Source organism: Spirillospora sp. NPDC047279 (genome assembly GCF_040643285.1).
GTDB lineage: Bacteria > Actinomycetota > Actinomycetes > Streptosporangiales > Streptosporangiaceae > Spirillospora.
Genome location: NZ_JBEYUA010000002.1, coordinates 491420 through 606762 on the forward strand (window position 1 = coordinate 491420; position 115343 = coordinate 606762).

General features: G+C 71.5%; 92 protein-coding genes and 1 pseudogene (1 of these 93 cut by a window edge). 39 read left to right on the plus strand and 54 right to left on the minus strand.

Going from position 1 to position 115343, the window contains the following annotated elements:
* Nucleotides 1-60: 60 nt before the first annotated feature.
* Nucleotides 61-711, minus strand: a complete 651-nt coding sequence (locus ABZ810_RS06485) for a hypothetical protein (RefSeq protein WP_358399967.1) — start codon at nucleotides 709-711, stop codon at nucleotides 61-63.
* Nucleotides 712-1051: 340 nt separating this feature from the next.
* Here ABZ810_RS06485 and ABZ810_RS06490 point away from each other — a divergent pair, with 340 nt between their 5' ends.
* On the plus strand, nucleotides 1052-2326 hold the full coding sequence (locus tag ABZ810_RS06490; protein WP_358399969.1) for a sensor histidine kinase: 1275 nt from the start codon (nucleotides 1052-1054) through the stop codon (nucleotides 2324-2326).
* The gene (locus tag ABZ810_RS06495) at nucleotides 2299-2946 is read left to right on the plus strand and encodes a response regulator transcription factor (protein ID WP_358399972.1); all 648 of its coding nucleotides are present in this window, start codon (nucleotides 2299-2301) and stop codon (nucleotides 2944-2946) included. Before ABZ810_RS06490 ends, ABZ810_RS06495 begins: the two co-directional genes overlap by 28 nt.
* A gap of 30 nt (nucleotides 2947-2976) precedes the next feature.
* Here ABZ810_RS06495 and merB read toward each other — a convergent pair whose 3' ends face one another.
* Nucleotides 2977-3642 (minus strand): organomercurial lyase, encoded by a 666-nt coding sequence (merB, locus tag ABZ810_RS06500; protein ID WP_358399974.1) that lies wholly within the window; start codon nucleotides 3640-3642, stop codon nucleotides 2977-2979.
* Nucleotides 3643-3841: 199 nt separating this feature from the next.
* Between merB and ABZ810_RS06505 the strand changes: the two genes are divergently transcribed.
* On the plus strand, nucleotides 3842-4753 hold the full coding sequence (locus tag ABZ810_RS06505; RefSeq protein ID WP_358399976.1) for a hypothetical protein: 912 nt from the start codon (nucleotides 3842-3844) through the stop codon (nucleotides 4751-4753).
* Here ABZ810_RS06505 and ABZ810_RS06510 read toward each other — a convergent pair.
* Nucleotides 4728-5507, minus strand: coding sequence for an enoyl-CoA hydratase-related protein (locus tag ABZ810_RS06510; RefSeq protein ID WP_358399977.1), 780 nt, complete (start codon nucleotides 5505-5507; stop codon nucleotides 4728-4730). The two genes, ABZ810_RS06505 and ABZ810_RS06510, sit on opposite strands and share 26 nt — an antisense overlap.
* Nucleotides 5508-5728: 221 nt before the next feature.
* Between ABZ810_RS06510 and ABZ810_RS06515 the strand changes: the two genes are divergently transcribed.
* The 3 genes and pseudogenes from ABZ810_RS06515 to rho all read left to right on the plus strand — a co-directional run.
* Nucleotides 5729-8275, plus strand: coding sequence for a PEP/pyruvate-binding domain-containing protein (locus ABZ810_RS06515; protein ID WP_358399979.1), 2547 nt, complete (start codon nucleotides 5729-5731; stop codon nucleotides 8273-8275).
* Nucleotides 8272-9210 (plus strand): hypothetical protein, encoded by a 939-nt coding sequence (locus ABZ810_RS06520; protein ID WP_358399981.1) that lies wholly within the window; start codon nucleotides 8272-8274, stop codon nucleotides 9208-9210. The genes ABZ810_RS06515 and ABZ810_RS06520 overlap by 4 nt, the downstream gene beginning before the upstream one ends.
* 471 nt (nucleotides 9211-9681) lie before the next feature.
* A pseudogene (gene rho, locus ABZ810_RS06525) lies at nucleotides 9682-10803 on the plus strand (transcription termination factor Rho); the annotation flags it as partial.
* A gap of 45 nt (nucleotides 10804-10848) precedes the next feature.
* Here rho and ABZ810_RS06530 read toward each other — a convergent pair.
* Genes ABZ810_RS06530 through ABZ810_RS06540 form a run of 3 tightly spaced genes read right to left on the minus strand, consistent with a single transcriptional unit; the run spans nucleotide 10849 to nucleotide 14461 of the window.
* Nucleotides 10849-12441 (minus strand): serine/threonine-protein kinase, encoded by a 1593-nt coding sequence (locus ABZ810_RS06530; RefSeq protein WP_358399984.1) that lies wholly within the window; start codon nucleotides 12439-12441, stop codon nucleotides 10849-10851.
* Nucleotides 12438-13487, minus strand: a complete 1050-nt coding sequence (locus ABZ810_RS06535; RefSeq protein WP_358399985.1) for a lysylphosphatidylglycerol synthase domain-containing protein — start codon at nucleotides 13485-13487, stop codon at nucleotides 12438-12440. Before ABZ810_RS06535 ends, ABZ810_RS06530 begins: the two co-directional genes overlap by 4 nt.
* Nucleotides 13484-14461: a PIG-L family deacetylase gene (locus ABZ810_RS06540; RefSeq protein WP_358399987.1), complete on the minus strand. Its 978-nt coding sequence runs from the start codon at nucleotides 14459-14461 to the stop codon at nucleotides 13484-13486. The genes ABZ810_RS06535 and ABZ810_RS06540 overlap by 4 nt, the downstream gene beginning before the upstream one ends.
* 113 nt (nucleotides 14462-14574) lie before the next feature.
* Here ABZ810_RS06540 and ABZ810_RS06545 point away from each other — a divergent pair, with 113 nt between their 5' ends.
* Entirely contained in the window at nucleotides 14575-15975 is a 1401-nt protein-coding gene (locus tag ABZ810_RS06545) for a glycosyltransferase family 4 protein (RefSeq protein ID WP_358399990.1), read from the plus strand.
* On the opposite strand, the gene ABZ810_RS06550 is transcribed toward ABZ810_RS06545, so the two are convergent.
* Entirely contained in the window at nucleotides 15933-17519 is a 1587-nt protein-coding gene (locus ABZ810_RS06550; protein WP_358399992.1) for an acyl-CoA synthetase, read from the minus strand. The two genes, ABZ810_RS06545 and ABZ810_RS06550, sit on opposite strands and share 43 nt — an antisense overlap.
* A gap of 940 nt (nucleotides 17520-18459) precedes the next feature.
* Between ABZ810_RS06550 and sigE the strand changes: the two genes are divergently transcribed.
* Nucleotides 18460-18996 carry an RNA polymerase sigma factor SigE gene (gene sigE / locus ABZ810_RS06555; protein ID WP_358400318.1) on the plus strand — a complete coding sequence of 179 codons (537 nt, stop codon included), beginning with the start codon at nucleotides 18460-18462 and terminating at the stop codon, nucleotides 18994-18996.
* 267 nt (nucleotides 18997-19263) lie between these two features.
* Here the strand turns inward: sigE and ABZ810_RS06560 are convergent, their stop codons facing one another.
* Genes ABZ810_RS06560 through ABZ810_RS06570 form a run of 3 tightly spaced genes read right to left on the minus strand, consistent with a single transcriptional unit; the run spans nucleotide 19264 to nucleotide 22621 of the window.
* Nucleotides 19264-20136: an SDR family oxidoreductase gene (locus ABZ810_RS06560; protein WP_358399995.1), complete on the minus strand. Its 873-nt coding sequence runs from the start codon at nucleotides 20134-20136 to the stop codon at nucleotides 19264-19266.
* Between the two features lie 2 nt (nucleotides 20137-20138).
* Entirely contained in the window at nucleotides 20139-21014 is an 876-nt protein-coding gene (locus tag ABZ810_RS06565) for a MaoC/PaaZ C-terminal domain-containing protein (RefSeq protein ID WP_358399998.1), read from the minus strand.
* Between the two features lie 17 nt (nucleotides 21015-21031).
* The gene (locus ABZ810_RS06570; RefSeq protein ID WP_358400001.1) at nucleotides 21032-22621 is read right to left on the minus strand and encodes an acyl-CoA synthetase; all 1590 of its coding nucleotides are present in this window, start codon (nucleotides 22619-22621) and stop codon (nucleotides 21032-21034) included.
* A gap of 108 nt (nucleotides 22622-22729) precedes the next feature.
* Between ABZ810_RS06570 and ABZ810_RS06575 the strand changes: the two genes are divergently transcribed.
* Complete coding sequence (locus tag ABZ810_RS06575; RefSeq protein ID WP_358400004.1) at nucleotides 22730-23128, plus strand: beta-ketoacyl synthase N-terminal-like domain-containing protein; 399 nt, start codon at nucleotides 22730-22732, stop codon at nucleotides 23126-23128.
* Nucleotides 23129-23295: 167 nt separating this feature from the next.
* Here ABZ810_RS06575 and ABZ810_RS06580 read toward each other — a convergent pair whose 3' ends face one another.
* Nucleotides 23296-24246, minus strand: coding sequence for a helix-turn-helix transcriptional regulator (locus ABZ810_RS06580; protein ID WP_358400007.1), 951 nt, complete (start codon nucleotides 24244-24246; stop codon nucleotides 23296-23298).
* 271 nt (nucleotides 24247-24517) lie between these two features.
* Between ABZ810_RS06580 and ABZ810_RS06585 the strand changes: the two genes are divergently transcribed.
* A complete protein-coding gene (locus ABZ810_RS06585) occupies nucleotides 24518-24955 on the plus strand; it encodes an ATP-binding protein (protein WP_358400010.1) in 438 nt (145 codons plus the stop codon).
* 95 nt (nucleotides 24956-25050) lie between these two features.
* On the plus strand, nucleotides 25051-25308 hold the full coding sequence (locus tag ABZ810_RS06590) for a hypothetical protein (protein WP_358400013.1): 258 nt from the start codon (nucleotides 25051-25053) through the stop codon (nucleotides 25306-25308).
* A gap of 1137 nt (nucleotides 25309-26445) precedes the next feature.
* Here ABZ810_RS06590 and ABZ810_RS06595 read toward each other — a convergent pair.
* From ABZ810_RS06595 to ABZ810_RS06605, 3 genes are all read right to left on the minus strand, one after another.
* The gene (locus tag ABZ810_RS06595; RefSeq protein ID WP_358400016.1) at nucleotides 26446-27882 is read right to left on the minus strand and encodes a replication initiator; all 1437 of its coding nucleotides are present in this window, start codon (nucleotides 27880-27882) and stop codon (nucleotides 26446-26448) included.
* Entirely contained in the window at nucleotides 27879-28064 is a 186-nt protein-coding gene (locus ABZ810_RS06600; RefSeq protein WP_358400019.1) for a hypothetical protein, read from the minus strand. Before ABZ810_RS06600 ends, ABZ810_RS06595 begins: the two co-directional genes overlap by 4 nt.
* A 569-nt stretch (nucleotides 28065-28633) precedes the next feature.
* Nucleotides 28634-30148, minus strand: coding sequence for a recombinase family protein (locus ABZ810_RS06605; protein WP_358400022.1), 1515 nt, complete (start codon nucleotides 30146-30148; stop codon nucleotides 28634-28636).
* 31 nt (nucleotides 30149-30179) lie between these two features.
* On the opposite strand from ABZ810_RS06605, the gene ABZ810_RS06610 reads away from it, so the two are divergent.
* Nucleotides 30180-30983, plus strand: a complete 804-nt coding sequence (locus tag ABZ810_RS06610) for a hypothetical protein (protein WP_358400024.1) — start codon at nucleotides 30180-30182, stop codon at nucleotides 30981-30983.
* Between the two features lie 403 nt (nucleotides 30984-31386).
* Here ABZ810_RS06610 and ABZ810_RS06615 read toward each other — a convergent pair whose 3' ends face one another.
* Nucleotides 31387-31785 (minus strand): hypothetical protein, encoded by a 399-nt coding sequence (locus ABZ810_RS06615; protein ID WP_358400027.1) that lies wholly within the window; start codon nucleotides 31783-31785, stop codon nucleotides 31387-31389.
* A gap of 164 nt (nucleotides 31786-31949) precedes the next feature.
* Between ABZ810_RS06615 and ABZ810_RS06620 the strand changes: the two genes are divergently transcribed.
* Entirely contained in the window at nucleotides 31950-32357 is a 408-nt protein-coding gene (locus ABZ810_RS06620; RefSeq protein ID WP_358400030.1) for an ester cyclase, read from the plus strand.
* Nucleotides 32358-32372: 15 nt separating this feature from the next.
* Here ABZ810_RS06620 and ABZ810_RS06625 read toward each other — a convergent pair whose 3' ends face one another.
* Nucleotides 32373-34094 (minus strand): serine/threonine-protein kinase, encoded by a 1722-nt coding sequence (locus ABZ810_RS06625; RefSeq protein WP_358400032.1) that lies wholly within the window; start codon nucleotides 34092-34094, stop codon nucleotides 32373-32375.
* 816 nt (nucleotides 34095-34910) lie between these two features.
* Between ABZ810_RS06625 and ABZ810_RS06630 the strand changes: the two genes are divergently transcribed.
* Nucleotides 34911-36197, plus strand: a complete 1287-nt coding sequence (locus tag ABZ810_RS06630) for a DUF222 domain-containing protein (RefSeq protein WP_358400034.1) — start codon at nucleotides 34911-34913, stop codon at nucleotides 36195-36197.
* Nucleotides 36198-38287: 2090 nt separating this feature from the next.
* Here the strand turns inward: ABZ810_RS06630 and ABZ810_RS06635 are convergent.
* Nucleotides 38288-38905, minus strand: coding sequence for a TetR/AcrR family transcriptional regulator (locus ABZ810_RS06635; RefSeq protein WP_358400037.1), 618 nt, complete (start codon nucleotides 38903-38905; stop codon nucleotides 38288-38290).
* Nucleotides 38906-39037: 132 nt separating this feature from the next.
* On the opposite strand from ABZ810_RS06635, the gene ABZ810_RS06640 reads away from it, so the two are divergent.
* Nucleotides 39038-39586 (plus strand): YceI family protein, encoded by a 549-nt coding sequence (locus tag ABZ810_RS06640; RefSeq protein ID WP_358400040.1) that lies wholly within the window; start codon nucleotides 39038-39040, stop codon nucleotides 39584-39586.
* A gap of 40 nt (nucleotides 39587-39626) precedes the next feature.
* Here ABZ810_RS06640 and ABZ810_RS06645 read toward each other — a convergent pair whose 3' ends face one another.
* Nucleotides 39627-40955, minus strand: coding sequence for a HAMP domain-containing sensor histidine kinase (locus ABZ810_RS06645; RefSeq protein ID WP_358400043.1), 1329 nt, complete (start codon nucleotides 40953-40955; stop codon nucleotides 39627-39629).
* A gap of 181 nt (nucleotides 40956-41136) precedes the next feature.
* Here ABZ810_RS06645 and ABZ810_RS06650 point away from each other — a divergent pair, with 181 nt between their 5' ends.
* From ABZ810_RS06650 to ABZ810_RS06665, 4 genes are all read left to right on the plus strand, one after another.
* The gene (locus tag ABZ810_RS06650) at nucleotides 41137-42618 is read left to right on the plus strand and encodes a glutamate--cysteine ligase (RefSeq protein WP_358400045.1); all 1482 of its coding nucleotides are present in this window, start codon (nucleotides 41137-41139) and stop codon (nucleotides 42616-42618) included.
* Between the two features lie 141 nt (nucleotides 42619-42759).
* Nucleotides 42760-43437 carry a response regulator transcription factor gene (locus tag ABZ810_RS06655; protein ID WP_358400321.1) on the plus strand — a complete coding sequence of 226 codons (678 nt, stop codon included), beginning with the start codon at nucleotides 42760-42762 and terminating at the stop codon, nucleotides 43435-43437.
* Nucleotides 43434-44486, plus strand: a complete 1053-nt coding sequence (locus ABZ810_RS06660) for a HAMP domain-containing sensor histidine kinase (protein ID WP_358400048.1) — start codon at nucleotides 43434-43436, stop codon at nucleotides 44484-44486. Before ABZ810_RS06655 ends, ABZ810_RS06660 begins: the two co-directional genes overlap by 4 nt.
* 845 nt (nucleotides 44487-45331) lie before the next feature.
* Entirely contained in the window at nucleotides 45332-46825 is a 1494-nt protein-coding gene (locus tag ABZ810_RS06665; protein ID WP_358400050.1) for a DUF4173 domain-containing protein, read from the plus strand.
* Between the two features lie 45 nt (nucleotides 46826-46870).
* On the opposite strand, the gene ABZ810_RS06670 is transcribed toward ABZ810_RS06665, so the two are convergent.
* The gene (locus tag ABZ810_RS06670) at nucleotides 46871-48139 is read right to left on the minus strand and encodes a helix-turn-helix domain-containing protein (protein WP_358400052.1); all 1269 of its coding nucleotides are present in this window, start codon (nucleotides 48137-48139) and stop codon (nucleotides 46871-46873) included.
* Between the two features lie 277 nt (nucleotides 48140-48416).
* Here ABZ810_RS06670 and ABZ810_RS06675 point away from each other — a divergent pair, with 277 nt between their 5' ends.
* Nucleotides 48417-50129, plus strand: a complete 1713-nt coding sequence (locus ABZ810_RS06675) for a ubiquinol-cytochrome c reductase cytochrome b subunit (RefSeq protein ID WP_358400054.1) — start codon at nucleotides 48417-48419, stop codon at nucleotides 50127-50129.
* A gap of 134 nt (nucleotides 50130-50263) precedes the next feature.
* Here the strand turns inward: ABZ810_RS06675 and ccrA are convergent, their stop codons facing one another.
* Nucleotides 50264-51583, minus strand: coding sequence for a crotonyl-CoA carboxylase/reductase (gene ccrA, locus ABZ810_RS06680; protein WP_358400056.1), 1320 nt, complete (start codon nucleotides 51581-51583; stop codon nucleotides 50264-50266).
* 42 nt (nucleotides 51584-51625) lie between these two features.
* A complete protein-coding gene (locus ABZ810_RS06685; RefSeq protein WP_358400058.1) occupies nucleotides 51626-58315 on the minus strand; it encodes an SDR family NAD(P)-dependent oxidoreductase in 6690 nt (2229 codons plus the stop codon).
* A 322-nt stretch (nucleotides 58316-58637) separates the two neighbouring features.
* Between ABZ810_RS06685 and ABZ810_RS06690 the strand changes: the two genes are divergently transcribed.
* The 3 genes from ABZ810_RS06690 (at nucleotide 58638) to wrbA (ending at nucleotide 62812) form a co-directional block, all read left to right on the plus strand.
* Nucleotides 58638-60851 (plus strand): DHA2 family efflux MFS transporter permease subunit, encoded by a 2214-nt coding sequence (locus ABZ810_RS06690; protein WP_358400060.1) that lies wholly within the window; start codon nucleotides 58638-58640, stop codon nucleotides 60849-60851.
* Nucleotides 60852-60871: 20 nt separating this feature from the next.
* Nucleotides 60872-62119, plus strand: a complete 1248-nt coding sequence (locus ABZ810_RS06695) for a glycosyltransferase (RefSeq protein WP_358400063.1) — start codon at nucleotides 60872-60874, stop codon at nucleotides 62117-62119.
* Nucleotides 62120-62203: 84 nt separating this feature from the next.
* On the plus strand, nucleotides 62204-62812 hold the full coding sequence (gene wrbA / locus ABZ810_RS06700; RefSeq protein ID WP_358400065.1) for an NAD(P)H:quinone oxidoreductase: 609 nt from the start codon (nucleotides 62204-62206) through the stop codon (nucleotides 62810-62812).
* Nucleotides 62813-62922: 110 nt separating this feature from the next.
* On the opposite strand, the gene ABZ810_RS06705 is transcribed toward wrbA, so the two are convergent.
* The 4 genes from ABZ810_RS06705 to ABZ810_RS06720 all read right to left on the minus strand — a co-directional run bounded on the left by ABZ810_RS06705 (nucleotide 62923) and on the right by ABZ810_RS06720 (nucleotide 69702).
* The gene (locus ABZ810_RS06705; RefSeq protein ID WP_358400066.1) at nucleotides 62923-63951 is read right to left on the minus strand and encodes an alpha/beta hydrolase family protein; all 1029 of its coding nucleotides are present in this window, start codon (nucleotides 63949-63951) and stop codon (nucleotides 62923-62925) included.
* Nucleotides 63941-66826 (minus strand): MMPL family transporter, encoded by a 2886-nt coding sequence (locus ABZ810_RS06710; protein ID WP_358400324.1) that lies wholly within the window; start codon nucleotides 66824-66826, stop codon nucleotides 63941-63943. Before ABZ810_RS06710 ends, ABZ810_RS06705 begins: the two co-directional genes overlap by 11 nt.
* A 132-nt stretch (nucleotides 66827-66958) precedes the next feature.
* A complete protein-coding gene (locus ABZ810_RS06715) occupies nucleotides 66959-68869 on the minus strand; it encodes a fatty acyl-AMP ligase (protein WP_358400069.1) in 1911 nt (636 codons plus the stop codon).
* Between the two features lie 362 nt (nucleotides 68870-69231).
* Complete coding sequence (locus ABZ810_RS06720; RefSeq protein ID WP_358400071.1) at nucleotides 69232-69702, minus strand: hypothetical protein; 471 nt, start codon at nucleotides 69700-69702, stop codon at nucleotides 69232-69234.
* Between ABZ810_RS06720 and ABZ810_RS06725 the strand changes: the two genes are divergently transcribed.
* Both ABZ810_RS06725 and ABZ810_RS06730 read left to right on the plus strand, forming a co-directional pair.
* A complete protein-coding gene (locus ABZ810_RS06725; protein ID WP_358400074.1) occupies nucleotides 69701-69877 on the plus strand; it encodes a hypothetical protein in 177 nt (58 codons plus the stop codon). The genes ABZ810_RS06720 and ABZ810_RS06725 overlap by 2 nt on opposite strands.
* 1231 nt (nucleotides 69878-71108) lie before the next feature.
* Nucleotides 71109-71858: an IclR family transcriptional regulator gene (locus ABZ810_RS06730; RefSeq protein ID WP_358400077.1), complete on the plus strand. Its 750-nt coding sequence runs from the start codon at nucleotides 71109-71111 to the stop codon at nucleotides 71856-71858.
* A gap of 136 nt (nucleotides 71859-71994) precedes the next feature.
* Here ABZ810_RS06730 and ABZ810_RS06735 read toward each other — a convergent pair whose 3' ends face one another.
* Complete coding sequence (locus ABZ810_RS06735; RefSeq protein WP_358400080.1) at nucleotides 71995-72357, minus strand: YkvA family protein; 363 nt, start codon at nucleotides 72355-72357, stop codon at nucleotides 71995-71997.
* A 221-nt stretch (nucleotides 72358-72578) separates the two neighbouring features.
* On the opposite strand from ABZ810_RS06735, the gene ABZ810_RS06740 reads away from it, so the two are divergent.
* Nucleotides 72579-72935, plus strand: a complete 357-nt coding sequence (locus ABZ810_RS06740; RefSeq protein ID WP_358400083.1) for a nuclear transport factor 2 family protein — start codon at nucleotides 72579-72581, stop codon at nucleotides 72933-72935.
* Between the two features lie 196 nt (nucleotides 72936-73131).
* Nucleotides 73132-74133, plus strand: coding sequence for a hypothetical protein (locus ABZ810_RS06745; protein WP_358400086.1), 1002 nt, complete (start codon nucleotides 73132-73134; stop codon nucleotides 74131-74133).
* 7 nt (nucleotides 74134-74140) lie between these two features.
* On the opposite strand, the gene ABZ810_RS06750 is transcribed toward ABZ810_RS06745, so the two are convergent.
* From ABZ810_RS06750 to ABZ810_RS06760, 3 genes are all read right to left on the minus strand, one after another.
* Nucleotides 74141-74734 carry a septal ring lytic transglycosylase RlpA family protein gene (locus ABZ810_RS06750; RefSeq protein ID WP_358400089.1) on the minus strand — a complete coding sequence of 198 codons (594 nt, stop codon included), beginning with the start codon at nucleotides 74732-74734 and terminating at the stop codon, nucleotides 74141-74143.
* A gap of 518 nt (nucleotides 74735-75252) precedes the next feature.
* A complete protein-coding gene (locus tag ABZ810_RS06755; RefSeq protein ID WP_358400092.1) occupies nucleotides 75253-76509 on the minus strand; it encodes a hypothetical protein in 1257 nt (418 codons plus the stop codon).
* Between the two features lie 361 nt (nucleotides 76510-76870).
* On the minus strand, nucleotides 76871-77980 hold the full coding sequence (locus ABZ810_RS06760) for a ferritin-like domain-containing protein (protein WP_358400094.1): 1110 nt from the start codon (nucleotides 77978-77980) through the stop codon (nucleotides 76871-76873).
* Nucleotides 77981-78131: 151 nt separating this feature from the next.
* Here ABZ810_RS06760 and ABZ810_RS06765 point away from each other — a divergent pair, with 151 nt between their 5' ends.
* Both ABZ810_RS06765 and ABZ810_RS06770 read left to right on the plus strand, forming a co-directional pair.
* Nucleotides 78132-79334 carry a sensor histidine kinase gene (locus ABZ810_RS06765; protein ID WP_358400096.1) on the plus strand — a complete coding sequence of 401 codons (1203 nt, stop codon included), beginning with the start codon at nucleotides 78132-78134 and terminating at the stop codon, nucleotides 79332-79334.
* Nucleotides 79335-79343: 9 nt separating this feature from the next.
* On the plus strand, nucleotides 79344-80348 hold the full coding sequence (locus ABZ810_RS06770) for a PHB depolymerase family esterase (protein WP_358400099.1): 1005 nt from the start codon (nucleotides 79344-79346) through the stop codon (nucleotides 80346-80348).
* A 66-nt stretch (nucleotides 80349-80414) separates the two neighbouring features.
* On the opposite strand, the gene ABZ810_RS06775 is transcribed toward ABZ810_RS06770, so the two are convergent.
* On the minus strand, nucleotides 80415-81014 hold the full coding sequence (locus ABZ810_RS06775; protein WP_358400101.1) for a hypothetical protein: 600 nt from the start codon (nucleotides 81012-81014) through the stop codon (nucleotides 80415-80417).
* A gap of 62 nt (nucleotides 81015-81076) precedes the next feature.
* A complete protein-coding gene (locus ABZ810_RS06780) occupies nucleotides 81077-81700 on the minus strand; it encodes a TetR/AcrR family transcriptional regulator (protein WP_358400103.1) in 624 nt (207 codons plus the stop codon).
* A 144-nt stretch (nucleotides 81701-81844) separates the two neighbouring features.
* Here ABZ810_RS06780 and ABZ810_RS06785 point away from each other — a divergent pair, with 144 nt between their 5' ends.
* Complete coding sequence (locus ABZ810_RS06785; RefSeq protein ID WP_358400105.1) at nucleotides 81845-83176, plus strand: GH1 family beta-glucosidase; 1332 nt, start codon at nucleotides 81845-81847, stop codon at nucleotides 83174-83176.
* Between the two features lie 90 nt (nucleotides 83177-83266).
* On the opposite strand, the gene ABZ810_RS06790 is transcribed toward ABZ810_RS06785, so the two are convergent.
* The 9 genes from ABZ810_RS06790 to ABZ810_RS06830 all read right to left on the minus strand — a co-directional run bounded on the left by ABZ810_RS06790 (nucleotide 83267) and on the right by ABZ810_RS06830 (nucleotide 92779).
* Nucleotides 83267-84706, minus strand: a complete 1440-nt coding sequence (locus ABZ810_RS06790) for an LCP family protein (RefSeq protein WP_358400108.1) — start codon at nucleotides 84704-84706, stop codon at nucleotides 83267-83269.
* Between the two features lie 258 nt (nucleotides 84707-84964).
* Entirely contained in the window at nucleotides 84965-86830 is a 1866-nt protein-coding gene (locus ABZ810_RS06795) for an SDR family oxidoreductase (RefSeq protein WP_358400110.1), read from the minus strand.
* Between the two features lie 119 nt (nucleotides 86831-86949).
* Entirely contained in the window at nucleotides 86950-87705 is a 756-nt protein-coding gene (locus ABZ810_RS06800) for a MerR family transcriptional regulator (protein ID WP_358400113.1), read from the minus strand.
* Nucleotides 87706-87759: 54 nt separating this feature from the next.
* Nucleotides 87760-88848, minus strand: coding sequence for a CapA family protein (locus ABZ810_RS06805; protein WP_358400115.1), 1089 nt, complete (start codon nucleotides 88846-88848; stop codon nucleotides 87760-87762).
* A gap of 84 nt (nucleotides 88849-88932) precedes the next feature.
* Nucleotides 88933-89256, minus strand: coding sequence for a DUF6510 family protein (locus tag ABZ810_RS06810; RefSeq protein ID WP_358400117.1), 324 nt, complete (start codon nucleotides 89254-89256; stop codon nucleotides 88933-88935).
* Between the two features lie 2 nt (nucleotides 89257-89258).
* Nucleotides 89259-90071, minus strand: a complete 813-nt coding sequence (locus ABZ810_RS06815) for an FAD-binding oxidoreductase (protein ID WP_358400119.1) — start codon at nucleotides 90069-90071, stop codon at nucleotides 89259-89261.
* Between the two features lie 21 nt (nucleotides 90072-90092).
* Nucleotides 90093-90704, minus strand: a complete 612-nt coding sequence (locus ABZ810_RS06820) for a sulfite oxidase-like oxidoreductase (RefSeq protein WP_358400122.1) — start codon at nucleotides 90702-90704, stop codon at nucleotides 90093-90095.
* A 14-nt stretch (nucleotides 90705-90718) separates the two neighbouring features.
* Complete coding sequence (locus ABZ810_RS06825) at nucleotides 90719-91546, minus strand: alpha/beta hydrolase (protein WP_358400124.1); 828 nt, start codon at nucleotides 91544-91546, stop codon at nucleotides 90719-90721.
* 156 nt (nucleotides 91547-91702) lie between these two features.
* On the minus strand, nucleotides 91703-92779 hold the full coding sequence (locus ABZ810_RS06830; RefSeq protein ID WP_358400126.1) for a CapA family protein: 1077 nt from the start codon (nucleotides 92777-92779) through the stop codon (nucleotides 91703-91705).
* A 318-nt stretch (nucleotides 92780-93097) separates the two neighbouring features.
* Here ABZ810_RS06830 and ABZ810_RS06835 point away from each other — a divergent pair, with 318 nt between their 5' ends.
* Nucleotides 93098-94555 carry a catalase gene (locus ABZ810_RS06835; protein ID WP_358400128.1) on the plus strand — a complete coding sequence of 486 codons (1458 nt, stop codon included), beginning with the start codon at nucleotides 93098-93100 and terminating at the stop codon, nucleotides 94553-94555.
* Nucleotides 94556-94615: 60 nt separating this feature from the next.
* On the opposite strand, the gene ABZ810_RS06840 is transcribed toward ABZ810_RS06835, so the two are convergent.
* Nucleotides 94616-95725, minus strand: coding sequence for an SPFH domain-containing protein (locus tag ABZ810_RS06840; protein ID WP_358400130.1), 1110 nt, complete (start codon nucleotides 95723-95725; stop codon nucleotides 94616-94618).
* 10 nt (nucleotides 95726-95735) lie between these two features.
* Nucleotides 95736-96227, minus strand: coding sequence for an NfeD family protein (locus ABZ810_RS06845; protein WP_358400132.1), 492 nt, complete (start codon nucleotides 96225-96227; stop codon nucleotides 95736-95738).
* A 253-nt stretch (nucleotides 96228-96480) separates the two neighbouring features.
* Between ABZ810_RS06845 and ABZ810_RS06850 the strand changes: the two genes are divergently transcribed.
* The gene (locus ABZ810_RS06850) at nucleotides 96481-98721 is read left to right on the plus strand and encodes a molybdopterin oxidoreductase family protein (protein ID WP_358400135.1); all 2241 of its coding nucleotides are present in this window, start codon (nucleotides 96481-96483) and stop codon (nucleotides 98719-98721) included.
* A gap of 36 nt (nucleotides 98722-98757) precedes the next feature.
* Here the strand turns inward: ABZ810_RS06850 and ABZ810_RS06855 are convergent, their stop codons facing one another.
* Nucleotides 98758-99075 carry a hypothetical protein gene (locus ABZ810_RS06855; RefSeq protein ID WP_358400138.1) on the minus strand — a complete coding sequence of 106 codons (318 nt, stop codon included), beginning with the start codon at nucleotides 99073-99075 and terminating at the stop codon, nucleotides 98758-98760.
* 211 nt (nucleotides 99076-99286) lie between these two features.
* Here ABZ810_RS06855 and ABZ810_RS06860 point away from each other — a divergent pair, with 211 nt between their 5' ends.
* A complete protein-coding gene (locus tag ABZ810_RS06860; protein ID WP_358400140.1) occupies nucleotides 99287-100207 on the plus strand; it encodes a Rieske 2Fe-2S domain-containing protein in 921 nt (306 codons plus the stop codon).
* Nucleotides 100208-100244: 37 nt separating this feature from the next.
* On the opposite strand, the gene ABZ810_RS06865 is transcribed toward ABZ810_RS06860, so the two are convergent.
* From ABZ810_RS06865 to ABZ810_RS06880, 4 genes are all read right to left on the minus strand, one after another.
* Nucleotides 100245-100511, minus strand: a complete 267-nt coding sequence (locus ABZ810_RS06865; protein ID WP_358400143.1) for a hypothetical protein — start codon at nucleotides 100509-100511, stop codon at nucleotides 100245-100247.
* Between the two features lie 90 nt (nucleotides 100512-100601).
* Complete coding sequence (locus ABZ810_RS06870) at nucleotides 100602-101369, minus strand: sulfite exporter TauE/SafE family protein (RefSeq protein ID WP_358400146.1); 768 nt, start codon at nucleotides 101367-101369, stop codon at nucleotides 100602-100604.
* A 127-nt stretch (nucleotides 101370-101496) separates the two neighbouring features.
* On the minus strand, nucleotides 101497-102690 hold the full coding sequence (locus tag ABZ810_RS06875) for an SPFH domain-containing protein (RefSeq protein ID WP_358400148.1): 1194 nt from the start codon (nucleotides 102688-102690) through the stop codon (nucleotides 101497-101499).
* A gap of 50 nt (nucleotides 102691-102740) precedes the next feature.
* A complete protein-coding gene (locus ABZ810_RS06880; protein WP_358400150.1) occupies nucleotides 102741-103529 on the minus strand; it encodes an ABC transporter ATP-binding protein in 789 nt (262 codons plus the stop codon).
* A 183-nt stretch (nucleotides 103530-103712) separates the two neighbouring features.
* On the opposite strand from ABZ810_RS06880, the gene ABZ810_RS06885 reads away from it, so the two are divergent.
* Nucleotides 103713-104471 (plus strand): hypothetical protein, encoded by a 759-nt coding sequence (locus ABZ810_RS06885; protein WP_358400152.1) that lies wholly within the window; start codon nucleotides 103713-103715, stop codon nucleotides 104469-104471.
* A 53-nt stretch (nucleotides 104472-104524) separates the two neighbouring features.
* Here ABZ810_RS06885 and ABZ810_RS06890 read toward each other — a convergent pair whose 3' ends face one another.
* From ABZ810_RS06890 to ABZ810_RS06915, 6 genes are all read right to left on the minus strand, one after another.
* On the minus strand, nucleotides 104525-105247 hold the full coding sequence (locus ABZ810_RS06890) for an RDD family protein (protein WP_358400154.1): 723 nt from the start codon (nucleotides 105245-105247) through the stop codon (nucleotides 104525-104527).
* An 89-nt stretch (nucleotides 105248-105336) separates the two neighbouring features.
* Nucleotides 105337-105663, minus strand: a complete 327-nt coding sequence (locus ABZ810_RS06895) for a DUF2752 domain-containing protein (RefSeq protein WP_358400327.1) — start codon at nucleotides 105661-105663, stop codon at nucleotides 105337-105339.
* Nucleotides 105664-106459: 796 nt separating this feature from the next.
* The gene (locus ABZ810_RS06900) at nucleotides 106460-107245 is read right to left on the minus strand and encodes a protein phosphatase 2C domain-containing protein (RefSeq protein WP_358400156.1); all 786 of its coding nucleotides are present in this window, start codon (nucleotides 107243-107245) and stop codon (nucleotides 106460-106462) included.
* A gap of 36 nt (nucleotides 107246-107281) precedes the next feature.
* Nucleotides 107282-107917, minus strand: coding sequence for a response regulator transcription factor (locus ABZ810_RS06905; protein ID WP_358400158.1), 636 nt, complete (start codon nucleotides 107915-107917; stop codon nucleotides 107282-107284).
* The gene (locus tag ABZ810_RS06910; RefSeq protein ID WP_358400160.1) at nucleotides 107914-108063 is read right to left on the minus strand and encodes a hypothetical protein; all 150 of its coding nucleotides are present in this window, start codon (nucleotides 108061-108063) and stop codon (nucleotides 107914-107916) included. The genes ABZ810_RS06905 and ABZ810_RS06910 overlap by 4 nt, the downstream gene beginning before the upstream one ends.
* Entirely contained in the window at nucleotides 108060-109208 is a 1149-nt protein-coding gene (locus tag ABZ810_RS06915) for a GAF domain-containing sensor histidine kinase (protein WP_358400161.1), read from the minus strand. The genes ABZ810_RS06910 and ABZ810_RS06915 overlap by 4 nt, the downstream gene beginning before the upstream one ends.
* Before the next feature lie 190 nt (nucleotides 109209-109398).
* On the opposite strand from ABZ810_RS06915, the gene ABZ810_RS06920 reads away from it, so the two are divergent.
* The 3 genes from ABZ810_RS06920 to ABZ810_RS06930 are packed head-to-tail and all read left to right on the plus strand — an operon-like array spanning nucleotide 109399 to nucleotide 112580.
* On the plus strand, nucleotides 109399-110088 hold the full coding sequence (locus tag ABZ810_RS06920; RefSeq protein WP_358400164.1) for an SDR family oxidoreductase: 690 nt from the start codon (nucleotides 109399-109401) through the stop codon (nucleotides 110086-110088).
* Entirely contained in the window at nucleotides 110085-111533 is a 1449-nt protein-coding gene (locus ABZ810_RS06925) for an MFS transporter (RefSeq protein WP_358400167.1), read from the plus strand. The genes ABZ810_RS06920 and ABZ810_RS06925 overlap by 4 nt, the downstream gene beginning before the upstream one ends.
* A 15-nt stretch (nucleotides 111534-111548) precedes the next feature.
* Nucleotides 111549-112580 carry an S-adenosylmethionine:tRNA ribosyltransferase-isomerase gene (locus tag ABZ810_RS06930; RefSeq protein WP_358400170.1) on the plus strand — a complete coding sequence of 344 codons (1032 nt, stop codon included), beginning with the start codon at nucleotides 111549-111551 and terminating at the stop codon, nucleotides 112578-112580.
* Nucleotides 112581-112643: 63 nt separating this feature from the next.
* Here the strand turns inward: ABZ810_RS06930 and ABZ810_RS06935 are convergent, their stop codons facing one another.
* Nucleotides 112644-113198, minus strand: a complete 555-nt coding sequence (locus ABZ810_RS06935; RefSeq protein WP_358400172.1) for a hypothetical protein — start codon at nucleotides 113196-113198, stop codon at nucleotides 112644-112646.
* A 292-nt stretch (nucleotides 113199-113490) separates the two neighbouring features.
* On the opposite strand from ABZ810_RS06935, the gene serB reads away from it, so the two are divergent.
* Entirely contained in the window at nucleotides 113491-114693 is a 1203-nt protein-coding gene (serB, locus tag ABZ810_RS06940) for a phosphoserine phosphatase SerB (protein WP_358400175.1), read from the plus strand.
* A 128-nt stretch (nucleotides 114694-114821) separates the two neighbouring features.
* On the plus strand, nucleotides 114822-115343 hold the beginning of the coding sequence (locus ABZ810_RS06945) for an FUSC family protein (protein ID WP_358400178.1). The gene runs 1764 nt beyond the window's last position; 522 of the gene's 2286 nt are visible here — the first part of the coding sequence; it begins with the start codon at nucleotides 114822-114824; the stop codon falls past the right edge of the window.

The following is a 115343-nucleotide window of genomic DNA, read 5'->3' on the forward strand; positions in this document are numbered from 1 at the left end:
CAGCGCTCAGGCGGCGCGCTCGAACACCGCGGGCAGGCGGCGCGTCAGGCGGCGCCTCGCTCAGGAGAGTTGCTCGGCCGTCCGCGGCGCGGGGACCATCACGCTGACGACGTCGCTCATGCGCTCGGTGACGCGTTCCTCCACGGCCTCGGTCGTGGTCTGCCGCCCGGCCCGCAGCCGCGCCCAGCGCGACACCGGGACCGCCGACCGGTTGACCGACTGCCAGCGTTCGGTGAGCGTGGCGAGCGCCTCCCGCGCCTGCTCGAAGTACTGCGCCGGAAGATCGACCTGGCGGGCCTGCCGGGCCAGCGCCTGGACCGACTCGAACGCCTTGGCCGACTCGATCGCCTGGCTCTCCCGGCGGGCCGGCCCGAGCATCCCGATGAGGGTCGCCAGGAGCGCCGCCACCAGCGCCAGAGCCCCGGCGACGACGCCGTGGCGGCTGCCGGCGAGCATCATGCTCCCCGCGACGCCGGACACCAGCACCGCGCCCCCGGCGAGGCAGAGGTTGACCGCGCGCCACACCCGCGCCGTCTCCTCCTGGCAGAACGTCGCGCAGGAACAGGTCTCCTCGATCCAGAACAGCTCCGCGCCGACCGACACGCGCCACGAGTGCTCCCCCAGCGCCCGGCCGGGCCCCGTGACGGCCACGTCGGACGGCTTGGCACCGGCGCCCTTCGGCTCCGGCCGCCGCTTGTCCCTGTCCGCCATGACGAGCTCCCCTGTGCGCTTGCGTGGTCCTCGCCATGATTGAAGAACCCGGCCGGACGCCCGGCGGCCGATACACAATCCGGGCGCCGCCTTTGCCGAAGCGTGCGGCCACCGCCCCGCGCATAGATCGTCCTCGGGCCGAGGGACAACGGCCGGTGACGTCCGGCGGACAACGGCCGGTGACGTCCGGCGCGGCCGGGGGGTGTACTCAGGTACACCCCTTGTCCGGGTTCGGGGCACACTGTGCTCGGAGGGCCCTCACCGGAGGATTGACTCCGTAAGCAGGGCGAACGACGGAGGCACGACGGTGAGCGGTGAACTGACGAAGGAGTCCTGGGCCATGACGAGGCTCCGGGCGCCCTGGCGAGGATTCCGGCTGGGGCTCCTGGCCTTCCCCGCGATGGTGCTGGCGAGCGTGTTGATCACCTCGTACTCGCTGGTGGCCAACGTCGTGGGCATCCTGCTGGTGCCGCCGGTGCTGATGCTCACGCGCGGCCTGATGGACGTGTACCGCGACCTGATCGGACGCTGGTCCGGAGTCCGGATCGAGCGGCCCTACCTGCCCGACCCCGCCGAGGAGCGGGAGGGGTTCGCCGGGGTCTGGGACCGCTTCGTGCGGCTCTCGTCGGACCCCGCGACGTGGCGCGACCTGGCCTGGCTGCTCGCCGACCCGATCGTGGTCCTGTTCACCGCGGCGCTGCCGTTCTACCTCATCGCGTACGGGATCTGGGGATTCGGGCTGGCCGCCGGCATGGGCGGCGTCATCGCCGGCCTCGGCGGCACCGACTACTACGGCTTCGTTCCCGTGAACGGCGACTACGCGAACGACCCGACCCGCATCGGCTTCACGATCGTGCTGGCCACGGTCTTCACCGTGGCCGGCTTCCTGTCCGGGCCGAAGCTGCTCGGGGTCTACGGCCGCTGGGGCCGGCTGCTGCTCGGGCCGACCGAGCGGTCCAGGCTGGCGCTGCGCGTCCAGCACCTGACCGAGACCCGCTCGGAGGCGGTGGACGCGTCGGCCGCCGAGCTGCGCCGGATCGAGCGCGACCTGCACGACGGCGCCCAGGCCCGGCTCGTCGCGATGGGCATGACGCTCGGCGCGATCGAGCACCTCCTCGACAAGGACCCGGCGAAGGCGCGGCTGCTGCTCGCCGAGACGCGGCAGTCGTCCGCCAAGGCCCTGAACGAGCTGCGCGACCTGGTCCGCGGCATTCACCCGCCGGTCCTCGCCGACCGCGGCGTCGCCGACGCCGTCAAGGCGATCGCCCTGGACCACCCGCTCAAGGTCGAGGTCGACACCGACCTGCCCGGCCGCCCCCACCCGCCGGTCGAGTCCGCGGCCTTCTTCGCGGTGTCGGAGATCCTCACCAACGCGGCCAAGCACTCGGGGGCCGACCGGGTCTGGATCGACCTGCGGTACGAGGACGGCATGTTGCGGATCACGGTCACCGACGACGGCCGGGGCGGAGCGACGTTCGAGGGCGGCACCGGGTTGCGCGGCATCGAGCGCCGGATCGGTACATTCGACGGCGTACTCGCCCTGAACTCCCCTCCGGGCGGCCCGACGATCGTGACCTTGGAGCTGCCGTGCGAGTTGTCCTCGCCGAGGACCTAGCCCTCCTCCGCGAAGGCCTGGTCAGCCTGCTCGAATCGCACGGCTTCGAGATCGCCGCCGCGGTCGACAACGGCCCCTCGCTCCTCAAGGCACTGCTCGACCACCGCCCGGACGTGGCGGTGGTCGACGTGCGCCTGCCGCCGTCGTTCACCGACGAGGGGCTGCAGGCCGCGCTGGAGGCGCGCCGCCAGGTGCCGGGCCTGCCCGTCCTGGTGTTGTCGCAGTACGTCGAGCAGCTGTACGCGCGCGAGCTGCTGGCCGACGGCAGCGGCGGGATCGGCTACCTGCTCAAGGACCGCGTCTTCGACGCCGACCAGTTCGTGGACGCGGTGCGCCGGGTCGCGGGAGGCGGCACCGCGATGGACCCGGAGGTCATCTCCCGCCTGGTGGCGCGCGGCACCCGCGACGAACCGCTCGGCCGGCTGACGCCGCGCGAGCGGGAGGTGCTGGAGCTGATGGCCCAGGGCCGGTCGAACGCGGCGATCGCGCAGGCGCTCGTCGTCACCGAACGGGCCGTCACCAAGCACACCGCCAACATCTTCGGCAAGCTCGACCTGGCCGTCTCCGACGACGACAACCGCCGGGTCCTCGCCGTCCTCGCCTACCTCGACCGTTCCTGACTCCCAGCCGCCCCAGCCTCCCGGGGGCGGTCACAGGCCCCAGAAGGCCCCGCTCAGGCCGACCTCGCGGAAGTAGGCGGCAGCGGCGGCGGGCTCGCGCCGCACGTAACCGTGGTCGAGCCGCCCCGCGTACCAGCCGCGCGCGAACCGCCACAGGGTCGCGAGGTCCATCACGTACCCCCGCTCGTTGCCGGTGCTCTCCAGCCAGGCGTCCACGCAGGCCTCGCCGCAGAACAGCCGCTGGTGTCCACAGGTGTGGACGACGTCGTCCCACATGCGCGCGACCGGCACGAGGAAGTGCGCGACCTGCCCGCCCTCGGGCGGGGCGTCCCGTCCCACCACCCAGGCGTGCGGCCGGTCGCAGCCGGGGCACCGCGTCGAGACCAGCACGTCGGGCTCGTCGGTCACCAGGTGCGGGAGCGCGAACGAGTCCCACGCGCAGCCGCCCCACCACAGGGTGGACCGCCCCATCACGGCGAAGCCCAGCGGGATCGAGGCGAACGGATGCGCCATCACGACCCGGTCGCCGTCATCGAGGACGAGGTGGCGTTGCCCCGCCAGCTCCCGCAACCCGCGACGGATCTCCTCCGAAGCCGTATCGAACCGCCCGGCCAGCTCCTCCACCCCGGGCGCCCGCCCGCTCCGCGCGAACCCCCGGTAGACCGCCACCCGCAACTCTTCGCTCAGATCACCCACGCTGTCACCCCACCCACCTGTCACCCCACCCACCTGTCGCCCCACCCACGTCGTCACCGCTCCGTGCCATCACCGAAGGTGCCGGAGAGCCGTGACGGTTTGGAGCCGATCGCCTGCCGTCCCGGATTTTCGGGCTATCTAGGCCAGGACATGGTGTTCTATCTTGCCAGGCAGTAGAAAGCCCTTCTGGAGGGGCGCCATGACCGCGATTCTCATCCTCCTGTGCCTGGCGATCGCCGGACGCGAGCTCTATACGGCGTTCGACCGGAAGCGCGCGGGGACGGCACCGGAGATCGCCGATATCCGCACGCAGCTGACGGCGCTCAAAGGCACCCGCGAGGAGCTCGAGCAGTTCCGCACGGGGCAGAGCGAGCAGCTCGAACGGCTCGCCGCCGGGCAGGTGACGCACGCCGAGTCGCTACAGGAGACCGACGCCCGGATCCGCTCGCTGATCTCGCAGATCAACGACCGCATGTTGCCAGAGATCAACAACCGCCTCACCCAGCAGCGCGACTCCGTCGACCGGCTGACCGACGAGATGGCCCGGCTGCGCGGCCACCTGGTCGGCCGGCTCGACCAGGCCGTCGCCGCCTCGCTGGGCGCCGATCCGGTCGACACGGTGGCGGGCGGGCTGGGCACCGACGGCAGCGCCGCGCCGTCCGGGCTGATCCGCGCGTACGAGCGGTTCGCCGAACGCTACGGGCTGCGCATCGAGCTGTCCGACCCGGCCGGCGAGGACGAGGCCAACTGGCGGGCGCGCTACTACCTGTCCGGCCGCAGCCCGCGCGGCCTCGAACGCGACTTCATCGACCTCGTCCGCCTGCTCCGCGCATCCGGAGGCGCGCCGAACGGCCAGAGCACGGAGGCCGCGAACACCCTGCTGGGATGCCTGCACAACATCGAGATGGGCGGCGCGCAGGTCGGCCCGCTCGTGCTCGTCCGGACGCCGGAGGCGATGCTCTGCGGCGTCCTGTCGCTGGCCGAGCTGCGCAAGGCGGGCCCGATCCGGATCCTGGCCGACCCGGTCGGCGCGGCCGTACGGCTGCACGGCCTGCCGGAGAGCCGGTTCTGCGACCTGTCGGCGTTCAGCGACGGGGAGCGGTCCAGCTGAAGCTGGGCGGGCGCCGTTCCAGGAACGCCGCCACGCCCTCGGCCACGTCGCCGCCCGCGGCCACCTCCTCCAGCCAGGCCCGGACCGTTCCCTCGATCGGCTCGCCCGCCGCCAGCGCGTCGACGATCTCCTTGGTGGCCTGCTGCGTGAGGAGCGACCGGGAGGCCAGCGTGGCGGTGAACTCGGCGACCCTGGCGTGCAGCCCACCGGCCGCGACGACCTCGTCCACCAGCCCGATGCGCAGCGCGTGCTCGGTGCCGATCAGGTCCGCCGAGAAGAGCAGGTACTTGGCGGCGGACGGCCCAACCAGCCGGACGACACGCGTGGTGGCCGACGCCGGGTAGACGATGCCGAGCTTGGCCGGGGTGATGCCGAACCGGGCGCCCTCGGCCGCGAACCGCAGGTCGCACGCCGCGGCGAGCTGGCAACCGCCGCCCACGCAGAAGCCCTCGATCACCGCGAGGGTCGGCTTGGGGAACGCCGCCAGCGCCTCCTCGGCCCGCGTCGACAGGTGCCCCTCGTCGGGCCGGTCGATGTCGCCGAGCTCGCCGATGTCGGCGCCCGCGCAGAAGTCGCCGCCCGCCCCGGTGAGCACGACGACCCGCACCGACGCGTCCGCGGCCAGCGCGTCCAGCAGCACCGGCAGCCGCCGCCACATCTCGGCGGTCATGGCGTTGCGCTTGGACGGCCGGTCGATGGTGATCGTGCCGACGCCCCCCGCCACGTCACAGCGCAGGCCCTGCTCGTCGGCCATCGTGTCCCCCTCGTGTCGGTGCGGCGCCGTCATCGTACGTAGCCCGGCCGTACGGACGGTGCTCCGGGGCGGCTCCGGGGCGTTCTCCGCCCTCCGGACGATGAACGTCCCGCCGACGTACACCCAGGGGTGAGAAGCAAGACACCCCTTACGAGGGAGGAATTCACCAGCGCTTCGCCGGATTCTGGATGTACGGGCGGCCCCGAGGATCGGAGTTCGTGGTGCCACCTAGCACGCGCGTCTTCTGGACCATCCAACTCGACGACCCGATGGCCGCCGTCGCCGACCGGACGGGCGCCAAAGCCGCCAATCTCGCCCGCGCGGCCGGGCACGACCTGCCCGTGCTGCCCGGTTTCGTGATCCCCGTACAGAGCGCCGACGCCGAGAAGCCGGGCCGCTATCTCAACACCGGCGAGCTGCGGCGGTCCTGGGGCACGCTGAGCCGCTGCGGCAAGATCCCGCTGGTCGTGCGCTCGTCCTCCACCGTGGAGGACGGCGAGGTCTCCTCGATGGCCGGACGTTTCGTCTCGGTGCTGGACGTGAACGGCTGGGAGGCGTTCGTGGCCGCGGTCGGCGAGGTCGCGGCGTCGTCCTCCGCGCCCGGCACGATGGCGGTGCTCGTCCAGCCGCGGCTGGAGGCGGTCGCGGGCGGGGTGATGTTCGGCGCCGACCCGGTGGACGGGCGCACCGACCGCGTCATCGTCTCGGCGGTGCCCGGCGGCCCGCACACGCTCGTCGGCGGCGAGGTCAACGGCACGCGCTACGCGCTCACCCGCCGCGGCCGGGTCATCACCGTCGAACGCGACGACGACACCGCGCCGGGCGCCGGGCAGGGGCCGCTGACCCGCCCGCAGCTGCGCGCGCTGGCCCGGATGGCCGCGAAGGCCGCGGCGGTCTTCGGCGGCCCGCAGGACATCGAGTTCGCCATCGGCCACGACGGGCGGCTCTGGCTGCTGCAGAGCCGCCCGGTCACCGCGCTCGCCCCCGTTCCGCCGCGCCGGTCGGTGCTGCTCGGGCCGGGCCCGGTCGCCGAGACGCTGCCCGACCCCCTGTCCCCGCTCGAAGAGGACCTCTGGATCGTCCCGCTCGACCACGGGCTCGGCGAGGCGCTGGCCACCGCGGGCGCGGTGTCGCGGCGCGCGCTGCGCCGGAGCCCGACCGTACGGACGGTCGGCGGCCGCGCCGCGGCCGACCTGCGCCGGCTCGGCGTGGCACCGGGGCGCCGTCCCCGGCTGCGCCTGCTCGACCCGCGGCCCGCGCTGCGGCGGCTGTCGGTGGCCTGGCAGGTCGGCCGGCTCCGCGCCGACCTGCCCGCCCTGTCCGCGGAGACGGTCGCGGCGGTGGACGCCGACCTGGCCGCCGTCCCGGCGCCGGGCGAGATCTCCGAAGCCGAGCTCGCCGGCGCGCTGCGCTGGTCGCGGGCGACGCTGGCCGCGCTGCACGCCCAGGAGGCGCTCGCCGGCGCGCTGCTCCCGCCCCCGGACACGGCTGCCGGAGCCGGAGAGGGCAGCGCCGCCGCACAAGGGCTGGCCGCCCTCCGCCGCGGCCGGGCGCACGGCTACGACGATCAGCGACTCACCGCCGCCGAACCCGCCGTCCTGACCCTGGTCCCGCCCTCGATCACCCCCGGGCCCCGACTCCCAGCCGTAATCGCCCTCCCCGCCACGTCCAAGCACCCCCCAAACGAGCCACGCCTCATCGAGCCGCACCCGACCCAAGAGCCCACGAACGAACAGCGCCCAGACGAACAGCGCCCTGACGAACAGCACGCCAGCGGACAGCACGCCAACGCACAACGGGCGGGCGCACAACGGGCGAACGAGCAGCGCCTGAACGGACAGGGCGCAGGCAGACAGGGCGTGACCGAGCAGCGCCCGAACGAACAGCACGCGAACGGACAACCCGGGGGCGCACAGCACCCGAAGGAACAACACCCAGACGAACAGCACGCGAGCGAACAGCGCCGGGACGACCGGCACGCCAGCGCACAACGCGCGGACACACAGCACGCGAACGAGCAGCGCCTGAACGGACAGCACGCGAACGAGCAACGCCCAAACGGACAACACGCGGGCGGGCAGGGCGGTGGTGGGCGAGGGGGGACGGAGGCTCGGTCCCTCTGGAGCGGCTCCGGCGCGTTCGGGGGCGAGTTGCCGCCGCGTGAGGCGTTGCGGCTGCGCATTCGGTGGGTGCAGGAGCTCGGCGCGCGGCTTGCCTGGGCCGCCGGCCGGCGGCTGGCCGCGACGGGCGCGCTGTCCTCGCCCGAACGTGTTCGCGTGCTGCGCTTCGAGGAGCTCACGTCGGTGCTGGAGGGCGGCGCCCTCCCCGCCGACGTCGAACGCAGGCCGGAGCCGCCGCCGACCGCGCCGCTGCCCGCCGCGTTCCGGCTCGCCGGCGACCGGATCGTGGCCGAGGCCGCACCGGGCGGCGACGGCGCCCGGCCCGCGGGCGGCGGCCGCGGCTCGGGGACCGTGCACTCGGGGCCCGGCGCTCCCCCGCCGGGTTCCGTCCTCGTCGTCGACACGCTGCGGCCGTCCCTCGCCGCCCACCTGCCGGTGCTGGCCGGGCTGATCGCCGAGACCGGCAGCCCGCTGTCGCACCTGGCGATCCTGGCGCGCGAGCTCGGCGTGCCGGCCGTCGTCGGCGTGCGCGGCGCGGCGGGCCGGTTCCCGGCCGGCACGGAAGTCCTGGTCGATGGTGACACCGGCCGCGTCGAGGTCCTGGCCGAGGCTCCCGGGCTGCCGTCCGGAGAGGAGTCGGTCGCGTGAGGGCCACCAGGCGCCTGGTCTACCTCGGGCTGGGCGCGATGGTGGTCTTCACCGGCGGCTACGTCGTGGTCTACCTGGCCCGCTGGGAGTGGCAGCGGGCACTGATGGCCGGTGAGCTGCTGCTGATCAGCCTGATCGTGCTGGTCGCCGTCGCCGGCGCGCACCGGCTGGCGCGCATGGAGGCGCGCCTCACCCGGCCGGCCGAGAACGCCGGGCAGCGCGCGGCCGTCCCCGAGCCGCCGATGACCGCGCCCGCGCCGCCGCCGAGGTTCCGGTGGCTCGAGCCGGACTCCGACGCCTACAAGGTGTTCATCCCGGTGCTGCTCGGGGCCGGGATCATGATGTCGGGCATCGCGGCACTGGTGGAACGGATCGCGGCCGCGTTCGGCGGCTCCGCGAGGCGGGCGGCCCCGGGCACGGCGGCGTTCGGCAGGGTACGGGCGCCGTCGGCGTTGCGGCTCCCCTCGGACGGCGTGCTCGCGGGCGCCCCGGGCCTCGGTCCCCCCGCCCCGCCGGACCGGCGCCGCCCGTTCAAGCCGATCGCGTGGACGCTGGCGGGCCTGCTGGTGGCCGCGGTGATCGTCGTCGAGATGGCGGAACGGACGCAGGACCGGCCCGACCCGCCCATGAACGCCGCCGCCAGCACGCTCATCCTCGAGGCGAGGACGCACGGCGTGACCGGCGCCGCCACGGCCGACCCGCTGGCCACCCGGCTCTGGGAGTACTGCCGCGGCTCCACCCGTCCCTACCTGGAACGGGGCGCCGTCGCCCCGCTCGGCGACGGCCGCTACGCGCTCGTCGTCCAGCCCGCCCTCGGCGAGTACTCGCTGCGCCGTTTCCGCGGGTGCCTGGAGGACGCCCTCATCGACGGCGGCACGTTCCGCGTCGTGTCCGTCCAGCCCGTTCCCGAGGACGGCCCCACTCCTTCAGGATGACCCGACTCCCGGCCGCCGAGAACGTTGGTTCGCAGGTCCCGGGCCCGTACGGGAACCCGGGGCCGGTCAGCGGAGTCGAACGGTGCATGAAGCAGATCACCGGACTCGGGAATGCGCGGCCACCTCGAAGTGCTGTAGTGTCTAGGTAGCGCCTTCGTCATCCGTAAAGCGTGATATCGCTACGAAGGTGTTTCTTCCCCGCCCGGGCCATCTGAGTGCCCGGTGTTTCGAGTTCCCCCATTCGACAGCGGCCCGGGAACCCGTAGAGGTCCAGGGCCACCGCACCAAGGGAGCCATCGTCGCCAGCCCGGTAGACCGCGCTGCGTTCTTCGTGATCTCCACAGGTGCGAAGAAGGGACACATATGCCCTCCAGCACACTGATCAAAGCCACGGCCGAACCGGCCGTCGGCAAGCAGAGCCGGCGTCGGTCCGGCACCCAAGCCGACCCCCATGCCGGCATCCATGCCGGCATCCAGGCCGGCGACGAGCTGCTCGTCCCCTTCCACGGCGTCCTCGACATCCAGGACAAGCACGCGTTCGTGCGGACCAGCGGTTACCTGGCCGGTCCGGACGACGTCTACGTGTCGTTCGCCCAGATCAAGGCCAACGGCCTGCGCCCCGGCGACGCCGTCGCCGGCACCGCGCGGACGCCGCGTTCGGGCCGGGAGAAGTTCAACTCCCTGGTCCACGTCGAGACCGTCCAGGGCGTCGCGCCCAAGGACCTGGCCGGCCGGCCCGAGTTCGCCAAGCTGACGCCCGTCTACCCGGACGAGCGTCTCCGGCTGGACACCGGCGCCATGGCCACCCGGGTCATCGACCTGGTCGCCCCGATCGGCAAGGGCCAGCGCGGCCTCATCGTGTCGCCGCCCAAGGTCGGCAAGACGATGATCCTCCAGGCGATCGCCAACGCCGTCGCCCAGAACAACCCCGAGTGCCACCTCATGGTCGTCCTCATCGACGAGCGGCCCGAAGAGGTCACCGACATGAAGCGGACCGTCCGCGGCGAGGTCGTCCACTCGACCTTCGACAAGCCCGCGGGCGACCACACCGCACTGGCCGAACTGGCCGTCGAGCGGGCCAAGCGCCTGGTCGAGGCGGGCGAGGACGTGGTCATCCTGCTCGACTCCATCACCCGGCTCGGCCGGGCCTACAACCTCGCGGCGCCCTCCAGCAGCCGCATCCTGGCGGGCGGCGTGGCCACGACCGCGATCTACCCGCCCAAGAAGCTCTTCGGCGCCGCCCGCAACATCGAGAACGGCGGCTCGCTGACGATCCTGGCCACCGCCCTCGTCGACACCGGCTCGCGCATGGACGACGTGTTCTTCGAGGAGTACAAGGGCACCGGCAACATGGAGCTCAAGCTCGACCGGGGCCTGGCCGACAAGCGCGTCTTCCCCGCGGTCGACATCGAGGCGTCGAGCACCCGGCGCGACGAGCTCCTGATGTCCCGCGAAGAGCTCGAGCTCAGCTGGCGGCTGCGCCGCGTCCTCCAGGGAATGGACCGCCAGCAGGCGATCGAGGTGCTCCTGGACAAGATGAAGGACACCTCGTCCAACGGCGAGTTCCTGCTCCGGGTGCAGCAGACCACCTGAGCCTGACTCACCTGGGCCTGACTCACCTGAGCCGACGCCACCGCCTTACCAGGCGACGCCCTGCGGCGTGGTCGGCGTCAGGGTCTCCGCGGGCCGGAAGGTCTGAAGGATCTTGTCGTACTGCCGCTGCCCCGGCGTCCACCGTGAGGCGGGCGCGTAGAAGTAGAACTCGTAACCCGCCGCGCGACTGCGCAGGCCGTGACGGTTCTTCTGCCAGGTGAACTCCCACTCCGCGCCGCCCTTGGAGAGTTCGGGCACCGGTTCCAGCCGGAGCCGCCGGTATCCGGGATACGCGCCGGCCGCCGTGCGTTCGGCCGCCTGGAGCCCTTCCAGCGGATCGCCGGTGACGGGCGAGATACGCAGCCCCTGACCTGTGCCGGGGTCGCTCCACTGCACGCCGTCGTGGAACCGCTGCCGTTGCCAGCCGGCCGGGAGCTCCACGCTGTAGCCGTCGGCCTCGCGGTACTTCACGCTCGTGGACGCGACGCCCGTGGACGGCAGCAACGCCACCGCGTCGCTCTGCCCCACCGAGTTCCACCGCGCCGTCCAGGCGCCCAGCGCTCCGACGATCACGGCCATCGAGGCCACGCCGATGACGGTGCCCATGCGCGGGCGCCGATCGGCCAGCGCCACCGACGCGATGGCCCTGTCCCAGATCGCCCTGTCCCAGATCGAGCGGGCACCCGCGCCCCGGCCGTCCCCGGCTGCGCCGACGCCGGCCGTCGCCGTCGCGCCGGCGCTCTCCCCCTCCACGACCTCCTCCGCCACCTCGGCCAGCATCGTCTCGACCGTGTCCGCGGGCAGCCGGTCGCCGGGCTCCTCGCGGAGCAGCCCCTCGATGACGGGCCGCAGCGGCCCGGCCTGCGCCGGGACCTCGTACTCCCCCAGCAGCACCGCGACCATCGACGCGAGCGCGTGGCCGCGCAGGAAGGGCGAGCGGCCCTCGACCATCGCGTACAGGGTCGCGCCCAGCGACCACAGGTCGGACGCCTGGACGCTCGGCTCGCCCCGCACCCGTTCGGGCGACAGGTAGGCGGGCGACCCCTCGATCCCGGCGACGAGCGTGTCGGCGATCTCGCGGCCGCGGTGCATGTGCACGGCCAGGCCGAAGTCGGTGAGCAGGATGCGTCCGTCGTCGCAGACCAGCACGTTGCTCGGCTTCACGTCGCGGTGCAGTATCCCGGCCTCGTGCGCGGCGCGCAGCACCGCCAGCACGGCCGCGCCGATCGCGGCGGCGTGCCCCGGCCCGAGCGGCCCGTCCTCGGCGATGACGCGGTGCAGCGACCGGGCCTCGAGGTACTCCATGACGATCCAGGGACGGCCGTCCTCGATGACGACGTCGTGCACGGCCACCACACCGGGATGCCGCAGCGCCGCCGTGGCGCGGGCCTCGTCGATGAGGCGCCGGCACATCAGCCGCCGTTCCCCCGCGGTCATCCGGTCGGGCAGGTGCACTTCCTTGACGGCCACATCCCGGTCAAGCATCTCGTCATGGGCCCGCCAGACGGTCCCCATGCCACCACTGCCCACCACCGAGAGCAGCCGATACCGCTGCGCGAGCGGTATCAACCGTTCTCCCCCCATGGGGTGGTTATGCGCATGATCCGCGCCAAGACACTCCCGCTCCGACGGAATCATTTCTTGACCAAGGTCCGGTGAGGGGTCGTGGCGCCGTCGCCGCCCCTGTCGCGGCGCCGGCGCAACGTCCAGCCCGCCCAGGCCAGCCCGCCGGTCGGCATCTCGATCGCGTACGTGTAGAAGGAGTAGAGGATCGTCGCCGCGGCGGCGGGCGCGGCGGGCACCCCGAAGTGAACGAGCAGCGCCGCCGTGCCGGTCTCGCTGATGCCCGCCCCGCTCGGCGTGATGACGGCGGTGGTGAGCATGCGGTTGATGGCGAAGACCGCGACCACCTCGGCGAGCTCGACCTCGGCGCCGACCACGACGAGGCAGCCCTCCAGCAGCAGCGCCTGGAGCAGCAGGTAGGCCGCCATGCCGAAGGTGAGGCCCTTCCAGCCGGTGCGCAGGACGCCGACGGTCTTGTTGCGCACGTCGAGCATCGCACCGTCGGCCCGCAACATCACCGAGCGGGGCCGCGACGGCAACCTCAGCGCGAGGGCGTGCATCCACCGGTCGACGGTCCGCGCCGCCGCCTCCGAACGCAGGACGAGGGCGAGGAGCACGACGATCCCGAGCAGCGCCGCCGCCGCGAAGCCGGCCATGCCCGCCATCCGCTTGTCGGGCAGCTCACCGGCGACCAGCAGGGCGACGATGCCCACCGCCGGGAGCAGCAGCCGGGACAGCACGTTCCACACACCGGTGACCAGCGTGGACACCGCGATCGCGGCGTTGCGGTGCCCCCAGCCCCTGGCCATCGCGAACGTGACGGCCACCCCGGCCGCGCCGCCGAACGGCAGCAGGTTGCTCACCGCGCTGCCGACCGCGTTCAGCATGAACCCGTGAACGTGGGTGAGGCCCGGCAGCGACGCCGCGAGCACGTAGGTGTACGCCCCGAGCCCGGCCAGCCACAACAGGGTCAGCACGGTGACCTCGACCGCGCTGAGGCGGCCGATCTCGGCGAAGATCTCTTCCCAGTCGACCCCGACCACGTAGGGAAGGGCGACCAGCAGGGCCGCGGCCCCGATGAGCGAGACGGCGGAGAGCGCGATCCGTGTCCGCCTGCTCAACCGTCCGCCGCATCGTCGGGCACGCCGGGCACCGGGACCGGATCGGCCGCCGGCACGGTCGCCGGATCCGCGGCCAGCACGATCACCCGGGCGGGCGGCGGCGGAGCGGGCGGCGGAGCGGGTGCCGAGGCAGGCTCGGAAGCGAGTGCCGAGGCAGGCGCGGAAGCGGGCGCGGAAGCGGGCGCGGGCCAGGCGTCCAGCGGGTGGTGCGCCGTCCTTCCGGCCGCCAGGTCGCGGCGCACGTACCACTCGGTGCCGAACACGCGACGGAACAGCCACCTGGGCAGCCTGAGCAGCGCGGCCAGCGTACGGACGGAGTCGCCGCCCGTCGTCTGGGTGACGTGCGCCGCCATCGCGGCACGCTTGGCCCGCGCGTAGTCGCGGACGTCCACCCGGTGCGTGATCTCGGACCGCGGGGCGTACGCGTACTCGAAGCTCCGCACGTCGAGCGTGCGCGGTGCCAGCCGCATCGCCGCCAGCGGGCGCAGGACCCGCAGCAGCAGGTCCCGGTCGACCGTCGCCTCCAGCACGACCGGGGTGTCGGCCAGCCTCGCGGCCTCGATGCCGACGCGGTGCACCTGGACGTGGTCCGGGTGACCGTACCCGCCCGCCGGGTCGTACACCGTCAGCAGGTCGGCACGTTCCCGCAGGAGCAGTTCGGCCAGCTCGGCCGCCGCCTCGGCCACGTCCGCTCCGGCGAAACCGCCCGGCGCGGCACCGTCCAGGCCCGAGTCCGCGTAGCCGAGGAAGATCACCTTGGCGCAGCCCAGCTCGCGCGCCGAGGCGTGCAGTTCGGACGTGCGGGCCTCGCCGAGCTCGGCGCCATGGACCGTTTCGGCGAGTCCGCGTTCCCCCGCCGTCGCGACCACCAGGACGACCCGGTGTCCCTCCGCCGACAACCGGGCCATGGTGCCCGCCGTGAGCAGCGCCTCATCGTCGGGATGGGCGTGAAAGAAGACACAGGTCCGTCGCACGAGTTCAGGATTCCCTGATCAACTTGAAGATCAGTCCTGCGTTGGGTCAAACCTGGGCCACCCGAATGGCGTGTCCCCTGCCCCGGGCCCCGGGCGACCGACACTTCGGTGGGGTGAGGATTCTCCACGTCAGCGACTGTTTCCTGCCCCGGCTGGGCGGCATCGAGGTCCAGGTCGACGAGTTGTGCCGGGCGCAGCTCGCCGCCGGGCACGACGTCACGATCGCCACCGCCACCCCGTGCCCGCCCCCCGGAACGCCCCCGGCGAACGGCCCCGGAGCGGGCCTCGCGGCGGGCACCGGGACCGAGGCCGGGATCGAGGCCGGGATCGAGGCCGGGATCGAGGCCGGGCACGGCGGCGTGGGGGCGCGGCCTCCGGTGGACCGGCTGGTCGCGCCGATGCCGTGGGAACTGCCGATCGGCCGGTCGCTGCGCCCGGTGCTGGCCGACCGCAAGCCCGACGTCGTGCACGTCCACGCCGGGGCCGTCTCCCCGTTCGCCTGGCGAGCCGTCCACCAGGCGAGACACGCCGGCGTCCCGATCGTCCTCACTGTCCACAGCCTGTGGGGAACGTTCAGCAGGGTCGCCTACCGGGGCCTGTTCACCGGCTGGACGCGCGACGGGCTCGGGCTGGTCGTCACCGCGGTGAGCGAGGCCGCGGCGGCCCCGGTACGGGAGGTCGTCGGCGGGCGGCTCCCGGTGCGCGTCGTCGCCAACGGCATCGACACCTCACGCTGGCACGACCTCGCCCACACCCCGACGGCCCAGTTCCAGCACCCGACCGGAACGCAGGGCCCGCAGCACCCGGCCGGAGCGCCGGCGGCGCAGTTCCCGACTGAAGCGCAGGGCCCGCAGTTCCTGGCCGGAGTGCAGGCGGCACAGGTCCCAGGCGGAGCGGCGGCACAGGTCCCAGGCGGAGCGGCGGCGCAGGTCGCGACCGGAACGCCGGCGGGGCGGCTCCCGCCGCACGTGGTCGCCGTGGGGCGGCTCGCCCCGCGCAAGGAGCCGATGAACCTGCTGCGGCTGCTGCGCGAGGTGGGCGCCACGACGCCGATCCGGGCGACCATCGTCGGCGACGGCCCGGCGCGCCCGCGGATGGAGCGTTACCTGCGCCGCCACCGGATGACCGGCTGGGTGCGGCTCACCGGGCGGCTCGACCGGAGCACGGTACGGACCGTCCTGGCGGGCGCCGACGTCTTCCTGGCCCCGGCCGCGCGCGAGTCGTTCGGACTGGCGGCGCTGGAGGCCCGGCTGGCGGGCCTGCCGGTGGTGGCGCAGGCGGGCAGCGGCGTCGCCGACTTCGTGGAGTCCGGCCGGGAGGGGCTCCTCGGCCGGACGTTCCCCGAGATGTCGGCGGCGCTGCTGCGCCTGACGAACGACCACCGGCTGCGGCACCGGATCACCGCGCACAACCGCGCCACCGAGCCGGTCGGGTGCACGTGGCCCGCCGTGCTGGAGGCCTTCGGAGACTGTTACGAGCTGGCGTCGGCGAAGACGCCCTTGGCCCACTTGTAGTCCGACTTGCCGACGGCGGTGCGCTGCACCTCGTCCACCAGCTGCAGCCGGCGGGGCAGCTTGTATCCGGCGAGGCGGCCGCGGCAGTGCTCGACCAGGTCCTCCAGTGCCGGGGCGGTGCCCGGACGGGGCGCGACGACGGCGGCGACCCGCTGGCCGAACCGTTCGTCCGGCAGGCCGACCACGACCACGTCGTAGACGTCGGGGTGGTCCTTCAGGGCCACCTCGACCTCTTCGGGGTAGACCTTCTCGCCACCGGTGTTGATCACCAGTGAGCCGCGGCCGAGGAGGGTGATCGTGCCGTCGTCCTCCAGCGTCGCGAAGTCGCCGGGCACCGACCAGCGGGTGCCGTCGGCGTCGGTGAAGAACGTGGTGGCGGTCTTCTTCGGGTCGTTGTAGTAGCCGAGCGGGATGTGGCCGCGCCGGGCCAGCTTGCCGATCTCGCCCGGCTTGACCGGCCTGAGGTCCTCGTCGAGCACGGTGACCTCGGGCTTCATCATGAAGCGCGCGGTGCCGTCCTTGCCGCCGACCGACGGCCCGGTGGCGCCGGTCTCGGAGGCCCCGTAGTTGTCGAGGAACATCACGGCGGGCAGATGCGCCGTCAACTCCTCCTTGGCCCCGTCCGTGAGCGGCGCGCCGCCGGAGGCGATGGCGAACAGGGAGGACGTGTCGTACTCGGCGTTGCCGAGCTCCTTGGCCACCGGACGGGCCATGACGTCGCCGACCAGCATCATCACGTTCGCCTGCTCGGCGGCCAGCAGGCCGAGCGCCCGGGCCGGGTCGAAGGCGTGGTCGGTGTAGAGGACGACCTTGGCGCCGCTGAAGAGCCCCATGAACGCGACCCACTGGCCGGCGCCGTGCATGACGGGCGCGCAGTCGAGGACGGCCATCGGCGGCTGCTCGGCGTTGGCGGCGATCGCCTCCGGGCTGGTGATGGGGTCGCCTAGCACGTTGCCGCCGCCGAGGGCGCCGAAGAAGATGTCCTCGCAACGCCACTCGACCCCTTTGGGGAAGCCGGTCGTGCCGCCCGTGTACATGACGTAGCGGTCGTCGCTGGAACGCGGCGGAAAGTCGTCCGACGAGGACCCCTCCGACAACGCCGCCTCGTACTCGACGGCGCCCGGGATCTCGGCGCCGGAGCCGTCCTCGATCACGACGACGTGACGGAGTTCGGGCAGGTCGCCGCGGATCTCCTCGACCTTCTCCAGCAGCGAGCGCTCCCCGATGAGCGCGACCGAATCGGAGTCGGACAGGACGTGGTGGAGCTCGGCGGCGACGTAGCGGAAGTTCACCGGGATCGGCACCGCGCGGATCTTGAAGATGCCGAGCATGCTCTCGATCCACTCGGCACGGTTGTAGGCCAGGATCGCGACGTGCTCGCCCGCCTGGACGCCGGCGGCCGCCAGATGGTGGCCGACGCGGCTCGCCCGCTCGTTCAGTTCCTTGTAGGTGCGGCGCTCGTCTCCCGCCACCAGGGCGGGGCGGTCCGGGCCCGCCTCGGCCAGGATCTCGAGCAGATCGGCCAGGTTGTAGCTTCGCGCCATGCCACTGCCTCGCGTTTCGGGGTGGTGTGTGCAGTCCCCCGATCATCGTCATGGCCGGGACGGGGATTCAATTACTGTTGACGTCGGATCCAATGACATGAGTCACACCTGCTCAGAACCCACGCGGCGACACTGAAACCCATCCGCGCCCTTCTGCGCCCGGCCACTAGGAACGGCACCGCCACCCTGCTAACCCCGACTGCGCCCACCCAACTGCGCCCATCCGACTGCGCCCATCCGACTGCGCCCATCCGACTGCGCCCATCCGACTGCGCCCATCCGACTGCGCCCATCTGGCTGTACTGATCCGACTGTGCCCGACCGGCCCTGCCCGACCGGCCCTGCCCGACCGGCCCTGCCCGAACGGCCCTGCCCGAACGGCCCTGCCCGAACGGCCCTGCACGTCCCGCCCTGCACGTCCCGCCCTGCCCGAACGGCCCTGCACGTCCCGCCCTGCCCGACCGGCCCTGCACGTCCCGCCCTGCCCGACCGGCCCTGCACGTCCCGCCCTGCACGTCCCGCCCTGCACGTCCCGCCCTGCCCGACCGGCCCTGCACGTCCCGCCCTGCCCGGCCGCTCTGCACGTACGACTCTGCACGTACGGGCCTGCTCGTTCGGGCCTGCTCGTTCGGGCCTGTACGTTCGGCTCGCTTGGCCCCGTGGATGTGGCGGGAGAGGGCTCCTGTGGTCGGCGCCGTGGGCGGGGCCCGTCGGCCCGATGTGTGATCTGTCACGCCCGGGCCTGGGGCCCGAAAGGTGGCATCAGCAGTTCCATCGGTGAAACCCCTGGTGAACCTGTCGCCACCGGGAGACGTATCACGGTGGGTGAGCGCCGAATCCGGCCAGTGTCCGGCGCTCTTACACGGCTCTTATCTGGGTAACGGCATGCTGAGCCGTAACGATTTCGTATCAGACGGGGGTAGTGGTGAGCGCAGGCGCTATGGCGTGGACGCCTCCGACATGGGAGGAGATCGTCAGCGAGCACTCCACGCGGGTGTTCCGGCTGGCGTACCGACTGACGGGCAACCGGCACGATGCCGAGGACCTGACGCAGGACGTCTTCGTCCGGGTCTTCCGGTCGTTGTCCTCCTACAGCCCCGGCACGTTCGAGGGCTGGCTGCACCGCATCACCACCAACCTGTTCCTCGACCGCGCCCGCCGCAAGGCCCGCATCCGCTTCGACGCGCTGGGCGACGACGCCGCCGAACGCCTGCAGGGCCGCGAGCCCAGCCCCGCCCAGGCCTACGACGACCGGCACCTCGACGCCGACATCCAGGCCGCGCTCGACGCGCTCGCCCCCGAATACCGGGCGGCCGTCGTCCTCTGCGACATCGAGGGCCTCACGTACGAGGAGATCGGCGCGACCCTGGGGGTCAAGCTCGGCACGGTGCGCAGCCGCATCCACCGCGGCCGCGCCCAGCTCCGCACCGCGCTCGAGCACCGCCGCCCGGCCGAGGACACCGTCCCCGTCACCTGAGCCCCCGCGAGCCCCGGCCGCCCCTGGAAGCCCGCCCCAGAAACTCGCCCCAGAATCCGGCCGCCCTCCGGATCAGGCCGAGCCCTGCGAATCCGGCGGAATCGATCACGGTCCGCGTGCGCGTCGCTACACGGTGGGCGGTGCACTTCGTGAAACTGTTGGGGTCTGAGAGGCGGGGCCGGGAGATCGGCGCGTGATCACCCGGCCCCGCCTCGACTTTCACCCTCCGGCCTGATCAGCGCCCTCCGGCCCGATCAGCGGCCCTGATCAGCCCAGCTTCTCCCGGACCAGGTCGATGGTCCACGAGCCGTCGGTGGTGACCGGCTCGGCGAGATGCCAGTTGACCGCCGCGGCGATCTGGCCGCCCTGCACCGCGTACAGCTGCCCGGTGATCGTGCAGTCGGCACTGGAGAGGTACGCCACCAGCGGCGAGATCTCCGCCGGGTTGTAGACGTCGAACGCCGCCCCGTCCTCCGGCTTCTTCATCATCTCGCCGACGAGACCGGGCGTCGCCTCGGTGAGCCGGGTGCGGGCCGCGGGCGCGATCCCGTTCACCCGGACGCCGTACCGTCCCAGCTCCTGCGCCGCGACCAGCGTCATCGACGCGATGCCCGCCTTGGCCGCGCCGTAGTTGATCTGGCCCGGGTTCGGCAGGAACGTGCCCGACGCCGACGCGGTGTTGACCACCGCGGCGTTGACCGGCTCGCCGGCCTTGGACCTGGCCTTCCAGTACTCGGCGGCATGCCGCAGCACGCTGAAGTGGCCCTTGAGGTGGACGTGGATGACCGCGTCCCACTCGGCCTCGGTCATCTGCGCGATGAACCGGTCGCGCAGGATGCCGGCGTTGTTGACCACCACGTCCAGCGTGCCGAACGTGTCGACGGCCTGCTGGACGAGGTTGGCGGCGCCCGCGAAGCTCGCGACGTCGTCGGTGTTGGCGACCGCCTGGCCACCGGCCGCGACGATCTCGTCCGCGACCTGCTTGGCGGGCCCGGCGTCCGCGCCCGAGCCGTCGCCCGAGCCGCCGAGGTCGTTCACCACGACCTTGGCGCCCTCCCTGGCGAACAGCAGCGCGTGCTCGCGGCCGATGCCGCGGCCCGCCCCGGTGATGACGGCGACACGTCCGTTGAGCGCTCCCATGGTCAGTCTCCGATCTCGGCCAGGCCGTCCTTGATGACGACGTCTCCGCTGCTGGAGGTGGACTCGAACCCGTAGACGCGCACCTGGCGCGTCTCCGACGCGGCGTCGTCCTTGCTCCAGACGCGGGTGGTGACGTCCTGCCCGGGCAGCACCGGCTTGGAGAACCGCACCGCCAGGCGCCTGAGCCGCGCCGGGTCGCCGCCGGCCACCGACTCGATGACCGCCCGCGAGGTGAACGCCATCGTGCACAGGCCGTGCGCGATGATCCCGGGCAGGCCCATCTGCTTGGCGAACTCCTCGTCCAGGTGGATCGGCATCGGGTCGCCGGACGCCTCGGAGTAGCGGAACGTCTGGTCCTCGTCGACGTGCTGCACGACCTCGGCCAGCGGGGCGCCCGCGCGCAGCGCCTCGTCCAGCGTGTGCCCGGGCGCGTGCTCGCCGACCGTCTCGCCCGCCGAGAAGCCGCGGAAGAACGAGACCATCCACTGCTCGTTCACCAGGTCTCCGCCGTCCGTGCGGGTCTCCAGCTTGAGCGAGACCGTGGTGCCGGACGACTTGGAGGCGTACCCGGTCACCTTGGCCCGCGAGACCAGCGTCTGGCCCGCCGTGATCGGCCGGTGGAAGACCATGTCCTGCTCACCGTGCACGACGAACGGGATCAGGCTGTCCGGCACGACCTTGAACAGCGGGTCGATCATGCCCTGGAAGACCGGCACGATGGCGAAGACGGGCGGCGCCAGCTCACCGGAGACGTGCCGCGGATTGTCGTCGTTGGTCGCCTTGGCATAGGCGATCGTCCGCTCCCGCTCGACCTTGAAGTCGAACGGATCGCTCCAGACCCCGAGGTTGCCGGGGTTCATGGTCGGCTGTTCACTCATCAGGGGATTTTCCTTTTCTAGGAGAGGACGCCCTTGGCCCAGCGGTAGTCCGCCTTGCCCGCGGGAGACCTCTTCACCTCGTCCACGACCTGGATGTTCCGCGGCACCTTGTAGCCGGCCAGCGTCTTGCGTGCGTGCGCCACCAGCTCGTCCACCGGCACGTCCTCGCTGAGCGAGACGACCGCGGCGACGCGCGAGCCCAGCCGCTCGTCCGGCACGCCCACCACGAGCGCGTCGTACACGGCCCCGTGCGACTTCAGCGTCGCCTCGACCTCCTCCACGAAGACCTTCTCGCCGCCGGTGTTGATGACCAGCGACCCGCGGCCGAGCAGCAGGATCGCGCCGTCGGCGTCCATCCGCGCCATGTCGCCCTGCAGCGCCCAGCGCGTGCCGTCCTCGTCCGTCACGAACGTCTTGGCGGTCTTCGCCTCGTCGTTCCAGTAACCGAGCGGGATACGCCCCGTCCTGGCCACGACGCCGATCTCGTCGGAGCCGAGCGGGATGCGGCGCAGCGACGGGTCCAGCACGGCGACGTTGCCGTCCTTCGGCATGAACCGCGGCGAGCCGTCCTCGGCCGGGTCGACCGCCTGGCTGAACGCGCCGGTCTCGGACCCGCCGAACGCGTCCAGGATCATCAGCAGCGACGGGACGGCCGCCTGCAACCGGGCCTTGACGTCCGGCGAGGTGATCGAGCCGCCGGTGGCGATCACGGCGAGGGACGACAGGTCGTGCGCCCCCGGGTCGGCCGTCAGGACGTCCGCGACGGGCCGGGCCATCGCGTCGCCGACCAGCACCTTGACCTGCACCTTCTCGGCCGCGGCGACGGCGAGCACCCGGTCCGGGTCGAATCTGCGCTCGGACCACAACACCAGCGTCGAGCCGGTGCTGAGCGCCGCCCACGCCACCCACATGCCCGCGCCGTGCATCATCGGCGCGCACACCATCGTGGTGAGGCCGCCCTCCAGGGCCTTGTCCGCCAGCTCCTCCGGGCGGGAGATCGGCTCGCCGAGCATGTTGCCGCCGCCCATGGCCGCGATGAAGATGTCCTCGCAGCGCCACATGACGCCCTTCGGCATCCCGGTCGTCCCGCCCGTGTAGAGCAGGTAGAGGTCGTCGCTCGACCGTTCGGGGAAGTCCCGCTCCCCGGAGACGCCTGCCACCGCGTCCTCGTAGCCGACCGCGTCGTCGACCGCCTCGCCCGAGCCGTCCTCGATCACCAGGACGTGCCGCAGGTCGGCCAGCTTCCCGCGCGCGTCCCCCAGCCGCGCGATCAGCGAACGTTCGCCCACCAGCGCGACCGAGTTCGAGTCCGCGATCACGTAGGCCAGCTCGTCCGCCGTGTAGCGGTAGTTGACGTTCACCGGGACCGCGCGGATCTTCCAGGACGCGATCTGCGCCTCCACCCACTCGGCGCGGTTGTACGCCAGGATCGAGACGTGGTCCCCAGGCCCGACCCCGTTCTCCGCCAGATGCCGCGCGACCTTGGTGGCGCGTTCGTCCAGTTCGCGGTACGTCAGCCGCACCTTCCCCGCGACCAGCGCGAGCTTGTCCGGGACCGCGTCGGCCACGATCTCGAAGAGGTCGGCAAGGTTGAAGCTACGAGACATCTGTCCTCCGGGCGCCGTATGGGGCAGGTCACAGACAGAAACATACAATCTTGACTGTTTATTAGACAGGGCCTAGCGTCGCGCTCATCGACTAGGAAAGGCACCGAAGTGACCAACAGGACCTTTGTCGTCGGCGTCGGGATGACCAAGTTCGAGAAGCCCGGCAGCAAGGAGTGGGACTACCCGGACATGGCTCGGGAGGCCGGCACCAAGGCTCTCGAGGACTCCGGCGTCACCTACGACAAGATCGAGCAGGCCTACGTCGGCTACGTCTTCGGCGAGTCCACCTCGGGCCAGCGCGCCGTCTACGAGCTGGGGATCACCGGCATCCCCGTGATCAACGTCAACAACAACTGCTCCACGGGCTCGACCGCCCTCTTCATGGCCCGCCAGGCCGTCCGGTCCGGCACGGTCGACTGCGCTCTGGCCCTCGGCTTCGAGAAGATGCAGAAGGGCTCGCTGGGCTCCACCTACGAGGACCGCGAGCAGCCGATGCTCAACCACTAGAACATACCTTAATGTACTACTACTGCCCAGAGGCGTTGACCAGCACAGACCCACCGTCGAACGACTGAGCCCCCAACGCCCTTGATCGTGGGCCTGGGGGCTCTGTGTCTTGGTTTCGCGCGTCAAGCCAAGGTCGTAATCGGCTACCTTGACGCGAGCGGCGGCGCCTAGAGTTCGAGTGGACGCACCGAGATTCCCTTACTTGCCCAGGGTTCCGGCGTCTCGCCTTCCGAAAGCCTTTCGAGCCAACGAATCTGATCTACGAAGAAATTCTGCGTCGAGGTCTCTCCCCCAAACACAAGAATCGGCCCCTGCGTGCCACGTTTGCCATGCCCGTAGAGCATCACCCGAACAGCATCATCGATTTCTTCGATGGCGAATGAGCAAGGGAAGTTGTAGAGGAAGACACGAAAGTTCCTCTCCCTCTGAGCGACCCCGTATAGCGGACGCAGGATCTCCCGTACGTAACGACCGGGATCCTCCATGGCAGCTTCGGAAGGCTCGATCCGATACCGGTCCTTGCGCGAATCACAGAAGGGGTCCATCACAAAGATTCGGACCGGCATTGCTCTGGCTCTCTCTTCGAACAGAGAGAGCATTGCTTCACGGCCGTAGAAGTTACGCGTTAGACCGAACATGTTAATTCGCTGGCGCGCGTTACGAACCCTCTCGGCTAGGTCTTCCTCCGATTCTGTGCTCGTGTACGGAAAGGCATCCAGAATCCCCGTGCGGCGGAGGTGGTCCATGTCAGTCCGGCTATGGTCGGTGCCAAATCCCAAACGGTCCGGCCTGGTCCGATAGAGACGACAGAAATACTCAATCCGCTCATCTCCTGGACGTCGTTCACCGTGCTCCCATCGACATATGTCGGCGGCGCTGAGATGCGGAGGCTCTAGCCCCTCCTGTTCATAGTGATTGTCGAGCCGAGCGCTGACCTCAGTCCTCGTCCAACCATTCGCGAAACGCCAGGCTTCCAGCGCCAACACTTCAGGAACCGCTTCGAGGATCCGAGTCACGGTTTCTTCCACCGTCAGGCCGCGCCGGATGCCGTCGAGTCGGATAGCGCTAGCCTCGCGCTCGATCTCTCTCCGCCTCGCAGGGGAGATCTTTTTGGCCATGGTTTCCGTCCCGCGTCACATCTATTGCCGTTGGACGGCAAGTGGTGTTCCGGTCTCTTCTATTGTCCACACTTGCCGCTCCACGGCAACATGGGTGACCCAGCGAGATCAAGGCGAGACGCCATGTGGCGAGGTTTCGGCCGAACGAACCGCTGTCACCTCAGTGGCCGCGCACCGTCCCGCCGCACCAGGCCACCGGCGCGGCAGGTCACCCGAACCTCCCGAAGGGTCAGTGATGAACCCCCATCAAACGACCAGCACCCTAGTAGAAATGTTCGAGGTCAAGTGCCTGGCAAGCAAGACTCTCGCGAGTCAGATGCGAATGTCAGTAAGCATGAATCTGATCTCGTGGGGTTTTACCGGGGCGGAGTTCGAAGACCTTCGTGACAACGTGCTCTCCGTAGCCTCTGAACTTCTGAACAACGCGATTGAGCGCACACCAGAGCGCGGTATCTGTTTCCGTTGCTACCCCGATCCTCAACTCAAAGAGATCTTCATCGCTGTTTGGGATTCCAGTCCTGGTGACCCATGCGCACAAATGCCCGAGATCTCCTTGGAGGGTCTCGACCTACAGCCGGACAACTTTGACGACAACGGCGGGTGGGGGCTCCCTATCGTCATGGCGCGCTCAGACCGGCAAGGAGTCGAGCACACCAAGACCGGAAAATGGGTCTGGGCTGCACTCAGGTTCAACCACCACGGAGGATAACTGTGGGAGGGAAGCAACGGCGAAGCCCCGACGGTTTCTCGACTCTGGGAGCATTCGAGGAGGCCTCGGAACTCACTTCCACTCTGTTGGAGAAAATGACGCCGCTCTCGCCGGACGAGACCGGCGTGGCAGTTGCGCACATGGTGAGTACGCTCGAAAGCCTCTACTCGATCACACATTCGCTGGAGACCGGCCTTACCAAGCACCGCGAGGCCCTGAACAAAGATCCGAAATGCCGCCACGAAGTCGATGAAATGGACTCGACTCTCATCCCGCTTTACGTCGCCAGGGACAGCCTTCAAGTCAGCTTTTACCTGCTCAGTCTCGCCCGGAACCGGCTGCTTTCGCCATGAGTAAAGCGCGCAAGCGCAAGACCGCGCAACCTAGTCAGGCGCATTGGCACTTCTGGCGACTCTCGACAGGTCGCGACTCGTGGAGCATAGAACCTGTGGGTGACCAGGCGTTCTACGATATGAAGCTCTGGATCGCGCGCGATCGCTTCAGGACCGCAGGGATCGCAGCAAAGTCGATTGCTCACGATGCGCTAACCACATATCCCGGCATCAAAGCCTATGGCGATCCACACCAGGCTTTGCGCGCATCACCCGATAGCTACTTGCAGTTCCGCGACAGAGGCGAAAACGTCATCTGGCAAGCGTTCCCCTGCACAGGGCAATGCACCAAAGAATTCCGGCGGATAGAACGCCAGGTGCGGGAGCTTGCCCTGAGACTCTTGCGACGGAGTCTCGCGGACGCCACAGGGGAGCCAGCCCCGCCAGACTCGGCCTGAGGGCCGCGGCTTCCCTTGTCGCTGACAGGGTCGGGGCCGTCCGGTATGGCCGTAGGCCACCCCGTAGGGGCAGCCGTTAAGGCGAGTCCGGCCGGCGCCGGTGTCGGCAATTCCGTCGTGAGCGTCGCCTACGTAGAAGCCGCTGCCCGGCCCCTTCAACGCGATGCCTTGCGCGGGGGCCTGACCTCAGGTTGCGCGGTGCGGTGCGGGCGGGGCCGTCCACGGCGGACGGGGGCTGTGGGCGGCGCCGCGCTGCGAACGGCGCCCCAGCGCCGCACGCGCAAAGCGCGTGCGTCCGTCCATCGGACCCCGGCCTGCGGTGGGCGGGCCCAGCCACGCACCCGGCCCCCGCGCCACACCTGCCAGGGAATGACACTTAAGCGTCAACGGCCTGGAGGTTGAAGCTGGACGGTTCCGGACTTGCACGGGGGCAGGGCCTCATAGCCTCGATTGGCGGACGGGCGGCACCTGCCTGCCCGCAATGGTCCGTCGTGAGGCCCTGCGAGGGGTCCCCGCGCAAGTCGGGAATCGGCCAGCGGCACTACTCCATGAGTGTCGAGTAAGCCGACCGGCATCGTTGCCGGGTCTTCGTGCAGCCCTGGGGCGGAGACGAAGACCCGGCGCCGAGTCGGCCACTCGTGCGGCCCGTAGGGCCGCCTTGAACCTGTAATGAAACTCCTCGACGAATGGGTGGTCCGGGCTAGCTCGCCTTCCGCTCTTGGTCACGCTCGGTGAGCTTGCCTCGGATGGCTCGGGCCTGCTGGATACGGGTCCTCACTTGCTCGGCCCAGAAGTGTTCTCCGTACAGCAGACCACTCCCCGCGAACTCCCATTCCCCAATGGTCACGGTCTCCCGTTCTGGGGCGGCTGGGGGCTCTCCTCGGGCCTCTCGTGCGGCCTGGGCGGCGTGGTCTGCCCGGGCCTGGCGAAGTTGGGCCAGGGTGACCGAGTAGCGGCGCGACTTGGAGGAGAAGTGCCCGCCATAGCCGAGCATGTGAGCCCACTGCCGTAGCCGTAGGTCGTGGTACTCGGGCATGTCCGCGAGTGCGAAGCACGTCCAGATCAGACGGCGCGCATGGTCGCTGACCTTCAACGAACCGATCTGCGACGCGAACCGGATCGGACGGTCCACGGTCCCCGAATCCTCAGCACCCTTGGTGGCGTACTTGGCGATGTAGCGGGCGACATGCTTGTCTGCGATGCCCTCCAGCTCGGCAGCGACCTGGATCGGCTGTGTGTCGGTCTGCCGTCCCCACGTTAGGGGCAAAGTGGTCCCGTCCCCGGACGGGTCGGGAACCTCCACCTGGACCAGGCGGGCAGCCGTCTCCAGGACGCGCGCGAGGAACTCACCGGTCGCCCAGGACGGCGGAGGCTGGTCGGGACCGTCCGGCCCGTCCAGACGGACAACCGCATGGAAGTGGATCATCCCGCGCCGCTGGTACTCGATCACGCGGGCGTACGACAGGCGGGCCTGCTCGCGGAGCGCCTTGTGAGTGATGCCCAGCTCGGCCGTGATCAGCTTGGGGACCATGAGCGTCAACCGGCGCCACAGCTCGGTGGCGTGCGCGTTCCACAGAACGGCGGACTGGTAGTCGTAGCAGTCAGCGCAGATCGGTTGCCCAAGCTGCGGGTCGTCGTCCTGGTGGACGCGCCTGCACTCCTCGGGCAACCCGTGTACGCACAGTGGGTGATCCCTGCGCGGTCGGCACGGCAGCGGCTTGCCTGCCTTCTCCCTGCGGGCGTGCACGGTTCCGAACGATGGGGCGGTGAGGGTGAGGAACACCCGGGGGTGCCCGCTCACGTCCTCGGGGACGCCCTTCCCGCCGGTGAGTCCGGAAATGATCAGGTGGTAGGTGTCGTCCCGGTACACCTCGGCACAGGCCGCGCAGCGGGATGCACGGCGGTTGCCGCACGCGGTGATCAGGTAGCCGGTCGGCTCGTTGTCGGTCGAGTAGGACTCGATCAGCTCGCCGGTCTCGCCGTCCACGGTGAGGCGCTCCCCGTGAAGGCGGATCGGCTGCTCACACCCTCCGGCCGATTTGATCATCTCGTGCCAGCGGCGGAAGTCAGGCATCGCTGCGCGCTGGACGGCTGCGGCCACCTCGGGCGGTAGGTGGGGCATCTGCGGGGCGGTCATGCGGCGTCCCGCATGGTCTCGGACGGCTGGTCCTGGTCAGGCTCGGCGGTGCGACCTGGCTCAGCGCTGGTAAAGATCACCTGAAGGATGACGGAGACACGGATCCACTTCTCCTCGCTCCAGGTGGGCGAGTTGCTGGCTTGCTTCTTTCCCCACTCGACGGCATCCAGCCTGGGGTTCAACCTGTCCACTCCTTCTCTCGATGGGAAGGAGAGCGCGCTGTTCCCTGCGTTAGAGCACCAGAGATCGGGCACGCTGACGCGCACCGTTGATCAGGGTGTTCTTCGGCGAGTGGCTGATGAGAGAAGTTGTACGGGGCCGTTCGTATGAGGCTCTTTATCGGTAGGGACGTCTCCCCACCTGGGCGCCTGTTCCCGGTGCCGGAGCCCACCCGGCTGGCTACGCCTTCGCGTCCGTGTCTTTGAGTTGTCGCGGCCATTCGGTGTCGTGAGGATCCCTCGCGGGACCCCCGGTGCCGGAGCCGACCCGGCGTGCCACATCGCCTGTCACAGAGAAGCTCTACGCGTCTCCGTGATCAAGAGTGCCCGCTCGCACCGACAGTTGAACCCCCGCCGATTGGGGGTGGAGGCGACTTTCTACTGTGAGGGATTGTCCGTTGCTGTCCGTGGTTGTCCGCTGGTGCTCGCTGGTGCTCACTGGTCACAGCCCAGAAGGTCAGAAATGTGATGTAGATCACATAAAGAATCCCCGGTCGCCGCAGCAACCGGGGACTTCACCAGACACAAAGGGATCAGTCCTCGCGCCAGATGGGTTCGAGGAGATCCGGGTTGAACTTGTTCCCTGCATGCTTGCCTGCCGGGTGCACGATCACGGCGTGCAGGGCTGAACGGATGTAGGCACGCTTCCGCGAGATGTCCAAGCGGTCCTCGTCGGTCTCCGAGAACCAGCGGCGGCGGATGTCCGTCTGATCGATCTCGGTCTTCTGGAGGGCCAGCTCGTGAGCCTGGCGCTCGGCTCGAAGAGCGTCGATCTCCGGCTCCAGCAACTCGACCTCTTCGAAGAACAGACCATTGGAAATCTTGCGCTGGCGGAACCGCACCCGTAGATCGTGCAGTTGCTTCTCCTTCTCCTTAAGCTCCCGCGCCTTCGGCCACGGGCCGATGTCCTTCCGGGTGACCGCTCGGCGTTCGTCCAACTTGGCCAAGACGGCTTCCGAGATGAACAGGTCCACAAGGTCAGTGCGACGTGAGAGACCTCCGCATCCTCCGCTGCCCTTCGAATGGCAGAAGTAGCGCGCCCGCCCCTTGCTCTTGTCGAAGCCTGCGCGGAGCTTCCCGTTGCACATCGTTCCGTCCGGCAGGATGTTGCCGCACCGAAGGATGGAGCTCAGCAGATAGCTGTGTTCCCGGTGATCGGCTGACAGCGGGCGGACGGCCTCGCCCGTGCGGATGACCTGCATCCCCTTCCGGCTGGCGAAGATCTCCTGCACGGCTTGCCACTTCTCCGCGCTGATCACCGGGTCCCACTTGCCCACGACGGGCTCCCCGGTATCGTCCCGTACCAACTCGCCGTTGATCGTCCGCCATCCGCACAGGCGCGCGTTCCGAAGCGTCACCCGGAGCGTCTGGCTCTTCCACGGGTTCCCACGCGGCGTGAGTACGCCCTTCTCCTGCCAGTCTCGAACCACCGAGTTGAGCGAAGCTCCCGCCAGTAGGCGGTCAACGGCCTTCGTGATCAGCTCACTCTCGGTCGGCTCAAGGGTGAGGCGGTCATCCTGCCATCCGAACGGGCGATGCCCCTTCTTCGGCGTTCCCTCAAGGGCTCTGCTTCGGTTCCACTGCCGGGCACGACGGCGCATCTTCTTCACCTCCATGCGGGAGATCACCGCGCCCATGAGTCCCATGCTCTCCACGTCTTCGCTGTACAGGTCCTTGAACCCACGCTGATCAGCGTAAACGCGTCCTTCTCCGTACGTGAGGGCATCCACGAACCGCTCGTAGTCGCCGGTCTTCCTGATCAGCCGGTCATCGGCGACGACGACGCATCCCATTACCGGCGTCCCGTCCTGGAGGCTGCCCGCACGCAGGACGCGCAACATCTCCTCGAACTCGTCGCGGACGACGTTCTCCTTCATCGCGGACTTGTCGTTGTCTGCGAAGCGGGCGACGATACGGCAACCGAGTCGGGCGGCCGTCGCCTCGTTGACGGCCTGCTGGTCCTTCACGGTGTGCTCGTCCTTCGCCTTGTCGGCGCTGGCTCGGGCATAGTCCACGACGGGGATCAGATCACGCTCGGTAGCGGCCATGGGGGGCTCCTCGGTAGTACCTCAACGAACGTTGTACCACCTCAAGGAGCTGTTCCCCCTGTACGAGTGGGGCGGCGAGCCGGTGGCCCCGTACATGTTCGGCGCCGCGGGCCGCGAGCACATGGAGAAGTACGGCACCACCGCCGACCAGTTCGCCAGGATCGGCTGGAAGAACCACAAGCACTCGGTGAACAACCCGTACGCCCAGTTCCAGGACGAGTACAGCCTCGACGACATCAAGGCCGCGCGCGTCGTCTACGAGCCGCTCACCAAGCTCCAGTGCTCCCCGACCTCCGACGGCTCCGGTGCCGCCGTGATCGCCTCCGAACGTTTCGTCGACGAGCACGACCTCTGGGACCGCGCCGTCGAGATCGCCGGCCAGGCCATGGTCACCGACACCAGTGACACCTTCACCGACAAGAGCGCCATCACCCTCGTCGGCTCCAAGATGTCCGCGCTCGCCGCCCGCAAGGCCTACGACGAGGCGGGCATGGACGCCTCCGACGTCCAGGTCGTCGAGCTGCACGACTGCTTCTCCACCAACGAGCTCCTCACCTACGAGGCCCTCGGCCTCGCCGCCGAGGGCGAGGGCGGCAAGCTCGTCGACTCCGGCGACAACACCTACGGCGGCCGCTGGGTCGTCAACCCGTCCGGCGGCCTCATCTCCAAGGGCCACCCGCTCGGCGCCACCGGCCTCGCCCAGTGCTCCGAGCTCACCTGGCAGCTGCGCGGCCAGGCCGACAAGCGCCAGGTCGAGAACGTCACCGGCGCGCTCCAGCACAACATCGGCCTCGGCGGCGCCGCCGTCGTCACCGTCTACAGGCCCGCCCGCTAGGCGCGTCTCGACACGCCCTGCCCCTGACGGAACGGCGGCCAGGACCGCATCCCCTGGACGGAACGGCGGCCGGGACCCCTCCCCTGGCCGCCGTTCCCTGGCCGCCGTTCCCTGGCCGCCGTTCCCTGGCCGCCGTTCCCTGGCCGCCCTCCCCTGGCCGCCGTTCCCTGGCCGCCGTTCCCTGGCCGCCCTCCCCTGTCTCACGAAGCGGTCCCGCACCTGGCGCAGTCGTCGAGCCTCTCCACCACGTCGTAGCCGTTCGCGCCGGGCGGAGAGGCCTGGAGCGGTGGGGCCAGGCGACGAGTGCCCGCGCCGCACGTCGCCGGCCGCGCGCCCAGAACGAACTGCAAGCCGCGGGAGCGGACCGCGCCGGTCGGGCCGCTCCCGCGACCGGGACGCCGGGCTAGCTCCCGTACCGCTCGATCGCGATCTTGTCTCCGTCGACGGAGATGGTGGCGAACTCGTAGCAGCTGCGAGCGGGCGCGCGGTGCCAGACGTTGCTGTCAGGGCCGGTGAAGGAGACCCACAGCGCGCCCGTCGCGCAGAACCGGGTGATCCCGGGCAGGTTGACGCTGAGCTCCCCTTCGCCTCGGTAGCACGAGGTCTCCGCACCGCCCATCGGCCCGAACGGGTGCCACAGGAAAGAGCCGTCGTGCGGTTCGGAGCAGGGGACCCGGCTGACACCGGCCGCCTTGACCGCCGGAGCGGCGGCCTCGGCGGCCTCGGCGGCGGTGGGAACCGTGGCCACCAGCACAATTGTGGCGGCGGTGGTGAGGAGCGCGGGAGCGAGTCGGCGTCGCATGAGTACCTCCGTGAGTAGTGAGCCGTTCTGACCCACGACCACCGTCGTTTGACCGTGTGCGATCGATCAATTCCATGGCGTGAACACGCCAGTCCTTGAGCGTTCACTGATCCCTCTCGCACGCACGTCGTGCATCCGGCGCCCGGTTTGCGATGATCGCCATCATGGAGGCACTCCGAGCGGCGGCACAGAAGTTCTACTCCTCGCTCGACGCACAGGACTGGGACGCGGTCGGCCGGCTGGTCACACCCGATTTCGTCGCGCTGGTCGGTGACGGCCCGCCGATGGCGCTGACCACGTGGCGCGAACGGCTGGGCACGTTCTACGAGGGTTTCCCGGACGGGCACCACGTCATCGACGAGTACGTGGTCGGCGAGCAGGCGGTGGCGACCCGCTGCCGGTTCCTCGGCACCCACACGGGCACGTTCCAGGGGATCGAGCCGACCGGCACGGAGGTGTCGGCCGGCGTCATCCACATCGACCACGTCATCGACGGGAAGATCGTTCGGCATCACGGGCAGCTGGACATGCTCGGCCTGCTGAGCCGGCTGCGGAACGCCGCCCCCTCGTGAAACCCCCTGCACGCCTCACGGCGAGGTCTTGCACTCGGCGCAGGCGTCCATCTTCGCCACCACGTCGTAGCCGATCGCGTCGGCCCAGGCCCGGGCGGCGTCGCGGAACGTCAGGTAGCGCAGGCGGTCGACGCGGATGCCGCCGGTGAACTCGGGGCCGACCGCCGGGGGTTCGTCGACGGACTCGGCGCCGACCTTGATCTCGACGAGGACGTTGTCGCGCCGTATCAGGAGCGTGGTCTCGGTCCGCAGTTCCCGCCCGCCGTAGAACACCGAGGAGTAGTAGGCGGCGTCCCCTGCGCTCTGGCTCGGGCCGCTCGCCACGATCCTGGTCTTGGACGTCGCCGTCGCGGGCAGCCGGCCCCGCGCCTCGTTCAGCCGCGTCGTCGCGGTCGCCACGTCGGGAGCGGTCGTGATCCGGACGGACGCCGTCCGGTGCTGGTCATCGCTGGCCTTCGCCGTGATGTCGGGGCCGAACTCGCAGTACGGGACCTTCTCCTTCGGAGAGAACAGCCCCGTGGCCGTGCTCTCGGCCCCCGGTCCCGCGAGCCCCATGTCCTTCTGCTTGGACGCGTCGATCAGATCGCACGTCGCTCCAGGCAGCTTCCGGAACGGCTGGCTCTGCGCCGCGGCTCCGCCCTTGCCCGTAGCAAGCACACCCGCACCCGCACCCGCCGCGGCTTTCCCGGACGTGCCCTTCCCCGACGCACCGGACGTTCCACCGCGTTCACCCGAGAACGGCCCGCCGTCCAGCACTCCACCCGCAAGCCCCCCTGCGAGCAGCACAACGATCGCAACCGCCGCGCCCGCTCCCACCATGCCCGCTCCCACCATCAGCCGCCGTCGCGACTTCCCGGCCGCGGCAACCTGAACGGGCCACTTGCGCGTCACCATCCGGGTGGCCGCGAGCTGCGGATCGTCCGGCCCGACGAGCGCGACGAGCAGTTCCTCGGCCGACGGCCTCCGTGCAGGGTCGGGGTCGAGGGCCCTCCGGACGAGCCCGTCCAGGTCGTCCGGCAGACCTGTCAGCTCGTAGGAGCCTCCCTGAGCCCGCGCCGCGAGCTGCATCATCGTCCCGGTGCCGTGCGGGTGGACCCCGGACGCCGCGTAGCCGACGAGCAGTCCCCACGCGAACACGTCGGCGGGCGGACCGCTCTCCCCGTCGAAGATCGCCTCGGGCGCCATCCAGCCCGGGCTGCCCACCACCACACCGGTCGCGGTATGCCGTTCGTTGGAGTCCAGCGCCCGCGCGATCCCGAAGTCGATCACCCGCGGTCCTCGTTCGGACAGCAGCACGTTGCCGGGCTTGAGGTCCCGGTGGACGAGCCGCGCCCCGTGGATCGCGGCCAGCGCGGCGGCGGTCCCCGTCGCCAACGCCCTCGACCGCTCGCCCGGCAGCGGCCCGTGCCCCCGGACCCACGCCGCCAGCGACGGACCTTCGACGAACTCGGTGACCATGTAGGGCAGCCCGTCCGCGACCCCGTGGTCCAGCACCAGCGCGGTGAACGACGCGTCCACCCGGCCCGCGTTGGCGACCTCGGTCTCGAACCGGGCCCGGAACGCGGCGTCCACGGCCAGCTCCCGCCGGATCACCTTGATCGCCACCGGCCGCCCCTCGGCGTCCTCGCCCCGGTAGACGATCCCCATCCCGCCCTCGCCGAGCCGCCCCACCACCCGGTACCCGCCGACCTCACCAGGATCCCCGGCCACCAACCGCCCCCGAACCGCGGCGCTCATCCATCCCCCTGACCTCATAAGGGGCTCCAGCCCCCAAAAGAGACTAAACGGCCCGCTCCACCTCACAGCGACCGCGCGAGGGAAACCGAGATCCCGGCCGCTGATCGAGACCGGCCGCCCGTGTGACGTCACTGCCCGGATCGACACCGCGGCCGACCGGCGCGCCGCTGTTCCTTATGGACTCCAGGCACGGCACGGCACGGCACGGCACAGCACAGCACGGCACGGCACGGCACGGCACGTCTGGTTAGGTCATTAGCCCCTTCGGGGCTGGCGGCATCGGCCACCCCTATGACTGCCGCTTATCGCCCGCCTGCGGAGTGGGCGCGGTCTGCTGCTCAAACGCGGCATCGACAAGAAAGTAGGCGGCCGGTCGCGCTTTCCTGCCATTGTGCGGGTGCTGCTGATCGCTGATGTTCGAACCTTTGAGCCGCGCGAAGCGCGGGTTGTCGGCGCAACCTCAGGCGGCAGCGCCGCCTCCGCCTAATCGCACCCTAAGGTTTCTGTGACCCCAGCCAACGTGACAGAAACCCTCGGAGGGGCGGAGGGGCGGAGGGGCGTGCGTGGTGTGTCAGTTCGGCCCCACTCGGCCATTTACCTGCAGCAACCGCCCGAGACTCCGACTCACCCATCCCGGGCCACCCGCCGACCGTTGGACGATCAACCACCCAACGGTGCCGCCCGCCGCGACCTGATCAACCACCCAAAGGCGCCGCCGCGACCTGTTTGCGCCCGGTGAATTGTTGGCCACCTGCGGCCAATCGAAATGTCCGTAATCAGATAATTGCAATCCGTCACCATCGATATAATCAAGACATGCATTCGATCGTCGCGGATCTAGAAACCGCCTCCACCGCGGAATTGGTGGAAGCGGTAGCCGCGATCGCCACCCACCTCGCCCACCGGCCCGCCCCCGACTCCGGGTCTGCTTGCATGGAGTTGGCCGAGGAGTTGGCGCGTGCGTTCGATCAAGGCGAATTCGCATTGGCCGCGATGATCGCAGTAGTGGACCGGACCGGTGAAATGAAGCACTGGGGGCTGCCGTCCACGCAGGCGTGGCTGCGGTGCCGTCTGGGGATGCGGGAAGGCCGCGCCAAGGAACGCATCACCCTGGCCCGGCAGCTCCCGCGCTTGGAGCGGGTGAGCAAGGACCTGGCCGCCGGTGACCTGTCGCTCGGCTATGCGGCCACTGTTGCCGACGCCGTGCAGCGGTTGAACGATGAGGACTGCGCGGCGGCCGAGGACATCCTGTTGAACGCCGCCAACGACGGCTTGTCGGCAGGCAAGGTCGCCCGGCTCGGCCGCAAAATCCACGACTTGGTCTCCGAGGCCAACGGCACCGAGAAGGCGCCTGAGGACGTCAAGCGCGGCTATGAACGGTCGTGGTTGACGTTGAGTCGGTCGTTGGATGGTGGGTCGTATGTGAACGGGTGGCTCAATCCCGAAGACGCCGCGATCCTGGACGGCACCCTCGGCCCGCTGACCAAACCAGCCGGGACCGACGACCGACGAGACCTGGGTGAACGGACGGCAGCCGCGTTGACGACGGTGTTGTCGCAGGGCCACAAGGGCACCCGGGTCACCGTCATCGCCAACCTCGAAACGCTGATGGGCGAGGATGCGCCTGGTTGGTTGCGTGACGGCACCCAGGTCCCTGCCGGGCAGGTGCGGCGGCTGGCGCTCACCGCCGGCGTCTCACCCCTGCTCCTGGGGCCGGGGAACGTGCCGCTCTACCTGGGGCACACCACCCGCATCGCCAGCCCAGGCCAACGCCGCGTCCTGGAAACCCAATACGACACCTGCGCGGTACGCGGCTGTGAGGTGCCGGGCTTCCTCTGCGAAGTCGACCACGTCGATGGGTGGGCGCTGGGCAACAGCCCCACCGACATCAACAAACTCGCGCTGTGCTGCGGCTGGCACAACCGGTGGAAACACACCCACCCAGCACAGATCAACATCAGCAAGAACCAAGCCGGACAGTACGTCTACCAGACACTGCCACCCGACGGGATCACACGCTCCAGACGGGGCAGATGGCCCACCGGACGAACACCCGACCCAGGTGGCGACAACCCGTGGAGCGATCACCATCTCGCAGCCTGATCGCCCACGAGCAGTCATTACCCGGTGCCTGCCTCATGGCCCGGCGGACGCCCGTCCACCGGGCCCACAGGCACGCCCACAACCAACCCCAACCATCCGCCGGAAGGGGCCACGCTGACGCCAACAGCCACCACCCCACATTCAACAGACACAACCCACCACCATTCACGCGCACCCCGGCGAACAGCAGCCAGCCTCCCGGCCTAACCCCCAACTACCACCCCACCCACAACCTCAAGCTCCGCACCCTTCGCCCACCGCCACCAGGCCCAAACCCAGCACCGCCCCAGCCCACAACCGGACGACCACACCAAACCAAAAGGGCGACCGCCCCCGCTCAACCCCCGCCCCCAACCGACCTGATCTGACCGCCGCACCCGCACCGACACACTCCCCGGGCGAAGCGCGGCAAAGCCTTTCAGCGTGAACGCCCACCACCCAAAAGCCTTCAGCTAACAGGCCATGCTCGCTGTCCACTCCTTTGGTTCGTCGCTGCCAAGCTCGAACCCCAGCGCCACCCCAGCCGCAGCCGGACGACCACACCAACCAAAGGGGCGACCGTCCCCGCTCAGCCCCGCCCCCAGCGGACCTGATCTGCCCGCCGCGCCCGCACCGACACATCCCCGTGCGAAGCGCGGCAACGCTTGTCAGTGTGAACGCCAGCTACCGGAGACCTCCAGCTAACAAGCCACGCCCGCCGTCCACTCACTTCGTTCGTCGCCGCCAAGCTCGAACCCCGGCACCGCCCCAGCCGCAGCCGGACGACCACACCAACCAAAGGGGCGACCGCCCCCCGCTCAACCCCCGCCCCAACCGACCTGATCTGACCGCCGCACCCGCACCGACACACTCCCCGGGCGAAGCGCGACAAAGCCCTTCAGCTCGAACGCCAACCACCCAAAGGCGTTCACCTAAGCCACCATCCCCCGCTATCCGCTCCCTCGTTCGTCGCCGCCAAGCTCGAGCCCAGTCCCGGCCTTGCCCGCAGCCGGACGGCTACACCGGCCAAAGGGTGACCGCCCCCCGCTCAACCCCCGCCCTCAACGGGCCTGAAGTGACCGCCGCCCCTGCACCGGACGCACGCCCCACGGCCCAGCACGGCAACGCTTGTCAGTTTGAACGCCAACCACCGAAAACCTTCAGCCAACCCGGCCATGCCCGCCGTCCACTCCCTTCGCTCGTCGCCGCCAAGCTCGAACCCCAACACCGGCCCCAGCCGCAGCCGGACGACCACACCAACCAAAGAGGCGACCGCGCCCGCTCAACCCTCGCCCCCAACCGACCTGATCTGACCGCCGCACCCGCACCCGCACCCGCACCCGCGCCCGCACCGACACACTCCCCGTGCGAAGCGCGGCAAAGCCTTCAGCTCGAACGCCCACCACCCAAAAGCCTTCGCCTAACAGGCCACGCCCGCTGTCCACTCACTTCGTTCGTCGCCGCCAAGTTCGAACCCCAGCGCCGCCCCAGCCGCAGCCGGACGACCACACCGGCCAAAGGGGCGACCTGCCCCGCCTACCCCCACCGAACCAACCTGAAGCGATCGCCGTCCCCGCACCGGACGCACACCCCACGCCAGCCCCGCACGGCAACGCTTGTCAGTGTGAACGCCAACCATCGGAAACCGCCAGCCAACCGACCATGCCCGAGCGCTGGCGTAAGACCACGAACGGACGCACGCCTACTGCCGTGGAGTCAGCGCGCAGCCCGCTCGGCCTGGTGCCGCCGTCCGGCAGCCGCTGGGGATGAACGCCCCGATCCGGGGCTTGGGCACCGCCGACCCTCGTCGGCGGTCATGTCGGCCACCTCGTGAGTTCAGCAAGTCCGACAAGAACGTGATCACGCCATGCGCGAGGCAGGCGCCACAGCGGCCCGGGGCCTCACGGTCTGGATGCTCGGGAAGGGCGCCGCTACGGACTGGATGCGCGGGGCTGGCGCAGCCTCGAGGGGCTGATCTCGGTGGGGATGGAGGAGCGCCGCGGAGGGGCTGGGCTCTCGGAGCGGTATCCAGCTGGGTTCGGGGCGCGAGCCTTAAATGGGCTGGCCGGGCGGAGCGCGGGCCTTTGGAGAAGGCTCTTTGGCTTTGGCTCTCAGGTGAGGTGGCGTTCGGCTACCAGGCGGAGGCGGGAGCGGGTGCGGAGCCAGCGTTCGTGGGTGCGTTCGGGGGTGGTGGGGTGGATGAACTGGAGGAGGCGCAGGCCGCGGATGGTCTCGAGCATGAGGTAGATGTCGCCGCGGACCTCGGGGTCGTCGACGCGGTCGCCGAGGACGCGGCGGCCCAGTTCTAGGAGGCCGGCGGTGACGGTGCGTTCGAGGGCGGCGACGTGCTCGCGCATCTCGGGGTCGGTGCGGGCGGCGACCCACAGTTCCATGGCGGCCTCGAAGAGGGGGCCCTGGTGGACCTCCCAGACGAAGTCGATGGCGGCGCCGACGGCGTCGTCGGAGGCGCGGAGGCGGCCGAGGTCCTGTTCGAGGAACTCGTCGGCGCGCTTGACGGCCAGGTGCTCGACGGCGGCGAGGACGAGGGCGTTCTTGGTGGGGAAATGGTGCACCTGGGCACCGCGGGAGACGCCCGCCCGCTCGACGACGCGGGTGGTGGTCGTACCGTGGTAGCCGTGTTCCACGAGGCATTCGATCGTCGCGTCCAGGAGGGCCTTGCGGGTGGCCGCGGTGCGTTCCTCCTGAGTACGGCGCGTCTGCGTGGGCATGGGCGCAGTGTAGCCAGCTAACAAACAGTACGCGCTGTATGTAGTTGCCAATCCTGGGACTTGACAGTGCTTGAAAAATAAACTAATGTCCCGGACTGTTGGTTGAAACTTCAAGCACTACTGGGAGAACCCATGAGCCTCGCAACCGTCGCCCAGGAGCTGACCGTCGGCACCTGGAACATCGACCCCTCCCACTCTGAGGTGACGTTCACCATTCGTCACCTCATGTCCAAGGTACGTGGCAGTTTCACCGAGTTCTCCGGCGCCATCGAGATCGCCGAGAACCCCGCCGAGTCCACCGCGACCGCGGAGATCAAGCTCGCCTCGATCGACACCCGCAACGCCGACCGCGACGCCCACGTCCGGACCGCCGACGTGCTGGACGTCGAGAACCACCCGAACATGACGTTCGTCACCAAGGGCGTGCGCGCCGACGGCGACGACTACCTCCTGGACGGCGAGCTCACCATCAAGGGCGTGACCCGTCCGGTCACCCTCGAGCTCGAGTTCAACGGTGTCGGCGAGGACCCGTGGGGCGGCACCCGCGTCGGCTTCTCCGCCGAGACCACGATCAACCGCAAGGACTGGGGCATCGAGTTCAACATCCCGCTGAAGGGCGACAAGGCCCTCCTCAGCGACAAGGTCGAGATCGGCCTCGAGGTCCAGGCCGTCCGCGCCTGAACGAACCGAAAAAGGGGCCGCCCGCCTGGGCGGCCCTTTTTCATTCCCGCGGGAGGCGCAGGACGAAGCGGGCGCCGCGCGGGGAGTCTTCGAGGTCGAGGCGGCCGCCGTGGGCCTGCGCGATCTCCCGGGCGATGGCCAGGCCCAGGCCGGTGCCGCCGGCGCCGCGGCTGCGGGCGCTGTCGAGGCGGGTGAAACGTTCGAAGACGCGCTCACGGTCGGCGCTGTCGATCCCGGCGCCGTCGTCGGTGACGCTGAGGACGGCCTCGTCGCCGGCGACCACCTCGACCTCGACCCGCTTGTCGGCGTACCGCTCGGCGTTGTCGAGCAGGTTGCCCAGCAGCCGGACGAGCTGCATGCGGACGCCGCGCACGGTCGTCCCCGGGTCCAGCCGGGTGCAGACGATCAGCTGGGAGCCGCGGCGGCCGGCCTCGGCGCCGACCAGCTCGGCGAGGTCGATCTCCTCCTGCGCGGTGGTGCCGCCGGTGCCGATGCGGGCCAGCAGGAGGAGGTCGGTGACGATCGACTCCAGCCGGTCGGTGTCGCGGAGCGCCGACTCGACGGTCTCGCCCAGGTCGGTGTCGTCCGGGTGCATCGCGGCGTCCTCGAGGTTGGCCCGCAGCCCGGCGATCGGGGTGCGGAGCTCGTGCGAGGCGTCGGAGGCGAACTGGCGCTGCCGCTCGACGGCGCGTTCCAGCCGGTCGAGCGTCTGGTTGGCGGTGCGGGCCAGCTCGGCGATCTCGCCCTCGCCGGTCGGCTCCGGGACCCGCCGGGTCAGGTCGCTGCCGCTGATCTCGGCGAGCTGCGCGCGGATCTCCTCGACCGGGCGCAGCGTACGGCCGACGACCCGCCAGGTCACCCAGGCGACGAGCGCGGAGAGGATCAGCACGGCGGTGCTCAGCAGCACCTCGAGCAGGCCCGAGACGATGAACGCGGGCATCGGCTTGGAGGCGTAGACGACGACCGAGTCCGGGGCGGTGGTGACCCGGATGGCCTCGACGAGCCGGCAGCCGCCGCGGTCGCACTCCACCCGGTCCTGGACACGTTCGCCGACCGGCGGCCAGAGGGTGCTGAGCGGCGCGCGGCGCGCGGCGGCGGGCGTCGAGTCGAGGACGTGGCCGCCGGGCCCGACCACCTGGATCAGTATGCGGCCGCCGGAGTCGTCCGGGATGGGGCTGGCGAGCGTTCCGTCACGGACGCTGGCGCTGGTGCGGCGGGCGGCGAGCTGCGTCTCCTGGAGGATGCGGGCCTCGGTGCCGTTGCGGATGGCCAGGTCGATCGCGACGGCGACGCCGCCGAGCACCAGTGCCGCCAGGACGGCGGCGACGAGCGTGTCCCGTGCCCTGATCGACCGGGGCCGCAGCCGCATTGATCCCCCTGCTCTACGCGATCTTGTCCTCGATTTGGTCCATCACAGAGTGTCACGAGAGGTGGGGGCCTCGTCACAAGGTACCCCTTGGTATGCGGCGAAATCGCGGCCCAGGGTTTCGTCACCCCCTCCGGGGGACATCCGTTTTGTAGAACTTCATCCGGATGGCAGGGGACGGAGCATGGGCAGGGATGTAGCGGCCGTCGCCATCAGCGGGGAGGATCGGCGGCGCTATCGGGACAAGGTGAGGGCCTGCCTGGACGTGCTGGCCCGCATGCTGAGCGAGTCGCAGTTCGAGTTCGAACGGCCGCACATCGGCCTGGAGATCGAGCTCAACCTGGTGGACGGCCTGGGCGATCCCCTGATGCGCAACGCGGACGTGCTGAAGGCGATCGCCGACCCGGCCTGGGCTACCGAGCTGGGCCAGTTCAACCTGGAGATCAACATTCCGCCGCGCGAGCTCGGCGGCGAGGGCACCGGTGAGCTGGAGCTGGAGGTCCGCGAACACCTCAACCGGGCGGAGGTGGCGGCGCACGAGGTGGGCGCCTCGCTCGTCATGATCGGCATCCTGCCGACCCTGCGGCGTTCCGACATCGGCGAGGAGACCCTTTCCTCGAACGCCCGCTACAAGCTCCTCAACGAGCAGATCTTCGCCGCCCGGGGCGAGGAGCTGCACATCGACATCGAGGGCTCCGAGCCGCTGAGCATGCACGCCGACTGCATCACGCCCGAGGCGGCGTGCACGAGCGTGCAGTTCCACCTTCAGGTGAGCCCGGAGCACTTCGGCGCCCACTGGAACGCGGCGCAGGCCATCGCCGGGCCGCAGGTGGCGCTGGCGGCCAACTCGCCGTTCCTGTTCGGCCACCGGCTCTGGCACGAGACCCGCATCACCCTGTTCGAGCAGGCCACCGACACCCGGCCGGACGAGCTCAAGGCGCAGGGCGTACGTCCGCGGGTGTGGTTCGGCGAGCGCTGGATCACCTCGGTCTTCGACCTCTTCGAGGAGAACACCCGCTACTTCCCGGCGCTGCTGCCGCTGTGCGACGACGAGGACCCGCTCGAGACGCTGAGCCAGGGCGGCGTCCCGGAGCTGGGCGAGCTGTCCCTGCACAACGGCACCGTCTACCGCTGGAACCGTCCGATCTACGCCGTCGTCGACGGCCGCCCCCACCTGCGCATCGAGAACCGCGTGCTGCCGGCCGGCCCGACGGTGGCCGACATCATCGCCAACGGCGCGTTCTACTACGGCGTGCTGCGCATGCTCGCGGAGGACGAACGGCCGGTGTGGAGCCGGATGTCGTTCCAGACCGCGGCCGACAACCTGCACCGGGCCGCCCGCGACGGCATGGACGCGACCCTCTACTGGCCCGGCCTGGGCGACGTGCCCGCCGCCGAGCTGGTGCTGCGCAGGCTGCTGCCGCTGGCGTACGAGGGCCTGGACCGCTGGGGCGTCGACCCGGCCCGCCGCGACCGGCTGCTCGGCATCATCGAACGCCGTTGCGTCACCGGCCGCACCGGGGCGTCCTGGCAGATCGACACCGTGCAGGCGATCGAGGACTCCTTCGGCACCGAACGGCACGAGGCGTTGCGCCTGATGACGCGCAGTTACATCGAGCGTATGAACAGCAACGAGCCCGTCCATACCTGGACGATCGGTCCCTGATCGAACCGGTCGACCGCCGCCGCCCCATCGATCTTCACAGTTCCGCCACAAATCACCCCCAGACCACCCACACCGCCCGCTTAAGGTCGGGCCGTGACCGAGAACACGCAGCCCGAGGGGGCGCCTCCCCCCGCCGCGGCCTTGCCCCGGCGCATCCTCGTCGTCGAGGACGAGCCGACCATCGCGCGCGCCGTCGCCGACCGGCTGGCCGCCGAGGGCTTCGCCGTGGAGATCGCCGGCGACGGCCCGGCGGCCGTCGAGCGGGCGCGCGAGTACGAGCCGGACCTCGTCGTGCTGGACGTGATGTTGCCCGGCTTCGACGGACTGGAGGTCTGCCGCCGCGTCCAGGCGGAACGCGCCGTCCCGGTGCTGATGCTCACCGCCCGTGACGACGAGACGGACCTGCTCGTCGGGCTGGGCGTCGGCGCCGACGACTACATCACCAAACCGTTCAGCATGCGCGAGCTGGTGGCACGCGTCCGGACCGTCCTGCGGCGGTTCGAACGGGCCGGGACCGCCGCCGCGCCGGTCGTGCTGCGCCACGGCCCGCTGGAGATCGACCAGAAGGCGCGGCGGGTCCGGCGGGACGGCCGGGAGGTGCACCTCACCCCGACCGAGTACGACCTGCTGGCCTGCCTCGTCCGCAACCAGGGCGCGGTGCTCACCCGTTCGCTGCTGCTGGAGCAGGTGTGGGACTGGGCCGACGCGTCGGGGACGCGGGTGGTCGACAGCCACGTCAAGGCGCTGCGCCGCAAGCTCGGCGCCGACCTGATCCGCACCGTGCACGGTGTCGGCTACTCGTTCGAGGGCTCGCCGTGAAACTTCTCCACAGCCTGTGGGCACGGCTGCCGCGCCCCCTTGACCCGCTGCGCTCCATCAAGGTCAAGTTCGGGATCGTGGCGGCGGCGGGCGTGGTCACCGCCGTCCTCATCGTCCTGTGGGGGTACCGGCTGGGCTTCCGCGCCCGCGAGACGATGCCGGTCGGCGTGCTGGTCTCCCTCGTCATGACCCAGCTGATCGCGCACGGGATGACCGCGCCGCTGCGCGGGATGACCGCCGCGGCCCGGGCCATGGCGCGCGGCGACTACAGCCGCCGCGTCCAGACGTCCTCCCGGGACGAGGTCGGCGAGCTCGCGCAGGCGTTCAACACCATGGCCGCCGACCTGGCCGCCGTCGAACGCCAGCGCCGCGAGTTCGTGGCGAACGTGTCGCACGAGCTGCGCACCCCGATCAGCGCGCTGCGCGCCGTCCTGGAGAACGTCGCCGACGGCGTGACGCCCGCGACCCCGGAGGTGCTGGAGTCGGCGGTCGAGCAGACCGAACGGCTCGGCCGGCTGGTCACCCAGCTCCTGGACCTCTCCCGGGTGGAGGCGGGCGCGATCACGCTCGACCTCTCCGCGCTGGACGTCGCCGCGTTCGTCGAGGACGTCGCCGCCGAGGCCGCCGCCGGGCACCCGGACACGGTCTTCGACCTGGACGTCTCCCCCGGCCTCAAGGGCGTCGCCGACCGCGACCGGCTGCACCAGGTGCTGGCCAACCTGCTCGACAACGCCGCCCGCCACAGCCCGCCCGGCGGCCCCGTGACCGTCAAGGCCCGGCCCGCGTCCGCCGGCGGCCTGGTCATCGAGGTCTCCGACGAGGGGCCCGGCATCCCGCTCAGCGAGCGGTCCCGGGTCTTCGAACGCTTCAACCGCGGCGCCGTCTCGCACGGCGCCCGCGTCGGCACTCCGGACGGCGGCACGGGCCTCGGCCTGGCCATCGCCCGCTGGGTCATCGATCTGCACGGCGGCGACATCTCCGTCGTCGACTCCCAACGCGGGTGCAGGATCCGCGTCGTGATCCCCGCGAGCCCTGGAGGAACCCCATGAGCCAACCACCCGAGAAACCCCCCTCCGAACCCCCCGGCCCCCCAGAGCCCAACGCCGCAAAGCCCGACCCCCCAGAAGCCGCCACCCCGAAGGCCGACCCGGCAAAGACCGACCCCCCGAAGCCCAACACAGCGAACGCGGGCGCAGCCAAAGCAGATGACGCCGGGACCGCCGACGCAGAGCCCAGCCGGGCGGGGTCCGGCGCGGCAGGGTCCGGCGCGGCCAAGGCTGGCACCGCGAACGTGGGCGCGGGCGCGGCCGGCACCGCGAAGCCGGGCACCCCGAACGCGGGTCCGGCGGAGACCGGTGCTGCAAAGCCCGGCGCCGCGAGCGCGGGGGCGGCCAAGACCAGCGCCGTGAACGTGGGTGCGACGGAGGCCAGCGCTACGGACGCCGCGGGTCCGAAGGTCGGCGCCACCGCAAAGGCCGACACGACAGGCCCCGACACCCCACAACCCGGCGCCGCCCAGGCCAGTCCCGCGAAAAGCAGCGCCGCAGAAGCCAGCGCCCCCGCACAGGCCAGCCCCGCACGAGCCAGCGCCGTACCGACCGGTGCCGCGCAAGGCAGCGCCGCGCAAGGCAGCGCCGCACAGGGCAGCACCGCGCCGACTGGGGCCGCGCAAGCTCGCGCAGCACAAGCCAGCTCTGCGCAGGGCAGCGCCGCAGGGGCGTGGCCCGCACAGCCCAGGCCCGCGCAGGGCAGCACTGCACCGGCTGGTGCCGCACTGGCTGGTGCGGCGCAGGGTGGTGGTGCGCGGGTGGCTGGGGGGTCCACGGAAGGGTGGGCTGCGCCGGGGGCTCGGCCTGCGGGGCCGGGGGCGCCCTATGCGCGGGCGGGGTGGCAGGTGCCGCCGACGGCTGAGCCGATCGCGTTGGAACGGCTCTTTCTGGACTGGAAGGTGCCGGGGCGGCCGTTCTCGCAGCGGCTCCAGGCCGGGGTGGCCGCCGTCGCCGCCGTGGGGGCCGTCGTGCTCGGCGACTTTCCGGCGCCGGGGGTCAACCTGGTCGTCGTGGCGCTCGCCATGGCCGTGCTCGTGGTCGCGGCGGCCTGGTCGTCGGGGCGGGTGCTGCACCAGGGGCGGTTCAACCGGACCGGCGTCCTGTTCGGGGTGCTCGCGTTCGCGCTGGTCTCGGTGGCGGCGTTCCGGGACGCCCCGTGGATCGTGGCGTTGTGCCTGGTGCTGGCGGCGCCGACGGCCTCGTACGCGGCGGCGGGCGGGCGGTCGTGGCCCGAGGTGCTGGGCGGCGGTGTCTCGCTGCCGCTGGCCATGGGCCGCATGGTCGGCTGGACCTCCTCCGGGATCGGCCGATCGGTCACGGTCGGGCGGGGCAGGACGTGGCCGATCGCCCGTACGGCGCTGATCGTCGTGGTGCTGCTGCTGGTCTTCGGCGGGCTCTTCGCCGGGGCGGACGCCGCGTTCCGGGACGTGGTGGAGGGCCTGCTGCCCGAGATCTCGTTCGGGCCGATGGTGGGACGCGCGTTCGTGGCCTTCGTCACCGCCCTGGTCGCGCTCGGCCTGGTCTTCCTGGTGCTGGCGCCGCCGCCGATGCGCGTCCTGACGCCCGGCAAGCCGAAGCGGGCCGGACGCTGGGCCTGGGCGGTGCCGATCGCGGCGCTCGACCTGCTGTTCCTGGCGTTCTGCGTGCTGCAGGGCAGCGTGCTGCTCGCCGCGGACAAGGACAAGCTGCTGGCGTCGACGGGCCTGACGTACGCCGAGTACGCCCGGCAGGGGTTCTTCCAGCTCGTCGTCGTGACCGTGCTCGTGCTGGTCGTGGTCGCGTTCGCCGTCCGGCACGCGCCGATCGCGAGCCGGCGGGACCGGATGCTGGTCAGGACGCTGCTCGGTGCGCTCTGCACGCTGACCCTGGTGGTCGTGGCGGTGGCGCTGCGCCGCCTCTACCTGTACGAGGAGACGTTCGGCTGGACGCAGCTCCGGTTGTGGGTGCACGCGTTCGAGTTGTGGCTCGGCCTGGTCATCGTGCTCGTGGCGGCGGCCGGCCTGAAGCTCAAGGCGTCCTGGCTGCCGCGGGCGGTGGCCGCAAGCGGCGCCGCCGGGCTGTTCGCGCTCGCCGCGATCAACCCCGACGCGTTCATCGCCGAGCGCAACGTCGACCGGTTCGAGCAGACCGGCAAGATCGACGTCTACTACCTCGGCGGGTTGTCGGCCGACGCCGTCCCGGCCCTCGACCGGCTGCCGGAGCCGCAGCGGTCCTGCGCGCTCGACCGGATCGCCGCGCAGCTCAGGAAGGACCGGTCCGCGGGCGCCGCCAACCTGGGGCGGCACCGGGCGAGCGAGATCCTCGAAAGCCGTCCGGTGGTCACGTCCCGGAGCTGCTGACGGCCGCCGTGCCGGGCCTGGTGATCCAGGTCCGGCACGGCCGGTTCAGCGGCGGAACGTGACGATCTCGGCGGAGTCGCCGACCGCCTCCCGGGTGGACGGGATGATCTGCTCGCCGGGACGGTCGCTGAGCAGCGCCCGGGCGCGGAGCACGATCTCCAGGTCGAAGCGCAGGTCGGGGTCCAGCAGCTGGTCGCCGAAGAGCTCTTCGAGCTGCCGCAGCCGGTAGCGGACCGTCTGCGGGTGGACGTGGAGCCGCATCGCGACCTCGTTGGCGTTCCGGCCGGACTGCAACCAGGCCAGGAGCGTCTCGGCCAGGCGGTCCTGCTGGCTGCTGCGCAGGTGCGACAGCGGGGACAGCCGCAGCCGGGCCAGCGAGGTGATCAGTTCCTCGTCCTGGAAGAGGATCAGTGTGGACATGTGCTCGACGCTGCGGATCACGCCGGAGGAGGCCTCGATGACGCCGCGTTCGGCCAGGCCGAGCGTCTTGCGCGCCCACTGGATGGAACGTGCCGCCTCGGTCAGCGGCACGGTCGGGCCGACCACGGCGACCGAGCCGGACAGGGCGCGGTCGACGAGCTTGGCGCGGCCGGGGCCGTCGGGATCGGGGACGATGAGGCTCGGCGTGCGGCGGGTGAGGTCGGCGAGGATGTCGGGCGGGAAGGCGTTGTGCTGCCGGGAGTCCTGGCCGAGCGCGACCGCCGCGACGGTGCGCGGCACCGGCCAGTGGGCGGCGGCGGCCAGGTCGGCGATGGCCTCGGGCGCGGCGGGCGGATCGGCGAAGAGCAGGTCGAGCAGGCGCTTGCGGCGGCGCTGCATCTCGCCCGCCACCGCCGCCTTGGCCTGCGCGAACCCCTCGGCGGCGGCCGCGGCCAGCTCGTCCTGGAACTGCATCAGTGCCTCGCCGACCACGCCCAGCGTGCTGGCCGGTACGTCGAGGGCGGTGGCGCCCTCGGCCATGCGCCGCCAGGCGACCATGCCGCCGACCCGCATCGCCGTCTGCATCGCGTCGAGGCTGCGCCCCTCGCCGGCCTCGCCGCGGCCGATGGCGCGGAAGAAGTCGATCACGGAGGACTCCGGGTCGCCGGGATCGGCCACCCGCTCGACGAAGTAGTGCAGAACGCGCTCGACCGCCAGCCGGAGCGTGCTGGAGTACGGGCCCTCGCCGGGCCGGTCGTACTCGCGCACCCGCGACTGGATCTCCTGGATCATGTCGTCCGCGACCTCGTCGAGGTGCGGCCGCATGTGCTCGGCGAGCTCACGAGGAAGATCCGCCCAGGGCCTGCCGACCGCCCCTGTCGCGTCGTCCGTCACGTGCGCCTCCCCACCGCTCGCTCCCCCGCGTACTGCGCCGGACACAAGGGGTAATTGCTTACTTACGTGCACTGTGTGGTGAAAATCATGTCCCTTTGCTCACCTGGGCGCAAAGTCTAGGTCGAGGTGCGACCAGATTCGGACGGTCCGGATGACGATATGCCACATGTCTGGCCTCTGGCCTCCAGTGGCACATAGTGCGACATTGGTAGTCGGTTAGACGAACGACCGATGCGGTAGGTGGTCGGTTTCGGGCCACCAGTGCGGGAGGTCCGCGGTGCCCACCCCCAGTCGGCGACCGCCCAAGGCAGTGGCCGCGACCGGAAACGCGATCGACGAACGCTTCGGCGGCGCCCCGTTCGCCCGCAAGGCCATGCGCAAGGCCTTCCCCGACCACTGGAGCTTCCTGCTCGGTGAGATCGCGCTCTACTCGTTCGTGATCATCCTGCTGACCGGGGTGTTCCTGACCCTGTTCTTCAAGCCCAGCATGACCGAGGTGATCTACGAAGGCTCGTACGAGCCGCTGCGGGGCGTGCGCATGAGCGAGGCGTACGCGTCCACCCTGCACATCACCTTCGACGTGCGCGGCGGCCTGCTCATGCGGCAGATCCACCACTGGTCGACGATCCTGTTCATGGCGGCGATCTGCATCCACCTGCTGCGCAACTTCTTCACCGGGGCGTTCCGCAAGCCGCGCGAGCTCAACTGGCTCATCGGGATCGTGCTGTTCATGCTGGTCATGCTGAACGGGCTGTTCGGCTACTCGCTGCCCGACGACCTGCTCTCGGGCACCGGGATCCGCATCCTGGAGGGCGTGATCCTGGCGATCCCGGTGGTCGGCACGTACTCGCTGATGTTCCTGTTCGGCGGGGAGTTCCCGGGCGACCTGATCATCCCGCGGCTGTACGTCATCCACATCCTGCTGATCCCGGGGATCCTGCTCGCCCTCATCCCGCTGCACGCGGTGATCCTGACCTGGCGGCAGACGCACACCCAGTTCCCGGGCAGGGGCAGCTCCAACACGACGGTCAAGGGCGGCCCGTTCTACCCGGTCTTCATCGGCAAGACGACGGCCTACTTCCTGTGGGTCTTCGGCGTCACGGCGCTGCTGGCCACGTTCTTCCAGATCAACCCGGTGTGGATGTTCGGCCCCTACGACCCGGGCGCGATCAGCTCGGGCTCCCAGCCCGACTGGTACATGGGCTGGCTGGAGGGCTCGCTCCGGATCATGCCCGCGTGGGAGATCACCGTCCTCGACCACACGCTGCCGATGAGCGTGATCGTGCCCGCGCTGGTGATCCCGGGCGTCCTGTTCACCGGGCTGGCCGTCTACCCGTTCCTGGAACGCTGGGTGACCGGCGACAGCCAGATCCACCACCTGCTCGACCGCCCGCGCGACGTGCCCGCGCGCACCGGCATCGGCATGGCGGGCGTGGTCTTCTACGGCGGGTTGTGGGCGGCCGGCGGCAACGACGTGATCGCCGAGAAGTTCGAGATCCCGCTGTTCTGGACGACGTGGTTCTTCCGCGGGCTCGTCATCCTCGGGCCGATCCTGGCGTACGCGATCACGTACCGGATCTGCCTGGGCCTCCAGCGCCGCGACCTCGCCCTGGTCGGGCACGGGCTGGAGACCGGTGTGATCCGGATGAGCCCGGACGGCGAGTACACCGAGGTCGAACGGCATCTTCCGGACGACGAGGTCGCCGAGATCCTCGATCCGCGGCCGAGACCCGCGCTGCCGGTGGGACGTCCGGAACGTGACGGCGTCGAGGCCCCGGAGGTGCGCGGCCGGCTCGGCCGGGTCCGTTCCGCCCTCAACCGGCACTTCCTCGCCGACCTCGCCGAGCCGCCGACGCCCGGCGACGGTCACGGCGATGGGCACGGCAATGGGCACGGCAATGGGCACGGCAATGGGCACGGCAATGGGCACGGAGACGGAGAGGGTGCCCGCGAGCACGCCGGCGCCGAGCGCAAGTCCCTGGAGCCCTGACGCCGACGGCCGAACGCTGAAGGCCCGAGCACTGGGGGCCTGAACGCCCGGACGCCGAACGCCGGGCTGCGGCGAGGCGGCTTGGGAAGGGTTCCGCGTGCCGACCCGCCGCAGCCCGGCGCGTCCAGGGGCGCTCAGCGACGGTAGAGGTTGAACCTCTCCTCGCCGATGCGCTCGCGCATGGCCGGGTCGTCGACGCCCTGGCCCTCGGCGGTGGCGCCGCAGAGCACGGCGACCTTGCCGATGTGCTGGTTGGTCTGCACCGCGCGGGTGGCCTCGCCGGCATCGTCGAGCGGGAAGACCTTCGAGAGCGTCGGGTGGATCATGCCGAGGCTGATCAGCCGGTTGATCTCGACGGCCTCGTGGTAGTTGAAGCCGTGCGAGCCGATGATGCTCTTGAGGCGCATCCACAGGAAACGGTTGTCGTACTCGTGCTTGTAGCCCGTGGACGAGCCGCAGGTGACGATCTTGCCGCCGCGCTTGGCGACGTAGACCGAGGCGCCGAACGTCTCGCGGCCGAGGTACTCGAAGACGATGCCCGGGTCCTCGCCGACCAGCCGCCGGATGGCCTCACCGAGCACGCGCCCGGCCTTGGGGTGCCGCAGGCCCTGCTCGCCGAGGTTGAGCTCGTTGCGGTTGATGATGTGGTCGCAACCCTGCGCCCGGACGATGTCGGCCTTCTCGTCGGAGGAGACGACCGCGACCGGGATGCCGCCGCCGTTCTTGACGAGCTGGGTGGCGTACGAGCCGAGGCCGCCGGTGGCGCCCCAGATCAGCACGACGTCGCCCTGCTTCATGCGGGCGCCGTGGGTGCCGACCAGCATGCGGTAGGCGGTGGCGGCGCACAGCGTGTTGGACGCCGACTCCTCCCACGTGAGGTGCTTGGGCTTGCGGATGAGCTGGTTGGCCTTGGCGATGCAGTACTCGCCCAGGGAGCCGAAGTTGGTCTCGAAGCCCCAGGCCAGCTGGCTCTCGCTCATCATGCCGTCGTCGTAGGAGCCGTGGTCCTCCTCGTCGACGTACGACGGGGACAGGACGACGCGGTCGCCGACCTTCCAGCTCTTGACGCCGGCGCCGACGCGGACGACGACGCCCGAGCCGTCCGAGCCGAGGATGTGGTACGGCAGGTCGTGCCGCGCGCCGTGCCAGCCCTGACGGCCGAACTTCTCCAGGAACGCGAACGTCGGCACCGGTTCGAAGATCGCCGACCAGACGGTGTTGAAGTTGATGGCCGCCGACATGACCGCGACCACGACCTCGTCCGGGGCCAGCTCGGGCATGTCGACCTCATCGACGTGCAGTGACTTGCGCACGTCCTTGTCGGTCTGGCCCTCGAAGATGCCCACCTCGTTCTTGAGGGTGAAGGCGGCGCGGAAACGGGTGGGCAGCTCGCAGTCCAGCAGTTCCTTCTCGGACGCGCCGGCACGTACGGCTTCGAGCAGGGGGTCGGACATCGATCTCCTCCGTTGAGGCTTTTTCGGGGGGAGGCGGCCCGGTCAGGGCGCCGGAGTGGTGGACACGGAGAGACCGGCCTCTGACGCGCCCCCGGCCTCCGGTGTGTCCCCCGGGCCGGCGGGACCGGCCGCGGAGAGTTGTCCCTCCAGGTGGGCGGCGAGTACCTCCACACCCGGCGGGTCGAGCAGGTTGAGGTGGTGCACCCCCGGAATCACGACCTTTTCCAGGGCACTGCTGAGCTCGCCGAAACCGTTCATCCCGTCGAGCACGTACCTCGCGTCCTTCACCGCCCACGGCGTCTCTTCCGGGGCGTAGTAGAGGATGACCCGGCCGTCGTAGGGCTTCGGCTCGTAGGCCTCGAGCGACCGGGTGTCCTGGTGCGAGGTCAGCTGGTGGTGCAGCGCGGCCGGCGGGATGAGGTCGGCCAGCTCGGCCGCCCGCTCCATGACCAGCGCGAACTGCGCCTCCTCTGCCAGGCCCGACAACTCCTCGTAGGTGAGGTCGACCTGGAGATCGTAGGTCTCGTTGATGTAGTCGGTGAACGCGGCGAACCGGCGGGCGAGCGTGTCGGACTCGTCCTCGACCGGCAGCGGCAGCCCGGCGTCGAACAGCGCGACGAACTCGACCTCGCGGCCGGCGGCCTCGAGCTGCCGGGCGGTCTCGTACGCCAGCACCCCGCCGAACGACCAGCCGCCGAGCCGGAAGCCGCCCTCGGGCTGCACCTCCAGCAGCTCCGCGACGTAGCGGGAGGCGCGCTCCTCCACCGAGGGCGCGTCGTCGAACCGCTCCAGCCCGTACACCGGCTGGTCGGGCCCGAGCAGGTCGATCAGCTGCCGGTAGCAGGCCGTGGTGCCGCCCGCCGGGTGCGCGATGAAGATCGGGCGCCGGGTGCCGGACCTCTTGAGCGGCCGCACGATCTGCCGGGCGGCCTCCTCGTCGGCGGCCCGCAGGAACTCGGCGACGTGCTCGGCGGTCGCGGTGGCGAACAGCTCGCCGCGGGTGATCTCGCCGCCGAGCTCGGCGGCCACCTGGGCGACGACCTCGTCGGCCTGCCGTTCGGTGCCGCCCAGCTCGGCGTAGAAGTCGGCGGTGACGCTGACCCGGTCGAGCCCGAGCACGTCCTCGATGATCCGCACGGCCAGGCGTTCGGCGGCGTCGCGGGCCATGACGTACCCGGCCTCGGCGTTCGACGTGGCGGACACCGCGCCGGCGCCGGCCGACGGCGCCGGGGCGCCGGACAGGCCCAGCTCCTCGGCGGCCCACTCCTCGAACGCGTTGACGCTGGCGCCCTTGAGCAGCACGGCCGCCGGGACGGTGAGCCCGAGGTCGTGCTCGACCCCGCTCTTGATCCGGACGGCGACGAGCGAGTCGAGGCCGAGGTCGGTGAGCGGGACGGCCGGGTCGAGCCGTTCGGGGTCGAAGCCCAGCACGGTCGCGATGCGCCAGCGCACCTGGGCGGCGATCCGCTGCCGTGCGGCGGCGGGCTCCAGCTCCCGGACCGCGTCGATGCCGGGCCAGTCGCCGGCGTCCGGCGCGGTGGCCTCGCCGGCCGCCGCGGTCAGCGCCGCGAAGTACGGCATGTTGACGATCTCGGGGAAGAGGCTCACGGCCGCGGCGGGGTCGAAGCGCAGCACGCCGGCGGCCTCGCGGCCGGAGGCGAGCATGGCCTCCAGCGCCTCGGCGCCCTCCTCCGGGCTGATCGCCTCGATGACGGCGACCTTGAGGTCGGCGGCGCCGCCGACGCGGGACCAGGTGCCCCAGTTGATCGTGGTGCCGGGCCGGCCGTGGGCGCGGCGGTGCGCGATCAGCGCGTCGATCGCGGCGTTGGCGGCGGCGTAGGCGGCCTGGCCGGGCGAGCCGATCAGGGCCGCGGCCGACGAGTGCGTGACGAACCAGTCGAGGCCGGCGTCCCAGGTCGCCTGGTTGAGCAGCCGGGCGCCCTCGACCTTGGCCGTCCACACCTTGTGGAGATCCTCGCGGCCGAGGTCGACGATCAGCCGGTCGTCGATGGCGCCCGCGCCGTGCACGACGCCGCGCAGTTCCTTGCCGCCCTCCTCGGCGACCCGGACCAGCCGTTCGGCTATCCCGGGCGCGGCGATGTCGCCGAGCACGACGCCGACGTCGACGCCGTTCTCGCGGAGCTTGGCGATGGCCTTCTCGGCGTCGGCGCCGGGCCCGGACCGGCCGGACAGCACGATCCGCCCGGCGCCGCGCTCGGCGAGCAGCCGCGCGGTCACCAGGCCGATGCCGCCGTAGCCGCCGGTGATGATGTACGAGCCGCCGCGCCGCACGACGCGCCGTGCCCCGCGTCCGGTGCCCTTCCCGGTGGGGAGGGCGGCCTGGTCGAGCCGGGCCACGTACCGGACGCCGCCGCGGTAGGCGACCTCGCGGGCGGGTTCGTCGGCGAGCAGTTCGGTGACGAGGTCGCCGGGCCGGTCGACGTCCACCAGGGTGGCGCGCAGGACCGTCCGTTCGAAGCCGAGCACCCGGACGATGGCCCGGATGAAGCCCTGGCCGGGCTCGCCGGCCTCGCCCTCGACGACCGGCAGCGCCCTGCGCGTCGCGACGAACAGCCGCGTGCCGTCGGGCAGCGTGTTGGCGACGTCGACGACGGCGAGGACCAGTTCCTCGTCCACCAGGTCGGCGGACGGGACGAGCACCACGCCGGCGGGCGGCTCGTCGGTCTCGGTGACCGTGTCGGCGGCGACGCTCTCGGCGGCCGCCGAGGCCTCCGACACCGGGTCGGGGCCCAGCGTGCGCCGGACGACCCGGTGGCCGCGCGACTCCAGGTCGGTGGCGACGGCGGCGGCGAGCGGGTCGCCGGCCTCGGCCAGCAGCCGCCAGGTGCGCGGCTCGTGGTCGGACGCGTCGTGGACCGGTTCGGGGGCGCCGGTCTCGTCCCAGACGACCTCGACGAGCTTGTCGGCCAGCGGGACCGGCACGTCGGAGGCGCCGGTCTCGCGCAGCACGATCCCGGTGGCGTCGGCGAGCACCTCGCCGTCGGGCCCGAGGATCTGGAGCGCGCCGACGGGGTCGCCGCCGTCCTCGCCGCGGACGATCCGGGCGCGGACGTGCCCGCCGCGGTGCGTCGGCCCGTACACCCGCAGGCTGCCGATCGTCTCGGCCAGCCAGATCGTGTTCTTTCCGTCCGCCTGACGGGGGCCCTCCCCCGACCGCGCGTCGCCGGCCTCGGCGGACAGGACCGCCAGGGCGCGGTCCAGCACCTCGGGATGCACGCGGTAGTGGCGGCTGCCGCGCTCGGCGGCGGCGACCTCGGTGGCCGCGCCGGGCAGCGGCACCGCCGGGCCGAGGTGGTCGTCGCCGACGTCGGCGCTGGCCAGCCGCACCCAGGTGCCCGCCGGGGTCAGCGCGTGGATCTCCACCCGCTGGTCCGCCTCGGCGAACGTGGTCGTGACGATGGCCTCCGCGCCGAGCGCGAGCGGCCGTTCGATCCACAGGCTGTTGACGCGCACGGACTCGCTGCCGAGCGCCTCCGCCCCGGCGGCCAGCGCCATCTCGGCGAACGCGGCGACCGGGAGGACGGGCAGGCCGTGCACCCGGGCCCCGTCGAGCCAGGGCTGGGCGGCGGTGCCGACGTCGGCGCGCCAGGCGTGCCGGTCTTCGCCGGGCATCTCGACGTGGGCGCCGAGCAGCGGGTGCTCGTCACGCCCGCCGGAGCGGCGGGAGGTGTCGACCCAGTGGCGTTCGTGCCGCCAGGGCGACCGGGGCACGTCGATGACGGGGCCGCCGGCCGGAGCGGCGACGGCCATGCCGTTGGCGGCCAGCAGGGCGAGCTGGGAGTGGAAGGTCAGGACGTCGTCGGTCTCCTGGCCCTTCGGGGCCCGCTTGAGGCTGTGGGTGACCAGCGCGCCGGCGCCGTCCAGGGTCTCGCCGACCGCGTGCGCCAGGATCGGGTGCGCGTTGATCTCGACGAACGTGCGGAAGCCGTCCTCCGCCGCGGCGGAGACCGCGCCGGTCAGGCGGACGGGGTTGCGCAGGTTGCGCACCCAGTAGCCGGCGTCGAGCCGCGCTCCCTCGCCCGCCGGGGTCCCGCCGTCGCCGGCCTCGATGAACGTCCGGGGGTCGTCCAGGGCGGTGGTGTAGAGCCGGATGCCCTCGGCGAGCGGGGTGCCGCGCTCGGCGCCGACCTCGGCGAGGAGGTCGCGCAGGTCGTCGAGCAGCGGGTCGACCTGGGGCGAGTGGCCGGCGCCCTCGGCCTGGACCATGCGGGCGAGCCGGCCCTCGGCCTCGGCCCGTTCCACGATCGCGGCGATCTGGCCGGCGTCGCCGGTGACCACCGTCTGCCTGGGCGAGGAGTGCACCGCCGCGTACACCTCGGGAAGGTCGTGCCCGAGCCGGGCGACCTCCTCGGCGGACGCGCCGAGCACCGCCATCGCGCCGCCGCCGACGATCCGGGTGAGCAGGCGCGACCGGCGGCAGATGATCTTGACCGCGTCCTCGAGGGTGATCGCGCCCGCGACGACGGCCGCGGCGATCTCTCCCATCGAGTGCCCGACCACGGCGCCCGGCGTGATGCCGTACCCCTGCCAGGTGCGGGCGAGGCCGATCTGGATGGCGAACAGCACCGGCATCGTGGTGGCGACGTCGGCGGGCTTCTCGCCCGATTCGAGCAGCGACCACAACTCGGGGCCGCCCTCCTCGGCGAAGAGCGTGTCGAGGTCGTCGATGGCCTCGGCGAACGCGGGCTCCTCCTCCAGGAGGCGCTGCGCCATGCCGGCCCGCTGCGCCCCGTACCCGGAGAACACCCAGACCGGCCGGCCGGGCAGGCCCAGCGCGGTGCCGGACACGACGCCCGGGTGGGGACGTCCCTCGGCGAGCGCGGCGAGGCCCTCGATGAGCCCGGCACGATCGCGCGCGGACACGGCGGCCCGCGAGCGGCCGCGGCCGTTGCGGCGGTGCAGCGTGCGGGCGAGGCCGGCCAGGTCGAGTTCGTCCTGCTCGGCGGCCCACTCGGCGAGGACCGCGGCGTGGTCGCGCACCCGGTCGTCGGCGGTGTCCGACAGCATGAACGTGCGCATCGAGCCGGGCCCGGCGGCGGGTTCCCTGGGCGCGACCGGGGCCGGAGCGGCCTCCAGGATCACGTGCGCGTTCGTACCGCCGAAGCCGAAGCCCGAGACGCCGGCGCGGGCCGGGTGGCCGCGGTCGGGCCAGGGCGTCTCCTCCGCCACCACCGCGAGCCGCAGCTCGTCGAACGGGATGTGCGGGTTGGGCTCCTTGTAGTGGTTGGACGCCGGGATCGTCCGGTGGTGCAGGGCGAGGATCGTCTTGATCAGCCCGGCGACGCCGGCGGCCGACTCCATGTGGCCCAGGTTGGACTTGGCGGAGCCGAGCAGCAGCGGCTCACCGGGCTCGCGGCCCAGGCCGAGGACCTCGCCGACCGCCTTGGCCTCGATCGGGTCGCCCAGGAACGTGCCGGTGCCGTGCGCCTCGACGTAGTCGACCTCGCGGGTGTCGATGCCGGCGGCGGCGTAGACGTCGCGCAGCAGCGCGCGCTGGGCGTCGGAGTTGGGCGCGACCAGGCCGTTGGACCGGCCGTCGGAGTTGACGCCCGAGCCCTTGACCAGGGCGAGCACCCGGTCACCGTCGCGGACTGCGTCCGACAGGCGCTTCAGGACGACGGCGCCGCAGCCCTCGGCGCGGACCATGCCGTCGGCGGAGGCGTCGAAGGCCTTGCAGTGCCCGTCGGAGGCGGTGCCGCCGGCCAGGTCGAAGGTCATCGTCACGGTCGGCGACAGCAGCAGGTTGACGCCGCCCGCGAGCGCCACGTCGGCCTCGCCGCTGCGCAGCGCCTGCACCGCCAGGTGGGTGGAGACCAGCGACGACGAGCACGCGGTGTCGACGATCATGCTCGGGCCGCGCAGGTCGAGCAGGTAGGACAGCCGGTTGGCGATGATGCTCAGCGCGGCGCCGGTCGCGGTGAACGGCTCGAGCGAGGCCAGGTCGGACGCGGTGAACGCGGCGTACTCGGGCGCCGAGACGCCCACGAACACGCCCGTACGGCTGCCGCGCAGCGACGCGGGCCCGATGCCGGCGTGCTCGAACGCCTCCCAGGCGACCTCCAGGACGAGGCGCTGCTGCGGGTCCATGACGGCGGCCTCGCGCGGGGTGATGCCGAAGAACTGGGCATCGAACCGCGCGACGTCGTCCAGGAAGCCGCCGAGGCGGGTGGTCTTGGCCAGGAGGTCGGCGACCTCCGGGGAACCGTCGTCGAACGCGTCCCAGCGTCCGTCCGGCACCTCGCGGATCGCGTCGCCGCGCCCGGTCAGGAAACGCCAGTAGTCGTCGGCGCCGGTCAGGTCGCGCTCGCCGCCGGGGAAGCGGCAGCCGACGCCGATCACGGCGATCGGCTCGTCCGCGCCGGCCGGGCGGGCGGCGGTGCCCGCGGCGGCGAGTGCGGCGGCGGAGGAGGCCGCCTGCGACGACGCCAGGTCGGCGCCGCCGGCGAGGGCCACCGACAGCCGGTCGATGGTGGGGTGCTCCCACACGAGGGTCGCGGGCAACGCGCGTCCGAGCATCTGCTCCAGTTCGCCGGCGATGGCGACGGCGTCTCGGGACGCGAGCCCGAACTCTTCCAGCGGGCGATCGGGGTCGACTTGTTCGGCAGGGATCCGGGAGCGACGCGCGATCTGGTCGATCAGATACCGACGAATCGAATCCTCACTGATCCGCGTGTCGTCCTGCGCGGCTCCGGAACGATCGGTCGTCTGCATACGTGCGGTTCCCCCAACTGAACCTGGGATCGTTCGAAGCAAGGGGGACCACTTTGTCCTACCGTGACCGTCTCACGATGCGCATCCAGACCACTTTTATCTCCTGTGAGTTGTCACGGTGATGACAAGACTCACTGGTAACCGATGTGGCCTGATGGGATAGTTGGGACTCCTCGGCCAATAGACGGGCCGGGTGACCAAGCGCCAACGAATTGTAACAATAACCACTCACGCTTATGGGGGGAAGCGGCGATTCTCCCAATAGGGACGCACGTCGCGTGACGCTTTGACCCGCGGTCGTTACAGATGGGCACTGGCGGTGGTGGCCGTCAGCGCATTCATGATCACCATGGACAACACGGTGGTCACCAACGCGCTGCTCACCATCATGCGCGACCTCGGCATGTCGAATTCCGCGAAAGACTGGGTCGCCACCGGTTACATCCTGATGTTCTCCTGCCTGATGATCGCGGGCGGGCGGCTCACCGACGTCTACGGATGCCGGCTCACGTTCACGGCCGGAATGGTCATCTTCACCGCGTCCTCCGCGGTCTGCGGCCTGGCCGGCGACGAGGCGATCCTCATCCTCGGCCGCATCGTCCAGGGCGCCGGGGCGGCGCTGGCCCTGCCCGCCACCCTGGTCATGGTCACCGTCGGCCGCACCGACAAGCAGCGCTCGATCGGCACGATCGTCTGGGTCGGCGCCGCGTCCGGCGCCACCGCCCTCGGCCCGGCCATCGGCGGCTTCATCGTCCAGCACTGGCACTGGGGCTGGATCTTCCTGATCAACATCGTGCCGGGCATCCTGGTCATCCTGCTCGGCCTGGTCGTGCTGACGTCCAACGGCGAGAACAAGGACGCCCGCGTCGACCTGCCCGGCGTGCTCATCTCCGCCACGCTGGTCTTCGCGCTGGCGTACGGGCTGGAGACCGGGCGCAAGCACGGCTGGACCGACCCGTCGGTGCTGAGCGTCTTCGTCCTCGCCGTCATCGCCCTGGTCTGCTTCATCGTGGTGGAGAGCTGGGCGCCCGACCCGATGATGAACCTGCGGTTCTTCCGCAACCGGGTCTTCGTCGGCGGCCTCCTGTCGCAGATGCTCTGGGGCATCGGCTTCAACGGGATGATCTTCTACTCGGCCACGTTCCTCCAGCTCTACCTGGAGTTCTCGCCGCCCGAGGCGGGGCTGGTCATGATGCCGCCGGCCATCGCCATCATGGTGCTGACCCCGTTCGCCTTCTGGCTGGCCGCCAAGCTGGGGCCGCGCCCCATCATCGGCGGCGGCATGGCGGCGATGGCGGTCGGCATGATCATGTTCTCCACGCTGCAACGCGGCGACGGGTTCGCCGACCTCATGCCCGGCGTGATGATCGTCGGCATCGGCTCGGCCCTCTGCATGCCCCTGGCCATGTACGTGCTCAAGTCGGTCCCCGAGGACCAGTCCGGGGTCGCCAGCGGCATCCTCAACGTGATCCGCGAGGTCTCCGGCGCGTTCGGCATCGCCATCGTCGGCATCCTGATCCACGAGGTCCCCAAGGCCGGCGCCGGCGGCGCGAGCCTGGAGGACTTCCGCGAGGGCACCTCCAACGGCCTCATCCTGGGCGCCACGCTCGTCCTCGTCGGCGGCCTGATCAGCGGCCTGACCCTGCCGAGCCGGCGCGGCTGGCTGGGCCCCAAGCACGGCAAGCAGTCCCGCCACCTGCCCCCGACCGCCCCCGCCACGGCCGCCGCGGCGGTGCGCGCCACCAGCCCCGACCCGATCCCGGTCCTCGCCGGCGCCCGGACCGCCCCGACGACCGCACCCCTGGCCGAGACCTGGCCAGAGCCCGAGCCGCTCCTCGGCACCCGATCCACGTCACTCCCGGAGCTGGACCCCACCGACCGCCCCGAACCGCTCCCCGAGCTGGGAGCGCAGCCCGAACCCGACCTGCCGCCACATGCGCGCCCCGACCTGCCGCCGCAACCACAGCCCGAGCCCGAGCCGCGCGCCGAACTCCAGGCGCAGGCGGGGCCGGAGTTCGAGCCTCCGGACGAGCCGCGACCGCCCAGGCCACGACCCGAGCCACTGGCGCAGCCGCAGACCGAGCCGGAGTCGCGAGCCGAGCCACGGGCGCAGGGCGAGCCGCAGCCGCAGGCCGAGGCGCAGTCGCGGGGGCGGGGCGAGGCTGAGTCCGCGGTTCCGGCGGAGTCGCGGCCGCCGAGGTCGCGGCCGGACCTTCAGGTGCTGGCCGCCCCCACCGAGGCCGAGCAGGTCATGCCGGTCGAATCCGAGGTCGGCGAGGGTGGCGAGACCGGCGCCGTGCCGCCGCCCGCGGTCGAGCCGGCCCCGATCAAGCCGCGCTACCCGGCCAAGCCCCGCTACCCGGCGAAGCAGGTGCCCGCCGATCCCGCGCCTCCGGCGGAGGACGGCGTCTGGCCGCCCCCGCCGCCCGACGGCTGGTACCGCCCCTACACTCCCAGCGACAGCGCGCTCCAATCCACCGAGGCCTGGGACGGCGACGACGACGCCGCCCGTACCCCGCGTGGTGACGCCTGGTGACACCCCCCTGAAGAGGCATCGTGAACCGTCGCATCGTGATCTTCGCCGCCGGGTCCCGGGGCGACATCCAGCCGTGCGCGGCCCTCGGCCAGGCGCTCGTCGCGCGTGGTGACCACGTACGGCTGGTCGCCAGCGGCCGGTACGCGCGGCTGGCGGAGTCCGCCGGGCTCGAACTGGCGCCCCTGACGGCGGACCCCACGGAGATCCTCGAGTCGGACGAGGGCCAGGAACTGCTGGCCGGAGGCCGCAACCCCGTGAAGTTCCTCGGCGGGTTCCGGCGCATCATCGGCCCGATGGCCGAACGCCTGCTCGCCGAATGCCTGGACGCGAGCAAGGGCGCCGACCTGCTGCTCGGCCCGACGCTGGGCTCGCTGCCGCAGCACATCGGCGAGCACCTCGGCGTGCCGTGGGCGTTCGTGCACTTCCAGCCGAGCCAGCCGACCGGCGCGTTCCCCCACCCGTTCGTGCCGCAGGCGGGGCTGCTGGGCTCCTGGGCCAACCGCGCCAGCTTCCTGGCCGTCGACCAGATCGCCTGGCAGCTGTCGCGGCCGTTCATCAACCCGTGGCGGCGGCACGACCTGCACCTGCCCGCGCTCTCGCTGCGCGGTCCGATGCACCGCGTGCGGCGCGAGCGGCGGCCCGTGCTGGCCTGCTTCAGCCCGGCGGTGGTGCCGCGCCCGGCCGACTGGCCTGCGTACGTCCACATGACCGGCTACTGGTTCCTGGACGAGCCCGCCTGGCAGCCGCCGGCGGAGCTGGCCGGCTTCCTGGAGGCCGGGCCGGCCCCGGTGTACGTGGGCTTCGGCAGCATGATCCCCAAGGACCCTGCGATGACCGCCCGGCTCGTCCGCACCGCGCTGAAGCTGGCAGGGGTACGCGGCGTCGTCCAGGGCGACCCGGCGACGTCCGACAACGAGGTGTTCGCGGTCAGCGACGTCCCGCACTCGTGGTTGTTCCCCCGCATGGCGGCGGTCGTCCACCACGGCGGCGCCGGCACCACGGCGGCGGGGCTGCGCGCGGGCGTCCCGACGGTCGTCACCCCGTTCTTCGGCGACCAGCCGTTCTGGGGTGAACGCGTCGTCGATCTGGGCGCGGGCCCGACCCCGGTGCCGTTCGGGTCGATGACCGTCCCGCGCCTGGCCGCCGCGATCCGCACCGCCGTCGGCTCGCGCGACATCGCCGCCCGCGCCGCGTCCCTCGGCCGCGAGATCCGCTCCGAGCGGGGCGTGGAGAAGGCCTGCGAGCTGCTCGACCGCCTCACCGCCTGACGCCCGCACCGGCCGGGCCGCCTCACGTTTCGCGGGGCTGCGTCGTCCTACAGACAGGACCCGCAGAGGGAAGGGAACCCCACCATGCAACCCGTGAACGTCGCGGTCATCTACTACAGCGCCACCGGCACCGTGCACACGCTGGCGCAGGCCGCCGCCGAGGGAGCGCGGAAGGCAGGCGCCGAGGTGCGGCTCCGCAAGGTCGCCGAGACCGCGCCGCCTGAGGCCGTCGGCTCCAGGCCGGAGTGGGCGCGGCACGTCCAGGACACCGCCGACGTCGTCGAGGCAGGCCTCGACGACCTGGAGTGGGCCGACGCGGTGCTCTTCGGCACGCCCACCCGCTTCGGCAACCCGGCCAGTGCGCTCAGGGCGTTCATCGAGACGACCGGCGCGCTGTGGTACCAGGGCAAGCTCGCGGGCAAGGTGTACTCGGCCTTCACCGCCTCCAACACCGCACACGGCGGGCAGGAGTCGACCCTGCTGGCGCTCGGCAACACGTTCTACCACTGGGGAGGCGTCATCGTGCCGCCCGGCTACACCGATCCCGTCCAGTTCGAGTCGGGCAACCCCTACGGCACCTCCCACGTCGCGGGCGACGGCCCGCCCGGTGAGGTGACCTTGCAGGCGGCCCGCCACCAGGCCGGCCGCGTCGTCGACATCACGGCCGCGCTCAAGGCCGGCCAGGCCGCCTGATCCAGCCGGGGCGAGGGCGCCCGCAGCGTGGTCAGGCCGGTCCGGTCACACGGTCCGGTCACACGGTCCGGTCACACGGTCCGGTCACACGGTCCGGTCACACGGTCCGGTCAGACGCGGCGGGCGCCGATCGCCTTCATCATCAGCGGCCAGGAGGTGTGCATCTCACGCTTCCAGTACGGCCAGCTGTGCCGGCCGTTGCCGTAGATGTGCGCGGTGATCGGCACGCCGAGCTGCTTGGCGCGCTGGGCGAACTGCTGGACGGTCGGGCCGATCGCCCGCTCGCTCATCAGGCCGATGTCCCAGGGGGCCATGTCCTTCGGGTCGAACGGACCGGGCTTGCCGGTCGTCCCGGCCGACACGTAGAAGCGGGTCGAGCGCATCTTCGGCAGCAGCTTGATCGGGTCGTGCGCGTCCCAGTTGGCCCGGTCGAGCACCGGCCGCCCCCAGATCGCGTACGGGTCCACGCCGTTGCCGCTGTTGGTGTACATCAGCAGCGCGGGGATGCCGGGAGAGGTCATGGACAGGACGCCGCTGAAGCACGCCGCGTAGCGGAACATGCCGGGCGAACGGCCCGGGTAGGTGCAGGCGCCCTGCGCACCGGACGAGATGCCCATCACGGCCCGCGAGCCACCCGCGTTGTAGTTGCGCTCCACCAGCTGGCGCACCTCGCGGATGTGGAAGTCCTCCCAGCGCGGACGGCCGCCCTTGCCGTAGTTGTACCAGTTGGCGTACGAGCCGTTGGCGCCCTCGGGCATGACCACGATGACGCCCCACTTGCGGGCGAGCGCCTGGATGTCGGTGCTGCGGGTCCAGGACGTCCAGTTGTCGCGACCGCCGTGGTAGGCGTACACGACGGGCCAGCTCTGCCGGGACCCGTACTTCCAGCCCTTGGGCAGCAGCACGCGGACGTTCTGCTTGGCGCCGAGCGCCGGCGACTGCACGGTGAAGTCGAAGGCCGTCTTGCCCTTGTTGAGCCACTTGTAGCCGGCGATGTAGGCACCGCCGTCCGCCTTCTTGAACGCGGCGGCGTTCGCGCTGGGAGCCGCGCTCAGGGGCAGCACGGTCGCGCCGATGACGGCCGCCGCGGAAGCGGCCAGCGTCCTCCGGGCGACACGGCGACGTGACTCAGTCGGCATCGTTGTCCTCCACTGTCCTCCAGCGCCACCCCGACCCACCGGGATTCGGAACTATCTCACGTTTGGTGCGAGTGGGGCGCGTGGGTCGGGGCTGGGGCGGACCGTCCGCCCACGGGTTCCAGGGGGCCTGGGGCGCCCTGGGGTCCGCGGCCGGGGGCGGCGTGGACGGATTCGCCGAGGTGGGCGGGTAGGCCGCGGATCGCGGCCGTGGCGGCGGGCCCTCAGGGCCCGCGGAAAATCGTTGCGAGAACGTGTCACGTGGCGCGCCGTTGTAAGGCCCATGGGGCGGCCGCGGACCGTCGCCGCCTTGCGGAGGCTGCGGCGCGTCCGGATTCTGGAACACGACCTGCGGGGCGCCGCTCGGTGCGCCCGGGTTCTGGAAGACCACCCGCGGCGCGCTCGGCGCCGCCGGATTCTGGAAGACGACCCGCGGCGGCTCCGAAGCCGTGAACACGCCCGGCTCGGGCGATCCCACCGGGCCGCGCGGCGCGTAGCGCGCGGGGGGCCTTCCGGCGGCCGGAGCGGCCGGAGCGGCCGGAGGCGCCGTCGCGGGCACGGCGTTCGCGGCGGTCTCCTCCCAGCGCATCGCGTAGGGATAGGGCTGCTCGTCCGGCAGGCGGGCCGGTGCCGCGGCCACGGCGGCACCCGGGAGGTCGTCGCGTTCGCGGAGGTCCATCTTCGCGTGCAGGCTGGCCAGCGAGGCGGGCAGCCACCAGTTGGCGGAGCCCATGAACCGCATCGTCGCCGGGACGAGCAGCGACCGCACCAGCGCGGCGTCCACGACCACGGCCACGAACATGCCGACGCCGATGAGCTTCACGACCGTGAGACCGGCCATGCTGAACGCGGCGATCACGACCAGGAACAGCAGCGCGGCGCTGGTGATGATGCCGCCGGTGCGCTGCATGCCGACCGCCACCGCGGCGCGGTTGTCGTGCGTCCTGTCCCATTCCTCGCGGATGCGGCTGAGCAGGAAGACCTCGTAGTCCATGGACAGGCCGAACACGACCGCCAGGATGAGGATCATGCTGGTCGCCTCGACGCTGCCGGTCGGCGTGAAGTTCAGGATCCCGGCCAGATGCCCGTACTGGAAGCCCCAGACGACCACGCCGAAGGACGCGCCGATGGACAGCACGTTCATGACGATCGCCTTCAGCGGCAGCACCACCGAGCCGAAGAACATGAACAGCAGCAGGAACGTGGTGAGGAAGACGACCACGGCCATCTTGGGCAGGCTGCGCATCAGCGCGTCCATGAGGTCCATCTGCGCCGCGGTGCTGCCGCCGACGTCGATGTGCATGGGATAGCCGTTCTTCATCAGGCTCATCCCGCGGATCCCGGAGACGAGATCCTGGGCACGCTCGTCCATCGGCTCGTACTTGTGCGTGACCGAGATGCGCACGCCGCCGTACGACCCGGAGTAGCCGGTGAACTTCGCCTGCGTGACCCCCTCGGCGTCCTCCAGCTGCTTGCGGAAGGTCTCCAGGTAGGGCGGGATGTTGTCGCCGCTGCGCACCGGCTTCCAGTCGCGCGGGATCAGGTCTCCGGAGACCACGACGTCGATCGGCTCGGCGCTGCCGTTGGGGAACTTCTCCTTGACCGTCTCGACGACCGCGCGGGTCGGGCTCTCCTTGGGCAGGACGCGCGCGTCGACGCTGCCGAACTGCACGCTCAGGAACGGGCCGAACAGCACGCCGAGGATCACCAGCGTCACCGCGAAGTACGGCAGCGGGTGCTTCATGACGCTGTGCCCGAGCCGGTACCAGAAGCCGCTGTCGGGGTCGCGGCGCGAGCGCTTGGAGTCGGGCCGCCGCCACGGCATCCGGCCGGCCTCGACCCGCGTGCCCAGCAGGGCCAGCAGGGTCGGCAGCAGGACGACGGCGCCGAACACCGCGACCAGGACGGTGGCGATGCCGGCCAGGCCGATCGTGCGCAGGAACATCTGCGGGAACACCAGCAGGCCGGCCAGCGCCGCCGAGACGGTGATGCCGGAGACCGCGATCGTGCGGCCGGCCGTGCCCATGGTGCGGGCGAGCGCCGCCTGCTGGACGGGCCGGAGCGCGCGCCGGTAGGCCCTCTTCTCGGCCTTGCGCTCGCGCCTGCCGCCCGGGACCCTCTTCCAGGGTTTGCCCGGGTCGATGCCGCCGGCTCTCATCCCGCGATCGAGCTCCTCGCGGAAACGGCTGACGATGAACAACGAGTAGTCGATGGCGAGGCCGACGCCCATCATCGTGACGACCTCGAGCGCCATGGACGTCACGTCCGTCAGGTACGTGACCATGTGCAGCACGGCGAAGCCGCCGACGATGGAGAACAGCGCCACGATCAGGGGCAGCACCGAGGCGGTGAACGCGCCGAACACCACGACCAGCAGGATCAGCAGGATCGGCAGCGAGATGATCTCGGCCCGCACGATGTCGGTGACGACCTGCGTGCCGAACTCGATGTTGAGCGGCACCGCGCCGCCGAGCTCGGTCTTCAGGCCCGGCGCGTTCAGCTGCTGCTTGATCGCCTCGTAGTGGGGCCCCTTCTCGAGGTCGGTGCCGGCCAGCTTGAGCGCCACGAACGTCATGCGCTTGTCGTGCGAGGCGAACGGCGCCGCGTCCTGGGCGTCGAACGAGTAGTACGAGATGACCTCGGCGACCTTGTCCTTCGGCAGCCGGGACACGGTGGTGACGACGCTGCGCATGTACTCCGGGTCGTCGACCGTCATGGTGTCGCTGCTGTAGAGCACCAGGACGTCGGGGTTGGTGCTGCCGAAGTAGGTGGCGCCGAGCTTGGCGACGAGGGTGGAGGACGCCTTCGGGTCCTCGAAGCCGCCCTGCTTGAACTTGGCGAAGACGCCCAGCCCCCAGCCGCCCGCCAGGACCGTCATGATCACGATCAGGACGAGACTGGTCCAGCGTCGTCGGTGAATGAGACGCCCCAGCCCGGCGAGCATGATCCTCCCGTAGTCCCTCGTCCTCGCGTGCTATCGACGACCGTCCCGCATCGGCCGCCGCGCCGTCTACTGCTTGCGGCCGGCCAGCCTGGCCTCCGTGGTGGGCAGCTCGCCCGCCTCGTACCGCTGGCGGGTCGCCGCCCGGGCGATCTTCCCGCTGGACGTCCGGGACACCGCGCCCGGCTCGACCAGCAGGAACTCGTGCACGCTCATCTCGTGCTCGACGTTGACCGCGGCGCGGACCGCGGCCTCCACCTCGGCCGTGTCGAGGCGGCCGAGGGGCACCCGCCGGTTGCGCTCGGCGATCACCACGAGCAGTTCGGTCTCGCCGCCCTGGAGGGCGAACGCGGCGACGTGGTCGGGGCGGATCGCGGGGTGCGCCTCCTGCGTGGTGACCTCGATGTCCTGGGGGTAGTGGTTGCGGCCGTCGACGATGATGAGGTCCTTGATGCGGCCGGTGACGTACAGCTCGCCGTCACGGATCACACCGTAGTCGCCGGTCTTCATCCACGGCCCGGCGGGCAGGCCGCCCGGCTCGGCGAGCTCGCCGCCGAAGGTGTCCTGGCTGCGCTCGGAGTTGCGCCAGTAGCCCGGCGCGGTGTTGGGCCCGTGCACCCAGATCTCCCCGACCCGGCCGTCCGGCTGCTCGACGCGGGTGTCGGGGTCGACGATGGCCACGATCTGGCCGACCGCGTGCCCGCACGACACCAGCGTGCTGACCCGGTCGGCGTCGCCCGCGCCGTCGCCCGCGCCGTCGCCCGCGCCGTCGCCCGCGCCGTCGCCCGCGCCGTCGCCCGCGCCGTCGCCCGCGCCGTCGCCCGCGTCGTCGCCCGCGTCGTCGCCCGCGTCGACGAGCCGCAGCTCGCCCTGCGTCAGCGCGGCCCGGTCGGCGGTGATGACCTTGGGCGGCACGTCGTCGCCGTCGGCCGTGACGAACACCGTCGCCTCGGCCAGCCCGTACCCCGGCACCTGGGCGCCCGGGCGCAGCCCGGCCGGCGCGAAGGTGTCGGCGAACGTCGACAACGTGGAGGTGCGGATGGGCTCGGCGCCGTTGAGGCAGGCGGTGAGGCCGGTGAGGTCCAGCGCCGCGACCTTCTCCGGGGTCGCCATCGACGCGACGTACTCGTAGGAGAAGTTGGGCCCGGCCGTGTAGACGTTCTTGCCCGGGCGTTCGGCGATCAGTTCCAGCCAGCGCAGCGGGTTCATGATGAACGAGACCGGGTCGGTGTAGATCGCGTGGTCGCCGTTCACCATCGGCATCGCCATCGTCGCGATGAGGCCCATGTCGTGGAAGAGCGGCAGCCAGCTCACCATCTCGGGGTCGGGCCGCTCGGGCGCCCAGCCGGCCCACAGCTGCGCCGCGTTCGCCGTCACGTTCCCGTGCGTGATCTCGACGCCGGCCGGCCGGCGGGTCGAGCCCGAGGTGTACTGGAGGTACGCCAGGTCGTCGAAGCCGATCTCCTCGTCCCGCCACTGGCCGGACAGCTCCAGATCGACCTCCTCGGCGAAGATGATCTCCTTGGGCTGCGGGACGTCCTGGTCGGCCAGGAACTTCTCCACGTGCGGCAGCGCGTTGCGCGAGGTCACGATGACGGTCGGCTCGGCGTCGCGGTAGGCCCCGATGAGCCGGTCGGCGTGGCCGGGCAGGTCGGGCGAGAACAGCGGCACCGCGACGACGTGCGAGTGGAGCGCGCCGAGCATGGTCATCATGTAGTCGAGCGTCTGCGGCAGCAGCAGCGCCGCACGTTCGCCGGGCTCGGTGGACTGGCGCAGCCGCACCGCCATCGCCCGCGCCCGCCGGTCGGTCTCGGCCCAGCTCAGGGTGATCTTCACCCCGGCCGGGTCGAGCGAGTAGTCGACGAACGTGAAGGCGGGGGCCTCGGGCTTCTCGGCCGCCCATCGCGCGACTCGCTCGATCAGTGGCGTGCGGCCGGAACCGCCCGGCTGGAGTTCGGGAAGCAGAGAGCCCAGTGCCATAGATCCATCTCCCGGGGGGAAGTGCCTCGCGGCGCCGTAAGGGGGTGGGCGCGGTCGGTCGGCGGATGTGAGCGCGATGGCCGGACGACGGTCGGGCGCCCCCAGCACACGGCTACAGAACGTTCGTGCAGCGTGAAGCTACCCGAAGGTAAGCATGAGGGGCTTTAGCTCTCAGACACATAAGAGCCGGACCCCTTTGTCACCGGAGTGACAAGGGCCATTTCGCTCGAAATTAATGCGTTCCGACGCGGTCACCGACGGTCATCGATCATGATTTCCCACCGTCGTCCCCGCGATGCCGTGCCGGGCGGCCAGTTTATGACGCGATCACCGATTCGGCACCTCAGGCCGCCATTCCACCGTCAGGCGTTCCGGCGGCGGGTCAGCCGCCGCGCCAGGGCCGCGAACGGCCGGGCCCCGCGCCGTTCACCGCCTCCGGCCGCCTCGGCCGCCCGCAACGTCTGCGCCAGCACGAGCCGCCGCCGCAGCACGCCGAGACAGGCGGCGACCCACAACAACGCGATCTCCCCGACGAGCGCGATGCCCAGGACGACGGCCCAGGACGTGCCCTCCTCGCCCTCCTCGGTACCGCTCGGCGAGATCAGGGTCATCTGCGTCCCGTCCGAGGACGGGGCGGCGGCCGGCGACGGCAGCACCGGAACGTTCGGGGCCGCCTGCGGTGCGTTCATCGGCGGCAGGACGGCCAGGTCCTGAACCGGCGGCGCCGCGGGAACGGGCTGAGACTGCGGCGCGGCCGGCACCTGTGGATAGAGCGGCGCCGCGGGCATCTGCGGGGCCGCGGGATACAGCGGCGCCATCTGGGGTGGAGCCATGGGCGGCCGGGCCATCGGCGGCGGCGCCATGGGCGGCGGCACCATCGGCAACGCCCCCGAAGCCCCCCGCGGCCGCCGTTCAGGCTTCCTGGTCATGCGCGGCCGCGGACCCACCCTGGGCCGGCTCGGCGTCGCGCTCACCCCAGGCCTCACCGAAGGCGAACCCCCCTGCTGAACCCCCGGCACCCCCGAAGAACCCGTTCCTCCCGGCCCCCGTGTAGCGGCAGGCGTCCGCGAAGCCTTGGCCGTCCCCGAAACCCCAGGCGTACCTGAAGCATCGGGCGTACGCGAAGCCGCCGCGGTCCCCGGCGCAGGCGAAACCCTGGGCGTCCGCGAGACCTTGGGCGGACCTGAGGCCTTGGGCGGACCTGAGGCCTTGGGCGTCCGCGAAGCGCCGGACGACTGAGCGGTCCCGGGCGTGAGCGAAGCCGCCGGAGGGCGGGACGAACCTGGCGTCCCGGAAGCCACCGGCGTCCGCGACCCACCCGGCGGACGTGAAATCTTGGGCGTCCGCGAAGCGCCCGAGGTCTGGGAATCCCTGGGCGAGCCGGAGGCCGCCGGAGTCCGGGACGAACCCGACGGCCGGGAAGCACCGGGCGTACCCGAGGCACCAGGCTTACGCGTAGCACCAGGCGAACGCGTGGCACCGGACGTACGCGTGGCACCGGACGTACCCGAGGCGCTGGGGGTGCGTGAAGGGTGGGGCGGGGACGAGACGGTCGGCAACCGCACGGAGAGCGTCGACTCTCGGGTGACGTTGGAGGCGCCCGCCATCGCGACGATCCGGGGCGCACGCGATGCGTGCCCCGTCCGCTCCGTCCCTGTCGACTGCGCCGTCCCCATCGAGCGCTTCGCCCCTGTCGAGCGCTCTGCCGGTGGGATCTTCACCGTCACCTGGAGCAGGCGCTCTCGGGCGAGGTCGCCGAGCGAGCAGCGCAGGCGGTGGCCGCCGGGGCTCGCCGTGCACTCCTTCGGATGGGCGGCCCAGGACAGGGGCCGCTCGGCGACCAGCCTGAGGGCGGTGGAACGCGCGACGCCGCCGCTCGTCCTGACCTCGACGTCGTAGGTGCGCAGCAGGGCGGCGCCCACGGCGTTCTTGCCGGTGGGCGTCAGCACCGTCATGAGCCGTACGTCCGCGGCCCTGACCTGCGGCCCGCTGAGGAACACCGGTGGCACGACGAGCACGCCGCTCAGCGCGGCCGCGCTCCACCGCCGGATCCTCGTCCCCCGCCGCGTAGGCACGCGTTCCCCTCTCGTCATGCTGGCCGACTCGGGGGGACGGCACCGCTCGGCACCGGACGCTAGGAGTATTGCCAGGTGAGACCCATCGTTAACGTCCCACCCCGCTTTCGCACAGCGAAATACCCGCTCCGTACAATCGAGGCTCGCGACGAAGGGAGACACCGGTGGCAGAGGCCGTACGGTCGCTGGAGCGTGCTTTCGAGCTGCTGGAGCACCTGGCGGACGCCGGCGGCGAGATGGCCCTGTCCGAGCTGACGGAGGCCTCCGGGCTGCCGATGCCGACGATCTACCGGCTGATGCGGACGCTGGTGAACCACGGGTACGTGCGGCAGGAGCCGTCCAAGCGCTACGCGCTCGGCCCGCGCCTGATCCGCCTCGGCGAGGGGGCCGGACGCATGCTCGGCGACTGGGCGCGCCCCACCCTGGCCGGGCTCGTGGACGCCATCGGCGAGACCGCCAACATGGCCGTTCTCGAAGGGGACGAGGTCGTCTACATCGCGCAGGTGCCCTCACGCCACTCGATGCGGATGTTCACCGAGGTCGGCCGCCGGGTCCAGCCCCACTGCACCGGCGTCGGCAAGGCACTCCTGGCCCAGCTCCCCGAGCCCAAGGTCCGCGACATCCTGGCGCGCACCGGCATGGCCGCCCAGACCCCGCACACCTTCACCGACCCCGACGCCCTCGTCGCCGAGCTCGCCCGCATCCGCGACCAGGGGTACGCGCTGGACGACGAGGAGCAGGAGATCGGCGTCCGCTGTGTCGCCGTGGCCCTTCCCGGCGCCCCCACGCTGACGGCCCTCTCGGTCTCCGGCCCGTCCGCGCGCATGACCGCCGCGACCGTGACCGAGGTGGTCCCCCTCATGCGGGCCGCCGCCACCCGCTTCACCGCCGAACTGAAGCCCGCCGCCTCCTGACGCCCAACCCGCGAGCAGCCCCGTCCGCGAGCGGCTTGAAGGGGCGGGCTTCGAGGGGTCGGGAGGCAGCTAGAGGCTGGGACGCGAAAGGCCCGCGCTCTTTTCGAGGCGGGCCTTTGCGGGAGGTGGTGTCGGGTCAGTCGATGACTTCGCCCACCACGACGTGGGGGCGTCCGCCGCGTTCCCAGGCGACGAAGTCGCCGGCGGCCTTGACGAGGGCGGCGGCGAGCCACAGGGCCATCGCGGTGTCGTCGGCGAGGCCGACGATCGGGAAGACCTCGGGGATCGCGTCGAGCGGCGAGACGATGTAGATGAGGCCGAGGGCCAGGAGGCCGAGCGTGCCGAACGACATGCCCTTGTAGTCACCGCGCAGGACGGACTTGATCATGCGCGGGACGGCGCGGACGCGCGTCCACATGCCCGGGGCGTCGGGCTGCAGGGTCTCGCTGTAGATCTGCCAGGCCTGACCGGCCGCGGCCGCACTGCGCTTCTTGTTCACAGGCCACTCCCACTCGGACGTTCTGAGGGCGCGCCCCCGCGACGCCCACGACTACCTATGACGTCCAAATTGGCCGGGTTGTTCCCTGTGTGGCCCATGACACTGATCACGGAGGGGTTGGCCGGAGCCGGTCACCGGGATCCCGGACATCAGAGATCCCGAGTAGCCTGCGCAGCCCCTTTAGTCCCATATGCCCGGCTCGCCCCACCCCTGGAGCTGTGATGCAGCGGAGTATCGAGGCCATCGTCCGCAGCTACTACGATCACGTGGACGCACAGCGGCTCGAAGAGCTGCTGGCCCTGTTCCACGACAAGATCGAGTACGAGCGGCAGGGCACGCCGCCCATCGTCGGAATGTCCGCGCTGCGGACTTTCTACGAGGCCGGACGTGTCATCGAGGACGGCACCCACCGGCTCGACCAGGTGCTTCCCGGTGACGACTGGGTCGCGGTCCGGGGCAGCTTCGAGGGGCGGCTGCGGGACGGGCAGCACGTGCACCTGCGGTTCACCGACTGGCACCACTTCCGGGACGGGAAGATCATCCGCCGGGAGACCCTCTTCCCAGGACGGACCGTCTGAGCCCTTGCCGAAGAGATGAAGTCTGGTTACCTCGGGTGAGCATTCCATCACACTCTAGTATCACCTGAGGTGATTCGGCGGTGTTTCCGGACGTCCGCTGGGAACATGACGTTCGGGACCCCTGGGTGCCGGAGGGCGCCGACTCCACGTCCAGCGTGGTCGACCAGCCCGTCGAGCCCGGGAGCTGAACCAGGACATGAGCGGCGAGCGTCCGACCCAGCCCGAGATCAGCCGACCCCTCTCCGGTACCGCGGCAGGCACCACCTACCTGGCGCTGCCGCCCACCGCCATCGACGCCCGCCCCGCGGGTCCCACCCGGCTTCTCATCGCCTGGCCCGGGTTCGACCCGCCCCGGGCCGCGGCGGCGCTCGCCGCCGCGATGCCGCTCACCGGGGTGCCGACCTGGCGCGTCTACCTGGACCTGCCGGCCGGCCGCCATTCGCTCGCGTCCGGCGACCTCATGGAGGACGCGGGCGTCGAGCGGTACGTGTCGACCGTCGAGCAGGCCGCCGCCCACGTGCCCGCCGTGCTGGCGGAGTTGCGCCGCGACCTCGGCCTGGACTGCGGGCCCGTCGCGCTCGCCGGGTTCTCGGTGGGCGGGACGATCGCGCTGCTCACGCTGGCCGAGGGCATCGTGCCGGTGAGCACGGCGGCGGTCGTCGCGCCGGTCATCGCCCCCTCGCGCGCCGTCCGGTTCCTGGAAAAGCGGGCCGGACGTGAACGGGGATGGACCGAACGCGGTCGCGCCCTCGCCGAACGGCTCGACCTCGGCGCCCGTGCGGGCGACCTCGGCGGCGCCCCGCTCCTGATGCTCGGCGGCGCCAAGGACCGGCTCGTCCCGCCCAACGAGGTCACGGCGCTGCGCGACCTGCTCAAGCAGCGCGGCGCCGCGGGGGTCGAGTCCGCCACGTTCCGGATGGGGCACGAGCTGGCCGACGAGCCGGGCACGCAGGCGCGGCCCCCGACGACCGAGGCCGTACGGGTCGACGGCGTGCTCTCCGACTGGTTCCGGGAACGTCTCGCCACGGTCGGCTCCCAGCCGGCCCCTCAGCCCGCCATGACCCGGCCCCCGGCGGAACGGCCGGAACAGGCTGAACGGCCGGAACAGGCTGAACGGCCAGAACAGGCTGAACGGCACCGGCCCGCGGACGAGCCGGTGCCGCTGCACCATCTGGAAGGGGCGAGGCTCCACGCCTGACGCGGCCTCAGGCGCGGGCGAGGATCTGGTACCGCACCGGGATCACTCCGGACCCGGTCCCCCCGACCTCGGCCATCGCGGCCTTGGAGAGGTCGAGGCAACGACCGCCCACGTACGGGCCGCGGTCGTTGATCCGCACGGTGACCGACTTGCCGTTGTTCTTGTTGGTCACGCGGACCTTGGAGCCCATCGGCAGGGTCTTGTGCGCCGCCGTGAGCTCGCTGGGGTCGAACTGCTCCCCGCTGGCCGTCGGCTGGCTCTCCCAGTAGTAGGAGGCCTCGCACGAGCCCGAGCCGACCACCTTGACGGCGGACTTCTTCGGCTTCGGCTTGGGCTTGGCGGTCTTGGGCTGGGGAGTGGGGACCGGTGCCCGGTCCCCGCCCCGGCTCGCCCGGCTCGGCGTGGCCCGTGGCGGGTCCGCCTGCGGGGTGATCGGCTGCCGCGCCGCCTGCGCCTCCCGGGCCGGGGCGGCCTTCTCGCCGCCACCTCCGCTCGCGAGTGCGGCCCAGCCACCGGCCGCGATGACCGCGACGGCGACGCCGGCGGCGATCAGGATGTTTCGAACACGGAACGTGGGGTGGTGCTTCGAACGGCTACCCACAGGGTTTCCTTCGATCGGGGACAGGTCCCCGGACGCCCGGCGGGATCAGATCAACCGCCGTTCACGCGCGGCCGTTCAGGCGTCATGACAGGCCTGAGTGCATGGCCGCGCAGGGCCGGCTCTCCGAGGTAAACGACCCCGTGAGCCCTCGCCGCTCCGCGCCTTCGCAAAGGCGCACCGCGTCATCGCGGGAAAACCGGCGTCCGGTGGTGCGGCAGCCGGTTTTCCACACTCGATCGGTTGTGGCCCCCGCACACAAGTCCCAGACCGTACGTCGTGTTTCCGCGAAATCAAGCAAGCGGAGCCGTCTTTGTGGGCTTTGTCACGTCGACTTTGGCCGAGCGCAGTGGATCGTATACGGAGGGTAAAGAAATGTAATGATCGATTTTACAATGCCGCTGACCGCTGATATCGGCCCGATAACAAGGGTGTGCGGCACTTTTCGCCGAACGCGAACGGGGCGCCCGGGGAACGCGTCACGCGCTCCCGGGCGCCCCGTGGGAACGCCGGTCGGGCCGTCAGTGGCCCAGCGGGACGACCGGCAACTGGGGCGTGGCGGGAACGGCAGGGAGCGCGGGCAGGGCGGGCAGCGCGGTGGCGGGCATCACGCCGTTCAGGCCCGGCAGGCCGCCGAAGATGCCGCTGAGCCCCGCCTGGGACGCGGGCAGGCCGGCGGTCGCGCCGGTCATGGCGGCGTCGGCCGCGGTGCGCACGGGGGCGGTGACCTGGTGACCGGCCACGGTCACCCCGTCGAGGGCGTCGGTCGCCGGGACGGGCGCCTGCCTGGCGCGCTTCCCGATGCCCGGGACGGCCGGCACGGCGCCGGTCAGGCCCTGCGGGTTGGTCAGGCCGCCGACCTGCGGCAGCGCCGCGCCGTGGGCGGCGGCCGTGCCGAGCAGACCGCCGACGGTGTCGGTCACCGCGTCGCGCGACTGGCGGCGCTGAGAGCCGGTCAGGCCCTTGGTGACCTGGGTGGACTTGGTGACCTGGGTGACCTCGGTGAGCCGGCCGATCTGCCCGACGGGCAGGCCGGCGGCCATGCCGTTGATCGGCAGGCCCTCGGTGACGCCGTTCAGCGGCAGCCCGTCGGTGAGGCCGCCGAGCGGGGCGGGCGGGGGAACGTCGATGGGGCGGGGCGTGCGAGCGCCGGAGGCGGCCGCGGTCGTTCCGGCGGCCTGGCCGGACAGGCGCTCGAGCGGCACGCACCGGGTGACGCCGAGCTCGCGGGTGACGCCGCCGGTGCCGGGGGCGCCGTCGATGGTCATCGCCGAGACGGTCATGCCGCCCATGGGGTCGCGGACCTGCTTGTTGAGCATGACGACCACGCCGGGGTCGGCGGTCGGGACGCGGAAGCCCGCGGGCGGCGCGGCCGGGATGCCGGCGGGCAGCGCCGCGCCGGCGGTGCCGGTGCCCAGGATCCGGGTGACGCCGCGGACCGTGCCGTCGGCGGCGGCGGTGCACTGCGCGACGACGCCGGCGAACGCCATGTCACCGTCGGCGGTCTTGAGAACGCCCTTGCCGAGGCGGGCCACGGCGCTGCGCGAGCCGTCCTTGGCGCGCTTGACCCCCGCGGTGCCCTTGGCTGTCGCGAGCACGCCCTCGACCTTGACCGCGGACAGCTCGGAGGTCACCGGGTCGAGGAGATCGGCGGCCGGTGCCGGCGCGACGTTGCCGACGGCACCCTTGACCGCGCCGACCGGGTCGTCGGCCGCGTGCGCCGGCGCGGACGCGACGCCCAACGCCAGGGCCACCGGAGCGAGCACGGACGCCCTCATGAGGTTCCTTGCAGATCGATTCATTATTTCCCCCCGGGGGTTCGACGTTTGACCCTGGACGTGGTGGCGCGGCGGGCGGGAGATCCATTTCGGTCCCGGCATCCGATCGCACCGTCGAGCGGGGAGATTAGTACAGAGACTGGCGTCGCACAGTGAATTACAGAATGAATTGAATGACGCGGTGAAGATCTACGAGAATGGATCTGTGCCATTCGGCCCGCCGGACATGTCCGGTCATGTCCTGGCGTTTATGGCCGCCGCTTTGATCGCCACTGGGGCCGCAATTGCACGCACGCCGCAGCGGGGACGCCCCGGATGCCCTCCGGAACGTCCCCGCATCTTTACTCTCGTGAGGCCCGGGCTATGCCGGGCCGGCGCCGAGGACGATGGCCTCGTCGACCTCCTGCTTGCGGACGGCCAGCTCCTGCGCGTGCCGCTCCTCGTCCACCTTCTCGGCGATCTCCTCGTCCTGGCGCATGAGCGCCTCGAGGTCGGCCTTGGCGTTGTCGAGCACGCCCATGTCGAGGTAGGCGTCGCGGACCTTGTCGCCCCAGAGCCCCACGTCCTTCACGCAGGGCACGATCCTGCTGAAGAGGAGCGACTGATAGAGCGTGTACATGTCGGAGTTGTCGACGTATTCCATGCACTTGTCGAGCGGCATCTCCAGCTGCTCGAAGACCTCGCGCCCCTTGAACCGGTCGCGCATCAGATAACAACCCTCGACCACGAACTCCTCGCGCTCGGCGCGCTCCTTGTCGGTGAGCTCGGAGTAGAAGTCCTTGAGCGCCAGCCGGCCGAACGCGACGTGCCGCGCCTCGTCCTGCATCACGTACGCGAGAAGCTGCTTGACCAGCGGGTTGGTCGACATGTCGCGGTAGAGCCCGAACGCCGCCAGCGCCAGCCCCTCGATGAGCACCTGCATGCCGAGGTAGGGCAGGTCCCAGCGGGAGTCCTCCAGCGACTCGGCCAGCAGCTTGGCCAGGTCCTGGTTGATCGGGTAGTACATGCCGATCTTCTCGTGCACGAAGCGCGTGTAGAGCTCGACGTGCCGGGCCTCGTCCATCGTCTGGGTCGCGGCGTAGAACTTCGAGTCGAGGTCGGGGACCGACTGGACGATCCGCGCCGACACGTTCAGGGCACCCTGCTCACCGTGCAGGAACTGGCTGAACAACCACGCGCCCTGATGACGGCCGAACTCGTCGCGCTCCTTCTGCGTCATGCGGTCCCAGATCTCCGACCCGAAGAGCGGGTTGAAGTGCTCCGGCAGCCCGGCGACGTTGTCGGGGTCGACCTCGAGATCCCAGTCGATGCGCTTCTGGGCGTCCCACTGCTTGTCCTTGCCCTTCTGGTAAAGGTTCAGCAGCCGGTCGCGCCCCCCGTCGTACTCCCAGGTGAAGCGGGCGTCGCCCGCCATCGGCACATTCCAGGTGTCCTGCGGCACCGGGGTGGTGTAGCGGTCGTAGGAACTCACCTTCGAACCTCCTGCGAGACGCGGCCCTGACCTAACCCTGTGATCTGGCCCACCGCTTTACATACCTTCGTAACATGTAAAGCGGTGAGCCGCCAGACCCGAATGTGCCGCCAGGTGCCCGGTATCGTCCCGCGCTACCGTGTTGAGCCTGATGACCGTGATGACAAGGCTCTTCGCCCATACCGGCTCCGACGCCGGCGCCGGCGACATGGACAAGGCGGAACGGCTGCGGCGCGCGTTCTGGGTGTCGTTCGGGCTGCTCTACCTGATCCCGGTGGCCGTGGCGGTGGCCCACTACTCCGGGACGCGCCGCGTGCTCGGCGCCGCCGGGCTGGCGGCGTTCGTCGTGACCTACCTGGCGGTGTCGCTGAGCAGGCACTGGGGAGCGCCGATCACGCCGGTCACCTGGCTCCTGTTCGGGATCTTCGCGACGCTCGCGATCGGCCTGCCGCCCGCGTTCGGCGAGGACCTCATGGGCATGCCGATCTACCTGGCGGTCGTCTGCGCGATGGTCCTGCCGTTCCGGTGGGCCCCGGTCGGAGTGGTGGCCGCGGCGCTGGTCCCGGTCGCCCAGGCCCAGACGTTCGACGTCGGCCGGTGGGCGCCCGTGGTGATCGGCGTGAGCGCGTTCTCGTTCGGCATGATGATGCTCGCGTTCCGGCACTCGCGCATGCTCGTGCACCAGCTCCAGGAGGCGCGGGCCGAGGTCGCCCGGCTGGCCGCCACCGAGGAACGCCTGCGCATCGCCCGCGACCTGCACGACCTGCTCGGCCACAGCCTCACCCTCATCGTGCTCAAGAGCGAGCTGGCCAGGCGGGTGGCCGACCGCGACCCGGAACGAACGCTCGGCGAGATCGGGGACATCGAGTCGGTCGCCCGCCAGGCTCTGACCGACGTGCGCGCCACGGTCTCCGGCTACCGCCGCCGCGACCTGGCCGAGGAGCTCGACGCCGCCCGCGCGGCGTTGCCGTCCGCCGGCGTCGAGCCGGAGATCCGCGTCTCCGGCGTCCCGCTGCCCGACGAGATCGACGCGCTGCTCGCCTGGGCGGTGCGGGAGGGCGTCACCAACGTCGTCCGGCATTCCCAGGCCGGCCGCTGCGCCATCACGCTCTCCCGCGACCCCGGCGGCGCCGCCGTCCTGGAGATGCTCGACGACGGCCCGGTCACCGCGGCGCACCGACCCGGCAACGGGCTGACCGGACTGACCGAACGGTTCGCGTCGGCGGGCGGCACCCTCACCGCGGAGGCGGTCCCGGGCACCGGCTTCCGGTTGACCGCGCGGGTGCCCGTCGCCGAGGAGGCGGACGCCGAGATCAGGCGACTCGACCGCCCGGCACCCGGGCGGGCCCAATAACATCGAGCGATGCGCCGGCCCTTCCTCGTCCCGCTCGCGCTCGCGTGCGCGCTCCTGACCGGGTGCTCGGGCACCACCGGGTCGTCCGCGTCCGCGCGCTCGCCGTCCCCGGCCCCCTCGCCCGCGCGGTCCGAGAGCCCGCGCCTGGCCGGCACCGTTCCGAGCTCGGGGTGCGAGGGCCACAAGGCCGCGTCGGCCGCCACGGGACAGCACTCGTTCGGCGGCCGGTCGTACCTGCTCACGCTGCCCGGGAACCACGGCGGCCGGACGCCGGTGCCGCTGGTCGTCGACCTGCACGGGCTGCGCTCGACCGGGTTCCAGCAGGCCGTGTACGGGCGGATGGCGACGGTCGGCTCGGCGCGCGGGTTCGCGGTCGTCGAGCCGGAGAGCGCCGGCGACCGCACCGGCTGGAAGCTCCCCGGCATGACCGGCGGCGCCGCCGACATCGCCTACGTCGGCGCGCTGCTCGACCACCTCGAACGTACGTTGTGCCTCGACCGGCGCCGCGAGTTCGCCACCGGCTTCTCCAACGGCGCCGGGTTGTCGGCGGCGCTGGTCTGCGGGCTGCGCGGGCGGCTGGCGGCGGTCGCCCCGGTCGCCGGCCTCAACCTGGCGCGACCCTGCGCCACCGCCCGGCCAACCACGATCATCACGTTCCACGGCACCGCCGACCGGGTGCTGCCGTACCGGGGCGGGGCCCCCTTCGGCGGCGACCGGCGCCAGATCCCGGGCTGGATGATGCCCACCAACGGCGTCTTCGTCCTGCCCGCGGTGCCGACCCTGGCCGAGGGCTGGGCGCGGACGTTCGCCTGCGCGAAGACCAGGCGCGACGTCCCGGCGCGCGGGATCGTGCGGGTCAGCCGGACCGGCTGCAAGGCGGGGGTACGGGTGGAGCTCTACACGGTCAGGAGCGGCGGGCACACCTGGCCCGGCGGGCTGCCGCTCGGCCTCGGCCGGACCACCGACCAGATGGACGCGACCAAGCTGATCCTGGACGCCTTCTCCCGAACCTGACGACCGGCGTCCCCGGCATGCCCGGCGCCCCGGCACGCCCCGCGTTCCCGGCGTGCCCCGCGCGGATCAGCGGGACTGGAGGGCGTCCAGCGCCACCGCCTGCGCCAGCACGAGCCGGCGGTCCAGGTTGGGGTCCTTGATGTCCACGACGTAGCGGTCGCGGAGGCCGAACTTCTTCTCGACCGAGAAGACGATCTGGTCGCCCGCGTAGAAGTCGAAGTGGTAGGGCCAGGCGAACGGGATGTTGTTGGCGAACGGGATGAACTCCCAGACGCGCCGCAGGATGGCGACGTTCTTGTTGCGCTCGCTGCCGGTGGCCACGCCGAGGCCCGGCTGCTCGAGGTGCCAGGTGGACTTGAAGAGCGACTTGGCGAAGTCCTTGCGGAACAGGCCGATCGCCTGCCCGGACGGGCTGGTCACGTCGTACGTGGCGCCGACGTCGATCATGCTGCGGGCCTTGAAGCCGAGCATCGGCCGGGACTTGCTGTCGTCGGTGTAGAGGGTGACCTGCTCCTTGAAGGCCAGGCGCTTCTGCTGGGCGAAGGCGACCATCTGCCCCTCGGAGCCGCCGGGCGCCTCGGTACGGACCTCGTACTGGTTGACCATCATGCGCACGCGCTGCCGCACCAGGAAGCGGCTCTGTGACTGGAGCTTCTCGAGGTCCACGGGGACACCTGATTCTGTTGTGGTTCGGGAGGAATGCGGCGAGTGTGCCACATACACCCGATTCAGGTCTGCTGGATGTAAGCAGCCAGGTAGCCGTGGATCAGCCGCTCCGTCTCGGCGAGGATCTCCGGATCGCCGTCGGGGTTGCGGCGGAAGGCCATCTTGAGCACGGCGTCGGCGGCCTCGACGGAGATGGCCAGCGCACGGGCCAGCTCGGGGGTCTCGGCGACCGCGAAGTTGTCGACGATCATCTTGCGCAGCCGGTCGGCGACCACCGCGTTGTTGTCGGCGGCCGAGTCGAGCAGGTTGATGTCGGCGACGTCGCCGAAGCGCAGCACCCGGAAGCCGGGCACCGTGCGGTGCATGTCGACGTAGATGTCGATGATCACGCCGACCGTGTCGGACCAGTCGTCGAAGGTCCCCTCGGCCAGCTCCTTGGAGATGCGCAGCCCGAAGGACTCCAGGTTGCGCAGGGCGAGCGACTGGGCGACCGCCCGCTTGTCGGGGAAGAACTGGTAGACCGAGCCGATCGCCACCTCGGCTCGCTGCGCGATGCGCGTGGTGGTGAGGCCGTCGTACCCGTCCTCATCGAGGATCTCCGCGCAGGCGTCGAGCATGCGCTGCACTCGTTCGGCGCTGCGGCGCTGGGCGGGGCGGCGGCGCAGTGGGGTCCGGATCTCCGTCACCCGTCCATTGTCGCGCGTCACGGCGGAGCGCGGGACCAACACCTTGCGTAGGCGGAGCGCAATCCCTTCCTCACCTCGCCGGACACCCCCTAAAATGCGAGAGATATTCGCGTTTGGGTCGTGAGAGGTGGGGAGAAGGAGCACATGGGCTTTCCAGCGGGCTTCCAGTGGGGCGTCGCGACCGCCGCCTACCAGATCGAGGGCGCCGTCGCGGAGGACGGGCGCGGCCCGTCGACCTGGGACACCTTCGCGCACACCCCCGGCAGGGTGAAGGACGGCCACACCGGCGACGTCGCCTGCGACCACTACCACCGCTGGCCCGAGGACCTGGACCTGATGGCCGGGCTCGGCGTCGACGCCTACCGCTTCTCGATCGCCTGGCCGCGCGTCGTCCCCACCGGGAGCGGCACCGTGAACGCCGCCGGGCTGGACTTCTACGACCGCCTCGTCGACGGGCTGCTGGAACGCGGGATCGCGCCCGCCGCCACGCTCTACCACTGGGACCTGCCGCAACCCCTGGAGGACGCGGGCGGCTGGATGAACCGCGACACCGCCCACCACTTCGCCGAGTACGCCGCCGTCGTGGCCGAACGGCTCGGCGACCGCGTCGGCACCTGGATCACCCTGAACGAGCCCGTCGTCGTCATGGCGTACGGCTACGCCTTCGGCGTCTACGCGCCCGGCCACACGCTGATGCTGGACGCGCTCCCCACCGCGCACCACCAGCTGCTCGGCCACGGCCTCGCCGTGACCGCGCTGCGCGACCGCGGCGCCCGCCAGATCGGGATCACCAACCACTACTCGCCCGCCTGGCCCGCCGACCCCGGCGACCCGGCCGACCGGGCCGCCGCCACCGCGTTCGACGCGTTCATGAACAGGCTCTTCACCGACCCCGTGCTGCTCGGTGCCTACCCCGATGTGGTCGCGCTCGGCGGCCCCGACCCGGCCGCGTTCGTCCAGGACGGCGACCTCGCGGCCATCTCGGCGCCCATCGACTTCCTCGGCGTGAACTACTACCAGCCCACCCGGCTGGCGGCGCCGCAGGAGGGGCCGCTGCCGTTCGAGATGACCGAGATCGAGGGTCACCCGGTCACCGGCATGGGCTGGCCGATCGTGCCCGAGGCGTTCGGCGGCCTGCTGCGCGGCCTGCGCGAGCGGTACGGGGACGCGCTGCCGCCGATCCACGTCACCGAGAACGGCTGCTCGTTCCCCGACGAGGTCGCCGCCGACGGCACCGTGGACGACGCGCGCCGGATCGAGTTCCTGGACGCCCACATCAAGGCCGTCGGCGCGGCGATCGACGACGGCGTGGACGTGCGCGGCTACTACACCTGGTCGCTCATGGACAACTTCGAGTGGGCGGAGGGCTTCGGGCCGCGCTTCGGCCTCGTCCACGTCGACTACGAGACGCTCGCGCGCACCCCCAAGAGCTCGTACGCCTGGTACCGGGACCTGATCGCGGCGGCCAGGAATTGAGCGGGGCCCGCGGGGGTTGAGGCGTGACGTGCCGGGCCATCGGGCGGGGGCCGATGGCCCGGCTCGCCATTCCTCGACCTCGCGCGGGCGCTACCGCAGGGAGGCGAAGAGCCGCTGGGCCGCGGGCTCGGTCCACTGGACGCGGTTCGGGTCGGCCGGATAGGGCCGGACCGGAACGGTCACGAACGTCATCGTGGACGGGTCGCCCATGCTGCGCGCGAGATCGAACATCGCCCGCAGGCCCAGCCCCGGGTCCGTGGTGATCGACTTGGTCGAGGCCTCCAGGAACGCGTAGAGCTTGCGCGGGTTCGTCAGCTCCGCCTTGGCCCTGGTCGCCATCGCCCGCATGAGCTGCTGCTGCCGCTTGATCCGGGAGAGGTCCGAGCCGTCGCCCACGCTGTAGCGGACCCGCGCGTACGCCAGCGCCTGCTCGCCGTTGAGCCGCTGCCGACCCGCCGCCAGCCGGAGCCTGGCCTTGGGGTCGCTGATGGCCCGCGGCACGGTCAGGTCGACCCCGCCGAGCGCGTCGACCATGCCCTTGAAGCCGCTGAAGTCGATCTCCATGACATGGTCGACGCGCACGCCCGTGGTGGCCTCGACGGTCTTCCACGCGCAGGTCAGCCCCGCGGTGTTGAACGCCGAGTTGATCTGCGCGGTCTGCGCCGGGAGGGCCGAGCCGTCCGGAGCCGAACACGACGGGATCCGCACCATCGAGTCGCGGGGCAGGCTGATCGCCCGCACGTTCTGCCCGTTCGCGGGCACATGGAAGAGGACCATGGTGTCGGTCCGGGCCCCGGCCTCACGCCCGTACCTGGCGTTGGCCCCGTCCCGGCTGTCGGACCCCACCACCAGGAAGTTCTCGGCCTTCGTCCGCTTGGCCGGCCGGGCGCCCAGGTCGTCGGCGCTGACATGCCGGATGTTGCCGTCCAGCCCGGTGTACGCGGCGTACCCGCCCGTCGACGCCAGGCCCAGCATGACCACACCAGCCGCCACCAGCCAGCGCGCCCGCCCCCGGCGACCGCGCCGCGGCGTTCCCTGCCGGTAGTCCAGCACCCCCGGCCCGTACGAGGGGATCCCCCGGCCGTCCTCGGACCACCCCTGCCCGTAGGTGTGCGGCCCCCGCTCATACGGAGACTCCGCCTCGGCCCTGGCCACCCTCTCGTACCTGGGCCCCTGCCCGTCCCCGGGTCGCGGCGCCTGCGTGGACCAGGCCCGCTCGTAAGCCGACCAGGCCTCCTCCTGCCCAGCCCAGCCTTGCCCCTGCCCAGCCCAGCCTTGCTCCTGCACGGCCCAGCCCTGCTCTTGGGCGGGCGGGAGGTGTTCTTGGGCGGGCAGGCCGTATTCGGCGGTGGGGTGGCTGTGCTCTTGGGGGGGCGGGGTGCGTTCGGGGTCGGGTGGGCGGGTGCCGTAGGCGGACCAGCCCTTGCCGTACTCGGACGGGCCCTGGGTGTATCCGCGCGTCCCCAGCCCAAGGTCGGGCGGCCTCTGCCCGCGGTTGGACGGCCCCCGCCGGGCCCGGCGCATGCTCATCTCTCGTCCCTCCCGGAAGCCCAATCGATCCAGGTTGTCCCGCACCCACACAGAGGTACGCGCCGAACCCTCTTCCGGGCTCATCCGTGATTCGCCGACGATCAGCATGCGGACGTGCGGCGGTGGAGACCGGGCCTGCGGGACGCCGTCGAGGACCGCGAGAGGAGGGACCGTCTCGCCGCGCTCGCGACCGGCGCCGAGGGTGCTCCCGAAGAACCCTCGGCGCCGGTGACGAGCACGTTCGCGTCCGTTCAGCCCTTAGAACGAACCGTCCCGGTGATCGGTTCCGGGTGCGCCGTCACGTCCCCGGGTGATCTCTTCCGGTGTGGAGGTGATCTCCTCGGCCCGGTGCTCGGGCGCGAGACGTTCGCGCGCACGCTCGCCCGCGCGGCGCCCGAACCGGGCGATCACCCGGCCGGCCGACGGGGCCACCCGCGACATCATCTGGCCGACCCAGGCCTCCGGGGCGACGGGCACGACGGCGCGGTCGTGCAGGACGGCCCGCAGGATGGCCTCGGCGACCCGTTCGGGCGGGTAGCCGCGCCGCTCGAACGCCTGGGCCGCCTGCTCGCGCATGCGGTCGGCGACGGCGGGTTCGACGCCGAGGATCTGGGTGTGGCGGGTGATCGGCGTGTTGATGACGCCGGGGCAGATCGCGGTGACGCCGATGCCGTACGGCTCCAGCTCCACCCGCAGGCACTCGCTGAGATGGAGCACGGCCGCCTTGGTGGCCGAGTAGGCGGGCAGGCCCGAGCTGACCGTGAAAGCCGCCATCGACGCGAGGTTGACCAGGTGACCGCCCTCGCCGCGGTCGGCCATCTGCCGTCCGAAGAGCCGGCAGCCCCGGTAGACGCCGTCCAGGTTGATCGACCTGATCCGCTCCCAGGCCTCCTCGTCGGTCTCCAGGAGCGGGCCGCCGAGGCCGATGCCCGCGTTGTTGACCACGACGTCCGGCACCCCGAACGTCTCGCGGACGTAGACGGCGAAACGGTCCATCGCGTCGGCGTCGGACACGTCCACGCCGTAGACGTGGGCCTCCCCGCCGTCCGCGGCGACCTCGTCGGCGGTGTGCTTGGCGGCGCCCTCGTCGATGTCGGCGGCCACGACGCGCGCGCCCTCCCTGGCGAAGGCGCGGGTGGTGGCCCGGCCGATGCCGCTGCCCGCCCCGGTGACCACGACGAGCCGCCCGCCGAACGCCTTGCCGGGCTCGCCCGCCGCGCGGGCACGGGCGATGTCCTGGGTCTCCACACCGTCCTCGACGTGGTCCACGAACTCGCCGATCCACCGCGCCACCACGTCCGGATGGCTGCGCGCCACCCAGTGCCCGGCGGGCAGGCGCCGCACGTACAGCCGGCTCGCCCGGCCGCGCGCCGACAGGAGCAGTCCGCGCGTCGCGTACCGGTCCTTGGTGGGCACGATCAGCTGGACGGGCAGGTCGGTGCGGCCCTCGCCCTCCGGCGGGTTGAGGCGCCCCATGTTGGCCCGGTAGAGGCCCAGGCCGTTGACCGCGTCCCGGTGCAGCGTCGGAGCGGGGTGGCCCGGGCGGGGCTCGGCGCCCTCGGCCGCCCGCATCCCGCGTTCGAAGACCAGCGGGAGGGCGCGAGCGAGCAGTTCACCGGTGCGCGGCGTCATCAGCACCGGCATGTAGGCGCTGCGCCGCGCCTGGCCGAGGACCTCCAGGACGCCGCGCGGCCCGGTCCGGGCGGTCTCGCGCGCCCAGGGGCCGACGTGCTGGCGGGCCGGTCCTGAGATCGAGGTGAACGAGGCGATCCGCCCGCTCAGCCGGTCGCCGGTCACGGCCTCCCAGCCCTGGATCGAGCCCCAGTCGTGCCCGACCAGGTGCACCGGCCCTTCCACGCCGACCCCGTCCAGCACGGCCGCGAGGTCGGCGAGGAGCACGTCCACGCCGTAGTCGAGCGGGTCCTCGGGGGCGGTGGAGGCGCCCGCGCCCCGCACGTCGTAGGTGATCACCCGGAACCGGCTCGCGAGGCCCTCGGCGACCTCGTCCCAGACCGCGCCGGTGTCGGGGTAGCCGTGGATCAGGACCACGACCGGCCCGTGCTCGGTTCCTCGTTCGCGTACCGCCAGCTCGATCTCGCCCGACCGCACTCGATGATCCCGCATCGCGCTCACCTGCTCGTCTGAGAGTGCTCCTGCTTGCGAACGTACGCCCCTCGGACGATCTGTCCAGAGCCGCCGGACGGCGGGTCAGGCGGTAATCCGACGCCGGGGTCAGGTCTTGGTCAGGGTCTGTCCTCGAGTCGGATCATCAGCTGGGTCACCAGGCGTTCGGGCGGGGTGTCGGTGGGCGCGTTGAGGTAGAGCTCGCGGAGCGGCCCCTCCGGGACGTGGCCGTGGTCGCCGCACCACGACAACAGCGCGTGCGCGGTCAAGGAGATCTGGCCGTACGGGCCGACATGGGTGGCCATGGCGTACGGGCCGCCCGGCAGCACCTCGGGGCCGTCCTCGTGCTCGACCGCCACGCCGACCACGAACTCGTCGGCCAGGTCGAGCGGGAAGAGCCCGATCATGAGGCTGTGCGGCCTCAGTGCCTCGATCACGCGCGCCACGCACCGGGACGTCGCCGCCCCGATGGTGGCGGGCGTCGCCGCGTCCCGTTCGACGACGACGGTGCGGGCCGGCTCGTGGACGACCGACACCTCCGACCGGGGCAGGCCGTCGGCCATCACGCGTTCGAGCAGCTCCAGAGCGGTGCGGCGGCGCGCGAGGTCGGCCTCCATCCGGTCGCGGACGCCGGCCAGCGCCGCCGTGCCCGACTCCAGGGTCCGGCCGATGTCGGGCAGCGGGACGTCCAGCGACCTGAGCAGCCCGATCGACAACGCCTGGCGGGCCTGGTCCGGCCGGTAGTAGCGGTAGCCGGAGTCAGGGTCCACCCGCGCCGGGGACAGCAGCCCCAGCTCGTCGTAGTGCCGCAGCTGCTTGACGCTCAACCGGCACAGCCGGGCGAACCGCCCGATCGGCAGTAGATCTTCGCTCACACCCCCAGCTTGGGCCCTCCCACCGCGGGAGAGTCCAGCGCCCGGGCGCGGGCGTCACGGCGTGGCGGACAGCCCGGCGCAGGAGCGCAGCCCGTTCCAGCGCTTGACCTCGGCGGTCGCGGCGGCTCCGCTCATCGGGATCGGGAGGCCGGAGGAGATCCGCGCCGGCCGCCACCGGGACGCGGTGACCTTGCCGCCGTCCAGCTTCAGCAGGAGGACGCCGGAGTTGGCCGTCTGGCCGCGCGCCGAGGAGAACACGAAGTTGCCCAGCCCGTAGTGCACGTACTTGCCCTTGAGGTAGCCGCCGCCGAGCGGGATGTGCGCGTGGCCGCCGACGACCACGTCGGCGCCCGCCGCGATCAGCTGCTTGGCGAGCTCCTGCTGGCGCGGCAGCGGGCAGGGCTGGAGCTCCGCCCCCCAGTGCAGGTGAACGATCACGTAGTCGGAGCCCTGCCGGGCGTCCCGTACGGCCTTGACCATGCGCGGAACGTCCTTGGCCGAGGCGAGCCCGCCCTTGTCGTCGGTGGCCGTCCACGCCGGGATCAGGTGGTCGTCCAGCACCTGGGTGGCGCCGACGATCGCGAGCCGGTTGCCCTTCACCGTCACCCGGTAGGGCTTGTAGGCCTCGGCGGCGTTGCGGCCGATGCCGACGGTCGGGAAGCGGGTCGCGCGGATGGCCTTGAGCGAGTCGCGCAGGCCCGTCTCCATGAAGTCCATGCCGTGGTTGTTGGCCATCGAGGTCACGTCGACCCCGGCGGCCTTCAGCGCGGTGAACGCGGACGGCGGCGCGCGGAACGCGAACTCCTTGCCCGGCGCCTTGGTGCCGCCGGTGGTGATCGCCGTCTCCAGGTTGACCATGGCCAGGTCGGCGGCGCGCAGCGTCCTGGCGATCGGGCCCAGCGCGGTGGCCGGGTTGGCCAGGCGGGCCCGCAGGTTGTGCTCGAAGTGGGTGTCACCGCCGAACGCGATGATGATCGGCTGCTTGGCCGGCGCGGCGGGCGACGAGGCGGGGCCGGTGGCGGGCGGCTTCGACGGGCCGGTGCCGCCTTCGGCCTCGGAGCTGCCGGACCCGCTGCTGCACGCGCCCGCGGCCAGCGCCAGCACTCCTGCCACGGCGGTCACCGCCATCGTGTTCCTGCGCATCCGGACCTCGTCTCCCCTGTTCGGCTCGGCCAAGCATGCCATGGGCCGTGGCGAGGTCCGGCGTGTCAGGTCCGGGAACGACGATCAAGATCCACGTGAAACATCGCGTGAAACATCGGCGGGCGCGGTGTGCGGGATCGCCAGGCCGCTGCCGTGCGGCAGGTCGAGCCAGAACATGTCCGGCGCGCTGACCAGCCGCAGGACGACGTTGCCGCAGTGGCGGCACCGCAGCACCTGGCCGGGCGCCTGCGCGTACAGCGGCGCGCGCGCCAGCAGGTCGCCGCGCCCGCAGCTGCCGCACCTGCCGGTGGAGGTGGCGATGTCCGGGACGAACAACATGCTCAGCGGCCCGGCCAGGGCGTTGCCGTCCAGATGGCGGTCGTCGGTGATGGGTCGTTCGGCTGCCATGGTCATCCTCCGCTGGGTCCGAAACGTTCGGTGCGCACGCGTGCCGGGTCGTGCCCGAGGTCGATGAGGGCCGCCGCGACGGCCTCGACGAACCCGGTGGGCCCGCAGACGAAGCAGGCCGGGCCCTGGTCCGCGGCGAAGCCGTGCTCGACGATCTCCTCCCGCGTCAGGCGTCCGGCCGGGCGGTGCCCGCCGGGCGCGGGCCGCCGGGTGTAGGCGTAGAGGACCGGTGCGCCGGCGGCGGCCAGCGCGTCCAGGTCGTCGCGGTAACACAGCAGGTCCGGCGAACGCAGCGAGTAGATCACCCGCATCGCCCCGGCGCCTCCGCGTGCGGCACCGTCGCGTCCGGCACCGTCCTGGGCACGGTCGCCGGTGCCGAGCCAGGCCCGGCCCATGGCCATGATCGGAACGATCCCGGCGCCGCCCGCGATCAGCAGCGTGGGCGCGGGCGCGGGACGCCACACGAACCAGCCGCCCACCGGCCCGAGGATCTCGATCTCGGCGCCGACCGGCAGGTCCTCGGTCAGGTACGGCGAGACCTCCCCGTCCGGCACCCGCTGCACGGTGATCTCGACGCGTTCGCCGTCGGCGGGCGCCGACATCGAATAGCTGCGGGTGGCGGTGTAGCCGTCCTCCGCCGTCAGGCGCACGTCCACGTGCTGGCCGGGGAGGTGGCCCGGCCAGCCGGGCACCTCCAGCACCAGCGTGCGGGTCCGCGCGTTCTCCCGCCGGTCGGCTGCCAGCCGGGCGACCCGCCACGCGGGACGTGCCCGAGGCCCGTCCCGCGTGGGCCGCACCGTCTCCGGCGCGGTCACGATCGCCCGAGCCCGGTCGGCTCAGGCCCAGGCATAACGTTCCTCCCGCCACGGGTCGCCGTGGTTGTGATAGCCCGCCGTCTCCCAGAAGCCCGGGTCGTCGTGGTCGAGCAGGCGGACGCCCTGGACCCACTTGGCCGACTTCCAGAAATAGAGGTGCGGGATGAGCCCGCGGGCGGGCCCGCCGTGCTCCGGGTCGAGCGGCTCGCCGTCGAAGGTGTGCACGATCCAGGCCTTGCCGTCGGTGATCTCCTCCAGCGGCACGTTGGTCGTGTAGCCGCCGTGGCTGTGAAAGACCGCGTAGCCGGCGTCGGTCTCCACGTTCTCCAGCAGCGTGTCGAGCGACACCCCCTGCCAGCTGGTGCCGAACTTCGACCAGCGGGTGACGCAGTGGATGTCCACCGTGGGCGTCTCCTGCGGCAGGTCCATGAACTCCTGCCACGACCACGACGTCTTCTGGCCGTTCTCGTTCTCCACGGTGAACGACCAGGACGCCGGGATGATCCGCGGGGTCGGTCCGGCCGACAACACCGGGAACCCGTCGGTCAGGTACTGGCCGGGCGGAAGGCGATCCCCCGCGTCCGCCTCCCCTTCCGGGCGGCGGCGGTGGAAGCCGGGCGACAGCAGAGCCATGATCGGCGCTCCCCTCAGCTCTTGAGGAAGTCCAGCAGGTCGGCGTTGAACTTCTCCTTCTGGCCGGGCACCAGCGCGATCCCGTGCGAGCCGCCCTCGTAGACCTTCAGGGTCGCGTCCTGGATGATCTCGGCGGACTTCCGCCCGGTGGCGTCGATCGGCACGATCTGGTCGTCGTCGCCGTGCACCACCAGCGTCGGGACGTCGAACTTCTTCAGGTCGTCGTGGAAGTCGGTGAACCCGAACGCGTCCACGCACTTGACCCCGGCCTCGATGATCTGGTGCATGGCCATGAACCAGAAGGCGTCCTTGTTGCCCTGGGTGACCTGGGTGCCGTCCCGGTCGGCGGAGAAGAACCCGACGGCGGCGTCCTTCCAGTACTGCGACCGTTCGCTGATGATCCCGTCCTTGATGTCGTCGAAGACCTTCTCGGGCACGCCCTCCGGGTTGGCGTCGGTCTGCACCATGAGCGGCGGGATCGCCGACAGCAGGACGGCCTTCTTGACCCGGTCGGTGCCGTGCCGGCCGATGTAGCGGGCCAGCTCGCCGCCGCCCATCGAGTGCGCGACCAGCGTGACGTCGCGCAGGTCGAGGTGCTCGATGAGGTCCTTGAGGTCGTCGGCGAAGGTGTCGAAGTCGTAGCCGTCGAAGGGCTTCTCGGAACGGCCGTGGCCGCGGCGGTCGTGCGCGATGCCGCGGAAGCCGTTGTCGGCGACCACCTTCATCTGGTCTTCCCAGGCGTCGCCGTTCAGCGGCCAGCCGTGGATGAACAGCACCGGGTCGCCGGAGCCGTAGTCCTTGTAGTAGATGTCGACACCGTCGCGGGTGGAGCAGAAGGGCATGGTGGATCTCCTTCGAATGGCCTGAACGGCTGACAAGCCGGTTCCTCCCCCAGGCCACTTCCGGCTTATCGGAAGGAAACTCCAAAACCCCGTCTACAGGCCTTTGCCCACCCATAGCATGATCTTGCCGCCGCCATCACGGCCGGCGGTGGCCGGTCAGGCCGCAGGCCCGGCCTTCACGTCCGCGCAGTTCCGGAGCCCCTCCCACTGCGTCCTGGCCTGCTGGGCCGAGGCTCCGGCGAGCGGCTGCGGGACGCCGTCGGTGACCACGGCGGGCGCCCAGCTCGCCTTGGTGACCCGGGTGTCCTTGACCTTCGGGTCGAACGTGAGAGTGAGCACGCCGCTCTGCGCCGTCGGGCCGCTGCCGTTGTAGAAGACGAAGTTCCCGAGCCCGTAGTGGACGTACTTGCCCTTCAGGTAGCCGCCGGCCTGGAGCACGTGGGCGTGGCTGCCCACGATGGCGTCGGCGCCCGCGTCCGCCAGTTGCCCGGCCAGCTGCCGCTGCGCGGGGGTGGCGCAGGAGTTGCGCTCCTGCCCCCAGTGCAGGTTGACGATGACGACGTGGGCCTCCTTGCGCGCCCGCTGCACGGCCTGGACGAGGCGCGGCGCGTTCTTGGCGGAGGCGACGCCGGCCTTGGCGTCGGTGGCGGTCCACGACTCGATCAGGTTGTCGTCCAGGACCTGGGTGGCACCGATGACCGCGATCTTGGTGCCCTTGACGGTGGTCGTCCACGGCCGGTACGCCTCGGCGGCGTTGCGCCCGATGCCCACGACGGGAAACCCGGCCCGCCCGCTCGCGGCCAGGGAGTCCTGGAGCCCGGCCTCGCCGTAGTCCATGCCGTGGTTGTTGGCCATGGTGACGACGTCCAGCCCGGCCGTCCTGAGCGCCTGGAACGCGGCCGGCGGCGCACGGAACGTGTAGTCCTTGGGCGCCGGCGTGCCACCCTCGGTGATCGCGGTCTCCAGGTTGACCATCGCCAGGTCGGCCTTCCTGAACTCCGCCGCGATCGGCCCGAACACCGTGTCGGGCGCGCTCTGCAGCCGGGTCGAGATCATCCCCTCGAAGTGCACGTCCCCGCCGAACGCCACGGTGAACGGGTGGTCGCCGGCCCCGCCGCCCCCGCCGTCCCCCTCGGCCGCGGCTCCCAGCAACCCGCATCCGCTCGTCGCCGCCGCCCCCAGCAGCAGCGCCGCCGCGACCGTGCCGGACCGCCGTGTGCGCTTGATCGGCATCGTGGCCTCCCCGTTTCCGCCCTCGTGCCCTGCTTCGATGCGGGTTTGGGCACCGTGGTTCGGGAAGGTGCGGGCAGCGACGTCCAGCGAAGGCCGGAAGCTAAAGATCTCCCTGGTCAGCGGCCACTTTTGACCAAAGGCGGATGATTCATTGTCTTGAGTAAGTCTTGTTTAGGGGGGTTCGTTCGGCGGTATGACCGGGCTGCGGGTGACCACCACGCGCGTCGCGATCTGGAGATCGGCGGACGGGCCGGCGACCACGGGCGTCACCGCCTTCCCGCGGATCCGGGAACCCAACGGAGCAAGGAGGACCGCGCAATGAGCGAGAGGCCCACGACGACGACCGACGCGGGCATCGCCGCACCCAGCGACGAGCATTCGCAGTCGGTGGGACCGAACGGCCCGCTGCTGCTTCAGGATCACTACCTGATCCAGAAGATGGCGCGGTTCAACCGTGAGCGGGTGCCCGAGCGCGTGGTCCACGCCAAGGGCGGCGGCGCGTACGGCGTCCTGGAGATCACCGAGGACGTCAGCCAGTACACCAAGGCCGGGCTGTTCCAGAAAGGCGCGCGGACCGAGTCGCTGGTGCGCTTCAGCACCGTCGCCGGCGAGCTCGGCAGCCCCGACACCAACCGCGACCCGCGCGGCTTCGCGATCAAGTTCTACACCGAGGAGGGCAACTACGACCTCGTCGGCAACAACACTCCGATCTTCTTCATCCGCGACCCGCAGAAGTTCTCCGACTTCATCCACTCGCAGAAGCGCCGGGCCGACAACCACCTGCGCGACAACAACATGCAGTGGGACTTCTGGACGTTGTCGCCCGAGTCGGCGCACCAGGTCTCGTTCCTGATGACCGACCGGGGCACGCCCGCGTCGTGGCGCCACATGCACGGGTTCGGCTCGCACACGTTCCTCTGGTACAACGCCGCGGGCGAGAAGTTCTGGGTGAAGTACCACTTCAAGACCGACCAGGGCATCAAGAACCTCACCGACGCCGAGGCCGACGAGTGGAAGGGCAAGGACGCCGAGCTGCACATCCGCGACCTGCACGACGCGATCGCGGCGGGCGACCACCCGTCCTGGACCGTGCAGGTGCAGGTCATGCCGTTCGAGGAGGCCGCGGACTACCGGTTCAACCCGTTCGACCTGACCAAGGTCTGGCCGCACGGCGACTACCCGCCGATCACGATCGGGAAGTGGACGCTCAACCGCAACCCGGACAACTACTTCGCCGAGATCGAGCAGGCCGCGTTCGAGCCCGCCAACTTCGTGCCGGGCATCGGCTCGTCCCCCGACAAGATGTTGCAGGGACGGCTGTTCTCCTACCCCGACACCCACCGCTACCGGATCGGGCCCAACTACCTGCAGCTGCCGGTCAACGCCCCGAAGAACGAGGTCCACTCGTACAACTTCGACGGGCCGATGGCCTACCGCAACTCGCCCGACCCGGTGTACGCGCCGAACTCGATGGGCGGCCCGGTCGCCGACCCCGAGTTGTGGAAGGGCGAGTCGTACGAGGTCGCGGGTGAGATCATCCGCAGCGCGTACACCCTGCACCGCGAGGACGACGACTTCGGGCAGCCGCGCACGCTCTGGGAGAAGGTGCTGGACGACACCGGCCGCGATCACATGGTCACCAACATCGTCAACCACGCGAGCTCGCCCGAGGTGACCGCCGAGATGAAGCCGCGCGTCGTCGAGTACTGGCGCAACGTCCACAAGGACCTGGGCGACCGCGTCGCCAGGGGCCTGGGCGTCAACGGCCAGGGCTGACGGCGAGGCGGTCGGCGCCTGAGCACGGGGCCGCGCCTGACCGCAGGATCCTTCGGTGCCTCACTTCTGCCGCGAGGGCGGCCCGGGAATCGTCCCGGGCCGCCCTTGGTGCTCGCTGCCCAGCTCGGGCCCGGGGGCGAGCTCGTAGGGCGGCATCGCCCCGTCGCGGGGCGCCGGCACCTCCAGCTCGCGGGGAGGCCGCTCCGTGCCCGGCCCCGGCCGCTCCGGCCGCGACTGCTCCGGTCGCGCCTGGGCCCGTTCCCCGGAGGTGGACGCGAGCGCCTCGTCGATCGTGCCGCCGAACGCCTCCGAGACCGCCCGCAGCGCCGAGGTCAGCTCGCTGGGGATCACGAAGAACGTGCTGCCCTCGCCCTGGGCGAGCTTCGGCAACGTCTGGAGGTACTGGTAGGCCAGCAACTTCGGATCGGCGTCGTGGGCGTGGATCGAGCTGAAGACCCGTTCGATCGCCAGCGCCTGTCCCTCGGCCTCCAGGATCGCCGCCTGCTTGGCGCCCTCGGCCTGGAGGATCGCGGACTGCTTCTCGCCCTCCGCCGTGAGGATCTTCGACTGCCGGACGCCCTCCGCGGTGAGGATCGTGGCGCGCTTCTCCCGTTCGGCGCGCATCTGCTTCTCCATCGCGTCCTTGATGGACGCCGGCGGCTCGATCGCCTTGATCTCCACGCGGGTGACCCGGATGCCCCACTTGCCGGACGCGTCGTCGAGCACCCCGCGCAACGCGGTGTTGATGCGGTCCCGCGAGGTGAGGGTGGCCTCCAGGTCGAGCGTGCCGATCACGTTGCGCAGCGTGGTGGCGGTGAGCTGCTCGATCGCCTTGATGTAGTCGACGATCTCGTAGTCGGCCGCGCGCGGGTCGGTCACCTGGAAGAACAGCACGGTGTCGATGTGGACGACCACGTTGTCCTCGGTGATGACCGGCTGGGCCTTGAACGACACGACCTGCTCGCGCAGGTCGATCAGCGGCTTCACCCGGTCGACGAACGGGACGATGAAGCTGATGCCCGGCTGGAGGGTGCGGCTGTAGCGACCCAGCCGCTCGACGTTGCGCGCCCTGGCCTGCGGGATGATCCACACCGATCTCATCACCGTGACGACCAGCAGGGTCAGCCCGGCGACCAGCAGGATGATGCCGGCGATGGCGAGATCGGTCATGGCTGCCTCCTCAGTCCGGCGCGGGCGCCTCCGGCGATGGACCGTCCGGCCTCGGGTCGTCCGGCCGCGCGGTGGGGACGGGGTAGAGCAGCGCGGTCGCCCCCTCGATGGCCAGCACGTCGGCGACCCGCCCGGCCGGGATGACCAGGTCCGGGTCGTACGGCCGCACGGTCCACTCCTCGCCGCCGATCCGCGCCCTGCCGCCGGCCCTGCTGACCTCGGTGAGCGTGTACGCCTCGCGCCCGACCAGCGCGGCCGTCCCCGAGCGCAGCGGCGGCGGCTGCCTGATGTGGCGCCGCGCGACCGGCCGGACGACCGCGAGCCCGGCCGCCGACGAGACCGCGAACACCACGATCTGCAGGCCGAGCGGCAACCCGGCGGCGCCCGCCAGGCCGGCCAGCAGCGCGGCGACGGCGAGCAGGCCGAGGGCCAGCGTCAGGGTCAGCAGTTCCGCGACCCCGAGCAGGGCGGCCACTATCAGCCAGGCGACCCACGCCTCCATGGCGTCTCCTCAGAGGCGGCCGGATGTCCTTACGGTCAAGGTAACTCCGGAAAAGCCCCCTCGACCATGGCTCCGAGCGCGCTTCCCCGGGATTCCGGTGCGGAGGGCCCCGAATCCGACGTCGGCGACCCGATTCCGGTCCTGCCAGGGGGCCTGACCCCTGTGCCCCAACTGGTTTACCGTTCTAGTAATTGGCGCGGCCGTCATCCGGCAGGTCATGATTGGTACGGTCCCGGCGACGAGGAGCTTCTCGATGAGCAGCACGGCCTACCGCACCTGCCCACTCTGTGAGGCCCTGTGCGGCCTGGAGATCACCCTGGACGACGCCGGGACGGTCACCGGAGTACGAGGGGACAAGAAGGACCCCCTCAGCCAGGGCTTCATCTGCCCCAAGGGCGCGACCCTCGGGCGGCTCGACGGCGACCCCGACCGGCTGACCGAGCCGATGGTCCGTGACCACGACCACCACACCGCCGGGACCTGGGACGACGCGTTCGAGACCGTACGGCGCGAGATCGGCAAGGTCGTCCAGCGCCACGGCAAGGACGCCGTCGCCGTCTACATCGGCAACCCGACCGCGCACTCGATCGCGGGCCCGCTCTACGGCGCGGCCATCATCAAGGCGCTCGGCACCCGCAACGTCTACACGGCCAGCACCGCCGACCAGATGCCCAAGCACGTCAGCAGCGGCCACGTCTTCGGCGACCCGCTCGCCATCCCGGTGCCCGACCTCGACCGCACCGACCATCTGCTGATGCTGGGCGCCAACCCGCTGGAGTCCAACGGCAGCCTCTGCTCGGCGCCCGACTTCCCCGGCCGCCTCAAGGCCATCCGCGCACGCGGCGGCAAGGTCACCGTGGTCGACCCGCGGCACACCCGCACGGCCTCGCTCGCCGACGAGCACGTCTTCATCCGGCCCGGCACCGACGCGTTCCTGCTCATCGCGCTCGTCCACACGCTGTTCGCCGAGGACCTCACGCGCGTGGACGGCCTCGCCGGGCGGATCAACGGGCTCGACGACCTGCGCGCGCTCGCCGTCGACTTCCCGCCCGAGCGCGTCGCCCAGATCACCGGCATCGCCTCCAACGACATCCGCCGGATGGCGCGCGAACTGGCCGCCGCCGACCGCGCCGCGGTCTACGGGCGCATCGGCACCTGCACCCAGGCGTACGGCACGCTCAACAGCTGGCTCGTCGACGCGCTCAACGTGCTCACCGGCAACCTCGACCAGCCGGGCGGCGCGATGTTCCCGCGGCCCGCCCACATGCCCACCTACCGGCCCAAGCGCCCGTTCACCACCGGCCGGTGGCGCAGCCGCGTGCGCGACCTGCCCGAGGTCAACGGCGAGCTGCCGGTCGCCACGCTGGCCGACGAGATCGAGACGCCGGGCGAGGGCCAGATCCGCGCCCTCATCACGATCGGCGGCAACCCGGTGCTCTCCGCCCCCGGCGGGTCCCGGCTCGACACCGCGTTCGCCGGGCTCGAGTTCATGGTGAGCGTCGACCCGTACCTCAACGAGACGACCCGGCACGCCGACGTGATCCTGCCGCCGCCGCGGCCGACGCAGACGCCGCACTACGACCTGGCCCTGCTGGGTTTCACGGTCCGCGACTACGTGCGCTACTCGGTGCCGGCGCTGCCGCTGCCCGAGGGACGGCCCAGCGAGTCCGAGATCCTCGCCCGGCTCGCCGTCATCGCCTCCGGCATGGACGCCGCGCCCGCCGACCTCGACGAGATGATCATCATGACCACGCTCGGGAAGGCCACGGCGCTCGAAGGGTCGCCGGTCGAGGGCCGGGAGGCCGACGAGCTGCGCAAGATGCTCGACTCCACGACCAGCTCCACCGAGCAGCGGCTCGACATGATGTTGCGCCTCGGCCCGTACGGCGACGGATTCGGCGCCGACCCCGAGGGCCTCACTCTGGCCCGGCTGCGCACCGAGCACCCGCACGGCCTCGACCTGGGCCCGCTCAAGCCGCGCCTGGACGAGGTCCTGTGCACGTCCTCGGGCCGCATCGAGCTGTGCCCGCCCTCGTTCGCCGCCGACGCCGCCCGCCTCTACGCCGCCCTCGACGGCGCCTCCGACGGCATCGCGCTCAACGGGCAGCTGCTGCTGATCGGCCGCCGCCACCTGCGTTCCAACAACAGCTGGCTGCACAACCTGCCCGAGCTGGTGCGCGGGTCCAACACCTGCACCCTCCAGCTCAACCCGGCCGACGCCGCCCGGCTGGGCGTCCGCGGCGGCGACGTCGTCCGCGTCACCTCACGTTCGGGCACGATCGAGGCCGTCGCCGAGCCCACCACCTCGGTGATGGCGGGCGTGGTGAGCCTGCCGCACGGGTGGGGCCACGACCGTCCCGGCACCCGCACCGGGATCGCCAGCCGCAACGCGGGCGTCAACGTCAACGCCGTCACCGACGACCGCGAGATCGACCCGCTCTCCGGCACCGCCGTCTTCAACGGCGTCCCGGTGACACTGGAGCCCGTCCTCTAGCCCACGCCGTTCTCCAGCCCACGCCGTTCTCTAACCTCACGCCGGGCCCGGGCCCTGACCCACGCCGGGACCGGGCCCCGGCGGGCCTCCGGGGTCGGCGCCGGCGGCCGAGTCGATCTCGGCTCGGATGGCGGCGTGCAGCTCCTCGGGGGTGTCCGCCTGGACGATCAGGCGGTGTCCGGCGCGCAGCTCCTCGATGGTGAGGGGGTCGGCCGCGGTGCGGAAGGCCCACCAGCGGTCGGTGTCGCTGCGCCAGGCGCTCCAGCCGGGAAACCGGAGCTCGATCGCCGCGATGACGAGATCCGGGTCGTCCGCGCGGCGCGCCGCGGTCTCCGCCGGCGGGGGAACGTCCATGGGGCTCGACCTCGCCCAGGTCGTGATCCTGAGGATTTCACTCTAAGCGAAGGGCCGGTCCTTAGAAGACGTGGTCCCGTGAGCGGCGGGCTCTGGTTTAGGCGTTCTTACCCATTGGTAGGTACCAAGCATTCCCACGGGTGGCCCGAGGGCGTGAGCGGAGACTAATGTCGGATTACGGCCGTCTCAATCGCGCTCCCGAGGAGGGACATTGAACCGACGGGCGAGCAAGCTCTTCCGGCGCGGCGTTCGGCGACCGGTCCGGCCGCATCCCGTGGACCTGGCCGAGAGCCTGGAGCACGCCCGCGGTCTCGACCGCGCCGTCAGGACGCTCTCGATCAGCGTCCAGCGCGTGTTGCGCCCCGGGAAGGTCAAGGACGCGCTGCACGGCGTGCCGGGCGGCCATCCCGCGCACCCTCCGCTGACCGACCTGCCGATGGGCCTCTGGATCTCGGCGGCCGTGCTCGACCTCGTCCCGGGCACCCAGCGCGCGTCCAAGACGCTCGTCGCGGCCGGGCTCGCGGGCGCGGTGCCGACCGCGCTCACCGGCATCGCCGACTGGTCCGCCCTCCACAAGGAGCAGCAGCGGGTCGGCCTGGTGCACGCGATGGGCACCGCGAGCGCGAGCCTCCTCTACACGGCCTCCCTGATCGCCCGCCATCAGGGCCGCGACACCGCCGGCCGCACGTTCGGCTACGCGGGCCTCACCGCGCTGCTGGCGGGCGGGTTCCTCGGCGGGCACCTGGCGTTCCGGCAGGCCGCGGGCGCCAGCCACGCCGACCAGGTGGCCCATCTGGTGCCGCTCGGCTGGCACGACCTGTGCGCCGCGTCCGAGCTCCCCGACGGCTGGCCGGTCCACCGCCGCCTCGGCTACATCGGCCTCTTCGTGCTGCGCAGCGGCGACGACATCCACGTCCTCGCCGACCGCTGCAGCCACCTGGCGGGCCCGCTCCACCAGGGCCGCATCATCACCGACGACGACGCCGACCCCTGCGTGGTCTGCCCCTGGCACGGCAGCACGTTCCGCGTCCGCGACGGCTCGGTCGTCCACGGGCCCGCGACCGGCCGCCAGCCCGCCTTCGAATCCCGCGTCCTGGAAGACGGCACCGTCCAGGTCCGCCCCGTCCCCTGACCTTCAGGCTCGGCTCCGGCGACGCTGGGGCGGGGGTTCAGGCCGTGCCGGGGAGAGTCAGGCCTCGGTCGGGGGACGCGGCCTCCGCGTCCGCGATGGGGTACTCCACCAGGGCCAGCACGCGGCTGGCCATGAACCTCGCCGTCCGGACCGGGGTGCCGGTACGGGTGACCTCGCTGACCTCGACCACTCCACGCCGGTTGGTCACCTCGACGCGGCGGCCGGCGCGCGTGGCGACGACCTCGTAGGTGCGGGTGCCCTCGCCGCCCGCATCGATCACGATCTCGACCCTGTCGCCCTTCATGCCCTGAGACCCCTCACCGTGTCGAACATATATTCGACTTATACCCGGACAAGGGGCAGCGAACCCTCCAAGTAAGGGCGAAACGGCAGGTCAGCGCAGAAGATTGACGATCGCGACCACGCCCACCACGACGATGACCCCGCGCAGCACCATCGGCGGAATACGGCGCCCCACCTTGGCGCCGAGCACGCCGCCCACCGTCGCACCGGCCGCGATCAGCAGCACGGCGGGCCAGTCGATCCTCGTGTCACTGATGATCGACATGGTGATGAAGAGCAGGGCGGCCGACCCGTTGACGACGCCCGACAGGACGTTCTTCGCCGCGTTCACCCGCTGCAGGTCGTCGTCCAGCGCGATGCCGAGCAGCGCGATCAGCACGATGCCCTGCGCGGCCCCGAAGTAGCCGCCGTACATCCCCGCGGCCAGGACGCCCACCCACAACCACGGGCCCCCGTTGGGGTGGTGGTTCTCCCGGCGGGCCAGCAGCCAGGCCTGGAGGCGCGGCTGCACCACCACCAGCACGAGCGCGACGCCGATGAGCGCCGGGACGATGACCTTGAACGCCTCCTCGGGCAGGCCGAGCAGCAGCAGGCCCCCGACGATCGCCCCGAGGAACGACGCGCTGCCCAGCCGGAGCAGCCGTTCACGCTGGCCCTTGAGCTCCTTGCGGTAGCCGTACGCGCCGGTGATCGACCCGGGCACCAGGCCGATGTTGTTGGAGACGTTCGCGACGACCGGCGGGTAGCCGAGCGCCACGAGGGTCGGGAACGTGATGAGCGATCCGGAGCCGACGATGGTGTTGATGCCGCCCGCGGCGATGCCCGCCGCGAAGATGGCGACCCCGTCGAGCACGTTCAAAACGACCCACCCCGCTGATGACTGCTGTACGGCCCACGATCGTAGGGAGTCCCCAGCTCACGGGAGGCACCGGGTGGGTGATGCTACCGTCCGGAACGGGACGGGTGCGGCGAGTGCCCGAGTTCGTTCAGGGCGCGTACGGACGGTAGTCGTCGTCGTCACGCGGGCGCTGCGAGCCGTCACGATCGTTCGGCTCGGCGGTGATGGCCGCCGCCTCGGCACGTACGGGCGGCACCGCGGGCGCGACCGGAGCCGCCGGCACGGGCGGAATCGGCGGCGCGGCCGGAACGGGCGGTACGGGCGGAGCAGCCGGGACGGGCGGAGCAGCCGGGACGGGTGGCGCCGCGGCCGGCGGGGACGTGGCCGGGACGGCCGTCGTGGTGCCGTCGTTGTCCCTGGCGGCGCCCCTGGCCGTGTCGCGGACGGCGCCGAAGAAGCCGCCGAGCCCCTCCAGCGCCTTGCCCATCTCGCTGGGGACGATCCACACCTTGTTGGCGTCACCCTGCGCGATCCGCGGAAGGATCTGCAGGTACTGGTACGCCAGGAGCCGCTCGTCCGGGTTGCCCTCGTGGATCGCCTTGAAGACGGTCGCGATGGCCTGCGCCTGGCCGCGGGCGCGGGCCGCCTGCGCCTTGGCGTCCGCCTCCGCGGCGAGCACCGAGGCCTCGGCCTGCCCGCGGGCCCGCAGGACCGAGGAGGTCCGCTCGCCCTCGGCGGTCAGGATCGCGGACTGCTTCTGCCCCTCGGCGGTGAGAATGGAGGCGCGCTTGTCGCGGTCCGCGCGCATCTGCTTCTCCATCGCCTCCTTGATCGAGTCAGGCGGGTCGACCGCCTTGAGCTCGACCCGGTTGACCCGGATGCCCCACCTGCCGGTGGCCTCGTCCAGCACGCCGCGCAGCTCGGTGTTGATCTCCTCGCGGGACGTCAGGGTGCGTTCGAGGTCCATGCCGCCGATGATGTTGCGCAGCGTGGTGACGGTCAGCTGCTCGATCGCGGTGAGGAAGTTGGCGACCTCGTAGGTCGCGGCCTTGGTGTCGGTCACCTGGTAGTAGATGACCGTGTCGATGCTGACCACCAGGTTCTCCGCGGTGATCACCGGCTGCGGCGCGAACGGCACCACCTGTTCGCGCAGGTCGACCCGGTTGCGCACCTGGTCGACGAACGGGACCACGAGGCTGAGCCCGGCGTTGAGCGTGCGGTGGTAACGGCCGAACCGCTCCATGATGTCAGCGGTCGCCTGCGGCACGATGCGCACCGAACGGTAGAGGACCAGCGCACCGACCGCGATGGCCACGATGGCCAGGATCAGTGAGGGGCTCACTCCTGGATCGTAAGTCGGCTTTGCCCTTTGGGACAGATGCCAATTTCAGGTCAGCCGAGCGAACGGGCGTACCAGCGTCCGTTCTGCCGCTCCACGCCCAGCGGGATTCCGAAGCACTCGGACAGGTGCTCCTCGGTGAACACCTCGTCCACCTTGCCCTGCGCCACCACACCGCCGCGGCGTAGGAGCAGCGCGTGCGAGAAGCCCTCCGGGACCTCCTCGACGTGGTGGGTGACCATCGCCATCGTCGGCGCCGCCGGGTCGTCGGCCAGCCGCGCGATCCGGCGGACGAGGTCCTCGCGCCCGCCCAGGTCGAGGCCCGCGGCCGGCTCGTCCAGCAGCAGCAGCTCGGGGTCGGGCATCAGGGCGCGGGCGATCTGCACCCGCTTGCGCTCGCCCTCCGACAGCGTGGAGAACCTGCGGCGGATGAGGTCGGCGCAGCCCAGCGCGTCCAGCAGCTCGACCGCCCGGGTGACGTCCGTCGAGTCGTACTCCTCCTGCCAGCGGCCGAGGATCGCGTACGACGCGGTCAGCACCAGGTCGATGACCTTCTCGTCGGTCGGCACCTTCTCGGCGACCGCGGCGCTGGCGATGCCGATGCGCGGCCGCAGCTCGAAGACGTCGGTACGGCCCAGCCGCTCGCCGAGGATCTCCACCGAACCCTCGGTCGGGTGCAACAACGCCGCCGCGATCTGCAGCAACGTCGTCTTCCCCGCGCCGTTGGGGCCGACGATCACCCAGCGCTCGTCCTCGTTCACGGTCCACGAAACGTTCCGCAGGAGGGTCGCACCCTCGCGCGTCACCCCGACTCCGCGGAGCTCAAGTACATCGCCGGCCATCGCGCGCCTAGTCCCCAGTCCCGCCGTACCGAATGATCCGTACACAGCCTACTTCCAGTCCAAGGTGCAGGTTCCGTGCCTGGTAAGGATTCGTTTTGTCGTGGTCGGGCCCTAGCTTGGAGAGGCCGTGCGATTCTCAGCGCTTATGGTGGTCTGCATGCACGCCGGGTTTCGGAGGGTGGGATGAACTACAGCGGCGCGGATACGGCGACCGCACTGGTCGCCTGGGGCAACGCCTGGCTCGCGGGTCACGTGGGCCTGGACGAGGCCGTCGACGCCGTCGAAAAGATCTCGGGCCCGCAGATCCTCAGCACGTCGCCGGGTGAGTCGCCGCTCCGCCGCGGCCTCGGTGAGCTGCGCGTCTCCGGCATGACGGCGCTGCGCCTCGCGCTGCCCGCGCCCGGCGACCCGCTCGGGCTCACCGGCCCGCCCGGCCTCAACCGCGCCGCCATCGAGGCCGAGGCCGCGGTCATCGTCACGCTCCCCGACCGCTCCGTCGGGCTCGTCCCCGCCGAAGACCGCCGCGGCTCGTCCTACGTCGGCGTGCTGTGGAACGCTCAGGACGCCAACCCCGGCGCCCCCGACGTGCCGACGCTCGCCGAGGCCGACCGCCTCCTCACCCTCGCCATGCGCGACGCGACCGAGGCCCTGCTGACCGTCGACGACGTGTCCGGCGTCTCGCCGGAGATCGCCGACGCCCTCGCCGACCTGCGCGACCGCGGCGAGCACCCGCTCGCCCCCGGTTATCCCCCGCGCGCCCACCGCGTCGCCGCCCTGGCCGGCCGGCTCTCGATCGTGGTCGACCTCGCGCACCAGCTGGACGCCCGCGGCCTCACCGCCGACCAGATGCAACGCCGCGCCGAGGCGCTGCGCCTCCTCGACGGCGCGATCCGCCGCGCCCTGGTCGCCGCCTGCAACAGCGCGTTCGACCCCGTCCCCTGAAAAGCGAAACGAGGCGCCCCCGCCATTGGGAACGCCTCGTCCGGAGGGGTCGACTAGCTGCGCACCACGAGGGTGTTGCAGATCTTGTCGGCGAACGTCTGCTTGCGCTCGTCCCAGATCGGCCAGAACCAGCCGATGTAGCAGGCGAAGTTGTCGGCGATGTGCGCCAGCTTGCGCAGGAACGCCATGCCGAACCCGATCGGCTGCCCGGTCTGGGCGCTCACGAGCCGGATGTGCATCTGCCGCTTGCCGGGCGTCTGCCCGGTCGTGCCCTCCTGGTAGCAGAGCCACAGGGCCGCGACGAACGCCGCGAGGTAGCCGACCAGCATCAGCAGCAGGCCGATCACCGCACCGGCGTCACCGGCGGCCGACAACACGGCGCCGATGATGTAGAGCAGGATGAGCGGACCGGCGATGATGAGGCCGTCGATGAGGTAGCCACCGGCTCGCGAGCCCCACTCGGCCAGCTGGCCGGTCGAGCCGTAGTGGTGGTGGTGGACCTCCTGCTGGTAGCCCGGCTGCTGGCCGTACGCGGGCTGCGCGGGCTGCTGAGCGTAGCCGGGCTGCGCCGCGGGCTGGCCGTAGCCGGGCTGCGCGGGGGGCTGCCCGTACCCGGGCTGCTGGCCGTAACCAGGCTGCGCGGGCGGCTGCTGGCCGTAGCCGGGCTGCGCCGCGGGCTGGCCGTAGCCGGGCTGGGCGGGGGGCTGCTGCCCGTAGCCGGGCTGCTGGCCGTAGCCCGGCTGCTGCTGCCCGTACGGGTCGTAGGGGTTACCCACACTTGCTCCTTATTGATTGACCCTGTGGTTTGGGATGCCCGCCGGACCCGGAGGGCTCCGCAAGTCAGGCCGACGCGGGAAAGACGGCCTCAAACTCGCAGGAGACCGAGCCGGACAAGCTGCCACAGCTCCGACCCCACGAGGGCGGTGCCGAGCACCCACGCGCGAGTGCCCGGTCGGAGTGCCCACCACCGGCGCCCCGGCCCCAACGGCGCGACGGCGAGCGCGAGCGCACCGACGAAGACCACCGGGTTCGCCAGCAGGGCGCGGACCGGATGGCCCGAACCAAGCTCGATGAACACGGTGGTGCCACCGCACATGGGACAGGGAATGCCTGTGACCCCCCGGAGAGGACAGAGCACACCCGGGTCGTTGACACGGTGGATCCACGCCGCCCCCACGGCCGCTACGGCCATGGCGGTGACGCGCAGCAACACACCCACAGGGCCATGCCGCGCAGCGGTGAGAGTCCGGCTGACCAATGTCTCCGGTGCACCCCGTGGTGCCCCGGCGACGGTCGCCCCGGGCGCTCCCCCCAACGAATCCTCCGCCTCGATGACTTAAGTCCGAGTGACCCGTATATCGGGTACACCCCGAGGTCGGTCAAGCCCTGGCGACCATCCGCGATCGGACCGTTACCTGATCGGCCATGACACAACCCCGTGGGCAAGAGTAGGACAAAACACCACCCCACCGTGACCCGTTTCCTCTGATGACCCCCACGCAACACCGCACCTCAACACCCCCGCCGACCAAAAATCACCGAGGCGCCAAGGCGGTCGGGCGTACGAGGCACCGCGCGAGCGCGACCCGGGGAGCGCGCGCGGGTGAGCAGTGGGGCCCGTTGCGGCCGATGCGGGGCCCGGCCCCAGTGATGTGCTCATGGCGCGGTACAGGAGCCCCCAGGCTCAGTGACGTCCCCGTGGCGCTGATGCGGGAGCTTACGTTCTGGGCGCCGCGCGGGGCTTCGCGAAGTGGGCCGGGCACGGGCGCTCGGCGGCGGCTGCGGGCGTGCGTTCCCAGGGCTGGGTGAGACGCGCCGGTGGCGCGTGGGCTCGGCCGCGACGACGGGGGTGGCGCCGGGGAGCGGGCTCGGGCCTGGGCAGCAGGTGGGCCCCAGAGGTCATGGGGCGGTGGCGGCCTCGTGGCGGTGGTCGCGGAGGCGGCGTGGCTATTGGCGTACGGCCTGGGTGTGGGCCGACGTGTCCGGGGTCAGGCTTGGGCTGCGGCGCCTACCGTTTGGGGGGTGACGGGGTCACCGGCCTGGTCGGCTTCGATGACGTCGGCGATGACGCCGGTGATGTTGTCGGGGCCGCCGGCGTCGCGGGCGAGCTGGATGAGGCGCTGGACGGCGCGGTACGGGTCGGCCTCGGTGGAGAGGACCTCGTAGATGGTCTGCGCGTCGACCGGGCCGCTGAGGCCGTCGGAGCACAGGAGGTAGCGGTCGCCGAGGCGGGCCTCGCGGAGGCGGAGGTCGGGCTCGCGGTCCTCGCGGCCGTCCAGGACGCGGTAGAGGACGTGGGAGAGCCGGGACGTCTCGGCCGGGTCCGGGGTCTGGCCGGTCTCGCTGGCCTCGGCGTTGAGGAGCTGGTCCATCGTGTGATCCTGGGTGATCTGGAACAGCTCGCCGTCGCGGAGGAGGTAGCCGCGCGAGTCGCCGATGTGGGCCAGGGCGACGCGGGCGCCGGACCAGAACATCGCGGTGAGCGTGGTGCCCATGCGGCTCAGGTCGGGACGTTCCTCGCGGACGATCCGGAGTTTCTCGTTGGCCTCGGCGACGGCGCGGCCCAGGCTCTCGACGAGATCGTCATTGTGGGCATCGGTGTCGAGCGAGCGCAGCGAGCCGATGACGGTGGAACTGGCGACCTCGCCGCCCGCGTAGCCGCCCATGCCGTCGGCGACCGCGATCAACCGTGCACCGGCGTAGCCCGAGTCCTCGTTGTTCTCTCGGCTGCACCCGATGTCACTGCCTGCTGCGTACCTGATTGTTACGTTCATACCGATTTCGATGACGATCCTGTCGTGGGAGTTGTATCAGTCGCCGGCCAGGCCGTGCCGGACGGCGTACAACGCCGCCTGCGTCCGATCCTGGACTCCCAGCTTCATGAGCAGATTACTGACGTGTGTCTTCACCGTCTTCTCGGAGACCACGAGAGCACGCCCGATCTCCCGGTTGGATCTGCCCAGTGCGATCTGCACGAGCACCTCCCGTTCCCGTTCGGTCAGCGCGGCCAGGCCGCGGTCGTCTCCGGCCGCCGAGTCCACACGCACCATCGCCTCGGCGGCGTCGGGCGCGAACAGGACATGCCCGTCGTGCACCGCCCTGATCGCCTGGACGAGCGCCTGTGGATCGACATCTTTATATAGATACCCAGCCGCCCCTGCCTGTACAGCCGGCAGCACGTGTCCACGTTCCGTCACGCTCGTCAGGACCAGAACGCGCGCCGCCACCCCGCGAGCCCGGAGTTCCGTCAGCGCGGCCAAGCCGTCGGCACCGGGCATCTTGAGGTCCATCAGCACGATATCGGGCTCCAGCGATTCGGCCAGCGACACCGCGGACACGCCGTCCTCCGCCTCGCCGACGACCTCGATGTCCTCCTGGATCCCGAGGAACGTGCGCAGGCCCTGCCGGACCACCGGATGATCGTCGGCGATCAGCACCTTGATCACAGGCCCACCTCTGCAATCGCGGCACCGGCCTCTGTGATCACCGCGCTGACCTCTGTAATCACGGCGCTGACCTCTGTAATCACGGCACCCGCTTCTGTAGTCACCGCGCTGATCCCTGTGATCACGGCACCCGCTTCAGTAGTCACGCGGGTACCTCCAGCCGGACGACCGTTCCCGCTCCCGGGTCGGTCTCGATCGCCAGGGAGCCGCCGATGGAGCGGGCCCGGTCGCGCATCGAGGCGAGGCCCAGGCCGCCGGGCGGCTCGGCGCCGTTGACGATGCCGGAGCCGTCGTCGACCACCTCGAGCACGACCCGGTGGTCGTCGCGGCCGAGACGGACGTCGACCGTGGCGGCGCCGGAGTGGCGCAGCGCGTTGTAGAGGGCCTCCTGGGCGATCCGGAACAGCGCGGCCTCCTGGTCCTCGGGCAGCGCCACCGCGCCGTCTCCTGCGAACCGTACGGCCGTTTCGTAAGCGCGGTCGAGTACCTCGACGTGCTTGCGGAGGGAGGGAACGAGCCCGTCGGCCAGGTCGGCGGGCCTGAGCTCGAAGATCACGGCACGGAGCTCGGCCAGGGCCTCGGCGGCGAGCCGTTCGACCTGGGCCAGTTCGGAGACCGTACGGGCGGGGTCGCGTTCGGCGAGGGCGGCGGCGGCCTTGGCGGTGAGGCGGAGCGAGAAGAGCTTCTGCGCGACGGCGTCGTGCAGCTCGCGGGCCAGCCTGTTGCGTTCGGCGACGACGGTGAGCTCGCGGTTGCGCTCGTACAGCCGGGCGTTGGTCATCGCGATCGCGGCGTGCGCGGCGAAGAGCGTGAGCAGTTCCTCGTCGGACGCGGTGAAGCCCTGCCCCTTGGGGACGTCCTTCTTGTTGGCGAGGAAGATGATGCCGAGGATGTCCTCGCCGTCCTTGATCGGCACGCCCAGGAAGTCCTTGAGCACCGGGTGCGCCGCCGGCCAGCCCTCGAACTCGGGCTCCCGGCGGATGTCGGCGAGCCGCTTGGGCTCGTCGTCGCGGAGCATCGCGGCGAGCATGCCGTGCTGGCGCGGAAGGGGCCCGATGGCCTCCCACTCCGCGTCCGAGATGCCCTCGACCACGAACTCGGCGAACGAGCCCTCGTCGTCGGGCACGCCGAGGGCCGCGTAGTCGGCGGAGAGGAGCTGCACCGCGGCCCGGACGATCACCTGAAGGACCTCGTGCACCGAGAGGTGCCGGGTCACGGCGAGGACGGCCGAGCTGACGGCGTGCAGGGTCGCCGCGTCCTGATCAACGCAACCGCGCCGGTCGACGCCCATCTCACCCCCGCTCTCGTCCGCGCCGCGCGAGCCCTTCGCAGCTCACCTGTGAAGACCGTACTCTCTGGGCGTCTCATCCCGAATCAGCCCCGGGTCCTACGTCGGGTCGAAGGTCCTACGCCGATAAGACGAGAAGGCGCGGGACCGGTCGGCCGATGTCGCCGGGATCAGGGGTTTCTAGCGTCGAGGCATGACGCGGAAGACGGCACTCATCACCGGCGCCTCTCGGGGTCTGGGCCGGGCTCTGGCCTGGGAGCTCGCCCGGGACGGCTGGAATCTGATCATCGACGCGCGCGGGGCTGGAGCCCTCGACGCCGCGGTCGCGGAGCTGGACGGCGCGAGGGTGACGGCGCTCGCCGGCGACGTGGCGGATCCCGAGCACCGGGCGCGGCTCGTCCGGGCGGTCGAGGAGGCGGGCGGGCTCGACCTGCTGGTCAACAACGCCGGAACGCTCGGCACCACGCCGCTGCCCCGGCTCGCCGACCAGCCCCTGGACGACCTGGCCACGGCCTTGCGGGTCAACCTGCTGGCGCCGCTGGCCCTGATCCAGGCCCTCCTGCCGACGTTGCGCGAACGGCGCGGCGCGATCCTCAACATCACCTCGGACGCCTCCAGGGAGCCGTACGAGACCTGGGGCGGCTACGGCGCCACCAAGGCCGCCCTGGAACAGATCTCCAACGTGCTGGCCGCCGAGGAGCCCGCCGTGGCCGTGTGGTGGGTCGACCCCGGCGAGATGCGCACCGACATGCTGCGCGCCGCGGGCGAGGACGCCGACGCCGCTCCCCCGCCCGAGACGTCCGCCGCGGCCCTCAGAAGCCTCGTCACCGACCGTCTCCCCAGCGGCCGCTACCAGGCCGCCGACCTGGCGAGCACCCGATGACCACCGCGACAGAACCCGAGCCCGTCCTGACCGCCCCTGCCCCGAACCTGAACGGCGTCCCCCAGCAGGCCGCGAAGGGCACCTCGGCGCAGGTGGTGGCCGGTGGGCTGTTGAACGGGCGGTACCGGACGGCGACGCTCGGCATCGTCCTCACCGTGACGTTGCTGGCGTTCGAGGCCATGGCCGTCGGCACGGTGATGCCGGTGACCGCCCGCGATCTGAACGGCCTGTCGCTGTACGCGTGGGGCTTCAGCAGCACCCTGATCACCAGCCTGCTCGCCACCGTCGTGGCGGGCGGCTGGATCGACCGGTCGGGCCCGGCCCGGCCGATGATGATCGGCCTGGGCACGTTCGTCGCCGGGCTGGTGGTCGCGGGCGCCGCGCCCACCATGGAGGTCTTCGTGCTCGGCCGGGCCGTGCAGGGCCTGGGCACCGGTGTCGCGATGGTCGCGAGCTACGTGCTGATCGCCCGCGTCTACCCCGAGTCGCTGCGCCCGCGGGTGTTCGCGGCGCTGGCGGCGGCCTGGGTGCTCCCCTCGCTGATCGGCCCGGCGGTCGGCGGCGTGGTGGCCGAGCACGCCGGCTGGCGCTGGGTGTTCCTCGGGCTGATCCCGCTGGTCGTTCCCGCGGCCGCGATGCTCGTCCCCGCGTTCCGCGAGCTGGCGCCCGTGCGGCACACCCCGCCGGACGCCGCGGAACGCCGCGGAACGGTCACGCGCTACGCGGCGGCCTTGGCCGTCACGGCGGGCGCCGGGGTCCTGCTGTTCGGCCTCGACAACCCCGGGCTGATCCTGATCCCGGCGGCGATCGCGGGGCTGGCCGGGCTCGCGTTCGGGCTGCCGAAGCTCTTCCCCGCCGGAACGCTGAGGATGCACCGCGGCCTGCCGAGCGTCGTGGTGGCGCGCGGCCTGCTCGCCGGGGCGTTCTTCGGGACGGACGTCTTCATCCCGCTCGCCCTCACCTCGCTGCACGGCTTCAGCCCCACCCAGGCGGGCGTGGTGCTCACCGTCGCGGCGCTCGGCTGGTCGGCCGCCTCGCAGATCCAGGGCCGTTCCCGGCGCCCGCAGAGGCTCTTCGTCCTGCTCGGCGCGGTGTTCGTGACCGCCGGCGTGGTCGCGGTGACCGTCACGCTCCAGCTGTCGGGCTGGTGGGCGGCGCCCGCCTGGACGATCGGCGGCTTCGGGATGGGCTTCGCGATCAGCAGCCTCAGCGTCCTCATGCTCGACCAGTCGGCCGAGGACGAGCAGGGCGTCAACTCCTCCGCCCTCCAGATCGCCGACACCCTCGGCTCCTCCGTCGTGGTGGGCCTGGCCGGCGCGCTGGTCACCGGCTTCGGCACCGAGCACCTCGAACAGGGGCTGGTCGTCGCGGGAGTCCTCTTCACCGCGATCGCGGCGTTCGCCGTGGTCGCCGCCCTGCGACTGGAAGCAACCGCCAGAGCCTGACCTCAGGAGACGACCATGGTCGACACCCTCGACTTCACCCTCCCGCCCGAACTGGAAGCCCACGAACCCCCGGAGGCCCGCGGCAGAACCCGCGACGGCGTCCGGCTCCTGGTCGGCCGGCGTTCGTCCGGCGAGGTCTCCCACCACGAGTTCCGCGACCTGCCGCACCTGCTCGACCCGGGCGACCTGCTGGTGGTCAACACCTCCGCGACCCTGCCCGCCGCCGTCCGCCTCGACAAGATCGCCGTGCACTTCTCCACACCCGTCCCCGACGGCGACGACGACCGGCTCTGGCTGGTCGAGCTGCGCCGCAGAACGGGAAAGGCGAGCGTCCCGTACCCCGGCGGCTGCCCCGGCGAGTGGATCCCGATGCCCGGCGGCGCGACGCTGACCCTCGTCGGACGGCACTCCGAACGCCTGTGGGCGGCCCGGCTCAGCACCGCCGTGGTCCCGTACCTGCGCACGTTCGGCGTGCCGATCCGGTACGGGTACGTGCGCCGCGACTGGCCCACCGCCGCCTACCAGACCGTCTTCGCGTACGACCGCGGCACCGGCGGCGCGGAGATGCCCAGCGCCGCCCGCCCGTTCACCCCCGAGCTCGTCACCCGGCTGGTCGCGGGCGGCGTCCTGCTCGCCCCGATCACCCTGCACACCGGCGTCGCGTCGCCCGAGGCCCACGAACCCCCGTACGCCGAGCGGTACGAGGTGCCCGAGCAGACCGCCGCCCTGGTCGGCCACGTGCGCGCCCGCGGCGGCCGCGTGATCGCCGTCGGGACCACCGCCGTGCGAGCCCTGGAGACCGCCGCGGACCCGTCCGGTCACGTCCGTGCCGCCCGCGGCTGGACCGAGCACGTGATCACCCCCGAGGACGGGGTCCGCGTGGTCGACGGGCTCCTCACCGGCCTCCACGAGCCGAGGTCGTCGCACCTGATGATGCTCACCGCCATCGCCGGGCACGGCCTGCTCGAAAGCACCTACCGGGCGGCGCTCGACGGCGAGTACCTCTGGCACGAGTTCGGCGACCTCAACCTGCTGCTTTCCCACTGAGGCGCCGCCCTCGGCCGGACCGCCCCCTCGGCCGGACCGCCCCCTCGGGCCGAGATCGCCGGGCTACACGCGCTTCGGGCTGATGCCGTAGGCGGCGAGGGTCGCGTCGGTGGAGATCTGAAGGAGCAACGCGGTCCCGGCGACGGCCGGGCCCACCCACATGCTCTGGCTGATCAGCGGTTCGGGGCTGAACGCGATGATGAACGGCTCGACGTAGTCGCTTCCCAGCTGGGGCTGGGGAGCGGTACCGAGGCCGGTGCCGAGGGCTTCGGAGAACGTGCCGATGTCCTTCTGGATCTCCATGGAGACGCTGTTGGCGGTGTTCCCGCACTTCCACTGGGTCAGCATCACCGGATCGTCCTTGCCGGGCGGGGCCACGTCGGGGCAGTTGTACGCCACGTCGAAGCGCCGCTTCAGGCCCTTGGCCGCGGTGTACTCGCGCCGGTAGTTGAGGTCCGGTCCCCGTTTCGCCGTCTGCCAGCGCAGGAACTCGATGACGGCCCACTGCTCGAAGCCGCCTCCGCCCTTGAGGGTTCGTGCCTTCTCGATGGTCGGGGCCACCTGCCCGAACCATTCCCAGAGGTCGTTGAAGAAGACTCGCTGATCGATGTTCGCCATGGCCGGTTTCTCCCCTGCGCGTCGCCCGTGATGGCCTCAGCCAAGAGCGGGCGTCCGCGGGCGGTCAACGAACGGGTGGTCCGGGCCGGATCGTAAGGGGGGCCGCGGCCCGGCTGAAAACTCACCGCCACGCCCCACATTCCGCTTCACGCCTCTGCCGTACTCCCCGGTCGGCGCGTTCCCCCGGCACCGTCACCCAAAGAAGTGGAAATCGGCTCGCGCGGTCGGTGGTGTCCGCATCGTGGACGGCGGACGCGACCTCCGGCTTTCGGCCGGTACCGTGGTGACCAGCATGGACGGGTCAGAGCAACGCACGCTCCTCATCACACTCACCGGCCGCGACCGCCCCGGCGTGACATCGCGGCTGTTCAGCACGCTCGCCGGCTTCCCGGTGACGGTCTCCGACGTCGAGCAGGTCGTGATCCGCGGCCGCCTCGTCCTCGGCGTCCTGATCGCGTACGAGGAGGGCGCCGACGTCGGCCGCGTCTGGACCGCGGCGGAACGGGTGGCGAACGATCTCGAAATGGAGATCGAACTCTCCACGGGCCGCATCAAGACCATGCCGCGCCGCCGCGGACGCCTGCACGTCACCGTGCTCGGCGCCCCGCTGAAGCCCGCCGCCATGGCCGGGATCGCGGGCCGCATCGCCGCCAACGGCGCCAACATCGACCGCATCGAGCGCCTCGCGCACTACCCCGTGACCTGCATCGAGATGGACGTCTCCGGCGCCGACTCGGAGGCCCTCCGCGCCGGGCTGGCCGTCGAGGCCGCCGCGCAGCAGGTCGACGTGGCCGTGCAGCACAGCGGCCTGCACCGCCGCGCCAAGCGCCTCATCGTGATGGACGTCGACTCGACCCTGATCCAGGGCGAGGTCATCGAGCTCCTCGCCGAGCACGCGGGCTGCCTGGACGAGGTGGCCAAGGTCACCGAGGCGGCCATGCGCGGCGAGCTCGACTTCGAGGGCTCCCTCCGGGAGCGGGTCGCGCTGCTGGCGGGCCTCGACGCCGCCGCGATCGACGCCGTCCGCGCCAAGGTCGAGCTCGCCGCGGGCGCCCGCACGATGGTGCGCACGCTCAAGCGCCTCGACTACAAGTTCGCCATCGTCAGCGGCGGCTTCACCCAGGTCACCGACGCCCTCGTCGCCGACCTCGGCATCGACTACTCGGCCGCCAACACCCTCGAGATCGCGAACGGCAAGCTCACCGGCCGCGTGGTCGGCCCCGTGATCGACCGCGCGGGCAAGGCCACGGCGCTCGAACGTTTCTCCCGCGAGGCGGGCATCCCGGTCAACCAGACGGTCGCGATCGGCGACGGCGCCAACGACCTCGACATGCTCCAGGCCGCGGGTCTCGGCATCGCCTACAACGCCAAGCCCGTCGTCCGCGAGGCCGCCGACACCGCCGTCAACGTCCCCTACCTCGACACCATCCTCTTCCTCCTGGGCATCTCCCGCGAGGAAGTAGAGGCCGCCGACGCCGCCGACGCGCACCCCTGACCCACCTCCGGGCCCTCGCCGCTCTGGGCGCCTCTTCGGCTCTCGTTGACAAGCTCGGCCGCTCGGGTTGATCAAGTGTCGGGCAACGCGGGTACATCGTGATCTGAACGGTCACGGGGGGTGCTGGGGTGTTTCGGGGTGCGCGCGAGGCGTACGCCACGGTGGAGGAACGGGCGGCGCCGTTCTACGGGCTGGCCGCGGCCCTCGCCATGGCCGTGCCGCTCGTCGTGGGCGCCCTGACGGGCCGGGCGACCCAGGGGTCGATGATCGCCCTGGGGGCCTACCTCGTGGCGTTGCGGGCACCGGAGGGGCCGTACGGGGCGCGGGCCCGCAACATCGGCGGCGCCGTCCTCGTCGTGGCCGTCGGGGCGACGATCGGCGGCTACCTCAGCGGGCACACCTGGCTGGCGGTCGCCGTGGTGCCGCCGGTGGTGGCGCTCGGCGGCGCGGTGAGCTGGATCGGCCCGACGGCCGGGATGGCGGTCCTGATGACCGCGATCAGGCCGCGTTCGGACGACATCACGTTCAACGGGTTCCTGGAGTTCCTCGGCGGCCTGCTGTTCGGCGCGTTCCTGCTCCTCCCCTGGCCCGCGCGGCGGCTGCGCCCGCTGCGCACGGCGCTGGCCGAGGCCGCCGAGACCGTGGCCGAG

What these genes read in the sequence shown, in the direction of transcription:
- serB (WP_358400175.1), top strand. Translation starts at nt 113,491, where the DNA reads ATGGACGGGTCAGAGCAACGCACGCTCCTCATCACACTCACCGGCCGC.
- ABZ810_RS06755 (WP_358400092.1), bottom strand. Translation starts at nt 76,509, where the DNA reads ATGAGGGCGTCCGTGCTCGCTCCGGTGGCCCTGGCGTTGGGCGTCGCG.
- ABZ810_RS06740 (WP_358400083.1), top strand. Translation starts at nt 72,579, where the DNA reads ATGCAGCGGAGTATCGAGGCCATCGTCCGCAGCTACTACGATCACGTG.
- ABZ810_RS06710 (WP_358400324.1), bottom strand. Translation starts at nt 66,826, where the DNA reads ATGACGGTCCTGGCGGGCGGCTGGGGGCTGGGCGTCTTCGCCAAGTTC.
- ABZ810_RS06510 (WP_358399977.1), bottom strand. Translation starts at nt 5,507, where the DNA reads ATGGCCGACGAGCAGGGCCTGCGCTGTGACGTGGCGGGGGGCGTCGGC.
- ABZ810_RS06615 (WP_358400027.1), bottom strand. Translation starts at nt 31,785, where the DNA reads ATGCGACGCCGACTCGCTCCCGCGCTCCTCACCACCGCCGCCACAATT.
- ABZ810_RS06810 (WP_358400117.1), bottom strand. Translation starts at nt 89,256, where the DNA reads ATGGCAGCCGAACGACCCATCACCGACGACCGCCATCTGGACGGCAAC.
- ABZ810_RS06830 (WP_358400126.1), bottom strand. Translation starts at nt 92,779, where the DNA reads ATGCCGATCAAGCGCACACGGCGGTCCGGCACGGTCGCGGCGGCGCTG.
- ABZ810_RS06930 (WP_358400170.1), top strand. Translation starts at nt 111,549, where the DNA reads ATGGTCGACACCCTCGACTTCACCCTCCCGCCCGAACTGGAAGCCCAC.
- ABZ810_RS06580 (WP_358400007.1), bottom strand. Translation starts at nt 24,246, where the DNA reads ATGGCCAAAAAGATCTCCCCTGCGAGGCGGAGAGAGATCGAGCGCGAG.
- ABZ810_RS06565 (WP_358399998.1), bottom strand. Translation starts at nt 21,014, where the DNA reads ATGAGTGAACAGCCGACCATGAACCCCGGCAACCTCGGGGTCTGGAGC.
- ABZ810_RS06770 (WP_358400099.1), top strand. Translation starts at nt 79,344, where the DNA reads ATGCGCCGGCCCTTCCTCGTCCCGCTCGCGCTCGCGTGCGCGCTCCTG.
- ABZ810_RS06550 (WP_358399992.1), bottom strand. Translation starts at nt 17,519, where the DNA reads ATGGCGCGAAGCTACAACCTGGCCGATCTGCTCGAGATCCTGGCCGAG.
- ABZ810_RS06795 (WP_358400110.1), bottom strand. Translation starts at nt 86,830, where the DNA reads ATGCGGGATCATCGAGTGCGGTCGGGCGAGATCGAGCTGGCGGTACGC.
- ABZ810_RS06805 (WP_358400115.1), bottom strand. Translation starts at nt 88,848, where the DNA reads ATGCGCAGGAACACGATGGCGGTGACCGCCGTGGCAGGAGTGCTGGCG.
- ABZ810_RS06635 (WP_358400037.1), bottom strand. Translation starts at nt 38,905, where the DNA reads ATGCCCACGCAGACGCGCCGTACTCAGGAGGAACGCACCGCGGCCACC.
- ABZ810_RS06745 (WP_358400086.1), top strand. Translation starts at nt 73,132, where the DNA reads ATGAGCGGCGAGCGTCCGACCCAGCCCGAGATCAGCCGACCCCTCTCC.
- ABZ810_RS06530 (WP_358399984.1), bottom strand. Translation starts at nt 12,441, where the DNA reads ATGATTCCGTCGGAGCGGGAGTGTCTTGGCGCGGATCATGCGCATAAC.
- ABZ810_RS06585 (WP_358400010.1), top strand. Translation starts at nt 24,518, where the DNA reads ATGTTCGAGGTCAAGTGCCTGGCAAGCAAGACTCTCGCGAGTCAGATG.
- ABZ810_RS06920 (WP_358400164.1), top strand. Translation starts at nt 109,399, where the DNA reads ATGACGCGGAAGACGGCACTCATCACCGGCGCCTCTCGGGGTCTGGGC.
- ABZ810_RS06900 (WP_358400156.1), bottom strand. Translation starts at nt 107,245, where the DNA reads ATGAACGTAACAATCAGGTACGCAGCAGGCAGTGACATCGGGTGCAGC.
- ABZ810_RS06855 (WP_358400138.1), bottom strand. Translation starts at nt 99,075, where the DNA reads ATGGACGTTCCCCCGCCGGCGGAGACCGCGGCGCGCCGCGCGGACGAC.
- ABZ810_RS06595 (WP_358400016.1), bottom strand. Translation starts at nt 27,882, where the DNA reads ATGACCGCCCCGCAGATGCCCCACCTACCGCCCGAGGTGGCCGCAGCC.
- ABZ810_RS06895 (WP_358400327.1), bottom strand. Translation starts at nt 105,663, where the DNA reads ATGGCCGTAGCGGCCGTGGGGGCGGCGTGGATCCACCGTGTCAACGAC.
- sigE (WP_358400318.1), top strand. Translation starts at nt 18,460, where the DNA reads ATGGCGTGGACGCCTCCGACATGGGAGGAGATCGTCAGCGAGCACTCC.
- ABZ810_RS06605 (WP_358400022.1), bottom strand. Translation starts at nt 30,148, where the DNA reads ATGGCCGCTACCGAGCGTGATCTGATCCCCGTCGTGGACTATGCCCGA.
- ABZ810_RS06650 (WP_358400045.1), top strand. Translation starts at nt 41,137, where the DNA reads ATGGGCAGGGATGTAGCGGCCGTCGCCATCAGCGGGGAGGATCGGCGG.
- ABZ810_RS06570 (WP_358400001.1), bottom strand. Translation starts at nt 22,621, where the DNA reads ATGTCTCGTAGCTTCAACCTTGCCGACCTCTTCGAGATCGTGGCCGAC.
- ABZ810_RS06725 (WP_358400074.1), top strand. Translation starts at nt 69,701, where the DNA reads ATGGGCGGCCGGGCCATCGGCGGCGGCGCCATGGGCGGCGGCACCATC.
- ccrA (WP_358400056.1), bottom strand. Translation starts at nt 51,583, where the DNA reads ATGTCCGACCCCCTGCTCGAAGCCGTACGTGCCGGCGCGTCCGAGAAG.
- ABZ810_RS06625 (WP_358400032.1), bottom strand. Translation starts at nt 34,094, where the DNA reads ATGAGCGCCGCGGTTCGGGGGCGGTTGGTGGCCGGGGATCCTGGTGAG.
- ABZ810_RS06490 (WP_358399969.1), top strand. Translation starts at nt 1,052, where the DNA reads ATGACGAGGCTCCGGGCGCCCTGGCGAGGATTCCGGCTGGGGCTCCTG.
- ABZ810_RS06715 (WP_358400069.1), bottom strand. Translation starts at nt 68,869, where the DNA reads ATGGCACTGGGCTCTCTGCTTCCCGAACTCCAGCCGGGCGGTTCCGGC.
- ABZ810_RS06790 (WP_358400108.1), bottom strand. Translation starts at nt 84,706, where the DNA reads ATGAGCATGCGCCGGGCCCGGCGGGGGCCGTCCAACCGCGGGCAGAGG.
- ABZ810_RS06820 (WP_358400122.1), bottom strand. Translation starts at nt 90,704, where the DNA reads ATGGCTCTGCTGTCGCCCGGCTTCCACCGCCGCCGCCCGGAAGGGGAG.
- ABZ810_RS06785 (WP_358400105.1), top strand. Translation starts at nt 81,845, where the DNA reads ATGGGCTTTCCAGCGGGCTTCCAGTGGGGCGTCGCGACCGCCGCCTAC.
- ABZ810_RS06645 (WP_358400043.1), bottom strand. Translation starts at nt 40,955, where the DNA reads ATGCGGCTGCGGCCCCGGTCGATCAGGGCACGGGACACGCTCGTCGCC.
- ABZ810_RS06835 (WP_358400128.1), top strand. Translation starts at nt 93,098, where the DNA reads ATGAGCGAGAGGCCCACGACGACGACCGACGCGGGCATCGCCGCACCC.
- ABZ810_RS06685 (WP_358400058.1), bottom strand. Translation starts at nt 58,315, where the DNA reads ATGCAGACGACCGATCGTTCCGGAGCCGCGCAGGACGACACGCGGATC.
- ABZ810_RS06915 (WP_358400161.1), bottom strand. Translation starts at nt 109,208, where the DNA reads ATGGGCGTCGACCGGCGCGGTTGCGTTGATCAGGACGCGGCGACCCTG.
- ABZ810_RS06485 (WP_358399967.1), bottom strand. Translation starts at nt 711, where the DNA reads ATGGCGGACAGGGACAAGCGGCGGCCGGAGCCGAAGGGCGCCGGTGCC.
- ABZ810_RS06880 (WP_358400150.1), bottom strand. Translation starts at nt 103,529, where the DNA reads ATGGCCGGCGATGTACTTGAGCTCCGCGGAGTCGGGGTGACGCGCGAG.
- ABZ810_RS06825 (WP_358400124.1), bottom strand. Translation starts at nt 91,546, where the DNA reads ATGCCCTTCTGCTCCACCCGCGACGGTGTCGACATCTACTACAAGGAC.
- ABZ810_RS06840 (WP_358400130.1), bottom strand. Translation starts at nt 95,725, where the DNA reads ATGACCGATCTCGCCATCGCCGGCATCATCCTGCTGGTCGCCGGGCTG.
- ABZ810_RS06925 (WP_358400167.1), top strand. Translation starts at nt 110,085, where the DNA reads ATGACCACCGCGACAGAACCCGAGCCCGTCCTGACCGCCCCTGCCCCG.
- ABZ810_RS06640 (WP_358400040.1), top strand. Translation starts at nt 39,038, where the DNA reads ATGAGCCTCGCAACCGTCGCCCAGGAGCTGACCGTCGGCACCTGGAAC.
- ABZ810_RS06560 (WP_358399995.1), bottom strand. Translation starts at nt 20,136, where the DNA reads ATGGGAGCGCTCAACGGACGTGTCGCCGTCATCACCGGGGCGGGCCGC.
- ABZ810_RS06865 (WP_358400143.1), bottom strand. Translation starts at nt 100,511, where the DNA reads ATGAAGGGCGACAGGGTCGAGATCGTGATCGATGCGGGCGGCGAGGGC.
- ABZ810_RS06885 (WP_358400152.1), top strand. Translation starts at nt 103,713, where the DNA reads ATGAACTACAGCGGCGCGGATACGGCGACCGCACTGGTCGCCTGGGGC.
- ABZ810_RS06720 (WP_358400071.1), bottom strand. Translation starts at nt 69,702, where the DNA reads ATGGCTCCACCCCAGATGGCGCCGCTGTATCCCGCGGCCCCGCAGATG.
- ABZ810_RS06590 (WP_358400013.1), top strand. Translation starts at nt 25,051, where the DNA reads ATGACGCCGCTCTCGCCGGACGAGACCGGCGTGGCAGTTGCGCACATG.
- ABZ810_RS06505 (WP_358399976.1), top strand. Translation starts at nt 3,842, where the DNA reads ATGACCGCGATTCTCATCCTCCTGTGCCTGGCGATCGCCGGACGCGAG.
- ABZ810_RS06845 (WP_358400132.1), bottom strand. Translation starts at nt 96,227, where the DNA reads ATGGAGGCGTGGGTCGCCTGGCTGATAGTGGCCGCCCTGCTCGGGGTC.
- ABZ810_RS06620 (WP_358400030.1), top strand. Translation starts at nt 31,950, where the DNA reads ATGGAGGCACTCCGAGCGGCGGCACAGAAGTTCTACTCCTCGCTCGAC.
- ABZ810_RS06850 (WP_358400135.1), top strand. Translation starts at nt 96,481, where the DNA reads ATGAGCAGCACGGCCTACCGCACCTGCCCACTCTGTGAGGCCCTGTGC.
- ABZ810_RS06935 (WP_358400172.1), bottom strand. Translation starts at nt 113,198, where the DNA reads ATGGCGAACATCGATCAGCGAGTCTTCTTCAACGACCTCTGGGAATGG.
- ABZ810_RS06765 (WP_358400096.1), top strand. Translation starts at nt 78,132, where the DNA reads ATGACCGTGATGACAAGGCTCTTCGCCCATACCGGCTCCGACGCCGGC.
- ABZ810_RS06705 (WP_358400066.1), bottom strand. Translation starts at nt 63,951, where the DNA reads ATGCCGACTGAGTCACGTCGCCGTGTCGCCCGGAGGACGCTGGCCGCT.
- wrbA (WP_358400065.1), top strand. Translation starts at nt 62,204, where the DNA reads ATGCAACCCGTGAACGTCGCGGTCATCTACTACAGCGCCACCGGCACC.
- ABZ810_RS06630 (WP_358400034.1), top strand. Translation starts at nt 34,911, where the DNA reads ATGCATTCGATCGTCGCGGATCTAGAAACCGCCTCCACCGCGGAATTG.